Annotated in this window: 106 protein-coding genes and 8 pseudogenes (2 of these 114 cut by a window edge); 51 read left to right on the forward strand and 63 right to left on the reverse strand. The window is 61.9% G+C overall.

Annotated features, from left to right (window positions below):
- From PVE73_RS27410 to PVE73_RS27420, 3 genes are all read right to left on the reverse strand, one after another.
- On the reverse strand, positions 1 to 498 hold the 5' portion of the coding sequence (locus PVE73_RS27410) for an SDR family NAD(P)-dependent oxidoreductase (protein WP_277367916.1). 246 nt of this gene lie to the left of the window's left edge; 498 of the gene's 744 nt are visible here — the first part of the coding sequence; it begins with the start codon at positions 496 to 498; the stop codon falls past the left edge of the window.
- A 56-nt stretch (positions 499 to 554) separates the two neighbouring features.
- Positions 555 to 2,069 carry an ABC transporter substrate-binding protein gene (locus PVE73_RS27415; RefSeq protein WP_277367917.1) on the reverse strand — a complete coding sequence of 505 codons (1,515 nt, stop codon included), beginning with the start codon at positions 2,067 to 2,069 and terminating at the stop codon, positions 555 to 557.
- A 176-nt stretch (positions 2,070 to 2,245) separates the two neighbouring features.
- Positions 2,246 to 3,040: a phosphosulfolactate synthase gene (locus PVE73_RS27420; protein ID WP_277367918.1), complete on the reverse strand. Its 795-nt coding sequence runs from the start codon at positions 3,038 to 3,040 to the stop codon at positions 2,246 to 2,248.
- Between the two features lie 214 nt (positions 3,041 to 3,254).
- Here PVE73_RS27420 and PVE73_RS27425 point away from each other — a divergent pair, with 214 nt between their 5' ends.
- From PVE73_RS27425 to PVE73_RS27450, 6 genes are all read left to right on the forward strand, one after another.
- Positions 3,255 to 4,418, forward strand: coding sequence for an amidohydrolase/deacetylase family metallohydrolase (locus tag PVE73_RS27425; protein ID WP_277367919.1), 1,164 nt, complete (start codon positions 3,255 to 3,257; stop codon positions 4,416 to 4,418).
- 75 nt (positions 4,419 to 4,493) lie between these two features.
- Entirely contained in the window at positions 4,494 to 5,309 is an 816-nt protein-coding gene (locus PVE73_RS27430) for a GntR family transcriptional regulator (RefSeq protein ID WP_277367920.1), read from the forward strand.
- A 30-nt stretch (positions 5,310 to 5,339) separates the two neighbouring features.
- Positions 5,340 to 6,107, forward strand: coding sequence for an SDR family oxidoreductase (locus PVE73_RS27435; RefSeq protein WP_277367921.1), 768 nt, complete (start codon positions 5,340 to 5,342; stop codon positions 6,105 to 6,107).
- A gap of 38 nt (positions 6,108 to 6,145) precedes the next feature.
- Positions 6,146 to 7,429: an amidohydrolase family protein gene (locus PVE73_RS27440; RefSeq protein ID WP_277367922.1), complete on the forward strand. Its 1,284-nt coding sequence runs from the start codon at positions 6,146 to 6,148 to the stop codon at positions 7,427 to 7,429.
- 29 nt (positions 7,430 to 7,458) lie between these two features.
- Entirely contained in the window at positions 7,459 to 8,880 is a 1,422-nt protein-coding gene (locus tag PVE73_RS27445; RefSeq protein WP_277367923.1) for an aldehyde dehydrogenase family protein, read from the forward strand.
- A gap of 65 nt (positions 8,881 to 8,945) precedes the next feature.
- Positions 8,946 to 10,004 carry an alanine racemase gene (locus tag PVE73_RS27450; RefSeq protein ID WP_277367924.1) on the forward strand — a complete coding sequence of 353 codons (1,059 nt, stop codon included), beginning with the start codon at positions 8,946 to 8,948 and terminating at the stop codon, positions 10,002 to 10,004.
- Between the two features lie 5 nt (positions 10,005 to 10,009).
- Here the strand turns inward: PVE73_RS27450 and PVE73_RS27455 are convergent, their stop codons facing one another.
- Positions 10,010 to 10,801 carry an SDR family oxidoreductase gene (locus PVE73_RS27455; RefSeq protein ID WP_277367925.1) on the reverse strand — a complete coding sequence of 264 codons (792 nt, stop codon included), beginning with the start codon at positions 10,799 to 10,801 and terminating at the stop codon, positions 10,010 to 10,012.
- A 92-nt stretch (positions 10,802 to 10,893) separates the two neighbouring features.
- On the opposite strand from PVE73_RS27455, the gene PVE73_RS27460 reads away from it, so the two are divergent.
- From PVE73_RS27460 to PVE73_RS27490, 7 genes are all read left to right on the forward strand, one after another.
- A complete protein-coding gene (locus tag PVE73_RS27460; protein ID WP_277367926.1) occupies positions 10,894 to 11,241 on the forward strand; it encodes a hypothetical protein in 348 nt (115 codons plus the stop codon).
- Positions 11,242 to 11,256: 15 nt separating this feature from the next.
- The gene (locus PVE73_RS27465; protein ID WP_277367927.1) at positions 11,257 to 12,009 is read left to right on the forward strand and encodes a fumarylacetoacetate hydrolase family protein; all 753 of its coding nucleotides are present in this window, start codon (positions 11,257 to 11,259) and stop codon (positions 12,007 to 12,009) included.
- A 22-nt stretch (positions 12,010 to 12,031) separates the two neighbouring features.
- Positions 12,032 to 12,862 carry an SDR family NAD(P)-dependent oxidoreductase gene (locus PVE73_RS27470; RefSeq protein WP_277367928.1) on the forward strand — a complete coding sequence of 277 codons (831 nt, stop codon included), beginning with the start codon at positions 12,032 to 12,034 and terminating at the stop codon, positions 12,860 to 12,862.
- Positions 12,863 to 12,885: 23 nt separating this feature from the next.
- Positions 12,886 to 13,080 carry a hypothetical protein gene (locus PVE73_RS27475; RefSeq protein WP_277367960.1) on the forward strand — a complete coding sequence of 65 codons (195 nt, stop codon included), beginning with the start codon at positions 12,886 to 12,888 and terminating at the stop codon, positions 13,078 to 13,080.
- Positions 13,081 to 13,240: 160 nt separating this feature from the next.
- Complete coding sequence (locus PVE73_RS27480) at positions 13,241 to 14,854, forward strand: Mu transposase C-terminal domain-containing protein (RefSeq protein ID WP_184702833.1); 1,614 nt, start codon at positions 13,241 to 13,243, stop codon at positions 14,852 to 14,854.
- A 13-nt stretch (positions 14,855 to 14,867) separates the two neighbouring features.
- Positions 14,868 to 15,749: a TniB family NTP-binding protein gene (locus tag PVE73_RS27485; protein ID WP_080919224.1), complete on the forward strand. Its 882-nt coding sequence runs from the start codon at positions 14,868 to 14,870 to the stop codon at positions 15,747 to 15,749.
- Complete coding sequence (locus PVE73_RS27490; RefSeq protein WP_080919223.1) at positions 15,746 to 16,612, forward strand: TniQ family protein; 867 nt, start codon at positions 15,746 to 15,748, stop codon at positions 16,610 to 16,612. Before PVE73_RS27485 ends, PVE73_RS27490 begins: the two co-directional genes overlap by 4 nt.
- 79 nt (positions 16,613 to 16,691) lie before the next feature.
- On the opposite strand, the pseudogene repC reads toward PVE73_RS27490, so the two are convergent.
- From repC to repA, 3 genes and pseudogenes are all read right to left on the reverse strand, one after another.
- A pseudogene (gene repC, locus PVE73_RS27495) lies at positions 16,692 to 17,264 on the reverse strand (plasmid replication protein RepC); the annotation flags it as partial.
- A gap of 159 nt (positions 17,265 to 17,423) precedes the next feature.
- Positions 17,424 to 18,440, reverse strand: coding sequence for a plasmid partitioning protein RepB (repB, locus tag PVE73_RS27500; RefSeq protein ID WP_277367929.1), 1,017 nt, complete (start codon positions 18,438 to 18,440; stop codon positions 17,424 to 17,426).
- Positions 18,437 to 19,618, reverse strand: coding sequence for a plasmid partitioning protein RepA (repA, locus tag PVE73_RS27505; RefSeq protein WP_277367930.1), 1,182 nt, complete (start codon positions 19,616 to 19,618; stop codon positions 18,437 to 18,439). Before repA ends, repB begins: the two co-directional genes overlap by 4 nt.
- 468 nt (positions 19,619 to 20,086) lie before the next feature.
- Between repA and PVE73_RS27510 the strand changes: the two genes are divergently transcribed.
- A complete protein-coding gene (locus PVE73_RS27510) occupies positions 20,087 to 20,779 on the forward strand; it encodes a DUF899 domain-containing protein (RefSeq protein ID WP_277367931.1) in 693 nt (230 codons plus the stop codon).
- Positions 20,780 to 21,232: 453 nt separating this feature from the next.
- On the opposite strand, the gene PVE73_RS27515 is transcribed toward PVE73_RS27510, so the two are convergent.
- From PVE73_RS27515 to PVE73_RS27535, 5 genes and pseudogenes are all read right to left on the reverse strand, one after another.
- On the reverse strand, positions 21,233 to 21,424 hold the full coding sequence (locus PVE73_RS27515) for a hypothetical protein (protein ID WP_277367932.1): 192 nt from the start codon (positions 21,422 to 21,424) through the stop codon (positions 21,233 to 21,235).
- Positions 21,425 to 21,855: 431 nt separating this feature from the next.
- The gene (locus PVE73_RS27520; protein ID WP_277367933.1) at positions 21,856 to 22,203 is read right to left on the reverse strand and encodes a helix-turn-helix domain-containing protein; all 348 of its coding nucleotides are present in this window, start codon (positions 22,201 to 22,203) and stop codon (positions 21,856 to 21,858) included.
- A gap of 88 nt (positions 22,204 to 22,291) precedes the next feature.
- Positions 22,292 to 25,210, reverse strand: coding sequence for a Tn3 family transposase (locus PVE73_RS27525; protein WP_277367934.1), 2,919 nt, complete (start codon positions 25,208 to 25,210; stop codon positions 22,292 to 22,294).
- 109 nt (positions 25,211 to 25,319) lie between these two features.
- A pseudogene (locus PVE73_RS27530) lies at positions 25,320 to 25,685 on the reverse strand (transposase); the annotation flags it as partial.
- Complete coding sequence (locus PVE73_RS27535) at positions 25,682 to 26,125, reverse strand: strawberry notch-like NTP hydrolase domain-containing protein (RefSeq protein WP_346772431.1); 444 nt, start codon at positions 26,123 to 26,125, stop codon at positions 25,682 to 25,684. The gene PVE73_RS27535 and the pseudogene PVE73_RS27530, both read right to left, overlap by 4 nt.
- Positions 26,126 to 26,537: 412 nt before the next feature.
- Here PVE73_RS27535 and PVE73_RS27540 point away from each other — a divergent pair, with 412 nt between their 5' ends.
- Positions 26,538 to 27,419 (forward strand): SDR family NAD(P)-dependent oxidoreductase, encoded by an 882-nt coding sequence (locus PVE73_RS27540; protein ID WP_277367935.1) that lies wholly within the window; start codon positions 26,538 to 26,540, stop codon positions 27,417 to 27,419.
- A gap of 70 nt (positions 27,420 to 27,489) precedes the next feature.
- Here PVE73_RS27540 and PVE73_RS27545 read toward each other — a convergent pair whose 3' ends face one another.
- The 4 genes from PVE73_RS27545 to PVE73_RS27560 form a co-directional block, all read right to left on the reverse strand.
- Positions 27,490 to 28,632, reverse strand: a complete 1,143-nt coding sequence (locus tag PVE73_RS27545) for an acyl-CoA dehydrogenase family protein (RefSeq protein WP_277367936.1) — start codon at positions 28,630 to 28,632, stop codon at positions 27,490 to 27,492.
- A 102-nt stretch (positions 28,633 to 28,734) separates the two neighbouring features.
- On the reverse strand, positions 28,735 to 29,514 hold the full coding sequence (locus PVE73_RS27550; RefSeq protein ID WP_277367937.1) for an enoyl-CoA hydratase/isomerase family protein: 780 nt from the start codon (positions 29,512 to 29,514) through the stop codon (positions 28,735 to 28,737).
- 1 nt (position 29,515) lies between these two features.
- Entirely contained in the window at positions 29,516 to 29,923 is a 408-nt protein-coding gene (locus PVE73_RS27555) for an OB-fold domain-containing protein (RefSeq protein WP_277367938.1), read from the reverse strand.
- Positions 29,920 to 31,080, reverse strand: a complete 1,161-nt coding sequence (locus tag PVE73_RS27560) for a thiolase family protein (protein ID WP_346772430.1) — start codon at positions 31,078 to 31,080, stop codon at positions 29,920 to 29,922. Before PVE73_RS27560 ends, PVE73_RS27555 begins: the two co-directional genes overlap by 4 nt.
- A gap of 95 nt (positions 31,081 to 31,175) precedes the next feature.
- On the opposite strand from PVE73_RS27560, the gene PVE73_RS27565 reads away from it, so the two are divergent.
- Entirely contained in the window at positions 31,176 to 32,108 is a 933-nt protein-coding gene (locus tag PVE73_RS27565) for a LysR family transcriptional regulator (RefSeq protein ID WP_277367939.1), read from the forward strand.
- A 30-nt stretch (positions 32,109 to 32,138) separates the two neighbouring features.
- On the opposite strand, the gene PVE73_RS27570 is transcribed toward PVE73_RS27565, so the two are convergent.
- Entirely contained in the window at positions 32,139 to 33,059 is a 921-nt protein-coding gene (locus PVE73_RS27570; RefSeq protein WP_277367940.1) for an NADPH:quinone oxidoreductase family protein, read from the reverse strand.
- Positions 33,060 to 33,327: 268 nt separating this feature from the next.
- Here PVE73_RS27570 and PVE73_RS27575 point away from each other — a divergent pair, with 268 nt between their 5' ends.
- Genes PVE73_RS27575 through PVE73_RS27600 form a run of 6 tightly spaced genes read left to right on the forward strand, consistent with a single transcriptional unit; the run spans position 33,328 to position 40,311 of the window.
- Positions 33,328 to 34,485, forward strand: coding sequence for an acyl-CoA dehydrogenase family protein (locus tag PVE73_RS27575; RefSeq protein WP_277367941.1), 1,158 nt, complete (start codon positions 33,328 to 33,330; stop codon positions 34,483 to 34,485).
- Positions 34,482 to 35,525, forward strand: a complete 1,044-nt coding sequence (locus PVE73_RS27580) for an acyl-CoA dehydrogenase family protein (protein WP_277367942.1) — start codon at positions 34,482 to 34,484, stop codon at positions 35,523 to 35,525. Before PVE73_RS27575 ends, PVE73_RS27580 begins: the two co-directional genes overlap by 4 nt.
- Positions 35,526 to 35,546: 21 nt before the next feature.
- Positions 35,547 to 36,668: a CoA transferase gene (locus PVE73_RS27585; protein WP_277367943.1), complete on the forward strand. Its 1,122-nt coding sequence runs from the start codon at positions 35,547 to 35,549 to the stop codon at positions 36,666 to 36,668.
- A 41-nt stretch (positions 36,669 to 36,709) separates the two neighbouring features.
- Positions 36,710 to 37,987, forward strand: coding sequence for a CoA transferase (locus PVE73_RS27590; protein WP_277367944.1), 1,278 nt, complete (start codon positions 36,710 to 36,712; stop codon positions 37,985 to 37,987).
- Complete coding sequence (locus tag PVE73_RS27595; protein ID WP_277367945.1) at positions 37,980 to 39,101, forward strand: CoA transferase; 1,122 nt, start codon at positions 37,980 to 37,982, stop codon at positions 39,099 to 39,101. Before PVE73_RS27590 ends, PVE73_RS27595 begins: the two co-directional genes overlap by 8 nt.
- Complete coding sequence (locus tag PVE73_RS27600) at positions 39,091 to 40,311, forward strand: CoA transferase (RefSeq protein WP_277367946.1); 1,221 nt, start codon at positions 39,091 to 39,093, stop codon at positions 40,309 to 40,311. Before PVE73_RS27595 ends, PVE73_RS27600 begins: the two co-directional genes overlap by 11 nt.
- Before the next feature lie 41 nt (positions 40,312 to 40,352).
- Here the strand turns inward: PVE73_RS27600 and PVE73_RS27605 are convergent, their stop codons facing one another.
- From PVE73_RS27605 to PVE73_RS27620, 4 genes are all read right to left on the reverse strand, one after another.
- The gene (locus PVE73_RS27605) at positions 40,353 to 41,345 is read right to left on the reverse strand and encodes a LysR family transcriptional regulator (RefSeq protein WP_277367947.1); all 993 of its coding nucleotides are present in this window, start codon (positions 41,343 to 41,345) and stop codon (positions 40,353 to 40,355) included.
- A 161-nt stretch (positions 41,346 to 41,506) separates the two neighbouring features.
- Positions 41,507 to 42,331: an enoyl-CoA hydratase/isomerase family protein gene (locus PVE73_RS27610; RefSeq protein WP_277367948.1), complete on the reverse strand. Its 825-nt coding sequence runs from the start codon at positions 42,329 to 42,331 to the stop codon at positions 41,507 to 41,509.
- Positions 42,332 to 42,350: 19 nt separating this feature from the next.
- Positions 42,351 to 43,232: a 3-hydroxyacyl-CoA dehydrogenase family protein gene (locus PVE73_RS27615; RefSeq protein WP_277367949.1), complete on the reverse strand. Its 882-nt coding sequence runs from the start codon at positions 43,230 to 43,232 to the stop codon at positions 42,351 to 42,353.
- A gap of 1 nt (position 43,233) precedes the next feature.
- The gene (locus PVE73_RS27620) at positions 43,234 to 44,022 is read right to left on the reverse strand and encodes an enoyl-CoA hydratase-related protein (protein ID WP_277367950.1); all 789 of its coding nucleotides are present in this window, start codon (positions 44,020 to 44,022) and stop codon (positions 43,234 to 43,236) included.
- Between the two features lie 28 nt (positions 44,023 to 44,050).
- Between PVE73_RS27620 and PVE73_RS27625 the strand changes: the two genes are divergently transcribed.
- Entirely contained in the window at positions 44,051 to 45,391 is a 1,341-nt protein-coding gene (locus PVE73_RS27625; RefSeq protein WP_277367951.1) for an MFS transporter, read from the forward strand.
- A 79-nt stretch (positions 45,392 to 45,470) separates the two neighbouring features.
- On the opposite strand, the gene PVE73_RS27630 is transcribed toward PVE73_RS27625, so the two are convergent.
- The 19 genes and pseudogenes from PVE73_RS27630 to PVE73_RS27725 all read right to left on the reverse strand — a co-directional run bounded on the left by PVE73_RS27630 (position 45,471) and on the right by PVE73_RS27725 (position 67,134).
- Complete coding sequence (locus tag PVE73_RS27630) at positions 45,471 to 46,262, reverse strand: enoyl-CoA hydratase-related protein (RefSeq protein ID WP_277367952.1); 792 nt, start codon at positions 46,260 to 46,262, stop codon at positions 45,471 to 45,473.
- A gap of 32 nt (positions 46,263 to 46,294) precedes the next feature.
- Positions 46,295 to 47,365 (reverse strand): acyl-CoA dehydrogenase family protein, encoded by a 1,071-nt coding sequence (locus PVE73_RS27635; protein ID WP_277367953.1) that lies wholly within the window; start codon positions 47,363 to 47,365, stop codon positions 46,295 to 46,297.
- Positions 47,362 to 48,501, reverse strand: coding sequence for an acyl-CoA dehydrogenase family protein (locus PVE73_RS27640; protein WP_277367954.1), 1,140 nt, complete (start codon positions 48,499 to 48,501; stop codon positions 47,362 to 47,364). Before PVE73_RS27640 ends, PVE73_RS27635 begins: the two co-directional genes overlap by 4 nt.
- A gap of 136 nt (positions 48,502 to 48,637) precedes the next feature.
- Complete coding sequence (locus tag PVE73_RS27645) at positions 48,638 to 50,146, reverse strand: tripartite tricarboxylate transporter permease (protein ID WP_277367955.1); 1,509 nt, start codon at positions 50,144 to 50,146, stop codon at positions 48,638 to 48,640.
- A gap of 11 nt (positions 50,147 to 50,157) precedes the next feature.
- Positions 50,158 to 50,622, reverse strand: coding sequence for a tripartite tricarboxylate transporter TctB family protein (locus tag PVE73_RS27650; RefSeq protein WP_277367956.1), 465 nt, complete (start codon positions 50,620 to 50,622; stop codon positions 50,158 to 50,160).
- Between the two features lie 385 nt (positions 50,623 to 51,007).
- The gene (locus PVE73_RS27655; protein WP_277367957.1) at positions 51,008 to 51,790 is read right to left on the reverse strand and encodes an enoyl-CoA hydratase; all 783 of its coding nucleotides are present in this window, start codon (positions 51,788 to 51,790) and stop codon (positions 51,008 to 51,010) included.
- 109 nt (positions 51,791 to 51,899) lie between these two features.
- Complete coding sequence (locus tag PVE73_RS27660; RefSeq protein WP_277367958.1) at positions 51,900 to 52,850, reverse strand: tripartite tricarboxylate transporter substrate binding protein; 951 nt, start codon at positions 52,848 to 52,850, stop codon at positions 51,900 to 51,902.
- A 197-nt stretch (positions 52,851 to 53,047) separates the two neighbouring features.
- Entirely contained in the window at positions 53,048 to 54,010 is a 963-nt protein-coding gene (locus tag PVE73_RS27665) for a tripartite tricarboxylate transporter substrate-binding protein (protein ID WP_277367783.1), read from the reverse strand.
- 26 nt (positions 54,011 to 54,036) lie between these two features.
- Entirely contained in the window at positions 54,037 to 54,990 is a 954-nt protein-coding gene (locus PVE73_RS27670; protein WP_277367784.1) for a tripartite tricarboxylate transporter substrate binding protein, read from the reverse strand.
- Between the two features lie 217 nt (positions 54,991 to 55,207).
- Complete coding sequence (locus tag PVE73_RS27675; RefSeq protein WP_277367785.1) at positions 55,208 to 56,161, reverse strand: tripartite tricarboxylate transporter substrate-binding protein; 954 nt, start codon at positions 56,159 to 56,161, stop codon at positions 55,208 to 55,210.
- A gap of 43 nt (positions 56,162 to 56,204) precedes the next feature.
- Complete coding sequence (locus PVE73_RS27680) at positions 56,205 to 57,119, reverse strand: tripartite tricarboxylate transporter substrate-binding protein (RefSeq protein WP_277367963.1); 915 nt, start codon at positions 57,117 to 57,119, stop codon at positions 56,205 to 56,207.
- Between the two features lie 95 nt (positions 57,120 to 57,214).
- Positions 57,215 to 58,558 carry an MmgE/PrpD family protein gene (locus PVE73_RS27685; RefSeq protein ID WP_277367964.1) on the reverse strand — a complete coding sequence of 448 codons (1,344 nt, stop codon included), beginning with the start codon at positions 58,556 to 58,558 and terminating at the stop codon, positions 57,215 to 57,217.
- A 5-nt stretch (positions 58,559 to 58,563) separates the two neighbouring features.
- Positions 58,564 to 60,066 carry a tripartite tricarboxylate transporter permease gene (locus PVE73_RS27690; RefSeq protein WP_277367965.1) on the reverse strand — a complete coding sequence of 501 codons (1,503 nt, stop codon included), beginning with the start codon at positions 60,064 to 60,066 and terminating at the stop codon, positions 58,564 to 58,566.
- A complete protein-coding gene (locus PVE73_RS27695) occupies positions 60,059 to 60,514 on the reverse strand; it encodes a tripartite tricarboxylate transporter TctB family protein (RefSeq protein WP_277367786.1) in 456 nt (151 codons plus the stop codon). The genes PVE73_RS27690 and PVE73_RS27695 overlap by 8 nt, the downstream gene beginning before the upstream one ends.
- Positions 60,515 to 60,566: 52 nt before the next feature.
- Complete coding sequence (locus PVE73_RS27700) at positions 60,567 to 61,544, reverse strand: tripartite tricarboxylate transporter substrate binding protein (protein ID WP_277367787.1); 978 nt, start codon at positions 61,542 to 61,544, stop codon at positions 60,567 to 60,569.
- Positions 61,545 to 61,885: 341 nt separating this feature from the next.
- Positions 61,886 to 62,194, reverse strand: a pseudogene (locus tag PVE73_RS27705) (transposase); the annotation flags it as partial.
- Positions 62,195 to 62,515: 321 nt separating this feature from the next.
- Positions 62,516 to 63,640: an IS110 family transposase gene (locus PVE73_RS27710; protein ID WP_277367788.1), complete on the reverse strand. Its 1,125-nt coding sequence runs from the start codon at positions 63,638 to 63,640 to the stop codon at positions 62,516 to 62,518.
- 84 nt (positions 63,641 to 63,724) lie between these two features.
- Positions 63,725 to 66,693 (reverse strand): annotated as a pseudogene (locus PVE73_RS27720) (Tn3 family transposase).
- Between the two features lie 15 nt (positions 66,694 to 66,708).
- A complete protein-coding gene (locus PVE73_RS27725; RefSeq protein ID WP_277367967.1) occupies positions 66,709 to 67,134 on the reverse strand; it encodes a recombinase family protein in 426 nt (141 codons plus the stop codon).
- Here PVE73_RS27725 and ligD point away from each other — a divergent pair.
- Positions 67,023 to 67,907 (forward strand): non-homologous end-joining DNA ligase, encoded by an 885-nt coding sequence (gene ligD / locus PVE73_RS27730; protein WP_277367789.1) that lies wholly within the window; start codon positions 67,023 to 67,025, stop codon positions 67,905 to 67,907. The genes PVE73_RS27725 and ligD overlap by 112 nt on opposite strands.
- A gap of 29 nt (positions 67,908 to 67,936) precedes the next feature.
- Here the strand turns inward: ligD and PVE73_RS27735 are convergent, their stop codons facing one another.
- From PVE73_RS27735 to PVE73_RS27760, 6 genes are all read right to left on the reverse strand, one after another.
- Positions 67,937 to 68,203, reverse strand: coding sequence for a hypothetical protein (locus PVE73_RS27735; RefSeq protein WP_277367790.1), 267 nt, complete (start codon positions 68,201 to 68,203; stop codon positions 67,937 to 67,939).
- Between the two features lie 80 nt (positions 68,204 to 68,283).
- Complete coding sequence (locus tag PVE73_RS27740) at positions 68,284 to 68,604, reverse strand: DUF736 family protein (protein ID WP_277367791.1); 321 nt, start codon at positions 68,602 to 68,604, stop codon at positions 68,284 to 68,286.
- Between the two features lie 1,014 nt (positions 68,605 to 69,618).
- Positions 69,619 to 70,512 carry a Fic family protein gene (locus tag PVE73_RS27745; protein ID WP_277367792.1) on the reverse strand — a complete coding sequence of 298 codons (894 nt, stop codon included), beginning with the start codon at positions 70,510 to 70,512 and terminating at the stop codon, positions 69,619 to 69,621.
- Positions 70,512 to 70,718 carry an antitoxin VbhA family protein gene (locus PVE73_RS27750; protein WP_277367793.1) on the reverse strand — a complete coding sequence of 69 codons (207 nt, stop codon included), beginning with the start codon at positions 70,716 to 70,718 and terminating at the stop codon, positions 70,512 to 70,514. Before PVE73_RS27750 ends, PVE73_RS27745 begins: the two co-directional genes overlap by 1 nt.
- Positions 70,715 to 71,173 carry a hypothetical protein gene (locus PVE73_RS27755; RefSeq protein WP_277367794.1) on the reverse strand — a complete coding sequence of 153 codons (459 nt, stop codon included), beginning with the start codon at positions 71,171 to 71,173 and terminating at the stop codon, positions 70,715 to 70,717. The genes PVE73_RS27750 and PVE73_RS27755 overlap by 4 nt, the downstream gene beginning before the upstream one ends.
- A gap of 213 nt (positions 71,174 to 71,386) precedes the next feature.
- A complete protein-coding gene (locus tag PVE73_RS27760) occupies positions 71,387 to 71,707 on the reverse strand; it encodes a DUF736 family protein (RefSeq protein ID WP_277367795.1) in 321 nt (106 codons plus the stop codon).
- A 631-nt stretch (positions 71,708 to 72,338) separates the two neighbouring features.
- Here PVE73_RS27760 and sbcD point away from each other — a divergent pair.
- Entirely contained in the window at positions 72,339 to 74,219 is a 1,881-nt protein-coding gene (sbcD, locus tag PVE73_RS27765) for an exonuclease subunit SbcD (RefSeq protein WP_277367796.1), read from the forward strand.
- Positions 74,220 to 74,284: 65 nt separating this feature from the next.
- Here the strand turns inward: sbcD and PVE73_RS27770 are convergent, their stop codons facing one another.
- Positions 74,285 to 76,336, reverse strand: coding sequence for an AAA family ATPase (locus PVE73_RS27770; protein ID WP_277367797.1), 2,052 nt, complete (start codon positions 76,334 to 76,336; stop codon positions 74,285 to 74,287).
- 187 nt (positions 76,337 to 76,523) lie between these two features.
- Between PVE73_RS27770 and PVE73_RS27775 the strand changes: the two genes are divergently transcribed.
- The 11 genes from PVE73_RS27775 to PVE73_RS27825 all read left to right on the forward strand — a co-directional run bounded on the left by PVE73_RS27775 (position 76,524) and on the right by PVE73_RS27825 (position 85,852).
- The gene (locus PVE73_RS27775; RefSeq protein WP_277367798.1) at positions 76,524 to 76,955 is read left to right on the forward strand and encodes a transposase; all 432 of its coding nucleotides are present in this window, start codon (positions 76,524 to 76,526) and stop codon (positions 76,953 to 76,955) included.
- Positions 76,952 to 77,305 (forward strand): IS66 family insertion sequence element accessory protein TnpB, encoded by a 354-nt coding sequence (gene tnpB / locus PVE73_RS27780; RefSeq protein WP_277367799.1) that lies wholly within the window; start codon positions 76,952 to 76,954, stop codon positions 77,303 to 77,305. Before PVE73_RS27775 ends, tnpB (PVE73_RS27780) begins: the two co-directional genes overlap by 4 nt.
- A 105-nt stretch (positions 77,306 to 77,410) precedes the next feature.
- Positions 77,411 to 78,640, forward strand: a complete 1,230-nt coding sequence (locus PVE73_RS27785; protein WP_277367800.1) for an IS66 family transposase — start codon at positions 77,411 to 77,413, stop codon at positions 78,638 to 78,640.
- A gap of 118 nt (positions 78,641 to 78,758) precedes the next feature.
- Positions 78,759 to 80,372, forward strand: coding sequence for a Mu transposase C-terminal domain-containing protein (locus tag PVE73_RS27790; protein ID WP_184702833.1), 1,614 nt, complete (start codon positions 78,759 to 78,761; stop codon positions 80,370 to 80,372).
- Positions 80,373 to 80,385: 13 nt separating this feature from the next.
- Positions 80,386 to 81,267: a TniB family NTP-binding protein gene (locus PVE73_RS27795; RefSeq protein ID WP_080919224.1), complete on the forward strand. Its 882-nt coding sequence runs from the start codon at positions 80,386 to 80,388 to the stop codon at positions 81,265 to 81,267.
- A complete protein-coding gene (locus PVE73_RS27800; protein WP_080919223.1) occupies positions 81,264 to 82,130 on the forward strand; it encodes a TniQ family protein in 867 nt (288 codons plus the stop codon). Before PVE73_RS27795 ends, PVE73_RS27800 begins: the two co-directional genes overlap by 4 nt.
- 101 nt (positions 82,131 to 82,231) lie before the next feature.
- Complete coding sequence (locus PVE73_RS27805) at positions 82,232 to 82,504, forward strand: transposase (protein ID WP_277367801.1); 273 nt, start codon at positions 82,232 to 82,234, stop codon at positions 82,502 to 82,504.
- Positions 82,501 to 82,845, forward strand: a complete 345-nt coding sequence (gene tnpB, locus PVE73_RS27810) for an IS66 family insertion sequence element accessory protein TnpB (protein ID WP_186400869.1) — start codon at positions 82,501 to 82,503, stop codon at positions 82,843 to 82,845. The genes PVE73_RS27805 and tnpB (PVE73_RS27810) overlap by 4 nt, the downstream gene beginning before the upstream one ends.
- 72 nt (positions 82,846 to 82,917) lie before the next feature.
- Positions 82,918 to 84,507 carry an IS66 family transposase gene (locus PVE73_RS27815; RefSeq protein WP_277367802.1) on the forward strand — a complete coding sequence of 530 codons (1,590 nt, stop codon included), beginning with the start codon at positions 82,918 to 82,920 and terminating at the stop codon, positions 84,505 to 84,507.
- A 195-nt stretch (positions 84,508 to 84,702) separates the two neighbouring features.
- Positions 84,703 to 85,125 carry an SUMF1/EgtB/PvdO family nonheme iron enzyme gene (locus tag PVE73_RS27820; RefSeq protein WP_277367968.1) on the forward strand — a complete coding sequence of 141 codons (423 nt, stop codon included), beginning with the start codon at positions 84,703 to 84,705 and terminating at the stop codon, positions 85,123 to 85,125.
- 364 nt (positions 85,126 to 85,489) lie between these two features.
- Positions 85,490 to 85,852: a hypothetical protein gene (locus PVE73_RS27825; protein ID WP_277367803.1), complete on the forward strand. Its 363-nt coding sequence runs from the start codon at positions 85,490 to 85,492 to the stop codon at positions 85,850 to 85,852.
- Here the strand turns inward: PVE73_RS27825 and PVE73_RS27830 are convergent.
- Entirely contained in the window at positions 85,849 to 86,844 is a 996-nt protein-coding gene (locus PVE73_RS27830; RefSeq protein ID WP_277367804.1) for a formylglycine-generating enzyme family protein, read from the reverse strand. The genes PVE73_RS27825 and PVE73_RS27830 overlap by 4 nt on opposite strands.
- Positions 86,845 to 87,080: 236 nt before the next feature.
- Between PVE73_RS27830 and PVE73_RS27835 the strand changes: the two genes are divergently transcribed.
- The 9 genes and pseudogenes from PVE73_RS27835 to PVE73_RS27875 all read left to right on the forward strand — a co-directional run.
- Positions 87,081 to 87,512, forward strand: a complete 432-nt coding sequence (locus PVE73_RS27835; protein WP_277367805.1) for a DUF4158 domain-containing protein — start codon at positions 87,081 to 87,083, stop codon at positions 87,510 to 87,512.
- 174 nt (positions 87,513 to 87,686) lie between these two features.
- Complete coding sequence (locus PVE73_RS27840) at positions 87,687 to 87,986, forward strand: hypothetical protein (RefSeq protein ID WP_277367806.1); 300 nt, start codon at positions 87,687 to 87,689, stop codon at positions 87,984 to 87,986.
- A gap of 265 nt (positions 87,987 to 88,251) precedes the next feature.
- On the forward strand, positions 88,252 to 89,451 hold the full coding sequence (locus PVE73_RS27845; RefSeq protein ID WP_277364871.1) for an IS256 family transposase: 1,200 nt from the start codon (positions 88,252 to 88,254) through the stop codon (positions 89,449 to 89,451).
- A gap of 153 nt (positions 89,452 to 89,604) precedes the next feature.
- The gene (locus tag PVE73_RS27850) at positions 89,605 to 90,504 is read left to right on the forward strand and encodes an SDR family oxidoreductase (RefSeq protein ID WP_277367807.1); all 900 of its coding nucleotides are present in this window, start codon (positions 89,605 to 89,607) and stop codon (positions 90,502 to 90,504) included.
- A 140-nt stretch (positions 90,505 to 90,644) separates the two neighbouring features.
- Complete coding sequence (locus PVE73_RS27855; protein WP_277367808.1) at positions 90,645 to 91,208, forward strand: TetR/AcrR family transcriptional regulator; 564 nt, start codon at positions 90,645 to 90,647, stop codon at positions 91,206 to 91,208.
- Positions 91,209 to 91,255: 47 nt separating this feature from the next.
- Positions 91,256 to 92,194, forward strand: coding sequence for an HlyD family efflux transporter periplasmic adaptor subunit (locus PVE73_RS27860; protein ID WP_277367809.1), 939 nt, complete (start codon positions 91,256 to 91,258; stop codon positions 92,192 to 92,194).
- A 13-nt stretch (positions 92,195 to 92,207) separates the two neighbouring features.
- Positions 92,208 to 93,182 carry an ABC transporter ATP-binding protein gene (locus PVE73_RS27865; RefSeq protein WP_277367810.1) on the forward strand — a complete coding sequence of 325 codons (975 nt, stop codon included), beginning with the start codon at positions 92,208 to 92,210 and terminating at the stop codon, positions 93,180 to 93,182.
- Positions 93,179 to 94,348, forward strand: coding sequence for an ABC transporter permease (locus tag PVE73_RS27870; protein ID WP_277367811.1), 1,170 nt, complete (start codon positions 93,179 to 93,181; stop codon positions 94,346 to 94,348). The genes PVE73_RS27865 and PVE73_RS27870 overlap by 4 nt, the downstream gene beginning before the upstream one ends.
- A 559-nt stretch (positions 94,349 to 94,907) precedes the next feature.
- A pseudogene (locus tag PVE73_RS27875) lies at positions 94,908 to 95,694 on the forward strand (IS630 family transposase); the annotation flags it as partial.
- A 248-nt stretch (positions 95,695 to 95,942) separates the two neighbouring features.
- On the opposite strand, the pseudogene PVE73_RS27880 reads toward PVE73_RS27875, so the two are convergent.
- Positions 95,943 to 96,961 (reverse strand): annotated as a pseudogene (locus tag PVE73_RS27880) (IS110 family transposase).
- A gap of 83 nt (positions 96,962 to 97,044) precedes the next feature.
- On the opposite strand from PVE73_RS27880, the pseudogene PVE73_RS27885 reads away from it, so the two are divergent.
- Positions 97,045 to 97,206, forward strand: a pseudogene (locus PVE73_RS27885) (IS630 family transposase); the annotation flags it as partial.
- 76 nt (positions 97,207 to 97,282) lie between these two features.
- On the opposite strand, the gene PVE73_RS27890 reads toward PVE73_RS27885, so the two are convergent.
- Positions 97,283 to 98,044, reverse strand: coding sequence for a LysR family transcriptional regulator (locus PVE73_RS27890; RefSeq protein ID WP_277367812.1), 762 nt, complete (start codon positions 98,042 to 98,044; stop codon positions 97,283 to 97,285).
- Positions 98,045 to 98,129: 85 nt separating this feature from the next.
- Between PVE73_RS27890 and PVE73_RS27895 the strand changes: the two are divergent.
- From PVE73_RS27895 to PVE73_RS27910, 4 genes and pseudogenes are all read left to right on the forward strand, one after another.
- Positions 98,130 to 98,933: pseudogene (locus PVE73_RS27895) on the forward strand (sulfatase); the annotation flags it as partial.
- Between the two features lie 24 nt (positions 98,934 to 98,957).
- The gene (locus PVE73_RS27900) at positions 98,958 to 99,245 is read left to right on the forward strand and encodes a TOBE domain-containing protein (RefSeq protein WP_277367969.1); all 288 of its coding nucleotides are present in this window, start codon (positions 98,958 to 98,960) and stop codon (positions 99,243 to 99,245) included.
- Between the two features lie 236 nt (positions 99,246 to 99,481).
- Positions 99,482 to 100,240, forward strand: a complete 759-nt coding sequence (locus PVE73_RS27905) for a DUF4432 family protein (RefSeq protein WP_277367813.1) — start codon at positions 99,482 to 99,484, stop codon at positions 100,238 to 100,240.
- Positions 100,241 to 100,556: 316 nt separating this feature from the next.
- Positions 100,557 to 101,033: a DUF2235 domain-containing protein gene (locus PVE73_RS27910; RefSeq protein ID WP_277367814.1), complete on the forward strand. Its 477-nt coding sequence runs from the start codon at positions 100,557 to 100,559 to the stop codon at positions 101,031 to 101,033.
- Between the two features lie 376 nt (positions 101,034 to 101,409).
- Here the strand turns inward: PVE73_RS27910 and PVE73_RS27915 are convergent, their stop codons facing one another.
- The 7 genes from PVE73_RS27915 to PVE73_RS27945 form a co-directional block, all read right to left on the reverse strand.
- Positions 101,410 to 102,387, reverse strand: coding sequence for an alpha/beta hydrolase (locus PVE73_RS27915; RefSeq protein ID WP_277367815.1), 978 nt, complete (start codon positions 102,385 to 102,387; stop codon positions 101,410 to 101,412).
- A 67-nt stretch (positions 102,388 to 102,454) separates the two neighbouring features.
- A complete protein-coding gene (locus PVE73_RS27920) occupies positions 102,455 to 103,081 on the reverse strand; it encodes an SMC-Scp complex subunit ScpB (protein ID WP_277367816.1) in 627 nt (208 codons plus the stop codon).
- Between the two features lie 155 nt (positions 103,082 to 103,236).
- Entirely contained in the window at positions 103,237 to 104,271 is a 1,035-nt protein-coding gene (locus tag PVE73_RS27925; protein ID WP_277367817.1) for a DUF1403 family protein, read from the reverse strand.
- Between the two features lie 518 nt (positions 104,272 to 104,789).
- Positions 104,790 to 105,824 carry a TniQ family protein gene (locus PVE73_RS27930; RefSeq protein ID WP_277367818.1) on the reverse strand — a complete coding sequence of 345 codons (1,035 nt, stop codon included), beginning with the start codon at positions 105,822 to 105,824 and terminating at the stop codon, positions 104,790 to 104,792.
- Positions 105,824 to 106,753, reverse strand: a complete 930-nt coding sequence (locus PVE73_RS27935) for a TniB family NTP-binding protein (protein WP_277367819.1) — start codon at positions 106,751 to 106,753, stop codon at positions 105,824 to 105,826. The genes PVE73_RS27930 and PVE73_RS27935 overlap by 1 nt, the downstream gene beginning before the upstream one ends.
- Entirely contained in the window at positions 106,744 to 107,496 is a 753-nt protein-coding gene (locus PVE73_RS27940; protein WP_346772432.1) for a Mu transposase C-terminal domain-containing protein, read from the reverse strand. Before PVE73_RS27940 ends, PVE73_RS27935 begins: the two co-directional genes overlap by 10 nt.
- Positions 107,497 to 107,504: 8 nt before the next feature.
- Complete coding sequence (locus PVE73_RS27945; protein WP_277367820.1) at positions 107,505 to 108,398, reverse strand: hypothetical protein; 894 nt, start codon at positions 108,396 to 108,398, stop codon at positions 107,505 to 107,507.
- 291 nt (positions 108,399 to 108,689) lie between these two features.
- Between PVE73_RS27945 and PVE73_RS27950 the strand changes: the two genes are divergently transcribed.
- The gene (locus PVE73_RS27950; protein WP_277367971.1) at positions 108,690 to 109,757 is read left to right on the forward strand and encodes a site-specific integrase; all 1,068 of its coding nucleotides are present in this window, start codon (positions 108,690 to 108,692) and stop codon (positions 109,755 to 109,757) included.
- Between the two features lie 27 nt (positions 109,758 to 109,784).
- Here PVE73_RS27950 and PVE73_RS27955 read toward each other — a convergent pair whose 3' ends face one another.
- The 6 genes from PVE73_RS27955 to PVE73_RS27980 form a co-directional block, all read right to left on the reverse strand.
- Positions 109,785 to 110,354, reverse strand: a complete 570-nt coding sequence (locus tag PVE73_RS27955; RefSeq protein ID WP_277367821.1) for an RES family NAD+ phosphorylase — start codon at positions 110,352 to 110,354, stop codon at positions 109,785 to 109,787.
- 8 nt (positions 110,355 to 110,362) lie between these two features.
- On the reverse strand, positions 110,363 to 110,701 hold the full coding sequence (locus PVE73_RS27960) for an antitoxin Xre/MbcA/ParS toxin-binding domain-containing protein (protein WP_038655373.1): 339 nt from the start codon (positions 110,699 to 110,701) through the stop codon (positions 110,363 to 110,365).
- A gap of 5 nt (positions 110,702 to 110,706) precedes the next feature.
- Complete coding sequence (locus PVE73_RS27965; RefSeq protein WP_277367822.1) at positions 110,707 to 111,999, reverse strand: hypothetical protein; 1,293 nt, start codon at positions 111,997 to 111,999, stop codon at positions 110,707 to 110,709.
- 195 nt (positions 112,000 to 112,194) lie between these two features.
- Positions 112,195 to 113,349 (reverse strand): TniQ family protein, encoded by a 1,155-nt coding sequence (locus tag PVE73_RS27970; protein WP_277367727.1) that lies wholly within the window; start codon positions 113,347 to 113,349, stop codon positions 112,195 to 112,197.
- 2 nt (positions 113,350 to 113,351) lie between these two features.
- Positions 113,352 to 114,260: a TniB family NTP-binding protein gene (locus PVE73_RS27975; RefSeq protein WP_277367726.1), complete on the reverse strand. Its 909-nt coding sequence runs from the start codon at positions 114,258 to 114,260 to the stop codon at positions 113,352 to 113,354.
- Positions 114,254 to 114,461, reverse strand: partial view of a transposase family protein gene (locus tag PVE73_RS27980; protein ID WP_277367725.1) — the end only. 1,208 nt of this gene lie beyond the right edge of the window; only the last 208 of its 1,416 coding nucleotides appear in the window; its start codon lies beyond the right edge, outside the window; it ends in the stop codon at positions 114,254 to 114,256. The genes PVE73_RS27975 and PVE73_RS27980 overlap by 7 nt, the downstream gene beginning before the upstream one ends.

Here is a 114,461-nt window from a genome sequence, read left to right on the forward strand (position 1 = left end):
ATGCCGCGTCAGCCCAAGGACGCCGGCCTTGGCCGCCGTGTAGTGCGCGCCGCCGAGCGTGGACACGTTCTTGCCGGCGGTCGAGGAGAAATTGACGATACGTCCCCACCCCCTGCCGCGCATCGATGGCAGCACTGCCTGTGAACAGAGGAACGTCCCCTTCATGTTTACCCCCACGACGAGGTCCCATTCGGCTTCCGATATCCCGGCGACCTCGGTCGGTTTCAATATGCCGGCGCTGTTGATCAGGATGTCGATCGAACCGAACTTTTCGAGCGCGGTGCCGACCAGGCGTTCCACGCTGGCGCCATTCGCGACATCACCCATCGCGGAGACGGCCTCGGCGCCCAAGGAACGGAGCTCGCGCACGACCGCTTCGGCGCCGGTTGCGCTAAGGTCGTTGATGACGATGCGGTGCCCCTTGCGCGCAAGCTCGATCGCGCAGGCCCGTCCCATGCCCTGGGCAGCGCCGGTGACGATTGCGACTCGATCGGCCATGTTCAGGTCCCCCCTGTAGGCGGGGCTCCTTCAAGGCCCCGCCCGGTCATCAGCGATCAGTCGACATGCGCGAATTCGAGGGTGAGGAAACCTTCCAGCGAATAGCGGATGTCTTTGATCTTGCTGTTGTAGGCAAAGAGGGTCGGCGCCGTGGCGACCGGCACGGTGAACTGCTCCTCGCGTATCAGCTTGTTGATCTCCCCGTAGATCTCGCGCCGCTTGGCCTCGTCCAGCGTCGATGCGCCCGCCGTCACGAGATCGGTGTAGCGCTGGGATTCGAATCCGGAGGTCATGCCTTTCGGACGCCAGGTCGAGGTCATGCCGAGCATGGCGGCGGGATCGCGGATCGCCCGGCCGGTCTGCGACATGATGATCTGGAAGCCCAGATTGTTGTGCAGCTTGACGTATTCGGCGGTCTCGGTGTCGCGAACCGTCGCCCTGATGCCGATCTCGGCGAAATCGTGCTGCATGATCTCGGCGAGCTTCGTCATGCCGAAATACCACTGCGTCGAGGTGATGATCTCGACGTCGAGGCCATCGGGATAGCCGGCTTCCGTCAACAGCTGCTTGGCCTTGACCAGGTCGAACTCGCAGCTCGCCTCGAGCTTCGCGTCATAGGCGATGTTGCTTTCCTTGACCCAGGGCATGCACATCGGCTTGGCCATGCCGGCAAGGACCACGCGCACGAAGCGGTCGCGGTTGACCGCATGGGTGAAGACCCGGCGCAGCGCGGCATTGGAGAACGGCTCTTTCGTCGTGTTGAAGACGAAATTGTAGAAGATGCCGGTCGTCGCCGTATCGACCTGGAAGCCGAGAGAGCGAAGATTTTCCGCATCGCGGACCGGGAAATTGCTGATGGCATGGACGGTGTTCGATTCGAGATTGAGGAGCACCGCCTGCGTGTCGGGCACGATGCGGTACTCGATCTCCTGGATGACCGGGCCGGGCTTGCGCCAGTAGTCCTTGAAGGGGCGCAGGGTCAGGCTCTGCCCCGGCACACGCTCGGCGAGCACGTAGGGACCGGTCCCGATCGGCTGCTTGCGATGCAGTTCGAACTGGTCGTCATCGATAATGTAGAGCATGTCGAGGAGATCGAAGACCGCCGGGTTCGGCGCGTTGAGCACGAGTTCCACGGTATGCGGATCGACGACGCGCACCTCCTTGACCGTGGCGGCGATCGGCTTCAGGTTGGCGTGCACGTCGGGATCCAAGGCCCGCGCGAGGCTTCTCTTGACGTCTTCGGCGACGAATTCACGCCCGCTCTGGAACTTGACGCCGGCGCGCAGCTTGAGCGTCATCACCGTTCCGTCCTCCGAGAAGCTCCAGCTTTCGGCGAGTTCAGGTTCCGGCGCCTGCGTCTCGGGGTTCTTCCTGACCAGCACGTTGTAGAACTGGGCGAAGAACGGGAAATTGTTGATCGCCGTGTCCCAGGGCTGGAAATGTGTCGGATCGGCCGTGACGCCGATGACGATCTTCTCGTTGCTTTGCGCTCCCGCCTGGATGATCCCCAGGCCCAGCATGGCAAGCGACAGGATCGTCGCCCGCAGTGCATTCATCGGGTTCAATCTCATGGTTCCCTCTTGTCGCGTGATTCCGCAGCCATCGATCCGACAGGTCGATTGCCGCCGCCCCCTTCCACGCGTTTTCAAGCGAGGCGACATGCGCTCCTTTATATAGTCCTCTATAGGACTATAAGACGAAGCGCATTGCAAGGCAAAATGCTGAACTTTATGGATTTCGGCGGCCGCTAGACGTCGTGGATCGGGCCCGGCGCGCTGAGGCCCATGCGCAGCGCCTCGGTCTCCCACACCGCATCCGGCAGGATGTTCGCGAGATTGACGTCGGGTCCGAACGTCTTCACGAGGAAGACCTTGAGCGCGTAGACGTCCGTGTGATGGGTGCCCGGGATCCACGGCCCGCTCAGTTCGAAGATCACGCGACTCAGGTCGAGCCCTTCCTTCAGTCCCGCGATCAGCGCCTGGTCCGGCTGGCGGTTGCGCAGCAACTCGGCGCCTTCGACCAGAATGACATTGGCCCCGGCGTCGAAGTCGCGCGTCGCCTGCGCGACCAGCGCCTCGGCAGTCGACGCGTCGTGTTTCGAGCCCACCTCGGCATGGACCTCCAACCCGCGCGACAACGCCATTTTGATGATTTTCCGGCGATTCTCCTCGGAGATGGGAACGATGTTGTCGGAAACTTCTATCGCGCCGAAACCCAGGCGGCAGGCCTCGTCCAGGAAGGCGTCCACGCCGCCGACCCCCTGCTTGCGGATGACATATTCGAGGAACTGGCCGCCGATGAAGGGGGCGATGTCGTGGTCGCGGTAGGTCGCCAGTTTGCGGCGGAGGTAACTTTCTTCGTAGAGCCGCGCGGTTCCGACGACGATCTTGGCAAGGTCGACATGCGGCGCCACCAGGCCAAGCAGCGAGGCCTGCGATTCGATCGGCATGCCCCAGTCCATCATCATCGTCAGGCCTTGCCTGCGGGGCTTTGTCCTGCTGCGCCCGGCAGGCAGCGGCACCATCGTGAAAACTTCGGCCATCGGTCATGCTCCGCTGTGATGCCCCTGACGCGATCTCCCGACACCCGCCCTCTCTCGGGGGGCCAGGTTCCGCATCCTCCGATTGACATCTATATAGCTATAACTTATTACCGGCAACATCGACGTGGGCCGATCGATCGGATTGCGGTTTTCGAGCGCCTCGGGCCAATGCCTAGAACGGTCGAGCCGCCCTGGCTGCGCATGAAGGAATGTGATGTTCGATTTGTTGCTGCGAGGCGGACGGGTGATCGATCCGGTCCGGAATTTCGACGCCATCGCCGATGTCGGCTTGCGCGACGGCGTGGTCGCGGCAGTCGGCCCGAGCCTGCCGGACGACGGCTGTCGCGACGTGCGCGACGTGAGCGGCAGGCTGGTCCTGCCGGGCATCGTCGACCTGCACACGCATGTCTATTGGGGCGGCACCTCGCTGGGCGTCGACGCGGAGGAAGTCGCCTATGACAGCGTGACGGCCACGCTCGTCGACGCAGGCAGCGCCGGTCCCGGCAATTTCCCCGGGTTCCGGCGGCACGTGATAGAACGGGTCGCCCCGCGTGTCCTGTCCTACATCAATGTTTCCTTCGCAGGCATCTTCGGCTTCAGCGACGCCGTGCGGATCGGTGAATGCGAGGATGTTCGGCTCCTCAACGTGCGCGAATGCGTGCGGGTCGCCAGGGAACACGCCGATGTCATCGTCGGCGTGAAGGTTCGCGTCGGGATGATCGCCGGCGGCGGCAGCAGCATCGCCCCGCTCGACATCGCGATCGAAGCGGCGGAGGAACTGGGCCTTCCGGTCATGACGCATCTCGACTTTCCGCCGCCGACACGCCGCGAGGTGCTGGAGAGACTGCGCCGCGGCGACATTCTCACCCATTGCTTCAGGTCCTTCCCCAATGCCCCGTCGACCCGTGACGGCGCGGTTAGGGAGGAAGTCCTCGCCGCCCGCGAGCGCGGGGTACTCTTCGACGTGGGCCACGGACGGGGCGCCTTCGGCTTCGGCACGGCAAGGGCAATGCTTGCGAACGGCTTCATGCCCGACGTGATCTCCAGCGATCTGCACGCGCTATGCATCGCGCCCGACTTCGACCTGCTCATCACGATGTCGAAGTTCCTCTGCCTCGGCATACCGCTGGCGGATGTCGTGCGGTGCGTGACGAGCGCTCCGGCATCCGCCCTCCGGCGCAAGGACTTGGGCAGCCTCGAGCCTGGCGTCGCCACCGACGTCTCCATCGTCGAGTTGCTGGAGGGCGACTTCGAGTATCGCGATGTCGACGGTGTGAAGCTGGCAGGCCGACAGAAGCTGGCGCGGTCGGGCATCGTGCTCAAGGGGCGCTGGTGGGATGGCCCGGCCGACAGGCAGAACAGACCGCATGCTCATTGAAAGGTACTATATAGCTTTGCTGACGATGACCCTATCATGTAATATTCGGCTCGACATTCCGGTCGGAGGCTATCGGTGACTTCATCGCTGGAAGACAATCCGGAACGGATTGCTGGAACGACCCTCTCGGAGAGGGCTGCTGAAATCTATGCGTCGGTCGACCTGACCTCGCCGCGCGGGATGCCGAAATATTTGCGGGTGTGCCGGATGATCGAGGAGGAAATCGCTGCCGGCCGCATGAAGCCGGGCGACCGCCTGCCCTCCGAACTCGAACTGACCCAGGTCCTGCCGACGAGCCTCGGCACCGTGCAGAAGGCGCTGCAGGCGCTTGCCGAGCGCGGCCTGATCCTGCGCGAACAGGGCAAGGGGACGTTCATCGCCGAAGCGCGCGTCGACGAAAGCAAGCTATGGCACCTGCGTTTCCTCAAGGACGACGGCGCGCTTGCGCCGGTGTACGCGAAAGTCCAGTCGATCGCCTCGATCAATCGCGTGGGCCCGTGGGCCGATTTCCTCGGGCGCCACTCCTTCTACATCGAAGTGCGGCGCACCATGAGCATCGACCGGAAGTTCACCGTCGCCTCCAACTTCTACGTCGCCGGCCCGCCTTTCTGGGAACTGCTGACCATTCCCGAGGAAGAATTCGACGTGACCTCGCTCCGTGGCACGCTGAGCGCCAAGCGCTTCGACGTCGCCACGCTCAGGGCGGTGGAACATTTCGGCATCCAGCCCGTGCCGGCCGAGATCGCCGGCATCATCGGCGTCGCGCCCGACTCCGTTGCGATGACCTGCGACGTGATCGGCTACGGCATCAAGGACACGCCGGTCTACTACCAGCGCTACTGGATTCCGCCCAACCCCTACCGGCTGGAGGCAGGGGCCAGGATTCCCTGACCGAAGCCGGGCCACCGACGAAGGAAAACCATGTCTGACTTCAAGGGCAGCATCGTCCTGATCACCGGCGCAAGCGGTGGACTCGGCCGCGCGCTGTGCGGCCATTTTGCTGACCTCGGGGCGAAGATCATCGCGCTCGACCGGGATGCGCGCGTCCATGACCTGGCCGGAGCCGAATGTGCCGTCGTCGACGTAAGCGACCCGGAAGCCGTAGCGGAGACGATCCGCAAGCTGACGGAGCGCACCGGCCCCGTCGACGTGCTGGTGAACAATGCGGCGATCGGCGGGGCGGAGCGCACGGTCGCGAAAAGCACCGTCGCAGGGTGGGAAGAGACCGTCGCCATCGACCTGCACAGCGTTTTCTACTGCACCAAGGCGGTTCTTCCGGCGATGCAGGATCGGCAGCGCGGCTCGATCGTGATGGTGGCTTCGGTCAACGGGCTGACGACGCTCGGCTCACCCGCCTACAGCGCATCCAAGGCCGCGATGCTGAGCTTCACCAAGTCGGTCGCCGTCGAATATGGCCGCCACGGCATAAGGGCAAACGCCGTCTGTCCCGGAACGATCCGCACGCCGATCTGGCAGCAGCGCCTCGACGGCAACCCGCATTTGTTCGAACAATTGGCGAAATGGTACCCGCTCGGGCGCATCGCCGAACCGATCGAAGTCGCCAGGGCGGTGGCCTTCCTCGCAAGCGAGGATGCCAGCTTCATCACCGGCGCGATCCTCAATGTCGACGGCGGCCTCATGGCCGGCAACGCCGTCATGGCCTCCGAACTGACTGTCGAGAAGTACTGAGCCGAGTTGCCCGCCGCAGGCCGCCGAGGGAAATGGCAATGCAGAAGCCGATCGTCATCAAGTGCGGAACCCTCATAGACGGCGAGGCCGACAAGCCTTCCCACGACGTCTCGATCCTGGTCGAGGACGGCAGGATCGCCGCCGTCGAAGCGGGCGCGGCGCTGGACGGCCTGTCGGACGCCGAAACGATCGACGCTTCCGGCGCCGTCGTCATGCCCGGCATGATGGACATCCACCTTCATCTCGCCTCGCCAAACGTCAGCACGCGGCAGGACGTGGACGTGGCGCGCTTCAGCCGCTCGGCTTCGTCGATGCTGATGGAGACGGTGCGTCACGCCCAATTGATGCTGGAGGCCGGATTCACCCTGGTCCGCGATTTCGATTGGCCGACGCCGCAGGGTTCGTTCCACGAAGCGATCGTGTCGATGCGGGAAGCCTTCGACAGCGGACTGCTGCCGGGACCCCGGCTCGTCGTCGGCGGTCTGACGCACATCACCGCCAGCCATTTCGATCTCGGCATGCCGCGGTCCGCGCAGCGCGCGCCCGGCATCACCGCCGACGGCCCCTGGGAAATACGCCGTCAGGTGCGCACGAACATCCGCAACGGCGTCGATGTGCTGAAGACCTGCATTTCGGGCGGACTTGGCACATTCGGCGAGGAGAACGTCTGGAGCCGCAACATCACGCCCGAGGAACTGTCTGCCCTGGTGGACGAGGCGCATGCCTTCGGCAAGCCGGTCGCGGCGCATTGCCATACGCCGGATTCGGTCCGCGTGGCGGTGGAGGCCGGCGTCGATACGATCGAGCATTGCGTCTACATCGACGACGATGCGATCGCCCGCGTGGTCGATGCGGGCAAGCCGGTCATTCCCACGCTCGCCTTCCGCCAGCGCAAGATCATCGAGCGGAGACGCCGTCGGGGCGCCCCGCCCGACGTCGTGGCCCAGATGGAACGGCTGCTCGACGAAACCTCCCGCACGTTTCAGCGCTATCACGCTGCCGGCGCCAGGATCGCCATGGGAACGGACACCAATGTCGAGCCCGGCTTCGGCGAGAACGCGCTCGAGCTCGAGGTCTATGTCAATCTCGGCATGACGCCCATGGAGGCCATCATGACGGCAACCAGGAACGCGGCCGAGGCGATCGGCCGCGCAGACGAACTGGGGAGCATCCGACGCGGAAAGCTCGCCGACCTCATCGTCGTCCGGGGCAACCCGCTCGACGACATCGCCATCCTGTCGGACACCCGCAACATCCGGGTCGTCATGAAGGGCGGGAAGGTTTTGGTCGACCGGCGGGAGCAGACCAGGGCCGCGGCCTGAAAATTCGAAACGGCGGAGGAGCCGACTGCATGCTTTCCCACTGGATCAACGGACGCGGCATCCCGGAGCCTGGCGAAGCGCTCGAGATCGTGGACCCCGCCACTGAAGCGGTCGTCGAACTCCTTCCGCGCGGCTCGGCCGACCTCGCGGACGCAGCGGTGGAAGCAGCCGCGAAGGCCGGACCGGCCTGGGCGGCGCTGTCGCCAGCCGAAAGGCGGAACCTGCTCCTGCCCGCCGTCGAGAAACTCGTCGCGCTGCGGCAGGACGTGGCGGCGCTGATCACGCGCGAGATGGGAAAGCCGCTTTCGCAGGCGCTCGCGGAGGTCGGCACGGCAACCGACGTGGCGCGGCAGTTCTGCGACCTCGCCGTCCATCTGCGCAGCGGCAGCCAGATGGCGGCGCTTGGCGAACTGAATTTCCAGCAGCGCGTCCCGCGTGGCGTCTGTGCCTGCATCCTGCCGTGGAACTTCCCAGCAGTGGTGGCGATGGAAAACGTCGTGCCGAACCTCCTGGTCGGCAACACGGTGGTCTGGAAGCCGTCCGAGAAGAGCCCTCTCTCGGCGCGTTTCCTGGCCGAGCACGTGTTCGGCCACCTCCCGCCAGGCGTGCTCAACCTCGCGCTCGGCGACGGCGCGAACATGGGCGAGCGGCTTATCTCTCATTCGGATGTCGACCTGATCGTCTTCATCGGCAGCGAACGCACGGGACGCCACATCGCAGAGGTCGCCGCGCGAAGTTTCAAGAAGGTGATCCTCGAACTCGGCGGCAAGGATCCGCTGATCGTCGACGAGACCGTCGACATCGGCAGGGCCGCGCGGCTCGCAGCGGAAGCGACGTTCTACAATGCCGGCCAGATCTGCACCTCCACCGAACGGCTGTTCATCGCCCGGCAGGTTTTCGAGCCCTTCGTCGATGAGCTGGTGCGGGCGTCGCGAGCGCTCAGGATCGGTAATGGCATGGAGGACGGCGTCGATATCGGGCCGCTTGTCGATCGCCGGCAGCTCGACATCGTTTCCGCGCAGGTGACCCATGCCACCGAGGCCGGAGCCAGGGTCCTGTCCGGCGGCGAGCGCCACGGAAACCGGGGATTCTTCTATCCCGCCACAGTCCTGGTCGACGTGCCCCACGACGCGAGCGTCGTCGTCGAGGAGACCTTCGGGCCGGTCGCTCCCTGCATTCCGTTCGACGATTTCGGCGAGGCGCTGGCACTGGCCAACGGCTCGCGCTACGGGCTCGCGGCCATCGTCTGCACGGCGTCCGCCCCGCGTGCGCTGAAGGCACTGCATACGCTCGACGCCGGCATGATCCGCATCAATACGATGCGGGGCAAAGCCGCCGGCGGCACGTCAGAGCCGTTCGGCTCCAGCGGCATGGGCCATGGCTACGGGCTGGAGTTCCTTATGGAGCTGACCCGCCAAAAGAGCATCTTCTGGCGAGGAGAACCCCGATGAGCACACGCCTTGCGGGCGCCGGCATCCCGCGCGATTTTCTCGCGACCGTGGCGACGCCCTCCATGTTGATCGATCTTGCCGCGACCGAGCGAAACATCGGCCGCGCTGCGGACTTCTATCGCCATCGGCCGGTCAAGCTTCGTCCGCATTTCAAGGCCCACAAAATCTCCATGCTGATGGAGATGCAGCTGGCGGCCGGCGGCACTTCGGGCGTAACCTGCGCCACGCCCTATGAAGCGCTCGTGCTCGCCGAAGCCGGCATCGACGACATTCTCGTCGCCAACCAGGTCGCCGATCTGGCCGGCCTGGCTGCGCTTGCCCGCGCCGCCGCGCTGAAGCGGGTGACCGCGACCGTCGACTGCGCCGCACAGGTCGAGATGCTGCAGGCGACGGCCGAGGCGTTCGCGGTGTCGTTCGGCGTACTGATCGAGATCGACGTCGGCATGGGCCGGTGCGGCCTGAACTTCGGCAGCCCGGCCCTGATAGACCTCGCTGCCGCCACGCGTTCGGCCGGACGGCTCGAGTTCCTCGGCCTGCAGGGCTATGAGGGGCACGCCGTCTCGCGCGAGGATCGCGACATCCGCCGCACGATGGTCTGGCAAAGCCAGCAGATCCTGCGCATCGAGAAGGAACGCCTCGTCCAGGCGGGTTTTCCATGCCCGGTCGTCTCGGGCGGCGGCACCGGCACCTGGGACCTGGCGGCCGAAGCCGGCGTCTTGTCCGAAGTGCAGGCGGGCTCCTACGTTCTCATGGACGCCAAATACGGCGCGCTGGACCTGCCCTTCGAGAATGCGCTGTTCTGCTGTGCCACGCTGATATCGTGGCGCAGCCCCGGCGCCGGCGTGCTCAATGCCGGCTGGAAGAGCCTGAGCGGCGAATTCGGCGTGCCGAAATCGGCGGACGGCAGCTTCTCGGTCATTTCGCTGGCCGACGAGCACGCGCGCATCAGTCCGCGGGCCGATTGGCCGGCGCGGGTTGGCGATCCGGTCCTCCTGATCCCGCTGCACATCGATCCGACGCTGAACTTGCATGATTCAGTCGCGGTGTACCGACAAGACGGCAGCGGACAGAGCTGGCCGGTCGACGGACGCCGCAGGCCCGATGCCCGAACGGGATACGCCTGACGGTATCAGTTGCCTTGCGGCGGCAGCAGCCTGAGCGAGGACAGGAGGCCGCCGTCGACCCGGATCGACTCGCCGGATATGAAGCTCGTCACGGCAAGCATCTTAACCGCCTCGGCGATGTCCTCGGCCTCGGCGATCCTTCCCATCGGATGCTGGCCGCTGGCCCAGTCGAAGTAGCTGGTGCGCACGCCGGCGCTCATGCCGCGCTCCTGCGACCAGGAGCGTTCGAGCGCAGAGGTGCGCGTGGCGGTCGGGATGATGGCGTTGACCCGGATGTTGTGACGGCCGAGGTCGGCGGCCATGGACCGCGTCAGGCCGAGGAGACCCGCCTTCATCGTGGCGTAGGCCGCCCGGCCCGGACCGGCCGCCAGCGCATGTACGGACGCGATGTTGACGATCGCGCCCCCGCCCGCATTCCGCATGCCCGGTGCGAAAGCCTTGGAAAGCAGGAACGGCGCGCGCAGATTGACCGCATAGGAATCGTCGAAATCCTCCAGCGACGCCCGGATCACGTCGCCGTCGTGCTGGAACGCCGCATTGTTGACGAGGATGTCGACGGTTCCGTGGGCGGCCACGTCGCGCGCGAACGCATCGACGGCACCCGGATCGCGCAGGTCGAGCGCGAAGGAAAGCGGGTCCCGCGCGAACCCGGCCTCAGCGACCCGGCTGCGGATGCGTTCGCTGTCGAGGTCGCACAGGACCAGCCGCCTGCCGTCCGTACCCAGGCGCCGGGCTATCGCCATGCCGATATCACCCGCCGCCCCCGTGACGAGGGCCAAGCGCTGTCCAGTTGCCATCCACGTCTCTCCACACTATAGCTATATAGAGATTATGCGATCGATGCGCTGGTGGCAATCGGCCCGTGGCGCTCCATGCAAGGAATGTCGCGATGCTGCTCAGATACGGCTTCTACGAGGGCTACGTCCGCGAAGAGGACCAGGCCGAGTTCGACGAGATGGTGGGTGGGCAGATGGTCCCCGATCTCTCGACGATGCCGGGCGTCCTCTCGGTGCGGCTGATGCGGGGGACGCGGGTCGGCGAACTCGCACCGCGCTGGTACCACGCCATTGAACTCGGCTTCGAAGACGAGCAGGGTCTGCTGGCTGCGATGAACTCGGACATCCGCCGGGACATTGCGAGACGGCCGACGCCGGCCCTGAAGCTTTTCATAGGCCGGACACCGCATGCCAATTTCAGGCTGGTCAGGTCCCTGCCTGGGCCCTCCTCCCGCTCCTGACCGATGACAGGCTATGTGAGACTGGCGCGATCCGGGCAGCCGGGCTTCGAGAAGCCCAGCATCGTGCTCGACGACGGGACGCGCCGGGATATCTCGATCCTCGTTTCGGAGATCGACGAGGCGACGCTGCGCAGGCCCTGGCACCGTTCTTTCAGGGCGATCGCGCCCGGCACCCTGCCCGCCGTTCTGCCCGGCGCGCGCTTCGCGATCCCGGTGGAACACGCAAGGCGCGTGTTCCAGCTTCGCGGCGATGCCGGCAATATCGACGCCTGCCCCCGGCTCGGCGACCCGGCCGGGGCGGACGATCCGCTTGCCGTGGCCGGTCTCGGCCAGGACTTCTCGATCCGTGTCGGGATTGCCGCCATCTTGGCTGAAGGCGCCCGCCTGTCCGGCCTGGCGATGTTCACAGACATCACGCCCTTACCCGCGCACGGTTCCGCTCACCAGCGGCTGATAGGCAGCCGCCACGGCCTGTGGGCGCTCGGGCCCTACATCCTGACGGCCGACGAGGCGAGCGAGATCGGCCACGCGAGAATTCGATGCTCGGTTTCCGGCGCGGCCGACTCCACCGTTGCGGAGGGCGAGGTGAGCCTTGCGGCGATCGGCGCGATCGCGGAGACGATCGACCGAATCTGCCCGCTCGATGCCGGAGATATCCTGCTCGCCGAAGCGATCGTCGCGCCGCGCCTGCCGCACCGCCTGTCGCCGGGAGACGTGGTCGAGGTGTCCGCCGGCAGGTTCGGCAGGCAGTCACGGGCGATCGTCTGATGCATTGGGAGGAGATTCCACGATGACTGCACCCGCTAACTCCGAACCGGACCGTCCCCTGGATTTCACGGGCCGAGTGGTCGTCATCACCGGCGGGACGGTCGGAATGGGCGCGGCGCTCGCCTTCCTGATCGCGCGGCAGGGCGGTACCGCGTGGGTGTGCGGCCGAAACCTCGATGCCGTCCGCGAGATCAGCGCGGCGGCCGCGGACCGGCAACTCGCCGTCCATGCACGCCAGGCCGATGCGACATCGGATGAAGAGGTCGGGCGGCTGGTCGCCGAGGCGGCCGAGACGAGCGGCGGCATTCACGGCCTGGTCTGCGCCGCCGGCTCCGGCATCATGGGCACCGTCGAGGAGATCGGGCCGGAGGATTGGGAAAAAAGCGTTTCCGAAAAACTGCGCGGCGTATACCTGCCCGTCCGACACGTCGTCCCGCACATGAAGCGGGCTGGGGGCGGCTCGATTGTCACCGTTTCCTCCGTGCATGCCCACACCACCACCGAACGGCGCGATGCGATCGCGCCGACCACGGCGGCGATGGTCGCCTTCATGCGGGCGCTCGCCGTTAGCCACGGACGCCACGGCATACGGGCAAACTCGGTCAGCCCCGGCCCGTTCGAATCCGCGACCTGGCGCGGCAATTGGCAACGCATGTTCCCCAGGCTGGAGTTCGCTGAGATCGCGGACCGCGTGGGGAAGTCGATACCGCTTCAGCGTATCGGCCAGCCAGCCGAAATCGCGGAGCCTGTCGCCTTTCTCCTGTCGGATCATGCCCGCTACATCAGCGGCACCGACCTGAGAATCGACGGCGGTCTCGGGGCCAAGCTGGCGATGAACACGTCGAAGGATTGATCGAAGTGGCACGTGAGCTCGACATGCAGTTCATTGCCGAAGGAATCGAAACGGAGGACCAGGCCAACAAATTGGCCTACCTCGGTTGTACACTCGGCCAAGGCTACCGTTGCGGGCGTCCCGCCTCAGCGGCGACCACCCTCGAGCTTCTGCATCGCTTTTCGCAACGGCCCGACAGTTCTTCAACATATAAAGTGCTTTATCGACTACGGGCATGATGTGTCGCTCGGCACTTAATGATGAGAATCATGCTTCAATGATTTCAGATGCTTACGCCAGCACTTAATTTGCGAATGGGCAGTTAATTCGATAATGCGCATTGGCTTTTGTCACTTAATGTGAGAATGAGACTCGTGATGTTTTCCTCGCGAGCCTGCCATGAGAGATCGGATCCCTGATGAGATCGACGAAGCGCTTTGGGATGAAGCTTGCCGAAGGGCAGATGCGCTCCGTGAATTCCTGAGGCGCAATCCTGACGGTGCGACCGCGGCAAACGTTTCGGGGCTCGCTGCCGGGATGAATGTGAGTCAGGCGACGGCCTACCGGCTGATCAAGCTGTTCCGCGTCGGCGGGACCGTTCTGTCTCTTGTCGATCGCAAGCGTGGACGGCCTGTGGGTCATCGTACGCTGGACGAGAAACGGGAGGAGATCGTTAGCAAGACTATCAAAAAGTTCTACTTGAAGCGGACCCGACCGACGATCTCGCAGTTGGTGCGGGACGTGCAGACGAACTGCATTTCGGTCGGGCTGAAGCCGCCACATCGCCGAACGATCGTCGCCCGCGTGAAGGACATCGACCTGCAGAAGCGCGCAAATCGGCGTGGCGAACAGAAAATCGTCAAGGCGACAACGGCCGTCCCCGGATCATTCGAAGTCTCCCGTCCCCTGGCAGTGGTCCAGATCGACCATACCAAGGCAGACATCTTTGTCGTTGACGAGGAGACGCGGCAGCCGATCGGACGGCCATGGCTGACGCTGGCGATGGATGTCTGCAGCCGGATGGTGACCGGCTTTTATCTCACGATGGAGGCGCCGTCCCGCCTGTCCACCAGCATGTGCCTGCTACACTCCGTCTTCGACAAATCGGCATGGCTGCGGGAGCGCGAGATAACGGAGTCCTGGCCCGTCGCCGGTCTGCCGGACATGGTGCATGTTGACAATGGTGCCGACTTCCGAAGCCGGGCCTTCAAGCGAGGGTGCCAGGACGCGGGCATCGCGATCGAGTGGCGGCCACCCGGTGAGCCGCGTTTCGGCGGTCATATCGAGCGCCTGATCGGCACTCAGATGGGCAGGCTGCATCTCCTGCCCGGAACAACGTTCAGCAACGAACAGGAGTTGGGCGCCTATGACTCGAAGCGACATGCGGCACTGACTCTGAGGGAGCTCGAGCGCTACATCGCTCTCGACATTGTCGGCGCTTATCATCAATCGATCCACAGCAGTCTGGGTCGACCGCCGATCGCGGTGTGGCGGGAGCACGAGGGCGAAATCCCGCTTCGGTTGCCGCAAGATCGAATGCGCTTCTGGCTGACGTTCCTGCCGGAGCAGGAGCGGACGTTGATGCCTGACGGGATTCATCTGTTCAAACTGCGCTACTGGTCGCCGGCATTGAGCGCCGACGTCGGACGTTCTGACCGGCGCCTACTCGTAAAATATGATCCGCGCGACATGGCGCGCATCTTCGTCCGGCGGCCATCGGGAAACTTCGTTGAGGCCCGTTATGCCGACGTGACCCTGCCCTCGATAACGCTACACGAGGCACTAACCGCCCGGCGTACCTTACGTGCGAAGGGCCGTCGCGAAGTCGACACCCGCGCCATCGTCCGCACCGCCGTCGCGCAGCGGGAATTGGTCGAGGCGGCAACCAATAAGACGGCGGCTGCGCGACGCGGGAAGGCTTCTTCGAAATCGAAGGTGGATGATCGGGGATTGGGCTCGCTCCGCGGCGTCGACTCCAGCAAACCTGTACCCTTTGTTGAGGATACAGATTGAGCTGGAGTGAAACATGAGCGATCAAATCTCCCACCTGACCGCCGGCGCCGGCGCACTGCTTGCCGAAACGGACGAGCGGCGCATTCGCGCGATACGATCGCGCCGATGGGTGCTCTACCCACGCGCCAAGCAGGCGCTCGATCGGCTGAGCCGGCTTCTCGACCATCCACGCGGCACACGCATGCCTTCTGTCGCGATCTATGGCGACAGTGGCATGGGCAAGACCATGATCATGAAGCGGTTCCGGGACGAACACCCGCCGTGCTTCAACCCGGTGACGGGTACGCTGAAGACGCCCGTTCTGGCCATGGAGATGACGAGCCGGCCCGGCGAGCGGCGGTTCTACGCCGAACTGCTCACCCTTCTCGGCGCACCACAGAGGCCACGCGCCGATATCGCCCAGATGGAGCAAGCGGCGCTACGCATCATGGAGGCCATCGGTGTGCAGGTGCTGGTGATCGACGAGGTGCACAACATTCTCGCCGGATCTTATCGCGAGCAGCGCATTGTCCTGAACACGCTGCGTTTCCTCAGCAATCGTCTGCAGATCTCCCTGGTCTGCTTCGGCGTTAACGAGGCGCGCGAGGCGATCGGTGGCGACGTCCAGCTTGCACGCCGGTTTGAGCAGTTCACCTTGAGCAGGTGGGCGGCGAACGAGCAGTTCGAGACGCTGGTGGCATCGATCCTGCGCAATACGCCGCTGCGTCGACCCTCGGTGCTCACGCCGAAATCACTGCGACGGATTCTGCAGATAACCGAGGGCATCACCGCCAGCATCTTCCACATGATCAACGACCTCGCGGTTGACGCCATCGAACGCGGCCAAGAGCATATTGCAGACGAATCTGTCGAAAACTGGGAGCCGGAGTTCGAGGCCGAGGCGGCGTTCGCATGACGGAGACCGCGCCGCCACGGCAGTTGCCAGTGAGATTGCCGCCCTACCCTGACGAGCTTCTGTCGTCTTGGATCAGTCGCCATGCCGCCTTCTACGCGGTTCCGCCGCTCGTCATGCTCCAGCATTGCCTGCCGGAGGCCTCCTCATTGCGAGCAGTCGATCTCCATCTGAGCGGCGATCAGGAAGTCCGCCTCGCCAGTATTTTCGCCGCCAAACCGGCTGTTTTACGTCGAATGACCTTCATCAATGTGCCGAAGTCGTCGCATCGACTAATCGCCGCGAGGCCGGCACAGACCTGTGCACGTTGCAGCCCCGGTAGCGCGGAACCAGCGCCAATCCTGCGAAACCAGCTGCTGGGGTGGCGGATTACCTGCGTACATTGCGGAACACTACTACGAGGGTTCGGAAAAGGTGAACTTCGCTCCCCTTTCCGGCAAAATCACCGTGCGGCTCTGCGGGGTGAAAAGCTGCTCGACGACGAAGCCGAACGCGGCATTCGAACCTGGACATCGGCGACCGAAATCGCCCGGCTTCTGTTGATGCGGCGAGTGATCTGGCCCCTACCGCGCGAGCACGAGCTTTGGCGCTACCGGGTGCTCGGCGCCATCATTCCCGATCTCGACCATGTCGTTGCCGAGCAATTGCAGAATCTGCCCACACCTGCAAAGCCGATCCTGCCGCTCGATATGCGGCCGGCTCTGCTGGCCGGCGTTGCCATCGTCGAGCGCGCCGGCCCGGAAATGCTCCGGATGCTGCGTGGGCACATGATGGGCGACAACCGGGCCCGATTCTCTGACGCCGCAGAGAACATGATAGCTCAAGCCGGCACGCTGCGAGCTTCTAGGCAAATGCAGTTAATTTGAGAATCTGGCTGCAGGAATTCTCACGATTAAGTGCCTAACCCGGGCAAAACCACCGCATTCTTGCATTTAAATGCCAAGCGACATTCTCCTCCATGCCTGCGTCGATCATCTTGACGATATCCCGGCGCAAAAGCGTTAAGCGTTCCTTGGCGACGCGGAAGGCCTTCTTTTCGGCCTGGACGGCTTCAGCCAGATCTTTGAATTCCTCTGCGCGGGCAACGATCGGTGAAAGGTCGAAGCCGTAGGCCTGCTCGATCTCCCCTCCCCTGCCCTTGCGAGCGAAGCGCTTCCCGTTGGGACTGTCCCGGCGGATGATCAGGCCGCATTCCACCAGTACGGCGAGATGACGGCGCAACGTCGTGGCCGGCATTCCATTGGCGCGCGCCATCAACTGCTCGTTCGAGGGCCAAACGATCAGCTCTGCCGAACCTGTGAACTCCGTCTCACGATGAAACGACAACAGGGCGTTCAGGATAGCCAGCGATCTGTCGGTCGCGCCAAGGAGATCACGGGCTTCACGGATGTACTGGAAAGTGTGCCACTTGTTCACAGTGACATCATCGGCAATGGTCTTTGCCGCCGTCTGAGTTGCGAGATGGCCAAGCGTTATTGGTCGCCGCCCAAAGGGCGTCGTTGAAACGTACGTCTGCATTTCTCTCTCACCTATCGTTAGGCAAAAGAAATCCGCTCACCGAATTGGCGCTAAACGCTTGACACTGATTCGCGGAAATGAGATTCTCTGATTGTCTAGATCGGAGAAGGGCTTCCGCGGTTCGCCGTCGGGGCCTTTTTCTTTTGCGGTTTGTAACTCCTATTGCTCGGACACGTCCTTCCTGAATGCCTCATAAAGGTCATCCAATCGCTCCGCGATGAACGCCGCGAATTTCGGGCCGTCCGCATTGCCGATGGCAAGCGTTGCGGATTTCCCATTGTCTTTCAGCCTGACACTGACGGACCTATCTTGAGGCACCCAAGCCTGAGAGTTGCGAGCCTGACCTGTGACGGGCTTACGCGCGCCCATATCGGTCTTCATAGCGGCAAGCAGCGTATTGAACCTGTCGTCTGACGAAGCGTCCAGGAAACTGCGCTTTCTAATGGTATCGGCAACGATCTGCGTACTGCTGTCGATACCGTAAAGCTGCAGGAAATCCTCCCACCTGTTGCGACCGATGCTTGGCGCCTTGCCGATTGCGTGCAGAATGTCTTTCGGAATTGACGTCCCGATCTTGATCATTTCTGATACGTGCGACTTGCCGGTTGATAGAGAGGCGCAAATCGTCTCTCTTTTGTAGCCAGCTTCCTGCTGCGCTACAGCAAACAAGCATTTTTCGATGAATGACAGATCTTCCCTGGACGTGTTCTCCTCACCTTGGAATATGACGGCTTCTTCGTCCGTGAGCTCACGGACTGCAGCACGAAATTTGATGCCAAGTATCTTCGCAGCCGCCAAACGCCGCCGCCCATATACGATCTGGAACGATCCGATGTCGTTAGAAACCGGCCGCACCAGACCGGGCACGATCTGTCCTCGCACACGCATGGACTCGACGATGTCCGAGACCGCCGCGTCATCGTAAGCGCTATCGAAACGGTCTGGGATCAAGGACGGAAGAATAGTGTCCGGGTCCAACTCGACGGTATGGTCCCCTTCCCTAAGTAATTTGTCGGCAATCTCGCTTCGCTCCTGCATCTGTCGAACGCCGGCGGCGACTTTGAGCAAGTGCGGCGATTTGCTTTTCACGCTGGCGCTGTCAGCCACGCCTTGATCATCATCGTTGATCTGACTGAGCACTGCGGTGAACATGCCTTTTGAGTCTTTCCGGCTCATTCTTCACGTCCCCATGCGTTCGTGACCAGGCCCTCAATCTCGGCGTTCGCTGCATTGATCGACTCGATTGCTCGGTCATAGGTCTTTGGCGCAGAGAATTTCGAGCGCTGAACCTCATACAGACTTTGCTTCCACGTCAGCGCATCAGCAACAGCTGTCGACTTGATGACCGGATTGAGAAGTAGATCGTCACCGAAAACTTGGCGCATCAACGCCTGCATATTCGCCTGTGGATGATCGTTCGGCTCGAATTTGGTAATTAGGAACTTTGCAAAATCCCAACGGGCACCTGTTCCCGCTTGATCGAGGATTTGCATGTAGGACGCTGCTAGTTCGAGAAACTTGCCTGTGCTGTCGACATCCAACATGTGGGCGGGCACCGGTATCAAAACACCAGTTGCCGCCGTCAGTGATGACAGCGTTAGGAAGTTTAGCGTTGGCGCACAGTCGAGAAGAATGACGTCATAATTCTCGGTGACCTGCTCAAGCGCCTGAGATACACGCAGGAGAAAACCCGTTCCTCCGGACTTGCGCATCTCAATTGCGACAGCCGTTTCAAATTCCGTCAGTTCAAGTCCGGCGCAAATCACGTCGAAACCGACTATGTGTGTTCTGTGGACGATCTGATCTGTAGGTATTGGATCCTCGAACCGGATGGAAGAGTACAGAGTTTCGCCCTCGCGATAATCAAACCCCGGAATAGCGCCGTGCAGGCTTGTCAATGAGGCTTGCGGATCCATGTCAACGGCCAGGACGCGATATCCACGAAGCGCCAGCCAATGGCCCAGGTGAATCGCCGTCGACGTCTTCGATGATCCGCCCTTGAAGTTCGTTATCGCAATGATCTGGCATGATTCATCGGCGATGCGGCGCGGGTTCATCCACTTCTTTCGCCCTTTCTCAGCCAGCAGAAGTCGCAATTCAAGGACCTGCTCGAGAGAGTAGAGCCTACGACCGTTGGATGTCGTCTCCGGTTCTGGCCCCTGCCCCTTCAGCGAAATCTGGCGGATGTAGGCCTCTGTCACACCGAGCAACGCGGCGGTCTCAGAGGATGAAAACTTGCGCATCGAGCGAGTGGCATCCGGCGGATATTGCGCGAGCGACAAATTCGTCAAAGCCGTGTCGAGCTTTGTCGAAAACGTCTGCATGAAATGCAGGCTGCTCAGATGCCGAGTCATTCAGTCTCCCCTCTCACCGAAATCTCGCCACATCGTCACTCGACAATGGTTAACAAATTATGAAACAGCCACTACTACGGTGAGAAATCGAATTTCGAGCTTTTTCCGTAGCATTTAGTAATCTGATTCTGGTTCTCCGGGCAACCTTACGCAGATTGTAGTGGTATCTCGGTTTCAAATTCGGCTCACGATCCCGACCAAGACGGACAACCGAGCAATGTTGGGCGGCCTAGTATGGCGGTTCTCGGACCTTCCCGCGCCCATATTGCTGCCGGCAGCGGACGTTCGGCTAAGGCTGTCGGATTTGTGCGCCGTGATCCGTCTTGTAAGTGGCCCCTACCCTCGGCGGGCCGGTCAATTTGCAAAGGAACAATGTGAAGCTCGTTCCGCTCATCCATCATGGAACCTTCGCCCTGCTGGGTTCGCCTGCATGGACGTGGTCGACCGACTGAAGGAGGAAAGAGGACAATGAAGACACCACCGATCGTCTCGGCACAGGAGTGGAAGAACGCGCGCGAGAAGCTGCTCGTGGAGGAGAAGGAGTTCACCCGCGCCCGCGACGCGATTGCCGCCAAACGCCGGCGGATGCCGTGGATGGCCGTCGAGAAGGACTACCGGTTCGAGGGCGCGAACGGACCGGCGAGCCTCCTCGACCTGTTCGAGGGGCGCAGGCAGCTAATCGTCTATCGCTTCTTCTATGGGCCTGAGGTCACTCCCAACGCGGAAGGAGATGCGTATCCGGAACGGGGCTGTGTTGGCTGCTCGTTCCTCGCCGATCAAGTCGCACATCCGGCTCATCTCAACGCTCGCGACACCACGCTTGCTTTCGTCTCGCGCGCGCCCCAGGCCGAGATCCAAGGCTTGAAGAAGCGGATGGGATGGACGGAGATCCCTTGGTACACGATCGTCGACGACTTCGACACGGACTTCGATGTCCGCGAGTGGCACGGGACCAACGCCTTCATCCGCGAGAGCGAAGGGATCTTCCGCACCTACTTCGTCAACAGCCGCGGCGATGAGGCGATGGGGAGCACATGGAGCTACCTCGACATTACCGCGCTGGGGCGCCAGGAGGAGTGGGAGGACTCGCCGGTCGGCTACCCGCAGACGCCCCCTTATAAGTGGTGGAACTATCACGATGCGTACGGCGAGAATGCGTGACCGCCGACACCGCAGGGATACCGGCAGAACGGCCGCTCTTCGAAGGTCGGCGAGCGGTCGACTCACGCCGCAGAGCGAGCGGTGGGTTTTAAAGAGCGCACGGAATGACGGCTTCTAGTGACCTCAGCCGTTCCTGCCAGTTGCAGCAGGCGACCGCTCGCCACCCACAGCCGGTACTTGGACTGAGGCATTACCCAGATTGTCGGCGCAAACCAGATGGCTCTGGGACTCGGACATCAGTGCGAATGCCTGTAAGGGCAATGTTCCCAGCTGGGAACACTGATGAATTCGGCCAGCACTCCACTGCAGTTCCCAGCTGGGAACGCACAATATCGCGGCCCCACCTTTGCTGGGGTTTCTACCCACTTGAAATGGGAGTTCCCAGCTGGGAACTCGACATCTAGCAGCTTGGGAGCCCGCAACAAATGGCGGGCGATGCCCGCCATGTTAACGTCAGATGTCGTTCTCGGATTGCTTTGCGCCGAATCTAGCGGCGTAGTCAACGCTAATCTTGATGACTGGCGGAATGCTGACACTCACGCCCACTTTGAGTGTCCCGCTGTGCTTCAACATGGTCGTGAGTCGATTGATATGGCGGCGGGTGTTACGGCCGGTACGACGGAGAAAGGCGAGAAGAGTTTTCATGGCTGGCTCCTGAAAAGTGATGTTTCGCAATCTTCGGAGCTTGGGCGCGACGCGAAGAAACCGACTGCACCCGCAGGGTCGCAACGAAGTGGAGAAATCTTCGATTTGCCGGCGGGAAGAGCGCGGCGTACCCTGCGACGATAAAGGATTGCGGAAGGTCACTAAGGAAAAAGAGCCGCCGTGAAACCGGATGCCGATGTCATTGCCGGCCCTCAAGCCATATCAATCGTCTCCATTGGCAACAGATGCAGAACGGGTGGCGCCATTGTCAGGATTCCGCGGATCGATCAACGGCGACCGTGTGTTCCAGGCGCAAAGCAAGCAGAGAAAAGACGAAACGTGACTCGCGGGCATTCACCCGCGTTGCCGCGTGGGAGGGCGCTCGAGGGGAGGGGCTTAGGGGCACCGCTCGGTCCTCGGTCTGAACCGGATCAGAGAATTCCCCAGGCGCGAAAACGACCGCGACCGGTTAGCTCACGCGGCAAAGCGCCTCCAAGTTCGTCCAGCATTCGTTCGATTGCCTGGGGCGAGACTTTAAGTGTCTTCGCGGCCATCGGGACCGAAACGAGCGGCCGTTTGACGAACAGCGCCACTAGCTTAGGAAGCTTGGAGCTTTTGCGCCGTCCTTCGCAACGCCTGAGCATCACATCGCGTGCTAGTGTGACCTTTTGCAGATCCTCCATGCCGCGACGTGCGCCAGTCTCGATGCCTTCAAGAAATCCACGAATCCGCCGACCGACATCGTCGGTCGGACGGCGCCGGTAGCGCGCATGTCGCATGCCAACGTGGCCCGGTGACCTCATAGCTGTTGAAAAGCGACAATGGTCAGAACAAAGGCGGTACGGTCCGCTTTCTGTAAAGAGTTGGCTAGGCGGCCGCCTTCAACAAGTCGAAGTCGATCCTCCTCTCCAAATCGACCTCGAAGCGCCCATAGGGATTGACGTGCGCGTAGCTGAGAGGCGTCAGCCCGCGGTGATCTTCCGGCGTCATGCGTGCCGCCCAAGCCGGATTACCCAGAACGGATTGCAGCATCCGCGTGTTGACGTAGACAAGGCAGTTCTGGAGTAGGTGCAGCGCCAGCACCGAGATCTCCTGATCCTCCAGCCGGTTGGTCGCCACCTCACCGCCCTTGCCGAAAAAGACAAAGCTGTTGGCGCTGTTCCAGTTCTCGACCACGTTCAGGTTTTCGTGGATTTCCTGCCGCAACGGCTCCGTGCGCAGATAGCGGCACAGGAAGATCGTCTTGATCGCCCGTCCCAGTTCAGCGAGAGCCTTGTAGGTGGGATGCATGATCTCCGATCGCGCGAAGCGGCGCAGGATCGCTTCCGCATCGGCGATACCGCGATGCATAGCGATGGCGTGCTTCACCATTTCGTCGTATTGCCGCTCGATGCTGGCCCAGTCGATCACCTCCGAGAGGATGGGCATCAGATTGGGCAGGTCGCCCTTCATGCCCGGACGCGGCAGGCACAGTTTCTGGCGCGCAATCGCCTTCAGGCGCGGGGCCAGTTCGAAGCCGAGCAACTTGCAGAAAGCGAACGCCACCTCGCTTTGACCATGGCTGTCAACATACTGACGGCGAATCTCCAGATCGGTGCAGTGGCGCAGCACGCCCTCGATCATGGCGGCGACCTCCGATGACGAGCAGCGTTTGAGCTGCGAGTAGATGCAGGTCGAGCGCTTCTCGACATGCCAGTAGATCATCACGCCGCGGCCACCATAGCGGATATGCCATTCCGTCATCAGGTTGCGGTCCCAGGCGCCGAATTTCTTCGAGTCCGACGCGCACGCCGTGCCGACGTCACCCCAGATCATCGGATTTCGGATCGCCAGGGTAGCGTTGGCCACGCGCCGCGCGGCATCGCGCAGGGCTTCCACATGGATGAAACGCCGGTGGACATGGAGCAGTTCTTTGTAGCTTACGTCCTCAACGCCGGCGCTGACGCGCTTGAGCCCGGCATTGGTTCCAAGCCCATACAGGCAAAGCAGAAGCCTGCGTTGCAGCGTGGCGGGATCAAGCGCCACGCGCTCGCCCGATGTCTTGAAGGCGTCGAGGAACCCGGTGTCGAGCGCGGCTTCCTTGAGAAGATCGAGCAAGGCCACCATTGGCCAGCGCCGTGCGACCTCCGTCTTCACCGCCGTCAGGCCAGGCGGTTCGGGTTGCGGCGGCGTTGGCGAAACAGAAACCCGGTTCGCCCCGCGCCAGAGAATGCGGACGCTTCGGTTGCCTGGCAACTCGGCGTCGAGGCGGCGCAATTCTTCCTCCATTTCCGCCTTGAGCGCGGCAGTGAAGGCGCGAGCATCCATCGACAGACCCAGATCGGCGTAATATTCGACCCGGCGAAGGTCGAAATCCTTCGGCAAATCATCGTCCGGATTGCGGTGCCGATCAGCGCCAACCACCCAGATCTCCTTGGCCCGGATGCGCTCGCGCAACGCCTGCAGTACGCAAAGCTCGTAGTCGATCAGGTTGATCCGCCCGTCGCCCGAGATCACGAAATCGCGCCATTTGACCGGAATCACACCGTCAACCGGAACGCCGTTGGCGATGCTGAGCAACCGGCGGCCCTCGCGCCGTGCCCGGCGAATCCATGCCAACGCATCCAGAACGGGCCGGTGCGCCGCATTGTTCGAACGAAACTCCAAAACCTCCAGGAGCGGGGGAAGCATGCGCCGGTAGTGGCTGGCATAGGAGCCGCGCATCGTGTGATGAATCCGCTGCTCCCAAGCGCCCTGGGACTTGTATTCCGCCATAATCGCCTTGAGCTTCGTCTCCCCGACCACGGGAAAGATCACATTGCGCACGGTGCCGTCCGGATTTCCAGTTGCCGCCTCGGCAATGTCGGCCAGAAGCCGGTCCTTGCCAACAACGCGTTCAATGTCGCGTGCGAGCGCTGCCGTTGTCCGGCGCTCGGCGGTCACCCCGATCTTGTGAACCGTCTCAAGCAGAAGATCGACCAGCCCATCGGTGATCTCCGCCTCGCGCGCCATCAGAAAAACCGCGTACATGCCCAGCCGACGCGCTTGCACATGCCGCCGTATCTCCCAGGCCGTCTCATGCGCAACGCGGCGGCGAAAACGCTCAATGACTGGTGCGCCGACCGCTGTGAGAATGCCACGCGGCAGCCCCAGCCGGCGCACGAACGACAGGCGGGCCGCGGCCTTAAGGACGCTATCCAGGGCGATCCGACCGGGATCGGCCTTGAGCGCAGAAAACCCGGCCGGCGCGTATGGATCGCTCAGCGATGCTTCCATCCGGTTGATCGATTCCGGCGCAAGGGACGCCGTAATCCGTGTCAGAAACGCTTCTTCAAAACGCCGTCTGGCCGAGCGGACCAGGCGCTGCGACCCGGATTTGCTTGGCGGCTGAATTTTGCGGGCCCAGCACCAGCGGTCGATCGGCTCAATCGTCGCCTCCAGCGCCGCACCGGACGGACAGACCTCCGTTTCGAGCCAGCGCCGCAGCGCCTCGAGATCGGGCGCTTCAAACGTACGGATCCCAAGAAGATCCTGGATTTCCGCGCGGTGTCGCTGGCCATTGCGGCCTGACCAATCATAATCGATCAGTTCCGCCACAGGGCGCCCAAGCTGATCGCCAAGGTAGCATCCTGCCGCATCGGGGATCTCTGCCGCCGATGCCGGAAACCGCCCCGCCAACTGGTAGAATTTCAACTGCGCCGCGAAGCCAAGCCGCAAAGCCTCCGATTTGGCCTCGATCCGCGCCAGCTCTTCAAACCCAAGGCTCCAATGTTCCGCGAGTTCCTGTCTGCTCCAAGTCCGGTCCATCGGCGCGCCCTTGTTCGAGTCACTAGCGCCATCCTACCCAGACCGTCCGCCGGAGTTGCTGGGATGTTCCGTTCGTTGTCGTTTTTCAACAGCTATGAGGTCACTGGGCCAAATAGTGCGTCAGGATGCGGTGCTGGATCTGGGTCTTGGCCGCAGCGATCGCTTCATGCGTCTTCGACAGTTCCTGCACGTCGTTGATGCCGGCGCGCAGTGGATCATGATAGACCTGCGTCGCCTGGATCCTGAGCATGTGCAGGATCACCTGCGCATCCTTGGGATCGTTCTTGTCCCAGCTGTTGTGCATGGCTTCGCGTGTTCTGGCGCGCGCCAGCGACGACACCAGCCGCACCTCAAAACCCGCTTCAGCCAGACGCCATGCTATCGGCCGGTGATAGTTCCCTTTCGGCTCAAAGGCGCAGACCACAGGTTGTCCGTACTACATGGCCCGAGACGAGCCGCTGCTGACCGCATTCATGCCGCACACTGTGCTTCTTGATCGGGAAGACAATAGCGAAATTGCCGATGTCCAATACGAAATTGCCAAAAAAATTTACGCAAAATGGACCTCGTTCCGTTTGCACGTCCGACGCTCGGTGGTGGTTCAGCCATCCAGCAGGTCGTGTGTACGAAGCCAGTGAAAAACTTGGTTGACCTGCGTGCAAGCAAGCTTCGCCATTTTGAGCCGGTGGCCGAGACATAGACGACACGGGCGTTGGGCAGCGCATGCTGCAGGCGCAGGCCCGCCCTGCCCTGCTGCGACGGCGAGACATCGCCGCGCTCGCTTTTGCCGCCGGCCGCATTGGCCATGGCGTGAGCTTCATCGAAGACGATGACACCATCGAAAGGCTTTTTTGTCCTAGTGGGGGCTCCGCCGCTCCACGCCTCTTGGTCGACCCAGTTGAGAATCTGGGCGATCCGGGACTTCTTATCACGTTCTCAACAACGATCCTCATGGAGCCATACTGCCGGTTTGGGTATCCCGAAAACTCATAGCCTTCCCAGGCGATCAGCCCGTGTGGTACATTCATCGCTCATAGGCAAATATATTTCTTACTGATGGTCTATCCAATAAACACATTTACATTTTAATTGTCTATGCTATAGAATAAGAGTTTATGTCGATGATCTTATCCTTCCCCTTAGATCTCTGCGCATCCGCCGACGCCTTCATGTGGTCTCGCCGAGGAACTTGGAAAGCTTTTCAACACTACCGCGCCCTTAGGAATCGTCTTGAGAAAGTGCTCTCGTTGACAACGAGCATGTCTCGCAGGTTGCGCCCGGCGGACATACCCAGCCTGTTTCACGCGTCTTCAATACGAATCAACAGATGGGGCTCAAGGGGGTTGGCGGGAAATCCGGCAGCCCTGAACACTCGTGGCCGCAGCGGCAAAAAGCACAATCTGGGAGGACTGGAATGACGGACGCGTTGGGATTGCGGGACAAGAAGGTTCTCGTTTTCGGCGGCACACGCAAGATCGGCAAGGCTGTCGCCCTGGGTTACGCTCAAGCCGGGGCAGAAGTGACCGTGACCGGCCGGGACGGCGCGACCGGTGACACCACGGTAGCGGAGTTGGAGGCCTCCGGCTGCAAGGCGCATTTTGTCGATTGCGATATCACGAGCTACGAGTCGGTCGCGGCGGCGGTCGCGCGGGCCATCGAGAAGATGGGCGGCCTCGATGTCGCCATCCAGAACGCCTCCGGCCGCACCAAGGTTGCCCAGGGGTTTCGCCCGTTCTCCGAAATAGCGCCCGATGAAATCGCCGGCTATGCCCAGACTCACTGGGTGGCGAAGGCTTATTGCGTCAAGGCGGTGCTTGAGCCCATGCGCGAGCGCGGCGGCGGCAAGATCATCGTCATCACCTCGGACTCCGGCAAGTTCCCGACGGTGGGTGAGTCGCTGATCGGCGGTTCGGCCGCGGCGGCGCATGTGATGGTCCGCACCCTGGCCAAGGAATTCGCTCGCTGGAAGATCAACGTCAACAGCGTGGCCATCACCATCACCGACACCGGCGACTGGAACAACATGATCCAGTCCGGCGCCGGAGCGAACCCGCAATTCGCCGCCAAGATGTTCGAGAAGCTGGCCAAGCGGCAGATCATCCACGTCGAAGGCAGGCACGTCGCCGACGCAGCCGTCTTCCTCGGCTCGGCCATGAGCGACGCCATCACCGGCCAGGTGCTCAGTGTGAACGGCGGCGTCGCCACATAACCGGCAATCTGTCGAAGCATCTGGACCGGCGACTTCCCGAGCCGCCGGCGTGGACTGGCGCCTCGATGCCCTATTCGCCGAGCCGCTTGCGCGCGATCTGCATGCGGTGGATTTCAGAAGCGCCTTCCAGGATGCGAAGCACCCGGCTGTTGCGATAGATGTATTCGATCGGCGTTTCCTTGGAAAAGCCGATGCCGCCATAGACCTGCATCGCTCTATCGACGACGCGGCTGATCATTTCGGTCGCATAAACCTTGGTAATGCTGGCTTCTTCGCGGATATCCGAAATCCCTGCGTCGAGCTTCTCGGCCGCGTCCCTGACCATCAGCCTGGCGGCATGGACCTCGATCGCCGAATCCGCGATCATCCATTGCACCGCCTGCCGATCCGCAAGCGGCTTGCCGAAGGTGACGCGGTTTTCTGCCTGCGTTACCATCAGGTCAATCAGCCGGTTGGCCATGCCGACGCATCGCGCAGCGATTTCTACGCGCCTTACGCCAAGGCGGTTGGTAAGCGGCTTGAAGGCATAGCCAATTTCGCCGAGCACCTGCTCGTCGGGTATGAAGACGTTTTCCAGCTGCAGTTCATAGGGCGTCGGCTCGCCCATGGTGGGGATGAAGTTCCCGACACGAAAACCCGGCGTGTCGGCATCCACCAAGAAGGAGGTCATCCCGCCGCGCGTGCCTTTTTCCTTGTCGGTCACCGCCACCACGATGAAGAAATCGGCCACATTCGCCCACGATATCCACATCTTGGTGCCGTTGAGCAGCCAGCCTCCGTCGACGCGCTTGGCGTTCGTGCGCATGGCGCCGACATCGGAACCGGCATCCGCTTCGGTCAGGGCCAGCGAAGAGCGCTTGTCGCCCCGGGCATAGGGCAGCAGATACTTTTCCCGCTGTTGCGGCGTACAGGTTTTCGACAGCAGCCAGAGATTGGGCGATTCCGGCGGCAGGCGGAACGGCGTGATTGACCGACTCATCTCTTCCACCGCGACCATCTTGGCAACGATGCCCAGTCCGCTGCCGCCGAACTCCTCCGGAACGTCCATGCCCCACAGGCCGAGTTCCTGTGCCCGTCCAAGCAGGCGACTGTAGTCATCCGGCGGAATCACCGGATCATTGCCGAGGCCCCGGCTTGCCTCGCGCTCCTGTACTTTCTTCTCAAGCGGAATGAGTTCACTGGTCACGAACTTCCGGACAAGGTCCTGAAGCATCGTCAATTCTTGGCTCAAGAGGCTATGCACTTCTCTCTCCTTTGCGGACACGGCAGCTTGTGCCTTGCCTGCGTCAATCCGGCCTGCCTAATGGCGATCCTATCAGAAACCCTGACCGGGGTTCTTCTTGCCGGTGGCGAAATTCGCCAATCCAGCGGCTGCCGCGTTGGTGCGTGAGCGGATGGTGGCGTTGGTTTTCTGGCCGTATTCGAAGGCAGCCGCCCACTCATTGTGCCGCGCCGGTATGGCGTCGAGCGCCCGCTTGGACTCGGCCAATGCGTCGGCGTCGAACTGCGCGACCTGACGGGCGATTTCTGAAGCCCGCGCCAGCAGCTGGTCATGTGGAACGACTTCATTGACCAGGCCCCACTCCGCGGCCTTAGCCCCGCTGAGGCGGTTGGTCGTCAGCACCAGCCAGGCGGCGCGCTTGCGGGTCAAGGACAGTTGCAGGCCTGGGCCGGCCATGGCGGGATAGGTGGCGAAACCCAATTCAGGGCATCCTATTGACGCCTCCGTGCTGACCACCGCCAAATCGCAGACGCTGATCAACGTCGCACCGCCTCCAAGCGCCAGTCCGTTGACCGCGGCAATGAAGATCGCCGGATGGTCGCGGATCGAGAGATTGACGTCTATCCACTCCTGCGACGCCGTATCCGTGCCCGAGGCCTTGTCCTTTTCCCGTTCCTTGAGGTCCAGGCCAGCACAAAAGCTCTTGCCGGACCCGGTCAGCACAATTGCCCGCACGGTACCGCGTAATTGCGAAAAGGCTGCCTGCAGCGCGTCTCGCGTTTGGCGATCCATGGCGTTGCGCTTGTCCTCTCGCGCGATGGAGACTATTGCCCAGCCATCGTGTCTGTCGACCCGAACGGTTTGGCTGCTCATCTCACGTCTCCGGCGCGAAGTGCGGCAACGACGTCTCACCCTCATCGAAGACGACTTTCACCCGCTGGCCGATCGTCAAGTCCGATGCAGTGGCGCCGCGCAGGTTCGTCAGCAGAAACGGGCCTTCATCGAGTTCCACCATTACCACCGCATAGGGAATTTCGTCAGCGAATCCCGCGAAATAGTTCTGATGGAACACCACGAAGGACCAGAGCGAGCCCTGACCGGACGCCTCGCGCCATTCCCAGGCGCGCTTTCCGGTGTATGGCGAAACCGGTGCCGGCGGATAGAAGAACTTCTTCGTTTCCAGGCAACATTGCAGCAGCAGCCTTCTGTCTTTGCATGCATCCAAGAAAGGTCCGTTCCAGACATCCCTGATCGGCGCCGGCTTCGCCGCAGCCCCGGTCATGACGCGCTCCTGAGGATGACCGAGGACGCGATGTTGGTCGCGCAGATATACTGAATCGCCTTTGCATCCGGGATTTGCCGGTCGCCACACACGCCCTGGAGCTGGCGAACCGCTTCGGCGATCAGGCCCCAGCCCTGCATGTAGCTGTCGGACAAATGCCCGCCGGACGTGTTGGTCGGCCAGCGCCCCTGCCCCAACTGCAAGGTGCCGTCACGGACGAAGTCCCCACCCTCGCCCTGCTTGCAGAAACCCATGCCCTCGAGCGAAAAAATCACCGTTGGCGTGAAGTTGTCGTAGATCGAAAGGCCTGATAGGTCGTCTCGTCCAGTGCCGGCGCGCTGGTGGACCTCCTGCGAGACCATCCGCAGCGCCGGATACCAATAATCCTGCGGCGGCGCGCTGCCGTAGTGGAAGCTGTCCTGCCGCGCGTAGCCTGACACCAGCACTGGCTTTCTTCGCAGATCCTTTGCCCGTTCGGCCGAGGTCATGATCCAGGCGACGCCGCCGTCATTGATCAGGCAGTAGTCCAGCAGCGCGAGCGGCTCGCAAATCGGTCGCGCGCCGGCATGGTCCTCCAGCGTGATCCTGCGGTCATGCATGACGGCTTGTGGATTGAGGTTCGCGTGATGGCGGAACGCCGTGGCGATCCATCCGAGGTCCGCGTGTCTCGTGCCGAACTGATGCATGTGGCGGCGCCACATCATCGCATGGGTGGCGCCTGGACTGGTCATCCCCCACGGAGACCAGGCTCCATCACCGCCGCCATAGCGGACGCGGACGCTGCGGCCGTTGTTGCCATAGACGAGAGCGATCGTATTGGCTGCGCCGGTTGCGATCGCCTGTGCCGCCAACATGAGCGAAACCGCCGAGAAGCGGCCCGGAGCTTCCGTCTGCAGGCAGTATTTCGGGGCAATACCCATCATCTCGGCGAAACGCTCGTAGGACGGAATCCGATTGACGATCAACCCGTCTATATCGCCTACCGACAGCCCCGCGTCATCCAACGCCATGTTCAGCGCGTCGGCCCCCAGGCCGTAGGCATCCGAGTCAGGGAAGCTGCCATAGTCCGTCGTGCCGACGCCGACGACGGCAGTCTTGTCACGCATGGCCCAGGTGGACGCGAGCGCCGGCGACGCAACAGAAGTAGGAGCGTTCAATTTGATTTCCTCCGCAGGCCGCAAGTCACCACAAAGCGGCGGTTTCGGGAAACGAGAAATTTGCATGGTACCCCAACTGCGGGTATGGCTAGCGGATGCACGATCCGCTTCCGCCCCTGAATCCGCTCCGCAGCTTCATCCTGGTTGCCACGCATGGCAGCCTTGCCGCCGCAGCCAGCATGCTGAACATCACGCAGCCGGCGGTCAGCAAACGCATCAGGCTGCTCGAAAATTATCTCGGGGTGCAATTGCTCAATCGTGGAGCCAACACCATCACCCTCAACGCCGCCGGCAAGCAATATGCGGCGGAAATCAGCAAGGCGTTTCGCGGCATCGAGGACGCGACCGGGGCGCTCAAGAAGGAACTGACGGGGCCGCTGCGCATACGCTGCTATACCACCTGGGCCTCGCGCTGGCTGATCCCGCGGCTTCCGCGCTTCAAGGAAGAACATCCGAATTGCGAGATCGAGATCAGGGCCTCGGTGGAACCTGTGGATTTCGCGCGTGACGATGTCGCGGCGGCGGTCTGGTCCGCCGGAGAAGAGCCGCCGACGGAGAATTCGGGTCGTCTGCAATCAATCTGCATCGCCCCGTTCGCCATTCCGCATGTCGCCGAGACCCATGGCCAGAACTGGATCTCGGCGACACTGCTGAGCAGCAAGAACCGGCCAGCGGACTGGACGACATGGTCGAGGGCGACCTGCATCAAACTCACCGGCCCGACGCTGGTCATCGAGACAACGTCGCTGGCGGTGGACATTGCCCTGCGCGGCATGGGCGTCGTCATCGCGTCAAAATTCATGGTGATGGACGAGATCCGGCAAGGAAGGCTGGTTCAGCTTGGACCGCTAGTGGACAGCGGATCACGTTACTGGCTCACTTTACCGCCAAAAGTGCAAAGACCCGAGACCATCGTCTTCCGCGACTGGCTGACCCGGGAGGTGCGGGAGGAAGAGCGCGGCGAAAGCGCCGAGCCGGTGTTCAGGCTGCAGGCGGCGAAATCGCCTGATCCCGCCAACACCGCGTGACCAACAGACGGCAGCGCGCTTCGATCCAAATCAGCGCATCGTCAACACGATCTTGCCGCGAATTTCGCGCTTCAGCATGCTTTCGAGCCCAAGTCGTGCCTCCGCCAGCGGATATGTGCGCATGACCTGCGGCGCGAGGCGGCCGGCAATGATCGAATCGAATATCTCCGCCTGGGCGCGCGCGCTCTCTTCCGGCATGCCGAGGCGATACTGGTTGATGCGGAAGCCGGTGACGGCGATGCCCTTCATAAGCAGTATGTTGACGGGCAGCACCGGAATGATACCGCCGGCCGCGAAACCGATACACACGCAGCGGCCGCGGAAGCGCAGAGCCCTGATCGCTGCCGTGAAAATATCGCCGCCCAGCATCTCCAGCACCAGATCGACGCTGTCAATTCCGAGGTCGGTCAGTTGTCGAGTCACCGTCTGTTTGTCGATAGTGCCCGAGAGATCGACGACGTAATCCGCACCGTTGGCGCGGCAGAAGCCGGCCTTGGCCGGCGTAGTCAGCCCGGCGATCGCGATGCCCCCCGCAGCCTTGATCATCTGTAGCGCCGCCACGCCGACGCCGCCATTGGCGCCGGTCACCAGCACGGTCTCGCCGGAAACGAAGCTGCCCCGCTCGTTGAGCGCAAACCATGCGGTCAGATAAGCGATGCCGGCGGCCACCGCCGTGACATCGTCGATCGCATCAGGGATCGGATAGCATTCGATGGCATCGGCCTTCACCCGTTCGGCAAATCCGCCATACGACACCACCGCAAGCACGCGATCATCGACGGCGAAAGAGGTAACGCCCTCGCCGAGGGAGACAACACGGCCGGCGGCTTCCTTTCCGGGCGTGAAGGGCGGCTGCGGCTGATCCTGATACTTGCCGCGCACAAGCAGCAAATCGGGGAAATTGATGCCGGCGGCTCCCGCCTCGATGACAAGTTCGCCCGGCCCCGGCACAGGATCCGTGACTTCCCGAATCGAGCATTGATCCGGATCGCCGAAGCGATCGACTATGACTGCGCGAATGGTGGCGACCTCCCGTTCTTCTTCTTGGCTAGATGATGGGCCAGCTCCACTGGTGACGGAAGCGCCGGAATATTGACGACCGCTCACGAGTGTTGTGCCGGTTCCAACTATGTTTACGCCGAGCCACTTCCACTATCGTCGCCAGGCGTTCAAGCGCCGGTCGTCAGGCCGATGATAACCCAGCCAGCCGGCGACATTGATGGTCACCAGAATTCAGTTTCCACCGAACAAGCTCCCCGAAGAGACGGTAAAGCTCCGTCTGGAGCTGCGCGCCTTCCTTATGGAGGAGCGGCGTTCCGGGGCATTGCCGCCGCCGGACTATGTCGGCATGCGCGTCTCGCATGACTTCACCAGGAGGCTCGGCGAACGCGGCTTCATCGGGCTGACATGGCCGAAGGAATATGGCGGCGGCGGACGCGGCAATCTTGATCGCTATGTCGTCACCGAGGAGCTGCTAGCGGCGGGGGCGCCGGTGCGCCTGCATTGGGTGACCGATCGTCAGACTGGTCCAATCATCATGCGTTTCGGCACCGAGGCGCAGAAGAAGCGCTATCTGCCGGACATCGCGACCGGCAAATGCGTCTTCGCCATCGGATTGAGCGAGCCGGATCTCGGTTCCGACCTCGCCTCCTTACGCACCCGGGCGACGAAGGTCGACGGGGGTTGGCGCATCAATGGCGCCAAGCTGTGGACCAGCAACATCCATCACGCGCAACAGGTGCTGACGCTGGCCCGCACCACCGACTCGCCGGAGAACCGTCACAATGGAATGAGCCAGTTCATCGTGCCGGTGCCGTCGCCGGGCTTGACGATCCGGCCGATCATCAACATCGCCCACGAGCACGACTTCAACGAAGTGCTGTTCGACGATGTGTTCGTGGCGGACGACGCCCTGCTCGGGGTGGTCGACCAGGGCTGGCAACAGGTCGGCACCGAACTGGCCTATGAGCGCAGCGGCCCGGAGCGGTGGCTGAGCGCCTTTCGCCTGCTCGCGCAGCTGACCGAAGAGCTTGGCGGCGAGATCGGCGACGCGACCGCAGCCTCGATGGGCAGGATTTACAGCCACCTGTTGGCTCTGCGGCAGATGTCGCTCTCCGTCGCCGGCATGCTCGAGATCGGCAAGGCGCCCAACCTCGAAGCGGCGGTCGTCAAGGATCTCGGCACCTGCTTCGAGCAGGAGATGGTCAGGGTCGCCCGCGACGTCATCAGCTCCGAGCGGCTCGACCGGCACCGCAAGGACCATCTGCTGGGCGCCCTGCTCGATCACGGCCAACTCTGGACCACCGCCTTCACAATTCGCGGCGGTGCGCGGGAGGTGATGCGCGGAATCATAGCTCGGGGGTTGGGCCTGCGATGAACGACAGCACGAATTCGATCCTCGTCCATTCCGCCGAGCGACTCTTTGCCGACGTCGCCAAAAGCGACACCGCGCCGAAGCTGACCATCAACGGCGAGGTTTCGCCGGACCTGTGGAAATCCGTCGACGAGATGGGATTCTGCGATCTGTTGCGAAATGCCGACAACGGCGGAGCGGAGGCAACGCCCGAGCAACTATTCCAGATCGCGCAACTTGCCGGGCGCTACGCTTTGCCAATGCCGTTGGTTCAGACGATCATCGGCCGTGCCGTGCTCGATCAATGCGGCTTGCCGGCTCCGGAAGGCGCCTTGTCGGTCGCCTTTGCCGGCTTTCCGCAAAGCCCGGCGGGCGAGAGCCCGGAAGGCCGCTACATCGACGTTCCGTGGGCCCGGCCGGACGAACCGGTGGTCCTTGTCTCGTTGGACGACAACGGTGCCACGGTCGAGATCATCGAATTCGCCGGGCAATCGTTCAAGAACATCGCCGGCGAACCGGAAGGCCGGCTGATCCTACCCTCCAATCGCTCCGAGCCAACGGCACGGCTGTCGCCGGAAACTGCCGGCCGCTTCTGGCTCCTCACGTCGCTTGCCCAGGCCTCGCTCATCTCCGGCGCCTTGGAAAAGGTGCTCGAGATGTCGGTCCAGTATGTCTCGGACCGCGTGATCTTCGGCAAGCACATGAAAACCTTCCAGGTCGTGCAGCACCAGACGGCACAGATGGCCGAGGAGGTCTGCGCCGGCACGATCATCACGCATGCCGCGGCACGGTCGTTCGACGAACCGATGGGCGATGTGATGGTGGCGGCCGCGCGGGCCAGACTCGCCGATGCCGTCGAATTCGTCGCCAGCGCCGCCCACCAGTTCCATGGCGCCATGGGTTTCACGCTGGAATTTCCGCTTCAACAGTCGACCAAACGGCTGTGGGCCTGGCGTGACCAGTACGGCACCGCGGTCGAGTGGCGCAAAAAAGTCGGGCGGACCTTCATCGGGCTCGGCTCGGACGAGCTGTGGCCGAAATTGTCAGGCACCGCAAAGAACTGACCGCTCATCTGGATTAACCCCATGCTTCCCTTGTCGGATTTACGCGTTCTCGATTTCACCGCCTTGCTCCCAGGGCCGCTGTGCACGCTGGTGCTGGCTGAGGCCGGCGCCAGCGTGATCAAGGTCGAACGTCCGGGTTCCGGCGAAGCCGGCCGGCAAAGCTATACCGAGGCCTCGAAGGAGCCGGTGGATTTCGCCCTATTGAACAAGGGCAAGAAGAGCGTCGTGCTCGACCTCAAGAGCGACAGCGGCCGCGAGGCCGCCCAGGCTCTGGCGGCGCGCGCCGACGTACTCGTCGAACAGTTCCGGCCGGGCGTGATGGCGCGACTCGGTCTCGGCTACGAGCAGTTGTCAAAGACCAATCCGAGGCTGATCTACTGCTCCATCAGCGGCTTCGGACAGACCGGGCCGCTGGTCAACAAGGTCGGGCACGACCTTAACTACATCGCGCGGACCGGCCTGCTGGGGCTTGCGACCGAGGCGGACGGACGGCCTGCCTACCCGCAGGGCCACTATGCCGACATCGGCGGCGGCACCTACCCGGCCCTTGTCAACATCATGCTGGCCATGCTGCAGCGGGAGAAAACCGGGCGCGGCCAGCATCTCGACATCGCCATGGCCGAGAACACGTTTTTCTGGATGCGGCGCGCCCTATCGCCTGTGCTGCAGGGCATCGCGCCGGACAAGAGCAAGCGCCTGCCGAGCACCGGCGACTCGCCGCGCTACGGTATCTATCTCGCCGCCGACAGTGTCGCCATCTCGGTGGCCCCGCTCGAGGAGCAGTTCTGGAAGCGCTTCTGCGACATTCTCGGCCTGTCGGAGGCCGAACGGCAGGACCGCAAGGAACCGGCCAAGGTCAGGGCGCTCATCCAATCGAAGCTCGCCGAAAAAACCGGCGCCGAATGGGACGCGATCTTTGCAGGCGAAGAGGTTTGCGTCGAGATCGCGCGCGATGCGCGCGATGCCATGGACGATCCCCAATTCGTGGCACGCGGGGTGTTCGAGCGGAAGTTGCGGCTGAGGTCCGGAAAAGAGATTCCGGCTCTGCCGCTTCCCATTCAGAAATCCTTCGTCTCGCCCGAGACCACCACGTATCCAGCGGCCGGCGAGAACGACGGCGAAATCAGTTCCATCTGGCCTTAAGCGGCTCGCTTGAAATGCCCACCAGATCATCGGAGTGACAAATGACCAATGCAGGAACATCGCACGCCGGCGCGACAGCCAAACCGGTGCGGCCGCTGAGCGGGGTCACTGTGCTGGCGATCGAGCACTTCATCGCCGGTCCGCTTGCGACGATGATTCTGGCCGATCTTGGCGCTGACGTGATCAAAGTCGAATTGCCCGAAGGCGATTCATACCGGAACAACCCGCCCGTCTATAACAACGAATACGGCACGACGAGCTACAGCTTCACCCGCGCCAACCGCAACAAGCGCAGCCTGTCGCTCGATTTCCGCACCGACAAGGGCAAGGAATTGCTGCTTGAACTGGTGGGGAAATCGGATGTGCTGGTCGAGAACTTCCGGCCAGGCGTGCTGAGCAAGCTGGGCTTCGGCTGGGATGTACTCCAGGCAACCAATTCGCGGCTGATCTACGCCACCGTTACCGGATTTGGCCATTCCGACGTGCTGCCCAGCCCGATGGGCAATCTGCCGGCCTTCGACATTATCGCCCAGGCGCTGAGCGGCATCATGTGGCGCCCGACCAAGGAGGGACAGCCGCCAACCTACCTCGGCATTCCGCTCGCCGACGAGATATCCGGCGTGATGACGGCGATGGGCGTTCTCGCCGCTCTTAACCTCCGCAACCTGACGGGCCAGGGTACCCGCGTCGACCTGTCGATGTATGACGCCACCGTGATGCTGACGGAATCCGTCATCACCTATTGGAGCCATTTCAAGCAGGAAGGCTCGCGCGGCGCCAGCTCTACGAGTTGCCCCTACGACGTCTTCAAGGCCAAGGACGGCTACTTCGTGCTTGGCGTCGCCGGCGAGCCGATCTGGCAACGCTTTGCCAAGGCGATCGGTCGCGCCGACCTCATCGATCGGCCGGAACTCCGCAGCGGCAAGGATCGCGCCAAGGTTCTGGAAACCGTGGTTCGGCCAATCATCGAGGACTGGGCGTCGGGCCGAACAAAAGCGGAAACCTGCGCGTTCTTTCGCGAGGGCGGAATTCCCGCCGCGCCGGTGCAGAACGTCGGGGATCTTTTCGAATGTCCACACATCGAGGCCCGCAACATGCTGCTCGAACTGGACGACCCGGTCATCGGCAAGATCGCGGTTGCCGGCAATCCGCTCAAATTCTCGGCCGTTCCCGAGGTGGAGCGCAACGCGCCGCCACAGCTTGGCGCCGACAGCACCGACGTGCTGTCGGACATTCTCGGCCTCGACGCCACAACAATCGCCAGCCTGCAGGCGGCCGGCATCGTCAAAATGGCGGAAGGGAAGAAAGTCGGTGCATAAGGCCCGCCAGCCTGGCCCGCTCGCAGGACTCCGGGTCCTCGACGCCAGCGGAGAGGAAGGTGCCTATGCCGGCAAGCTGTTCGCCGATATGGGAGCAGACGTCACGCGGCTCGCACCCTCGCCAACCGCGCCGGGCGCCGCGGACATCTTCCTGAACCTCGGCAAAACGCGCCTGATCGCCGAGCCGGACACCCGAGAAGGGATCGACCTGTTCTGTTCCCGGCTGCGGGAGGTCGATATTGTCATCGAAAGTTTCCGGCCAGGCTTGCTCGAAACATTCGGCCTGAGCCGCGCCGAGCTGATGCGGCAATTGCCAGAGCTGATTTGGGCCAAGATTTCGCCGTTTGGAACCGAGGGCCCTTACAAGGCATTCCGGTCGACAGACCTTACCAACATGGCCCTGGGGGGCATGTTAACGCTGGCCGGCTATCCTGACCGCGAGCCGGTGCTGGCCTATGGCAACCAGTCCCATACGATCGCGTCATTGTACTGCGGAGTTGGCGTCCTCATCGCCTATTACGAGCGGCTGACCTCCGCGAAAGGCCAGTATATCGAGATTCCGATTCAACACGCTGTCGCCACGGCGCTCGAAAACTCCATCCAGTTTCACGACCTGCAGAAGGTCGTCCGCAAGCGTATCGGTGCCGGCTATGCGGAAGCCGCGTCCGGGCTTTTCAACTGCCGCGACGGCTCCGTATTCCTGATGGCGGGGCGGCTGAGTACGGTTCGGGGTTGGAAGGCCCTGGTCGAGTGGCTGATCGAGGCCGGCGCTCCAGGGTCGGAAGAGCTTGCGAAACCGGCCTGGCAGGACCCGGCGTGGAAGGCGACCCCCGAGGCCACAAAACGCTTCGAGACGATCTTCACCGAATTCGCCCAGGATAAGCTCAAGCAGGACTTGTATATCGAGGCGCAACGGCGCGGCATTGCAATGTGCCCGGTGAACGACGTCGACGGCGCGCTGAACGATCCCCAGCTGATCGAGAGGGAGTTTTTCCAGGAAGTGCGGATCGGGCCGGACGGGGCGCCGATGTTGCTGCCAGGCCCGCCCTATCGCCTGTCCCGCACTCCAGCATCGCTGGCGACCAAAGTGCCTGAGTTCAACAATGACGCATGACCTTCCCCTGCATGGCGTTCGCATCATCGACTTTACCTGGGTCGGCGCCGGGCCGCTGACGACGCGCATCCTGGCTGATTTCGGCGCCGAGGTGATCAAGATCGAATCGAGGTCCCGGCCGGATGTTCTGCGGATAACGCCGCCTCTGGCGGCAAGCGGTGTCCAGTACGAGCGCTCAGGCTATTTCGCCGCGAGGAATGCCAACAAGAAGAGCGTCGCGCTCGATATGAGCGTTGCCGCCGGCCGGGATCTGGCGCGGCGGCTAATCGCCGACGCCGACGTGATCGCCAACAGCTTCGCGCCGGGCGTCATGGCCCGCTGGGGGCTTGGCTATGAAGATGTGGCGGAGATCAAGCCGGACATCGTCTACCTCGAAATGCCGATGCTCGGCTCGGAAGGCCCGTACAAGAACTTCACCGGGTTTGGCGCAACTTTGATGGCGGTGTCCGGTTTGCTCAACCTGTGTGGCTATCCCGACCGTCCTCCCGTCGGCACCGGCACGAATTATCCGGACCATGTACCCAACCCCATGCATGCGGCCTTCGCGGTGCTGGCGGCACTCATCCACAGACGCGCGACCGGCGAAGGTCAGAAGATCGAGGTTTCGCAACTGGAATCCACGATCAACGTCATTGGTAGCGCATTTGTCCGAAACGGCCACGAGGAGCCGGTTTCGCGCAGCGGAAACCTGTCCCGCCGCTTCAGTCCGCATGGCGTCTATCCGTGTGAGGGCGACGATCAATGGGTGGCGGTGGCGGTCGAGGGTGAAACCCAGTGGCAAACCTTCTGCGAGGTTGTCGGCCAACCCCGGCTCACCTCCGACCCGAGATTTTCATCGCATGATCTGCGGGTGGCCAATGCCGAGGTCCTCGACAGCATCATCGCCGTCTGGACGACGAAATCCAGCAGCAAGTCTGTCATGCACCTCCTTCAGGCAAAGGGCATCGCGGCCGGCGTCGTCAACGATGCGGCGACGCTCGTCGAAGGCGATCCCAACATCGCCGCGTTGGAATGTTTCAAGGTGCTGCCGCACTCCGAAATGGGGCCGTCGCGCTACTTGAGGGCACCGATCCGGATGAGCCGGACGCCCGCCCGGCTGGAACGTTCGGCGCCTCTGCTGGGCGAGCACAGCTTCGATGTCTGTCGCGACTTGCTTGCGATGACTAACGAAGAGATCGATGCGGCAACCGCCGCCGGCGCGTTCGGATGACGATCAGCCCTGACCGGCTATATGACCCGGCCAGGCGAGACCTACATGAGAGGCCGACCGGCCGCCAACCCGCTACCACCCAATCTAGTTAGGTCGGCGGCGGGCGCGCGCTGCCAGACCGGCGTCGGGCCGATCGCCGCTTTCAGAAAATCCAGAAAAGCGCGAACCCGATGGGAACCGTGCGGATTACGGGCGTAGGTCGCGTAAACCTTCGGACCCTTGTGGATGTAAGCCGGCATGATAGGTAACAGATTCCCTGCGGTCATGGCTTCCCGGACAGAGAAATCGGGCAGGTAAGCGACGCCGGCGCCGGCGATCGCCAGATCTCGCGTCGCCTGCATATCGTTGGTCATCACGGTATTCGACGGCTTCACGACCTGGTCGATGCCGTCGACGCTCAATATCCACTTCCTAACCAGCCCGGTCTGCGGCTGAATGTAGGTGAGGCAGCGGTGACGCTCCAAATCCTCGGGAAAGCGTATCTCCGGGGAGGATTCCAGATATTTCCGCGACGCATAGAGCCCGTAATAAACGCTACAGAATTTGCGCGCGATCAAGCTGCTGTCCCTCGGCACGCCGAACCGCACGGCGACGTCGATGTTCTCGGTGATGAGATCGAGATGACGGCCATCCAGCAGCACCTCAACGTTGAGATCAGGATATTGCGCGAGGAAATCCGGCAGCGCGGCAAGGATTACCAACCTGCCAAAGCCCGGCGTCGACTGAATTTTCAGATTGCCCCTGACGCTTTTCTTTTCCGCCAGAAGAGAATCTTCGAGTTGTTCGAACTGGCGAACGATGTCGGCGCAACGCGAAGCATAGACCTGGCCTTCGTCGGTCAGGCTCACGCTGCGCGTGGTCCGGTTGACCAGCTTCATGCCCAGACGTTCCTCAAGCCGCGATATCGAGCGGCTGACGCCAGAGGCCGTCATTCCGAGCATGGCGCCGACGGCGGTGAAATTGGGCTGCTCGGCCAGGCAGGCAAGCACCCAGGTCGAGCCGAAATTCTGTAGCGGTCGTCTGATTCTCGACACAGGTTCCTCCCTTGCCGCGAGAGCCGGAACAGTTAGGACTCCAGCTCACATAAGGAAACTGTCTGGCAATGTTGACCATGAGTCAACATTGCCAGTTGCGCCGATCGCCCAAAATATGTTCTATCGCGGCGGATGGGACTTCGCTCTCTCGGCAACCAGACTCAAGCTTTGCTCTTGCCGGGGGCGGAGGGATAGACCGCCTTTTTCTTCTCGCGCACACCGCGCACGCCGGCTTGGGCGTCGCCCGAAAAGAACGCCATCTTCTCCAGCGCCAGCGAGTAATCGAAGGATGCCAGCCCGCCGAGGCGAAGCCACTGGTTGAGCGAACGCTTGGTCATGCCCAGCGCGAATTGCGGACCGGTAGCGAAACGTTCGGCCAGCTCGAGCGCTTTCGGAAGGACATCCTTCTGCGGCACGGCCATGCTGACCAGGCCGATGCGTTCGGCCTCCTTGCCATCGATGAAATCGCCGGTGAGCAGGTAGTATTTCGATTTTGCCATGCCGCACAGCAGCGGCCAGATCATCGGCGCGTGATCGCCCGCCACGACACCAAGCCTTATATGCCCGTCGCCAAGCTTGGCCGTTTCCGACACAACGGAAATGTCCGACATCAGCGCCACCGCGAGACCGGCGCCGACAGCGGTGCCGTTGATCGCCGCGATGATGATCTTGTCGCAATTCACCATGTTGTAGACGAGGTCGCGCGGTTCCCAGCTGATAGCCTCCTTGAACCGCTCTTCTGCCGGCAGCGACATGCGATGCTCGAGCATGGAGAGATCCCCTCCGGCCGAGAAAGCCTTGTCGCCGGCTCCAGTCACAACGATCGCGCCGACATCCTTGTCACGATCGAGATCCCGCCAGATGTCGCCGAGTTCGATGTGAAGCCGGTGATTGACGGCATTGTAGACCTCGGGCCGGTTTATGGTGACCGTGGCGACGCCGTTGTCGATCGCAACGATCAGATGCTCGTAACTGCTGTAATCCATAACTTGGTCTGCTTCCGCTTCAGTTGATCGGGACGGGCTTTTCGCCGGAATGGTCATACCAACCCTGCCCGGTCTTGCGGCCGAGCATGCCCGCCGCGACGCGCGCGGTCAGGCTCTGCGGCGGCGCGAACCGCTCGCCATAGGCTTCACGCAGCGATTTCGCGCCGTTGTAGGCGACGTCGAGACCGTTGTAGTCGTTGAGCTCGAATGGTCCCATCGGATGGTTGAAGCCGAGGCGCATGGCACGGTCGATGTCCTCGATCGAGGCGACCCCCTCCTCATACATGCGCAGGCATTCCAGCCGCAGAGCCGTGGCGGCGCGCGTGGTGATGAAGCCGACCGTGTCGCGCTTGCAAACCGCGGCTTCCTTGCCCAGCCTGGTCACCAAGCCGAGCACGGTTTCCAGCGCGCGGTCGGAGGTCTTCACACCGCGGATCACTTCGACCAGCCGCATCAGCACGGGCGGATTGAAGAAATGTACGCCGATCACGTCCTCGGGCCGGCTCGCCGCCGACGCGATATTGGTGATGCTGAGCTGCGACGTGTTGGTCGCCAGGATGGTGCCAGGCTGGGTTTCCCGCGACAGCATTTCGAAAACGCTTTTCTTGATGTCGAGCACCTCCGGAACGGCCTCGATGACCATGTCGACCTCGTTGCCGATGTCGGCGAAACTGGTCACGGGACGGATGCTCCGATGCGTTGAATCGGCAACCTCCTGCGTCATCTTTCCGGACTTGACGAAGCGCGCGAGGCTGTCCTTTATCCGGCCCAGTGCCCTGTCCAGGGCGACCTGATCAACCTCGACGAGTGAGACTTCGTAGCCAGCGGCCGCGCAAATCTGCGCGATACCGTTTCCCATCGTCCCGCCGCCAAGAACGGCAATCTTCTTGAGCTCGCTCATCTCAGCCACCCTGTTTGCTGCGTTTGAAATCCGGCTTGCGCTTCTCCAGGAAAGCGCCGACGCCCTCGACATGATCGGCGCTGCCGAACAGATTGCTGAACGCCAGCCGCTCGATCTTCAGCGCGGTAGGCAGCGGGACGTCCTGTCCGGCATTGATCGCGACCTTGGCCATCTGCAGCGGGAAGCTCGCTGCGCGGGCGAGACGGTCGGCAAAAGCTTGCGTCTCGGCCACTAGCTGGGTTTTCTCGACCACCTTGTTGACGAGGCCATAGGCCAGCGCCTGCTCGGCAGGAACCGTTTCTCCCAGAAAGATGATCTCCTTGGCGCGCGACGTGCCGATCAACCGCGCAAGTCGTTGCGTGCCGCCGGCACCGGGCATGACGCCGATGCGGGTCTCCGGCAGTCCGATCACCGCGTCGGGAGAAACGATCCGGAAGTCGCAGCACAACGCCAATTCGCAGCCGCCGCCGAGCGCCAGCCCGGCAATCATCGCGATGGTCGGCCGCGGAAAGCTCTCGATCGAATCCCAGAGATAGCGCTGCCATTCGTAGCGCCGAAACATCTCCTCTGGCGTCGCTCCCTGCAACTGCGTGATGTCGCCACCTGCCGCGAACACGTCGAGCCCGCCGCTGAAGACGAGAACGCGAACCGTCTCGTCGGACGATAGACGCCTCACTGCTTCATGGATGCTGGAAAGCAAATCTATGCTCAGCGCATTGCGCTTCTCCGGCCGGTTGAGGGCCAGGGTGACCACCCCATCCCGATGCTCCTCCAACAATTCCACAGTCATCTCACCTCACAAGGCAACAAAAATTCCGATGGCGAGCCAACCTGCCCGATCACGCGGCTGGTGTAGCAGAGGCATTTTTGCCAGACAGCTTCGATTTGTTGACTCCACGGCACATCTAAATTGTGTGCATGGAGTTTCTAGGCTCGGCTTCGATCCACTAGGGTGGCATGGCAGCCGCAACGGAGTTCCGATGGCGAGGCAGATCGTCGTTAAATCGGTGTTGTATCCGGTGCTTGCCGCGGCTTTCCTGGCGCAACTCGCGCTGCCGCTCGCACGGGTTGCAACCACCTACAAGGTGATTGATCTCGATCTGTCCGCCGCCTACGTCGGCTTGATCTCGGCTACTTATGCGCTCCTGCCGGCAATGCTGGCGATCCCACTGGGGCGGTTCTACGACCGCGGAGATATCCGCATCGCCATGCTGACCGGCGCGACGATCGTGCCGCCGGCCTTGCTGGCTCTGCTCCACGAACCAGCGTCCGTCACATCGCTGGTGATCGGCACGGTTCTGCTGGGGGTCGCTCAGGGCATCCTGATCTCCATACTTCAGCTGTTGGCGATCAAGGCATCAGGACTTCATCATCGCGACCGATCGATTGGCCGGCTGATGATCTGCTTGGGCATCGGCGGCGCGGCGGGGCCGCTTTCCATCACTGTCATCGCCTATTTTTCGCTTCCGCTCGGCAACGGCATCCTCGTCGTGTGTCTGGTTGCTGCGGCGATGCTGTGGGTCGCGTTGTTCGCGGCGGCACGCGCGTCGGTGCGCATGCATCGGCAGGAGAAGCCGCAGGTGCCGATGCGGGAACTCGCCCGCGTACCCAAGCTGCTGCCGCTGGTGCTGCTCGGCAGCGCGTTTGTCACCACCCAGGATCTGCTGCTGGTGTTCATCCCCGTGCTGGGCGTCGAGCGCGGCATCGATGCGGGCGCGATTGGACTGATGCTCAGCTTGCAGTCGGCGGCTTCCATCCTTTCGCGCGTATGCTTCGGATGGCTGGTGGCCCGCCTCGGACGCGTGGCTCTGCTGCTGGGGGCGACGGTTGGAGCGGCAGTCTCGGTTGGCGGACTGGCGGTTCCGACATCCGTATACGTTACCGCGTTCTGCCTCGCCTGCGCCGGCATATCGCTGTCTCTCGCTCTGGCTTGCTCCATCGCGCTGGTGGTTCAGGTCGCACCGCCCGCCGCGCGAGCCACGGCGCTGTCGATGCGGTATGCGGCAAACCGGCTCACCCAGTTCGCCATCCCGCTGGGTGCCGGCCTGATTGCCTCATCGGTTGGCGTGGCAGGCATCTTCCTGGCGCTCGGCCTTATGCTCACCGGATCTGCCGTCGGGCTTTCTCATGTGCTGGCCGGCTTCCGTCACAAGCGTTGATTCCGCTTTAGCCGCCGCCGCATGACAGTCCGGCGAAACGGCCGCATCGCGGCCGCGGAGATGCATACAAGCCGTCCCTTCAGGATGCCTTGGGCAACGTCTTGTTGCGAAGCCGCTCGACACGCTCGCGATGTTCCGGCGTCTCGCGCAGCACGGAGGTGTGCGAGGAGACCATGTCGAGATGGGCCGACAGGGTCATGGACAGGCTTTGATAGAGCGAGCGTTTGTACATCCTGATGGCGGCTTGGGGCTGCTCGGCGATGGTGCGCGCCAGCTTGTATGCAGCCGGTAGCAGTTCTTCGTCAGGCACGACATGCGTGACCATCCCGAGCGCCTTCGCTTCGGCGGATCCCACCACCCGACCGGTCAGGCAGATCTCAAGAGCGTGATCGAGCCCGATCAGCCGGGGAAGATAATAGCCGCCACCATCTCCCGCGATCATGCCGACGTTGATGTAGCTCTCGGCCACATTGGCGGATTCCGCCATATAACGGATGTCGCACATCAACGCCATGTCGAGACCAGCGCCGCGCGCGGCGCCGTTAATCGCCGCGATGATCGGCTTTTCGAAGCGATCGAGCAGCAAAGGAATCTCGTGCACCTGACGCCAAAGGAAATCCTTGCGTGTCAGCGCGTTTTCGGTCGCCCTATCGGCCATTTTGCCGGAGTCGCCGCCCGCGCAGAATGCCTTGCCGGCGCCGGTGAGCACAACGACATGCACCTTGGGATCATCCCTGGCCTCCGCCAATTTTTCGCGCCATTGCGTCAGCATCTCCGGGATGAAAGCGTTGTATTTCTCCGGTCGGTTGAGCGTGAGCGTCGCCACGCCATGCTCGTCGGTCTCGAAAAGAATATATTTCTCGTCGCTCATATGGTCCGCTCCCTGTCTCTAGACATGTTTTGTCAGCCATGTTCCGCGGCAGTCAGCAGCGGCCAAAGCGCTCGGCCGTCGCCAGCGGCAACCATGACGCCGATTTTCGCCGCCCATTCGGATTCTCCGCCAAACTCGTCGCGCCAAGCCCACAGCCGCCGTGTGCTAAGTTGCAGGCGATACTCCCGGGTGAAGCCGATCGCTCCATGAACCTGGTGTGCGATAGCAGCGGCGATGCCGGCCGCTTCGCCGACACGCGTTTTGGCCAGCGCAATCTCGAAATCGCCGCCCGTGGTGGACAGCGCCGCCGTTGCTCCGGCGGCGGAGGCCGCGGCTGACGCCGCCTGCGATGCGAGGACCGCCATCTGCTGCTGGATGGCCTGGAATTTCGCGATCGGCTTGCCGAACTGGACACGATCCTTGGCGTAGCCGACGGCGATGTCCAAAATGCCCTCCAGAGCGCCGCTCATCATGACGCACCTGACCCAGGCACCGAGGGTGAACATACGTGCGCAGGTGAGTCCCGCCCCTGCCCTTCCGACATGGTCATCGGGTATTGCGACATGATCTATATCGAGTTGGTCGCGCGGCTCGTCGGCGAGATTGCAGCCATGGCTGCAGCGGCCGAGACGCGGCAGGAGAATTGTCACCGGCTTGCCATCCATCTCTGCAATGGCGACAACGTTGGTAGCGTGACGCGCCCATGGCACATTGTGAAGCACACCCGTCGCGGTCCACCCGCCATTGCCGCGCTCGAGCTGCAGCCTGTCAGCCGGCGCTGCCGATGAAACTGCAACGAAGCCGGACGCCGGCGGCAGATCGGCCGCGGCCAGGATGAACTCCGCCAGCACTGCTTCTCCGAGTGGCAGCGGCGCCGCCGCCCGGCCTGCCTCGAACAGAAGCGATGCGATGTCGTGAAAATCGAAGCCCAGTCCGCCGCGCCCTTCGCTTAGCGCCACACCGGTAAAGCCGAGCGCGTCCGCCTCATTCCACAACGACGCCGGCCAACCGCCGCCTTCGACCTGTTCGCGGAGGGTTTTCGTGATCTTGTCGGCAAAGAACCGGCGCGCCGTCGCCGAGAGAGCCTCGCTCGCTTCGCTCATCTCAGCCCGATGCCCCTTGCGATGATGCCCCTAAGGATTTCCCGCGTGCCGCCACGGATGCTGTAGGCGGGCGCGTACAAGGTGGAACGGCGCAAGATCCGCTGGAATGTTTCACCGGTGGGCGAGGCCAGCCGCCTGCTTTCGGTCATAACCGCCCGTGCGACTTCCGGGACGGCCTGGTCGAGCTCGGTGCCCATGTCCTTGACCAGCGCGGCAACCGTCGGCAGGTCGGCGCCTTCCCGCACGGAGGCGGCGATCGACAGCGACATGCGGTGAAGGGTCCAGACCTGCGCGACGACACGGCCGATCCTTTCCGCATCGCCTGACGCGATGCCGGCATCGACCTCATCGATCAGCGCTGTCAGCAGGCCAAATGTGCCGAGCCAGCGTTCCGCCCCTGCCCGTTCGTGAGCCAGTTCTCCCGAAACCTGCCCCCAGGCGTCGCCTTCCTCCCCGATCAGCATGGCATCGGGAACGAACACGTCGTCGAATATCACCTCGTTGAAGTCGTGGTCGTTCGCCAGGTTATAGATCGGCCTTACGGTGATCCCTGGAGACGACATATCGAGGACGAACTGCGTCACACCCTTGTGCCGGCTTTCCTTGTCGAAGGGCGAAGTCCGGGCAAACAGGTTCATGTAGTGGGCGCGATGGGCATAACCGCTCCACACTTTCTGACCGGAAACCAGCCAGCCGCCATCGGCCTTGCTGGCTTTCGTCCGGATCGAAGCCAGGTCGGATCCACTGTTGGGCTCGCTCATGCCGATGCAGAAGAAGCATTCGCCCGCGGCGATACGCGGCAGCAGAAGCTCCTTCAGGTACTCGCTTCCCGCCGCGAGCAGTATCGGACCGATCTGTCGGTCCGCCGCCCAATGCGCCCGGACCGGGGCGCCCGCGGCAAGCAATTCCTCGGTGATGACGTAGCGCTCCAGCGCGGAACGTTCTCCTCCGCCATAGCGTTTCGGCCAGGTCATGCCGATCCAGCCCTCGGCCGCGACCTTGCGGCTGAAATCCGGATTGAACGAGTCCCAGGTTTCTGGGGTGCGATGGAACGTCTCGGTTTCGACGAAATCCCGCACCTGGCGGCGAAGAGCGGAACCCCCTTTCAGAACTTCGATGTCGATGTGGTCCAGCATTCGTATATTCTCCGCGACGCTTGGTGTTTCCGCGGATGCATCGGTTGACGAACCTTAGCGTTCCGGCCGGCGCGAACCACCGATCAAGCATCAAAGCAGTTGTGACTCCGGGACAGCATTCCCGATCGCGGGCCTGTCACCCCGCTTCGTCGGCGAAGATTTCCTTGCGGTTCCTGCGCAGGGCCGGCAGCATGACCATGACCACCAGTCCAACGGCCAGCAACAGGAAGCCCAGCGATATCGGTGACGTCACGAAGACTGAATAATCGCCATTCGCCAGCACCAGAGCCCGCCTGAAGTACTCTTCCATCGAAGGTCCGAGCACGAAGGCAAGGATCAGCGGCGCCGGTTCGCAATTGAGCTTGCGGAAGATATAGCCCAAAGCGCCGGCGCCGGCTGCGAGATAGATATCGAACGTGGTCAGATTGGTCGAATAGATGCCAACGCAGCAGAACAGAAGAATGGCGGGAAACAGCACCCGGTAGGGAATCCTCAGGATCTTGATCCACAGCCCGACCAGCGGCAGGTTGAACAGAATCAGCATCAAATTGCCCAGCCACATCGAAGCAACCAGCCCCCAGAAAAGTTCTGGATTCTTGGTGATGACCGATGGGCCTGGCTGGATGTTGTGCATCACCATGGCACCCAGCATCAGGGCCATGGTGGCGCTGCCCGGGACACCCAGTGTGAGCGTTGGAATGAAAGCGGTTTGAGCGGCTGCGTTGTTCGCCGACTCGGGCGCTGCCACGCCCTCGATCGCGCCATGGCCCAGTTCGTTGGCATAATGCGATGCCTTCTTCTCGATGGCGTAGGCGAAGAAGGATGCCATGGTGATGCCGGCGCCAGGCAGGATGCCGAGCAAGGTGCCAATGCCGGTGCCTCGCAGGATCGCCGGCATCATCCGGCGGAAATCGGTGCGCGTCGGCATGACGTTGGTCAGCTTGCCGGTAAAGGTCTCGCGGTTCTCCTTCTCCTCAAGACTGGCGACGATCTCGCCAAATGCGAACAGACCCACGGCCAGGATGATGAAATTCACACCTTCCCAGAGGTGCGGTTGGCCAAAGGTGAACCGAAGCACGCCGGAATTCACATCCGCGCCGACGAGCCCGAGAGCCAGGCCGACCAGAACCATTCCCGTGGATTTGATGAAGGAGCCGCTCGACAAGGATACGGCGCCGATCAAGCCGACGACCATGAGCGAGAAATACTCCGCGCCGCCGAATTTGAAAGCGAGGTTCGACAGCGGCGTGGCGAACGCGGCCAGAACCAGAGTCCCGACGCAGCCGGCGAAGAACGAGCCGATCGCGGCGGTGGCGATGGCCACGCCGGCGCGGCCTTGCCGGGCCATCTGGTAACCGTCGATCACCGTAACGACCGAGCTCGATTCTCCGGGGAGATTGGCCAGGATCGCGGTGGTGGACCCGCCATAAGCGGCACCATAGTAGATCCCGGCGAGCAGGATCAGCGCCGCTAGCGGATCGAGGCCATAGGTGAACGGCAACAACATCGAGATCGTCGCCAGCGGACCGAGTCCCGGCAGTACGCCGATCAGGGTGCCGAGCAGGCATCCTGCAAAAGCGAAGAACAGATTCTGGATTGAAACAGCGGCTGAAAAACCCAGGGCGAGATTGCTGAACAGATCCATCTCGGTGCCAATCAGTTTGTCATGAAAGGGGGCCAGATCTCGAGCTGCACGCCGAGACCGACCACGAACACCAGGATGGTGAAGACGATGAGAAAAGCCGTGTTCGCCAAAGTCGCCCGCCAGTTGAATTCGTGGCTGGCGAAACTTGAGACGATAACCAGCGCGGCGACGGCGGCGACCAATCCCAGGTAATCCAGCGCGACGGAGAAAAGGACGATCGAGAGCGTGATTATGCCGAGGCTGCGAAGATCGAACCTGGCGATCTTGTTGGTGTCCTTCCCATCCTTCCTCAACAAGGCCTTGACGATCAGGATCGACCCGACGAATGCTAGGAGGCAGCCGACAAGAAATGGGAAATAGCCGGGCCCCATTTCGGCCGAGGTGCCCATACGATAGCTGGTCGAGAGGTATGCCATCGGCACGCCAAGGGCGGCGAACATCAAGCCCGCCCCGAGATCCTTCTCGTTCTTGATCATCAAAGTTTTTCCTCACCTCTTTTTATAGTTGACCAACAGGAATGGTCTGCGCCTTGCTTCATAAGCACGGATCCGTGATCCAACAGATACGATTTCGATCCAACAGATACGATTTCGCCTTGGTCGACCCCCCTGCTGTCCAGGCGAATGCGGATGCTGACAGCGGTGCGTGACGACGAGACTACCGCATGGCAGCCGCGGTCTGTTTCCGTCCCGGATATCAGCGGGAAAACTCTCGGCTCCCATCCCAAGCCGCGGAACTATCCGATGGCGAGTCTCAGGCGGCAACACCATATTCGTGATTCAAAGTCATCACAGAATTGTTCTGGAGCAAGCTCATGACTGGACCCGGCACGATCCTGCGCGAATCGAATAATGGCTCAAGTCAAGTTCCCGTGTAGGTGGGCTGGCGCTTCTCCGAAAACGCCAGGACCGCTTCGCGATGATCCTTTGTTTGAAACGCCTGCATCTGGTTTCTGATTTCGATTTGAACGATTTCCGCCAAGGTCGAGCTGTGAGAGGCGGCTAGGTTCTTCTTGATGTAGCCGTAGGCGACGCTCGGTCCCTGTGCGAGACGTTTCGCCAACTGCAATCCCTTGTCCAGCAGCTCGACATCGTCGCAGACGTCGTTGACCAGGCCGAACTCCTTGGCTCTCGGTGCGTCGATCGGGTCACCCAGGATCATCATCTCCTTAGCCCTAGCGCTGCCCACCAATTTGGTCAGAGTCCACGACACGCCGAAGTCGCCAGACAGCCCGATCTTGGCGAAGGCCGTTCCGAACTTCGCGGATTTCGCGGCCAGCCGGAAGTCGCATGCCAACGCCAGACCAAGACCGGCTCCGAAGCACGCGCCATTGACCAGAGCGATGAACACCTTGGGGCTTTCCTGAATCCGTACCGAGACCTGATGCTTCTGCAGCATCACCTCGGCGCGAACCTCCATCGATTCCTCGATCTTCGAGCCCATTTTCTTGACGTTCCCGCCGGAACAAAATCCCCGGCCGGCACCAGTGAGCACGACCACTCTGACGGTGCTGTCGGCGGCGGTCCGGTTCACCATGTCGAGCAGGCGGAACTGCATGTCTTCCGACAACGAATTCAGCGTGCCGGGATCGTTCAGTGTTATCGTGGCTATGCCATCGGCTTTGTCGAGAAGGATATCGCTCACGTCTAACCCCTGCTGGTCGGCGCATCTCGACCGATCGGCCGTGCTGAATGGATACTGCCCGAGCATGACGAGCCACTCTTCGCGTCATGCCCGGGCACTGGTTGCAACGTCAGTTGAGCGTGATGCCCTGAGTTTCAGCCACCTTCTTCCACTTGGCCAATTCGGTATCAAAGAACTCCTTGAACTGCACCGGCGTCCAATCTGGATGCGTCGCCTGCTGCTTCTTCAGGTAGTCGATGCCCTCGGGCGAGGCCATCAGCTTGTTGATGTCGGCATTCAGCTTGGTGGCGATGTCATCAGGCGTCGCGGCGGGAACGAACGTCGCCCACCACAGGCCGACTTCGGCGTCGATGCCGCTTTCGGCAAGCGTCGGAACATCCGGGAACGCTTCCAGCCGGCTGCGGCCCATGACGGCCAGAGGCCGGACCTGGCCGGAATCGAGGAAGGCCTGTGCCGTCGTGACCGTCGCGACATAGAGATCCGCCCGGCCGGCGACAACGTCGATGACCGCCTCGGAGCCGCCCTTGTAGTGGACGCTCTTCATCTTCATGCCGGTGGCCCCAGCGATCAATTCATTGGCGAAATGGGTGCTTGTTCCAGGCCCGCTGGTCGTCGCCAGTATCTCTCGTGTCTTTCCCTCTTCGACGAACTCCGCGATCGTCTTGGCCTTGACGCTCGGCCCGACGACCAGAACGAACTGGGTATCGGAAATCATCGCGACCGGCTTTAGATCCTTGCCCGGATCGAAGGGGAGATCGGTTCTGAGCGCCGGTAGCATGGTGAATGTCGTGCCATGGACCAGAATGGTGTAGCCGTCAGGAGCAGCCTGCGCGGCGTGGCCGGCGCCGATCATCGAGCCGCCGCCCGTGATATTCTCCACGGTAACCGACTGGCCCCACATCTGGCCCAGGCCATCGGCGATGAACCGTGCCGAGATGTCGCCCGATCCGCCCGGCGCATAGGGCGAAACAACGCGTACCGGCTTCGTCGGATATTCCTGCGCCGCAGCCAATCCCGTCGACACAAGGATTGCCGCGAGCGTGATCACTATCTTTTTCATTGTCATCTCCTCACATCGGCTCAGTGCGCCCGCCCCGACAAGAGGCGGTCAGCTGCCGATTTTCTCCCAGATTTCGGCGGATGTGCCCACGCCTTCCGCTTTTGAAGCTAGCAGGCAGTTTTTACAATCGCACCGGCTCGTTCACGCCACGAAGTCACAACTGTTTTTTGACTCGTCACGCCACCGCCGTCGACGGTTTATTTCAGCATTATGGCGCGTGCCTCCACCACCTTCTTCCACTGCGCCATTTCGCTCAGGATGTAGTCTCCGCTCTGTTGCGGCGAGTAAGCCGGATGGGTCGCCTGCTGCTTTTCCAGGAAGGTACTTCCCTCAGGCGTCGTCATCACCGTATGAATATCGGCATTGATCTTGTCGACGATCTCGGCCGGCGTCCCTTTCGCGACCAGCGCGACCCACCACAAAATCTCTTCGGCATCGATGCCGCTCTCATGGAAAGTCGGCACGTCCGGAAGGAAGTCCAATCGCTTGGTCCCCAGCGTTGCAAGCGGCTTCAATTCGCCGCTTTCTATGAACGATCGCGCACTGGTCACCGAGGCGACGGATACATCCGCCCTGCCCGCCGCGACGTCCAGGATCGACTCCGCGCCCCCTTTGTAGAACACCACGGTGAGCGGGACGCCCGTCGCCGACGCGACCAGTTCCGCCCCCATATGGGTGCTCGAACCTGGGCCGGAGGCCGCGGCGAACATCTCCCGGGTTTTGGCCTCCGCGATAAAATCCTGCAACGTCTTGGCTTTCACGCGCGGGCCGGCAACCAGCATGAACTGCGCCTCGGATATGATCGTTACCGCCGTGAGGTCCTTTTCGGAATCGAAGGGCAGATCGCTGCGCAGCGCCGGCATCATCGCGTAGGTCGGCGCATGCAATAGCAGAGTATAACCGTCGGCCGGCAACTGGGTGACATGGGCGGTGCCGATCGCGCCACCGCCACCGGGTATGTTCTCGACCACGGTGGACTGGCCCCACAGGTCGCTCAGCTTTTCGGCGATGAAACGCCCGGTGACGTCGCCCGAGCCGCCCGGAGCATAGGGAACCACGATCTTGACCGGCTTGGTTGGAAACTCCTGCGACCACGCCAAAGGAGTCGGCAGCAATGCGACGGCGACGGCAAGCAATAATGCCTTCATTTTCTCCTCCATTTATCCGTCTTGTTCGGGCTTCTCGCTTATTCGGCCTTGATGTTGTTTTCCTTGGCGAGCGTCTTCCATTGCACCAGTTCGTTCTTCACGATCTCGGCAAATTCCGGCTGGCTCGGCGAACGCACGGTCGCCTGCTGTTTCGCCATGAAGGCCTTGGCTTCATCTGTCGCCATGACCTTCGCCATGTCGGCGTTCAGTTGCTGAACGATCGCGTCCGGCGTGCCGGCGGGCGTGAAAGTCCCCCACCAAAGGCCTGACATCGGGATGTCCACGCCCTGCTCGGCGAAGGTCGGGACGTCGGGAAGCGATGCGATCCGGTCCTTACCCATCGCTGCGATCGCATGCAGCTTGCCGCCTTCCAGATTGGGCAGAACGGTCGGCAGCGAGTTGACCGCGACGTCGGCGCGCCCGCCGATCATGTCGATGGCGGAGTCGGCGCCGCTTTTGTAGTGGACCAGCTTGAGATCGAGACCCGTCGCGCTTCTGAACAGTTCGCCGGCAAAATGGGTGCCGGTGCCGATACCGGAGGTAGCGAGGAACATCTCGCGTGTCTTTGCTTCGTCCTTGAGCTCGGCGAGGGTGCGGGCCTTGACGTTGGATCCGACGATCAGGACGTATTGGCTGTCGCCAACCATGCCAACCGGCACCAGATCCTTTTCGGCATCGAACGGCAAGTCGTCCCTGATCGCGGGCGTGATCGCATAGGACGAAGCTGTGAACAGCAAGGTGTAGCCATCAGCCGCAGCTTGTGCGACGTGCGCGGTGCCGACCGCCGACCCGGCCCCGGCCCGGTTGTCGACAACCACGGATGTACCCCAAAGTTTGCCGAGCCCTTCCGCGAGGAAGCGTCCAAGAATGTCGACCGAGTTTCCGGGCGTGAACGGCACGACGATCGTTACTGGCTTCGTCGGATAGTTTTGGGCGACAGTACTTCCTGTCATAGCCAGGACTGCGATGCAGGCCGCCAGAATCTTCTTCATTATTATCTCCTCCGTGTCATTCGACCTGCGCCGTGCGCGGTCGTTCGCGGCCTCTCCACCTAGGCGAGCGCCTTGGCGGAATGCTGTTGCAAGCTAAGATTTCATGCGGGCCGCGTGCTCCTCCGCAACACGGCCACCTTATTGAAACGCTGCAAGTCGAAAAGCGACGAATTTACGGGCTAGCCAAACATCTGGTTTGGCTAGAGACCTCGCCACGTCATTCGACCTTGATGCCGCGCTGGTCGGCCAGTGTCTTCCACTGCACGAGTTCCGCGGCCACCAGATCGGCAAATTGCTTCTGGGTGAGCGTCCGGATGGTGGCCTGTTGTTTATCGATGAAGGCCTTGGCCTGCTCGGAAGCCATCACCTTGGCGATGTCCGCGTGCATCTGCTGGACAATGGCGTCGGGTGTCCCCGACGGCGCCAGCACGCCCCACCACAAGCCCGCCATCGACACGTCGACGCCGCCTTCTATGAAAGTCGGGACTTCCGGCAAGACGTCGAGGCGTTTATCGCTCATGACGGCGAGCGCCTTGAGCTGACCGCTCTCGATAAAGGGCCGGGACGTCGTGGTAGAGGCGATGTAGACGGCGACGCGGCCGGCAACGACGTCGATCGCGGCTTCCGCACCGCCCTTGAAGTGCACGGGCTTCATGCTGAGCCCGGCGGCCGCGTTGAACAGTTCGGCGGCAAAATGCGTGATGCCGCCGATGCCGCCGGTTGCGATGAAGGTTTCCTGCGATTTCGCCTCGGTCACAAATTCCTGGAGGGTTGCTGCCTTGACCGAAGGGCCCGCCACCAGCAGGAACTGACTGTCGGCGATCAGCGAGACCGGCGTCAGATCCTTGGCCGGATCGTAAGGCAGATCGTCTCGAACCGCCGGAATGATCGTGTAGGCGTTGGAGTTATAGAGGATCGTGTGACCATCCGGCGCGGCTTGGGCGACATGCGCGGTCCCGGTGGCGGTGCCGCCGCCGGTCCGGTTTTCCACCACCACCGGCTGCCCCCAAAGCTTGCCGAGTTCATCGGCAAGGAAGCGGCCCGAGATATCGATTGCCCCGCCCGGCGCATAAGGGATTATCATGGTCACTGGTTTCGATGGAAAGCCCTGTGCCATCGCTGCCATGGGCAACGCCAGAACGAGCATCAGTACGGCAGCTAGAAACCGCATTTTCTTCCTCCCTTTTCTGTTTGAAGTCGCGAAGCGGGCGGCCTTATTCGGCTTTGATGCCGCGCTCCTTGGCCAAAGCCTTCCACTGCGCCAGTTCGGTCATGACAAGCTGAGCAAACTCCTTCTGGCCGGGAAGCCTGATGACCGCCTGTTGCTTATCCATGAATGCCTTGGCGGCATCGCTGCTCATCACCGACACGATGTCAGCGTGAATTTTCTGAACGACCGGATCCGGCGTCGCGGCCGGCACGAAAACGCCCCACCATAAGTTCGGCACCACGATGTCGATGCCGGCTTCCCTGAGCGTTGGCACGTCGGGCAACGCCGCGGTGCGCTCAGTGCCGAGCACGGCGATGGCATGCAGTTGCCCGCTCTCGACATTGGGCAGAGCGGTCGTGAGCGAACTGACGAGGATGTCCGAGCGCCCGCCGATCAGGTCCACGCCGGCATCCGCTCCGCTCTTGTAGTGCACGGGGGTCAATTTCAGGTCGGTCGCGGCGGCAAACATTTCGCCGGTCACATGTCCGTAGCTGCCAAGGCCCGGCGTGGCGAGGAACGTCTCGCGCGACTTCGCTTCGGTGACGAAATCGGCGAACGTCCTGGCTTTGACCTTGGAACCGACCACCAGTAACGAGCGGCTGTCGCCGATCATAGCGACCGGCGTCAGGTCCTTCTCGGGATCGTAGGGAAGATCATCGCGAACAGCCGCGTTGATCGTGAAGGTGGAGGCGGTGAAAAGCACAGTGTAACCGTCTGGCGCAGCTTGGGCGACATGGGCCGAGCCGAGACTCGATCCCGCGCCCGGCAGGTTTTCCACGACGACGGATTGGCCCCACAATCTGCTCAGACTCTCGGCCAAGAAACGTCCGAGGATGTCCACCGAGTTGCCGGGCGTGAAGGGCACGACGATCGTCACTGGCTTCGACGGATAATCTTGAGCAGCGACGGCGGCGGGCATGGTCAGCAAAGCAGTGAGTGCTGCGATTAAGATGCGCATTCATTCCTCCCAATTTACGTGCAGCGCCTTACGCGGCGACGTTCTTGACTTCAAAATCAGCTTGTAAACTGCAGATCCCGCAAAGATTTCTGTGCGTCGAGACGGATCAGCTTCTGGAAAAGCGACTTGGCGTCCGCACCTGAGTTGCGCTGGCTGGCGCAATCCAGAAATTTCACCTCAAACTCCGCTTCGCTTATGCGATTCTTCCAGCTTCCCTTCGGAAAGCGTATCGGGCGGCCATTCACGATTTCGCCGCTGTTTAGCACTACGGAAATCTCGTCTCCTGCCGCTGGGCCCCTGGATGAGCCGGCTTCCGCCATTGGTCTGACCTTGCCCATCGCTGCCGCGACGTCGGGGCGAGCAACGAAGTCGTCCGCGACTTGAGACAAGCCGACGTTGCGCGCGACGAGCGCCGAAGCCATGGCGAACTCCATGCTGAATTTGGCCGCCAGTCCCGTCTTCGGCTCATGGTTGCGCAAGACGGCAAGCTGCGTCTGGCCGGTATTCACCCGGATTTCCCGTACCGAATCCGGGTCGATCGCCGCTTCGGTGACGAGATCGATCATCGAATCTATGGTCCGATGCATCAGGTAGCAGACGGGATAGCGCTTGATGTTGACCCCTCGCCTATCCAGCCGCCAGGCACCGTTCGGCATCGCCAGCGAGGTGTCGATCTGTTCGATCTCGGGGAAGTATGCGTGGATGAAGCCGAGCCTGTGCTCGAGCACATCGCTGCTCGCCGTGAAACCGCCCGCGGCCAAATCCGCCGCCACCACACCGGCCTGGCTCGCCCAGCCGGAATGCAGCGACTTGGTCATTGAGCCGAAATTGGCGACGATGCCGCCGCCGAACGACGCGGCTACGCCAACGGCATTGGCCGTCCGCTCGGGGCCGAGCTTGCGGAGATAGGCGCATGCGGCCGCGGCGGCTATTGGACCGAAGATACCGGTCGGATGCAGACCCCGGTCCTGAAGATGCACACGGTTGGAAATGTCCTGCAGCAAGGCCCATACTTCATAGCCGGCGATATAGGCGCGGATGGCGTCCTCACCGCTGCAATCATAGGCAGCCCCGACCGCCAGGATGGCAGGTGTGAGAACCGCGCTTGGATGGGCGTCCATGGCCATGTCGTCGAAATCGAGCACATGCGCCGCGGTCCCGTTGACCAAGGCGGCGTCACGCGGACTGAGGCGGCGCGCGGAACCGATCTGCGGCGCCGATGGACCGCTGGTCTCCGCCACGGAGGCGGCCACGATCGCCGGGCCTTCCATGCCGGCGCCGGCCAGCATGACGCCGACGCAGTCCGTCATCCCCAGCCGTGCGGCGGTAAAGCAGCCTTCCGGCGGGGTGAGGCCGGAAAGCTCCGACACAAAGGTCCCGATGTTTTGGCTAAGCGACATCGACGTTACTCCTCGAAGGCAAGTTTTCGCGTCCGGCGTACGCGCGGCAGCAGCACCACCAGCAGAAGCGCCAATGCCAGCAACAGCAAGACCAGGCTGATCGGACGGACCAGGAAGGTGGAAAAGTCGCCGCGCGACAGCAGCATCGCCCGCCTGAAATTCTCTTCCATCATTGGCCCGAGAATGAAGGCAAGTATCAGCGGGGCCGGCTCGCATCGAAATTTGTGCAGGATATAGCCGAAAAGACCGAATATGCCGAGCATGACGATTTCGAAGACGCTGTTCATCGAGGCGAAGGCGCCAATGGCACAGAAGAGAAGGATGGCCGGAAACAGGAACCGGTACGGGATAGTCAAAAGTTTGACCCACAGCCCGATGAGCGGAAGATTGATGATGACGAGAATGATGTTGCCGATCCACATGCTGGCAACGAGGCCCCAGAACAGCTCTGGCCGCTCGGTCATGACGCGCGGTCCGGGATGGATGCCATGCATCATCATAGCTCCGAGCATCAGTGCCATCACCACATTGGCCGGGATACCGAGAGTAAGCATCGGGATAAACGAGGTCTGGGAGCCCGCATTGTTGGCCGATTCCGGTGCTGCCACGCCCTCGATTGCGCCTTTGCCGAAGCGCGACGGATCCTTGGCCAGCTTTTTCTCGACGCTATATGCCGCGAACGCGCTGAGAAGAGCGCCGCCGCCTGGCAGGACACCGAGCACACATCCGAGAGCTGTGCCTCTGAGCACCGCAGGCGTCGCCTGCCTGACGTCTTCCCGGCTGAGCCATAGGCGACCGACCTTGGCCGCATGCACCGAACGATCGGACGATTGCGCCGTATTGCTGATGACCTCGGTGAGGCCGAAAAGCCCCATCGACAGCGCCACGAAACCGAACCCGTCGCTGAGTTCCGGAATTTCAAACGTGAACCGAAGCGCACCGCTGTTCACGTCGGTCCCGACTAGGCCGAAGATCAGGCCAAGCAGGATCATGGCAACGGCTTTGTCGAGCGCACCATTTGCAAGCACGATCGCCGCAGTCAGGCCGAGCACCATGAGCGCGAAGTTTTCGGCAGCGCCGAATTGCTGCGCGATCAGCACTAAGGGTGGCGCGAACAGTGCGATGCACAAAGTGCCGACCGTTCCGGCGAACAAGGAGCCGAGAGCGGCGACGGCGAGCGCGGCGCCGGCGTGGCCTTGCCGCGCCATCTGGTAGCCGTCGATGGTCGTCACGACCGACGCGCTTTCACCCGGCACGTTGACGAGGATAGCCGTCGTCGATCCGCCATACATCGCGCCATAGTAGATGCCGGCCAGCATGATGATGGCTGCTTCGGGCGGAAGGTAGAAGGTCAGCGGCAACAACATCGCGATCGTCGACGTGACGCCGATGCCGGGCAAGACGCCGATCAGGGTGCCGAGCAAGGTTCCGATGAAGACAAATGCAAGATTCTGCAGCGTCAGCGCGGTGGCTAAACCCAGACCGAGATTGCCGATAAACTCAGCCATGGAAATTTGGCCAGACCGGTAGCGGCAAGCCGAGTCCACCGACGAAAATGGCGGCTGAAGCAAGCCCAAGGGCTACTCCCAGCATCGACGTCTCGATGGGTTTGGGTCGCTCCGGAGCGGCGAGGCGCCCAAGCCAGACGAGTGCGAAGGTCGATACGACGATCCCGGCGACGTCCAGCATAGCGGCGAACAGGAATACGCCGCCGATGACGGCGATCACCGGGCGCAGTGACCAGGATTGAATCCCCTCCCCCACCACCGCCAGACTGCGCCCTGTCATCAGCAACGAAAGCAGGAGAAGCATCACCGCCAAGGCGCGGGGGATATATCCCGTGTCCATATTGGCAGCCGTGCCCATCGGATAATCACGCGACACGACCAGAACCAGCACCGCAATCGCGGCAAGTCCGGTTCCGACCGCGAAATCGTTGCGATTCCTGATCTTCATTACCCGCTCCCTGACACGCTGTCGCAGCGCCGGCTTTTCCAACGCGCGGAACTTACTTGGGCATCGCGCGGATGATCGGGCTCCAGCGGTCGAGCTCGGCCTTGAAGAAGGCGTCGACCCCTTTCAAATCAAGCGGCTGGGATACTTCCACCGACTCGGAGATGAGCTTGTCGCGAATGGTCTTGTCGGCGAGTATCTTGTTGACCGTGGCATTCATTTTTTTCGCGATGTCCTGCGGCAGGCCCGCAGGTGCGGAAATCGAAAACCAGCTGGTCCCTATGAGGTTTGGAAAGCCGCTTTCCCGGAGCGTCGGAACATCCGGAAACAGCGGGCTGCGGGCTTCGGATGACATGCCAAGCAACTTGATCTGGCCGGATTTTACAAACTCGGAAACGGCGATCAGCGTCATGAAACCGTAGGGAACCTGATTGGCGACGAGATCGGCCGCGGCCGGGCCAGAGCCGGCATAGGCGATTGGCACCATCTTCGCCCCGGTTTCGGCGCGGAACATTTCCAAGAAGAGATGGGCGGTGGTTCCAATGCCGGGATTCACGACGCTGAGACCCTCGGCTGTCGCCTTTGACAGATCGACGAACTCTTTTACCGTTGAAACTTTGACGTCCGGATGAACGACAAGGACCGTCGGCCCCCCACCAATTACGGCGACATTGGTGAAGTCATTGATCGGGTCGATCTCCGAATTTGCCTTGACCGGAGCGATGATGTTCGACGCGACGCCGGATAACACGAACGTGTATCCGTCCGGTGCCGCTTGCGAGACCGCGGTCGCCCCAATCAGGCCACCGGCGCCTGGCTTATATTCCGTCACAACATTCTGGCCGAGTTCCTTCGACAACTCCTGCGTAATCAGCCAGCCAATCAAATCGGTGCTGCCGCCCGGGGAGAACGGAATGACCATCGTGACGGGTTTCGTCGGCCAAGCATCCTGTGCGAATGCCTGATTGACCAAGCTCGCGGTAAGCAACGTGGCTGCCATGGCCGCGCGACGTGTGAATCTCGCGAAATTCATAGTTTCCTCCCCGTGTGCGCCGCATCTGATCGTCCTGTTTTGTGCCTTCGTTTCTTGACGAAATTGAACGCTCAGCAGTCCTCGGACTGCTGCGTTGTGGCCGGCGCGCCAATCAGGACTTTTGTCTGTTTCCCTGCCAGGATTAGATCATATTATGGACCACTCCCAAAGCGACTAAATTGCGGGGTAGCTAAACTACCGGTATGGCTGCCGATTTCTCGGACATAGGGTTAGCTGTTCGAAAACCTCACACTGACGGGTTCAGCCAACATCAAAGCCAACAGCGGTGTGTCAATCGGCGTCGTAACGGGGCTGTGACGCAATCTCGATGATATCGGCGTTCATACTGCGCCGATCAGCCTTGCCTGCAACAGGTCGAGCTTGGCTCGACCATACATCTGCCGCTTGACGAGCTTGAGCTTTGTGATCTGACCCTCGGTCTGACCGTTCGACCAAGGCTCGGTGATCGCTGCGTAGACAGCGGCCTTGTCCCTTTTGATGCCGTTTGCAAAGGATGCAATCAGGCTTGTGCTCGCGTCGGCCGTCCACGGGTCGAGATCTGCTGCGATCTTGTTGCGGATCATGGTGTGGAACCTTTCTATGAGGCATCGTGCTTCCACGAGAGCGGGAACGCCGGTCTCGATGGGGCTCCGTGGGAATCTCTGCAACGATACACGCTCTCTCATGACCGTCATGGGGTAAGGAAGCATAGAACAGCATCGGCGAGTGTAGATCGCCGTCGTTTATTTTCAACCTGACCGGTGTGCCGCGATCCGATCGGCGACGATCAATCATGCTCTCATCCGCGGATTGGGTACCGCATTTCCCATGTTCGTCGCGGGCCTTCCTCCTTCTAAGGACGGGCATAAGCTCGAAGCTTGCCCCAGCGTGTGCCGAGGATTTCCCATCATGCCTGGATTTCGCGGCACGCCGGTCAGGTTGGTATTGTTCAAATCAATCGGGATTGCAGATCACCTGTGCTCTTCGGCAAGGTCGGGTCGCTGCACGTGCCTGCTTACGTCCCAGACGAAACCGGCCAGTTCGCGGGCAATCGCGGTGATGACCTTCGGTTGCGGTTTACCGGCCGCCACAAGCCTGCGATACCTCTGGCAGAGCCTAGTCTGCGCTTTCCATGCGATCGACCTGATCTCTTCCGGTAGATCTTCCACGCGCATTTTGTACCTCCGTTCCTCTCGGGCAGGCAGACGATAGGACCAGGCGGCCTCGACCAGCATGGCACGTGCCTCGCCATTGCCGGTTTTTGTAATTGCTCCTCGCCGCGTTCGCGTACCGCTTGATGCTTCCGAAGGGACAAGGCCGAGCCAGCTCATCAAATGCTTCGGCGTCCGGAAGCGGCCAAGGTCGCCGATCTCGCTCACCAGCGTCGCGGCGATCACCAGGCCGACACCGCGTAAAGCCTGCAGCGCTTTCACGAGCGGCGCCAACGACCAATTCCCCATCGCCTCCTCAAGCATCCGGTCAAGCCGGCCGCATCGGGCTTGCGCTTCCTCGATGCGGCGGATGCATTCACCAAATACAAACTGCTGATGCGGCGAGCCGAAAGCCTGTTCTCCGAGCCAGTGCCAATGCATGCGGGTCCAGTTTGTCCGGCCGGCAAATTTGCGCCCGTGCCGCAGCAGGAACCCCAGTAGCATCTGCCGGGCGGCGACAAGATCGTCTTTTGCCTGACGCCGTGCCCTGACCAGATCGCGCACCGCTTCGTGATTCTCATCCGGTACCCAGATAGCGGTCAGTTCACCGGCTCGTAGCAGCCGAGCAAGGGTAACGGCATCACGCCGGTCGTTCTTAATCCGGTCGCCGCGCTTTTTAGGCATCATCGACGGGGCGATGACATCACAGGACGCTCCCAACTGCCGAAGCTGCCGGTAAATTCCATATCCGCATCCGCCAGCCTCGTAGCAAAAATACAGGTCTACACCGGAGCCGGAAAGCCGGTCGGAAAGGCGTCGGATAGCCTCCGGTGTGTTGGGGATCGTTCCATAGAATCGGACTTCGCCGTCACGTGTTGCGTCGGCAACTGCGACCGCGACCGTCTCCTTGTGAACATCAAGGCCAATGAATTTCATCTTCGTCATCGTCACTCTCCTGGTTGGTGGTATGGACAGTTCCTATGCTACCAACCGACCTCCAGAGCTCGGAGGGAATGACGGTCATTGGGTCTAAGGGAATCTGAAGTTGTTTGGATTGAAGCGGCTAGTGCGGATCGGCCTGAAGCGTTCGAGGGGGCGGTCAATTTCGTTCCAGAGGTAGTCGCCGGTGAGTGCGATATGAGCCCACGGGAGCGGCGCAACTTGGGAGAGCAACTCGTCCGGAATGACGATGCCCTGGCTGCGGATATAGTCGTTGGCGCGGCTGAGATAGACGGTGTTCCACAGAATGATGGCGTTGACGACGAGATTGAGACCGGAAGCCCGGTAGGCCATGGTTTCAGCGATGCGGTTGCGCAGTTCGCCGAGTTGGTGAAGGAAGACGGCGCGTGCAAGAGCGTGACGGCTTTCGCCCTTGTTGAGATGGCATGCGATCTGCGGCGCAGCTTCGTGTCGAGCAGCCAGTCGCAGATGAAGATCGAGCGTTCGATCCGGCCCATTTCGCGCAGGGCCTGATTGAGCCTGTTCTGCCGCGGCGATGCGGCCAGCTTTTTCAGGATCACGGATGGCGGAACCAGGCCGGCGCCGATCGAGGCCTTCAGCCGCAGCACCTCGTCCCAATGCTGCTCGATCACGGTCATGTTGACGGTCCCGCCGATCAGCGCATCAAGCGATTTGTAGGCCGGGTCGGGATCAATGACGAACAGTCTGCGATTGCCGAGGTTACGAATGCGGGGGATGAGCCTGTAGCCATAGGCATGGAACATGGCGAACGACGTTTCGGTCGCGCCGGCGGTATCGGTGGCATGCTCATGGATTTCGATTGAGCTTTCGTTGTGCAGGAGCCCGTCAAGCACGTAAGGCGCCTCGCTTTCGGAGGCCTGGATCATGCGGGAGAAGAAGGAGGCGAAACGGTTGGACAGGAAGCCATAGATCGACGCACCCGGCCGTTTGCCGTATTTTGCATTGTATTCGAGGTTGGCTTCGCCACGCCCGCCGGCCGGAAAGAACTGTCCGTCCGAGGAGGAGATATGGCCGTCACCCCAGATTGCGGAGAAGGGGTGTGCCTGCTGCGCATCGACCAGCACGGCGGTTGCCGTCGCGTAGGTTTCCGATCGCAGATGCCGATCGATCATCAGCATCATCTGGTGAATTGTGACGCCACGCGAGCTTTCCGCCATGCGTTCCGCGCCGGCATTGGTGGCGTCGGCAAGGATCGCGGCCATCAGTGCCGCCTCGTCGTTTGCCGTCTCACCGGTGCGATAGTGCGTGAAGCTGTCGAGGAACCTGGTCCAGCTATGAACTTCGGCAAGCAGGCTGGTGATCCTGATCCGCGGGACCAGAATATAAAGCCGGCGGCTGAGCGCGACGATCCTGTCACGCTCCTCCTCGCGGATCGCCGAGATCGACAGACCCTTGTCGGAAATCGCCGCATCCGGAATGGCGTTTGCAGCAGCAGCCTTGGCCAGTTCTCTCAGCTTGGCGTCGAGCGTGGCGGTGCGCTCGGCCCGCCACTCCGCAAAGCTGTCGGGGATCGCAAGCCCGAGCCGTCCTTCGGCGCGCATCAGGTCGAAGATCGGCCGCGGCAGAAGATAATCCTCAAAGCTGCGCCATGCGCGGCTGCCATCGACCCAGATATCACCGGCCCGCAGGCGCTCCCGCAGGTGAACGAGCACCGCCACTTCCCAGGCGCGCAGGTCGATGTTGACACCATCCGAGCGCACGCGCCGCCGCCATTTGCGGGTCATGAACGCGAGCGGCACCTGCGCGGGCAATTTCCGCCCGCCGTACAGTGCACCTAGATGGTCGACTGCTCTGAGGACCGGATCATCGGGCCGAAATGATCGGAACGAAAATGCGCCGAACATGAGCCTGCCGAGCTTGCGCAACGATTTGTACCGCCCGATGAGTTCGTCGAATTCATCGATGCGATCAGGATGCACGACGGAATTGGCGGCAGCCATGCTGGCGATCAATCCGTCCCAGCCGAGGGAGGATGCGATCGCGGATGCAAAATCGGCGTTGCTTTCACGGGCCGCTAAGAGCGCCTCGCCGAGTTTGAGATGATCGAGCGCCACCCCATCAATAACGTCCGCCTCTTTCAGCCGTCGCTCCTTGCGGCTGATCTCGGCCTTGCGACGGGTGCTGCCGATCAATTTGCAGAACATGTCGATCGCGAGGTCGGTGATCGCTGCCTGCCTTTCGATGACGAAGGCGGTCAGCGTGGCGTAGCGACGCTCGGATGTCAGGCGTCGTATCTCGCGTGCATGCAGGACGCGCGCGTCCCGGGCGACGATGCCATAGCGATTGGCATGAATTGTTTTCCGCCGCTCGTCAGAAATGGCGGCCGAACGCAGAACGTCGAGGCGGGCCATCAGGCCCTTGAGGTTCTTCAGTTTTGCCCCCTCAGGCGCCTCTGCGATCCAGCCGAGGTGGCTCCGGTCGCCGGCCCGCTCAACGAGAAGCTGGTCAAGCGCTCCGACGGACGATTGCTCCAGGCCCCGGATCAACTCGCGATAAGCATGCCGCCGCGCCGCCGCCCGGCCCGCCATCGCCAGACGTATCAGCAATTCCGGCACGGGAACGAGCAGCTTCCTGTCCTTGAGGGCCTCGATCACCGCCTTGGCAATAGCCGCGCCTTGCTCGGTCGCGGCCGCCTCACGTGCAGCCACCGTGATCAGAGTACGATAATCGCTCGCCCGGACAGGCCGAAGACCCAGCGCGGCAACGATCTCCCGTGTATGTTCGCGGCGCGTTTCCTCCCGTTGGGAGTAGAGTTCGAACACCGCAGGATCAATGCCAAGCTGGTCGGCGACAACCGAGACAACCGCCGGGGGTGGAACTTCGCCTGCCCGCAACGGACGGCCCAGATCACGGACCAGCGCGAGTTGGATGGCAAAGCCCAGCCGATTATGCGACCGGCGATGCACCTTGGCGAAAGCGACATCCTCAGCAGATAGCGCATAGCGGGCCAGAGCCTCTTCATAAACGTCAGACGGCTCGAACAGAATGGTGCGCGGCTGCGCATCGAGGAAAGACATCGGTCACACCCAGCCTTAAAGCGAGGTGTCGAGCGCATCTTTATTCCCAGGTCCGGTCCATCCGGCGCGCCGCAATGTGTCGATCAGCGTCGATCGCGGCACCTGGAACGTCCGGCACACGGACGCCTTGCTGGCACCGGCTTCCAGGGCCGCCAGGATCTGCTCGACCTTTTCCGCGTCAATCGTCGGTGGTCTGCCGCCTTTGCGGCCACGCCGGCGCGCCGCAGTCAGGCCGGCATTGACCCGCTCCGTGATCAGCGCCCTCTCGTATTCGGCAAGCGAGCCGAACAGGTTGAACAGAAACGCGCCGTGCGAATTCGTCGTGTCGATTGCCTCCGTCAGAGATCGGAAAGCGACGCCGCGTACCTTCAATTCTTCGACGATCCGGATCAGGTGAGAGAGCGACCGGCCCAGACGGTCGAGCTTCCAGACGACCAGGATTCAGGCATATTGCCGACGCGGCACGCGAGCTCGGGCACGAAACAATAATCCTCGATGGCGAAGCCGTTGTGCTCGATGCGAGCGGCCGGCCGGACTTCGGTGCCCTGCAGCAGGCACTAGGCGGTCGTGCCGGCCACCGGCATGCGCGTGAGTCGATCCTTATGGCTTTCGACTTGCTCTATCTGGATGGGCAGGACCTCACCGGCCGGCCTCTCGTTGAGCGTCGCCAGTTGATCGAAACCATCCTTGTCGAGCGACAGGGGAACATACAGCTCTCTGAGCGGATAGAGGCAAACGGCGACATCCTGCTTCAACATGTCTGCGATTTGGGGCTCGAGGGGATCATCGCGAAACGATTGGATCGGCCGTATCGCTCGGGCAGGACAGGAGACTGGCTGAAAGTCACCTGCTCCCAGGCGGGTAGCTTTGCAATCGTCGGCTATGAACCGTCGGTTGCCATGCAAGGCGCGATCGGCCGTCTTCTTCTTGCTGCGAGGAAAGGTGAGCAGCTCGTCTACGTCGGTGGCGTCGGAACAGGGTTCACCGATAAAACACTGCGAGATTTGAAGCGGCGATTGGACGAGATTCAGACGAGCACGCCGGTTGTTACCCTCCGTCGAAAAGGCGCCGTCTATGTCGAGCCTACACTGGTGGCGGAGATTCAGTTTCGGGCTTGGACACACGAAGGGAAATTGCGTCACGCTTCGTTCAAGCGATTACGGGAACCGGCCGACAATGCCGAGGTTGCGGAGCTACCGGAGAGCGGCGCATGAAAAAGGCGCGGCATGTGCCGCGCCAAATTTCAGAGGTTCGCGTGGGATCGCATCAGGTCGAGGATGATCTCACTGGTCAAACCGCTGACTTCATAGCCGTTCCAGCGGGCGTATTCGAGGAGCATTTCCAGGCTGTCAATACGTTGGGTGACAGTGCCCACTTCAAGTTCCATGACGTCGGTTTCCGGATGCGGGAAGGCGTGCAGGAAATACGTGTTCAGGGGCTTATCGTAGCCGATGGTTGCGTCCGTGTCGGTTCTCGATCCCTTGCGGACGGTTACTGTGTAGCGACTCATGGTCGTCTCCAAAAAGTATCTGGCGGTGGGTGGGAGGCTGTGCGGCGGCGCGGAGCCCCTCGCTCCGCGCCTTGTTGGCCTCAGCTCCAGGGGATGACGGCCATCAGGCTTTCGTCGTCCTGGCCGGGGTAGCGGCCGAGGTTGGCCCGGAAAACCCGGTTCGGCGTGTAGGCGGTGAGCTGGAAGTATTCGTTGCCCTGCTTGCTCCGCTGCTTCCAGATGCCGCCGATCTCGACCTTGCGGCCGCGGGGGCTGTAGCCGAAGAGGCGGTAGACCGGCGCGTCTTCCTTGTCGCTGTTGAGCGTCTCGCCGATCACGTTGAAGTCGAAATCCAGGGCTGCGATGTTGCCGCTCAGCGTGCCGTCCTCGTTGAAGCGGATGAAGTTGGTCAGCTCGGTCATTGGGGTCACTCCGTGATTTGATCTATCGACGGGGACGCCAAGAAGGACCGGAAGAAGAGCGGTCTGCACCCGCAGGGCCGCAACGGAGTGGAGGGCGACGGCGGGCGTGAAAAACGGAAGGTTCGCCGCTTGCCGGTGAAAGCCGTTTTTCTCGAACGACGGCGTTGCCGCCGCTCGCCGGGCCTTATAGTCCCTCAGTCGATTGATCGGAACCAAACACGGAGTGAACCCGGCTGATGAGCGGGTTGACCCCACCGCGGCTAACAGCGCCTATGGACGGCTTTCAGCGGCTTCATGTCTGACCCGATCGGCCTCACCACGGCGCCGGCAGCGCGATCAACAGAAGAATGACCGCCCGCACCTGGTCACCGGCAGCCCGTCGCGGCCGCGCAAGTGCGTTCGGAGCGACGAGGATCAGGAGCGCGCCAATAGGGCAACTCCCCTGCCCAGCCCCGCGTACTCGGCCGAGCTTCCGGCTTCTGGCACCAGGGTGGCCCGGCGTAGGGTCGAAGGCTTGTGGCATTGGCCTAATGTGGTTGTGAAGGAGGCGGCTGGCCCGTACCGCGCTGCTCCATCCTCCCATCCACCGCCAGATACGTTTTGGAAATGTCGGGCGAAATCGCTATATTTAGGACCGAAGGGACGCCGGGTTTCCCTGACGCCCCGTTTCCTAGACTAGATCAAGATCAGGACCTGGATGCGGACTTGCCAGGCCGTCCGGGTTCTTTTCGATCACGAACGTTGGAAAAGACCGCCAAAGTCGCTATATTGGAACTGGAGTGGGACGTCAGGTTTCCCCGACGCCCCTCTTCCTTAGAAGATGACATTGACCCGGAGCACGAGTGTCCAGCTCTTCCGGGTCTTTGTCATTCTAAGGGAGATGCTCAGTGGCAAAAACCACAAATGCACCTCCTCCAGTTTAGGGGCGAGGCTGACGCCCTCAGCCGGGGGAGCCCATCTCCCCTCGGTGGCGCAAGCTGGCATTGCGCACTCGGTTTTCGCCCCCAATGGCTGTTACTCGAGGCCGTACGACGGTCCCCGCATTTCCAGTTTCCGATCGCGGCCGGCCTCGAACTTGATCGATGCTCCGGAATCCGGAATCGGCCGGGGGAGATCCCTGGTCCAGCCGATTAGAATGTTCTTGTCGTCACGCATCATGAAGTTTTCGCGATTCACACCGACAAGTAGGCCGTTATAGGGCCGCTGCGGCTCGGTCGTCGCCATATAGACGTTGTTCCAGTCGAAGCCGTTGCGTGAAAGAAATGTCTGCGCCTCACGCAATGCCTGAACTCGCTCGGGGTTTGCGATCTCGCGGAACAATCGCTGCATGGGCTCGAAATCGCGTTGCTCATGGCTGGCGATGCTGGCAACGATCATGCGCTCGCGTGAGACGGCTTCGAACGCGAGTGGATGGCCGGCGTTGTCCGCCAACGCGGCTAGGAAAGCGCGCTGGGTGCGTCCGTTGCCTTCTCTGAACGGGTGTATGCTGTTGAGACGGCCGAAAATTTCCGCCGCACGGTTCGCGAATTCATCGCGATCCAGCCCGCGCAGGAGATTGGTCTCGTGCAGGTCGCCCGTGAGCTGGTCGACGTCACGGCCGACCTGTGGACCGATAGAGAAATCGGCCCCGCCGATCTTCGCCATTGTCGGCATGGTGGCGACAGTGCCGTCGGACAGGGTGACCGCCTCATGACGCATTCGCCCGGCCCACTCATAGACGTCCTGGAAAAGATGATGATGGAGCGCCCTCAGGTGCGATTCATCGAATGTCGCTCGAGGGCCGCCGCCGGCGTCCAGTTCAATGGCGCGGGCGGCGACATAGCCGGCCTCGAATTTCTCGAGCTCACCGGCCTCCGTCGCGCCAAGAAGGTTCTTGAGCGTGCCGTTCTGAAGCGTGTAATTCGGCATCAGTGGCGTGCGCGAAGGGCCTTCAGTCGGGGTGCGATTTCGTGAGCTTCAATCTCGCCGCGAATATACGCGTCAAACACCGCGTCAGTCTCCGGACCGCGCTCCGCACCCTCCAGGGCGTTGGTGCGATCGGCCCGATAGACCGCCTCGCGGCGGCGCTTCATTTCAGCGTCGGAAAGAATCTTGCGCTCCAGCACGACGGTCATGACACGGCCTCTTCGTTTTTCGCCCCTTCTTTGGGCTTAACTGGTGGTGCGACGTACGGAACGAAGCCAGCGGGCAGGACTGCTTGGGCCAATTCCGGATTCACTGCGTACCGTCCATTATAAGATATTGGATACAAAGCTCCAAGTTCCGAAAGCAATTTACTCTCTCTATGAACGGTAAATCTGCTCTTATTGATCCTTCTCGCTAGCTCTGTAAACGGCAGTATTCCTCCATCCACTTGGGGATTAAAGACCAAGCCACGCAACATAAGCTTTAGCAGCGGAACCATGTTCGTGTGTCTCGGCGGCCGCTTCTCGACGATCTTGGCGAGCTTTCTTCGGTTCACCCCCACATAGCCCCAAGGAATTTCCTCAAGAACCGGTGGCCCATTAAACCACACAAAAGGATCTTCAGGTCTCAAATCGAAGCGCCTATAGAGTTCTTCTTTCTTCATATGTTTCGCTTGTTCCCCACCCCATATGTGCGGGAAGGTACATATTACCACATTATCCGCCAACAGCCTGATTGCGATGCCCTTTGGATAAAGCGCAGGGCATCTATGCCAAATCTCCAACGCATTGCCCGCTCCCTAGGTTTCGCCACGGCGAATGGCAAGTGTTGCTTTTAGAGGGCGGCGCGGAGCTGCTCGCTCCGCGCCTTGTTGGCCTCAGCTCCAGGGGATGACGGCCATCAGGCTTTCGTCGTCCTGGCCGGGGTAGCGGCCGAGGTTGGCCCGGAACACCCGGTTCGGCGTGTGGGCGGTGAGCTGGAAGTATCCGTTGCCCTGCTTGCTCTGCTTCTTCCAGATGCCGCCGATCTCGACCTTGCGGCCGCGGGGGCTGTAGCCGAAGAGGCGGTAAACCGGCGCGTCTTCCTTGTCGCTGTTGAGCGTCTCGCCGATCACGTTGAAGTCGAAATCCAGGGCTGCGATGTTGCCGCTCAGCGTGCCGTCTTCGTTGAAGCGGATGAAGTTGGTCAGCTCGGTCATTGGGGTCACTCCGTGATTTGATCTATCGACGGGGACGCCAAGAAGGTCCGGAAGAAGAGCGGTCTGCACCCGCAGGGCCGGAACGAAGTGGAGGGCGACGGCGGGCGTGAAAAACGGAAGGTTCGCCGCTTGCCGGTGAAAGCCGTTTTTCACGAACGACGGCGTTGCCGCCGCTCGCCGGGCCTTATAGTCCCTCAGTCGATTGATCGGAACCAAACACGGAGTGAACCCGGCTGATGCGCGGGTTGACCCCACCGCGGCCAACAGCGCCTATGGACGGCTTTCAGCGGCTTCATGTCTGACCCGATCGGCCTCACCACGGCGCCGGCAGCGCGATCAACAGAAGAAAGACCGGCCCGCACCTGGTCACCGGCAGCCCGCCGCGGCCTTGCCTGCGATCGAGCGCCGATCCATCGTTCCCGTCGTGCCTCATCAACGACCGCTGTCGCCCGATGTCGACCGCTCGCCGGTTCTCGATTTGATCCTGGAACTTGCTCAGGGCGGAGATTTCCCGTTCTCTGCAGCGCCAAATAAACTTTTGGGGGTGGAAAAGCGGATTTGCTGGATTTCAATCGTAAGGGAGGGATAGTAGAGGCGAAGTGCACGAGGTTCACGCTTTCTAAAGGTGCGTATGCGGGCACTTCACACGGCGGATTGGCATATCGGGCAAACCTTGAACGGCTGGTCGCGCGAAGCCGAACACGAGGTTTTCTTCCGTGCGCTCGCGGACATTGTTGAAGAAGAGGAGATCGATCTCCTTCTCGTCGCGGGCGACGTCTTCGACAATACGAACCCGTCGGGCGAGAGCCAGCGGCTCCTCTACCGGGCACTTGCCGATCTCAAGCGCCGACGCCCGAGCTTGGTCATCGTGATCTCGGGCGGCAACCACGATCCCGCACTGCGGCTCGAAGCTCCCGGGGACCTCTTCGAAGGGTTGGATATCCATACGTTCGGAACGGTCCGCCGTCGGGGCGGCACGGTCGATGCGAAGGAGCACCTGGTCCCGGTCCCGGGACCCACTGGTGAGCCGGAGCTCTACGTTCTCGCAATTCCCTTCTTGCGCGCGGCCGATCTCACCGGGGTTAGCTTCGCCGACAATGAGGACGGTCTGACGATCGTGGAGGCGGCTCGGGCCTTCCATACAGAGATTGTCACGGCCGCAGCCGAGATCGCGGGAGACATAGGCCCGATCCTGTCTGCGATAAGGGAGAAGGCGGACGCGTTCGGGGTGGATTCGGAAGAGCGGCTCAGGAAGCTGCGGCAGGTCGCCGAGGTGCTCAGGTCATCTCGAGACAAGATCGCCGAGGATCAGAAAACCCTCACAGATCTCGGCCCGCAGATCGCCCATCGCGCGGCCGAGCTTGCGGGCGAGGAGAAGGCGGAGGCGGAAGCGACAACCTATTGTGATGGCCGCCAGGCGGCCTATGCTGCCCTGCTCGATGAGCGAAAGGCACTTCTCGGCGGCGAGGCTACCGACACCCATCGGTCGCGTCACAACAAAACTCGGCAGGATGCGCAGTCGGCCCTTGAGGACGCGCAGCAGAAACATGGCGCCGAGGTCGCGAAACTCACCGGGCTTCAGACCCGCCTCGAAGCGGCAGAGGACGCCGTCTCTTCAGCCGAGACGCGCCGCGATGCCGCGGAGGCGACGCTTACCGAGGCTTGCGCCGCGGGCGGGCTCTCCTTTGCCAGGGTCATCGAGCTCCACCAGGCGACAGACGCCGAGATCGCAGCCTGCCGGGAGCGGATCAAGCAAGCGGAGACTGAGAAAGCTAACGCCGATGGCGCCCTGAGGGAACGCCAGGAGGCGCTGAAGGCACTCGAGGCGAAGGGTTTCCCGGAGAGGCCCAGGGAAGACCTGGAGAGCCGCAAGTTGGCACTCGAAGCCTCCATGGAGAGACGCGGCGAGGAGCTCGGACGGCTCGCCGAGCGTCAGTCGGCCGATGCCGAGTCCCGAGAACGGCTAAAGGACCTGGAGCAGGAAATCGACACGGCGCGGGGCGTCGCGGAAACCTGGCTCGCGATCAATGAGGCGATTGGGGCGGCCAATGGCGACCGTTTCGCGCAGATCGCGCAGGCGATGACGCTCGGGCTCCTTGTGGAGCGAGCGAACCTCCACCTCCAGGAGTTGAAGCCGCGCTACCGTCTTGAAGTTGCCTCGTCAGATCTCGCACTCTATGTCATCGATCTCGATATGGCCGGCGACCGGCGCACGACCCGGTCGCTTTCGGGCGGGGAGCGGTTTCTTGTCTCGCTCGCGCTCGCCCTGGCGCTTTCCAGCATGGGCACCTATGGCGCGCTGGCGGGAACGCTCTTCATCGACGAAGGTTTCGGCTCGCTCGATTCAGACAGCCTAGATCTAGCGATCGATGCGCTAGAGCGCCTTCAGGCACAGGGTCGCACCATCGGCGTGATCAGCCATGTGCAGGCGATGAAGGACCGGATCCCAGTGCAGGTCGAAGTGGTGAAGACTGGTGGAGGAGCGAGCGAGGTGAAGTTGAAGGTGGCCTGACACAGCCTGAGTTGAATGTCGTGGCTGTTGCCTAAGAAGCATTAATCTGGCTAACAAGTTTGCTCTCAGAGCGCCTTCACATCGCCATAGATCTTGCGGAGGTGCTCGTCCGACATATCCAGGATGGGTTCATACATGAACGAGTTCAGGTGGATGTTCTCCGGGGTCATGAGGACCACCCGATCCATAGTCGGTATAGCGGCGTCACCAGGGAAGTCTTTGCGAAAGCGTTTCAGCAACTCCGTCGTCTGATTTCCCGTGATGTCTCCAGGAAGCTTCGGGTCGTTGACCCTCCCCAGCATGTATTGCTCGGCACGCAGGCGAGTAGCAATCGAAAGCACGATCTTGTTCTCGAAGTTGGCGGTATTGCCGTCTTGTAGGCAGCCGTCGGCCTCCTGATAGACCAAATCGAGCACGGTGCCTCCCGACGGGGCGGCGTTCCCCGGAGCCACACCGAATATTCTCAGGTAGATGTCGAACAGGTCGGCGTCCTCGATCCCGGTGGTTCCGTCCTTGATATGAAGCAGTGAGGTCAGCGTCATGTAGTCGGGATCGCCTTCGCCTTTAGTGAACTCGACCAGATTTCGCATGAAAGGTATCGAGGCAATTCGCTTTTTGGGGTTACCTCCGAAATGAACTTTCCAATCGTTCACAAAAATGTTCTTAATTCCGACGGCATTGTTGATCTCAATACCGCCTTCCTTCCTCACAACCATGAAGCAAGATTTATAGTTGACGAAGCGGCTCTGAATCGTCCTGAAGAAATCGAAGTTGTGCGTGAGGATGATCTGTCGGAAATTTTCGTCTTCCGCGATTTCTTTGAGGTACTGGATAATCGCGTATTTGTTTTTGTAATCGAATGAGTCTGCAACGTCGTCGACGATGATGATAGTTCTCTGACCAGCCTTTCTCCGCGCCTCAATCTCGAAGATAATATTGAGTATATAGAACGCCCTGCGTTCGCCGGTGCTAAGGACATCAAGAAGCGCGTCCCTCTCGACCTCCTTCCGGTCTGCGCCTTCCTTGAAGGTGAAGCCGAGTTTGGGAATCTTGTCCTCGTTGAGCACCACGGATACGAGGTTCTTTACCTTGAGCTCGAACGGGACGAAGAACCGCTCGTTGAAGATCTCAATGACCTCCTGCCATGCTGTCCGCTCGCTGCGAGCAGCTTCCTCGATTTCCTTCCTCCTTTCGGCCGCAGCGCGGATTTCCTGGACCAGGTGATCGAAGGCGTCTCGATGCTTCACGAAATAGCTCTTCCAGACCTGCTCCTTGAAGTCCGCCACGTTCGCCAGGGCAGGAAGGACATCCTCATGGTCAGCTACGAAGGCGTTGAACTCCCTTACATTGGCGTTCTTGTGGAGCAGCTTCTCGACAGCATCGAATTTCTGGCGCAGATCGGCGTCTAAAGTGATGCCTTCCTTCTCATTCTTGACCAGCTCCTCCAGCTGCTTCTTCGAGGTGATCTCCACCTTCTCACCGGCATTCAGGCTCACACTATGCGCAGCATCGAAAAAACCGTTGTCCGCGAGAGCTTTTGCAATGATGCCGGCATTATAGTAGGTGAACGTTCCGCGCTTGAAATACATGGACTGGTCGATCAGCTCGTTAAAGCGCTTGATGTAGTCCTCGAGAGCTTCGCGCACCTGCTCCTGCTGGAGCATCTCGACAACCTTGGCGTCGAAGACGAGATCATAGGGAATCTCAGCGAAGGGTGCTTCTGATTGCTCGCCCACCTCGTCGGCGATGCGAGTGATTGCGAGTAGGAACTGTTCGGAGGTCTTGGTAAAAGTGGCTGATATCTCAGCAGCCAGGTCTTTTTTCGAGCCTGACCGATCCTTCAATGCAGCGAGCAGCGTCTTCTTCGCATGGTCGATACCCTCGTTGAGCTTCTCATGCTCTTTTCGAAGGGCTGCATTTACGAGGAGGGTCGAGGTTTTTTCACTGCTACCGAAATCCTCATCGTAAGGCCGAATAATGAACACCAACTCCGGGTCGAGTTCGGCGTCGTTCTCATCGAGCACCGATCGTTTCGTCGGGCGATCTGGGAACATCCGATCCGACGACGTTTTCTTGTCCGCGATGTCTTGGAATGTCTTCGCAAGCGAGGACTTCATGGCGCCGTTCGGGGCGTATAGGGCTACGGCATTGCATTTCTTGAAGTCGAAGGCGTGCTCGAGCTTCCGAATTCCGTAGCAATGTTGCAGATCCAGCTTTAGCTGTAAGCGCCACGCCGCTCCCCTCGTGCGGCGCATGAGGTGAATGTGCCAAGAATCCCCCTGATCGCGAGAGACGGAGGGTCAGGTGGGAGCAGACGGCAAAATGGACGTCCATTTGGACGTCCCGACAACTGGCTACGCAGGCCGGGTCGAGGTTCTGGAAGGTCCAACGGGACGGCGGGTTCGCTCGGAGACCGACAAAGCCCGGATTGCGGCCGAGAGCCTGATGCCGGGGATGCAGGTGACGGCGGTCGCTCGCAAGCATGGCGTCACTCGCTGGCAGGTTTATGATTGGCGACGTCGTCTTCGTCAGGGACGACTGGCGCTGCCGGAAAGCATGGCGCCGATGTTCGCGCCGCTGATGGTGGAAGAAGCATCGGCGCCTCAGCGGACGATGAGGCCACCGAAATCGACGCCGGCGAAGGTGGAGATCATGATCGACGACATGGTGATCCGAACGACGGTTGATCTTGAGCACCTGCCGCAGGTGATCCGTGCGGTGCGTGCCTCGCGATGATTGCACCAGGCGCCGATCTGAAGATCTACATGGCGACCCATCCGGTCGACTTCCGTCGCGGCATGGACGGGCTGGCGGCGGCGGTGCAGGAGATGCTTTGCCTGGATCCTTTTGTTGGCGCGGCCTTCGTCTTCCGGGCCAAAAGGGCTGACCGGATCAAGATTCTGGTCTGGGACGGCACTGGACTTGTGCTCGTTTACAAGCGGCTCGAGGGTTCGAAGTTCGTGTGGCCGCAGGTTCGCGACGGCGTGATGCGCATATCGCCGGCGATGTTTGCGGCCCTGTTCGAAGGGCTGGATTGGCGACTGGTCCGCCCCGAGAGGGTGCGGCGCCCGAAGCTTGCCGGATGAATGTGGCACAGTGACTCAGGCGTGTAGTCACCGGTGGCGTTATCGGCGCTCATGTGCTTGATTTAGCGCATGAATCTGATGGTCCTTCAGGAAGAGAACGAGCATTTGAAGGCGCTCCTCGCCGAGGCGCAAGCCGCTTTGGCTGAATCCGAAGAGGCACGCCGTCGCCTGGAGACCATCGTCGGTCAACTGAACCACGAGAAGTTCGGCGCCAAGTCCGAGAAGCTGCATCCCGACCAATACCATCTGCCGCTCGAAGACGTGGAGATCGCGCAGGGCGTGCTCGATGCCGCGCAGGAAAAGGCGCAGCGGATCATCCAGGGCCGTTCCGCCGGCACGTCCGGTTCTCACCGGCGCAACCGCGGCCACCTGCCTGCCCATCTGCCGCGGGTGGAGCGGATCATCGAACCCGAGAGCACGCTGTGTCCGTGCGGCTGCGGCGAGATGGCCAGGATCGGCGAGGACGTGAGCGAACGGCTGGACGTGGTTCCGGCGCAGTTGCGCGTTCTGGTCACCCGCCGCCCGAAATACGCTTGCCGCCGCTGCTCGGGCGCGGTTGTGCAGGCGCATGCGCCCGAGCATGTGGTGCCAGGCGGACTGCCGACCGAGGCGCTAATCGCCAAGGTCATCGTCGCCAAGTTCGGTGATCACTTGCCATTCTACCGGCAGGCCGAGATCTATGCTCGCCAGGGCCTCCAACTGGATCGCGCGACACTGGGCAATTGGGTTGGCCGGGCCTGCTTCCATCTCAAGCCCATCGCCAGCCACATGCGCTGGCATCTGGCTGGCGCGGATCGTCTGTTCATGGACGAGACCACGGCGCCGGTGCTCGACCCCGGGCGCGGCAAGGTCAAGAAGGGCTTCTTCTGGGCGATCGCTTGCGATGATCGCGGTCATGGTGGCCAAGGTCCGCCCATCGTGCTGTTCCACTATGCACCCGGGCGCGGCGGCGAGCATGCCGAACGGTTCCTCCAAGGCTTCGGCGGACAGTTCCTGCAGGTTGACGCCTATGAGGGCTATGATCGGCTGACGCGCCTGGAACGGCCGCAAGGACCGTGGAAACTCGTCCATTGCTGGGCCCATTTGCGCCGACGTTTTGTGAAGCTGGCGCGCAACACCAAGTCCCCGATCACCGAAGCCGCCGTGCGCCAGATCGCCATGCTCTACGCCGTCGAGGCGACGGTGCGCGGCATGACGCCACAAGCTCGGCTCGCCGCGCGACAGCAGCACTCTTCCCCGATCATCGCCGCCTTGAAGCCGTGGTTTGAAAAGCAATTGTCGATGATCTCCTCGGGTGTCGCTCGGCACTTAATGATGAGAATCATGCTTCAATGATTTCAGATGCTTACGCCAGCACTTAATTTGCGAATGGGCAGTTAATTCGATAATGCGCATTGGCTTTTGTCACTTAATGTGAGAATGAGACTCGTGATGTTTTCCTCGCGAGCCTGCCATGAGAGATCGGATCCCTGATGAGATCGACGAAGCGCTTTGGGATGAAGCTTGCCGAAGGGCAGATGCGCTCCGTGAATTCCTGAGGCGCAATCCTGACGGTGCGACCGCGGCAAACGTTTCGGGGCTCGCTGCCGGGATGAATGTGAGTCAGGCGACGGCCTACCGGCTGATCAAGCTGTTCCGCGTCGGCGGGACCGTTCTGTCTCTTGTCGATCGCAAGCGTGGACGGCCTGTGGGTCATCGTACGCTGGACGAGAAACGGGAGGAGATCGTTAGCAAGACTATCAAAAAGTTCTACTTGAAGCGGACCCGACCGACGATCTCGCAGTTGGTGCGGGACGTGCAGACGAACTGCATTTCGGTCGGGCTGAAGCCGCCACATCGCCGAACGATCGTCGCCCGCGTGAAGGACATCGACCTGCAGAAGCGCGCAAATCGGCGTGGCGAACAGAAAATCGTCAAGGCGACAACGGCCGTCCCCGGATCATTCGAAGTCTCCCGTCCCCTGGCAGTGGTCCAGATCGACCATACCAAGGCAGACATCTTTGTCGTTGACGAGGAGACGCGGCAGCCGATCGGACGGCCATGGCTGACGCTGGCGATGGATGTCTGCAGCCGGATGGTGACCGGCTTTTATCTCACGATGGAGGCGCCGTCCCGCCTGTCCACCAGCATGTGCCTGCTACACTCCGTCTTCGACAAATCGGCATGGCTGCGGGAGCGCGAGATAACGGAGTCCTGGCCCGTCGCCGGTCTGCCGGACATGGTGCATGTTGACAATGGTGCCGACTTCCGAAGCCGGGCCTTCAAGCGAGGGTGCCAGGACGCGGGCATCGCGATCGAGTGGCGGCCACCCGGTGAGCCGCGTTTCGGCGGTCATATCGAGCGCCTGATCGGCACTCAGATGGGCAGGCTGCATCTCCTGCCCGGAACAACGTTCAGCAACGAACAGGAGTTGGGCGCCTATGACTCGAAGCGACATGCGGCACTGACTCTGAGGGAGCTCGAGCGCTACATCGCTCTCGACATTGTCGGCGCTTATCATCAATCGATCCACAGCAGTCTGGGTCGACCGCCGATCGCGGTGTGGCGGGAGCACGAGGGCGAAATCCCGCTTCGGTTGCCGCAAGATCGAATGCGCTTCTGGCTGACGTTCCTGCCGGAGCAGGAGCGGACGTTGATGCCTGACGGGATTCATCTGTTCAAACTGCGCTACTGGTCGCCGGCATTGAGCGCCGACGTCGGACGTTCTGACCGGCGCCTACTCGTAAAATATGATCCGCGCGACATGGCGCGCATCTTCGTCCGGCGGCCATCGGGAAACTTCGTTGAGGCCCGTTATGCCGACGTGACCCTGCCCTCGATAACGCTACACGAGGCACTAACCGCCCGGCGTACCTTACGTGCGAAGGGCCGTCGCGAAGTCGACACCCGCGCCATCGTCCGCACCGCCGTCGCGCAGCGGGAATTGGTCGAGGCGGCAACCAATAAGACGGCGGCTGCGCGACGCGGGAAGGCTTCTTCGAAATCGAAGGTGGATGATCGGGGATTGGGCTCGCTCCGCGGCGTCGACTCCAGCAAACCTGTACCCTTTGTTGAGGATACAGATTGAGCTGGAGTGAAACATGAGCGATCAAATCTCCCACCTGACCGCCGGCGCCGGCGCACTGCTTGCCGAAACGGACGAGCGGCGCATTCGCGCGATACGATCGCGCCGATGGGTGCTCTACCCACGCGCCAAGCAGGCGCTCGATCGGCTGAGCCGGCTTCTCGACCATCCACGCGGCACACGCATGCCTTCTGTCGCGATCTATGGCGACAGTGGCATGGGCAAGACCATGATCATGAAGCGGTTCCGGGACGAACACCCGCCGTGCTTCAACCCGGTGACGGGTACGCTGAAGACGCCCGTTCTGGCCATGGAGATGACGAGCCGGCCCGGCGAGCGGCGGTTCTACGCCGAACTGCTCACCCTTCTCGGCGCACCACAGAGGCCACGCGCCGATATCGCCCAGATGGAGCAAGCGGCGCTACGCATCATGGAGGCCATCGGTGTGCAGGTGCTGGTGATCGACGAGGTGCACAACATTCTCGCCGGATCTTATCGCGAGCAGCGCATTGTCCTGAACACGCTGCGTTTCCTCAGCAATCGTCTGCAGATCTCCCTGGTCTGCTTCGGCGTTAACGAGGCGCGCGAGGCGATCGGTGGCGACGTCCAGCTTGCACGCCGGTTTGAGCAGTTCACCTTGAGCAGGTGGGCGGCGAACGAGCAGTTCGAGACGCTGGTGGCATCGATCCTGCGCAATACGCCGCTGCGTCGACCCTCGGTGCTCACGCCGAAATCACTGCGACGGATTCTGCAGATAACCGAGGGCATCACCGCCAGCATCTTCCACATGATCAACGACCTCGCGGTTGACGCCATCGAACGCGGCCAAGAGCATATTGCAGACGAATCTGTCGAAAACTGGGAGCCGGAGTTCGAGGCCGAGGCGGCGTTCGCATGACGGAGACCGCGCCGCCACGGCAGTTGCCAGTGAGATTGCCGCCCTACCCTGACGAGCTTCTGTCGTCTTGGATCAGTCGCCATGCCGCCTTCTACGCGGTTCCGCCGCTCGTCATGCTCCAGCATTGCCTGCCGGAGGCCTCCTCATTGCGAGCAGTCGATCTCCATCTGAGCGGCGATCAGGAAGTCCGCCTCGCCAGTATTTTCGCCGCCAAACCGGCTGTTTTACGTCGAATGACCTTCATCAATGTGCCGAAGTCGTCGCATCGACTAATCGCCGCGAGGCCGGCACAGACCTGTGCACGTTGCAGCCCCGGTAGCGCGGAACCAGCGCCAATCCTGCGAAACCAGCTGCTGGGGTGGCGGATTACCTGCGTACATTGCGGAACACTACTACGAGGGTTCGGAAAAGGTGAACTTCGCTCCCCTTTCCGGCAAAATCACCGTGCGGCTCTGCGGGGTGAAAAGCTGCTCGACGACGAAGCCGAACGCGGCATTCGAACCTGGACATCGGCGACCGAAATCGCCCGGCTTCTGTTGATGCGGCGAGTGATCTGGCCCCTACCGCGCGAGCACGAGCTTTGGCGCTACCGGGTGCTCGGCGCCATCATTCCCGATCTCGACCATGTCGTTGCCGAGCAATTGCAGAATCTGCCCACACCTGCAAAGCCGATCCTGCCGCTCGATATGCGGCCGGCTCTGCTGGCCGGCGTTGCCATCGTCGAGCGCGCCGGCCCGGAAATGCTCCGGATGCTGCGTGGGCACATGATGGGCGACAACCGGGCCCGATTCTCTGACGCCGCAGAGAACATGATAGCTCAAGCCGGCACGCTGCGAGCTTCTAGGCAAATGCAGTTAATTTGAGAATCTGGCTGCAGGAATTCTCACGATTAAGTGCCTAACCCGGGCAAAACCACCGCATTCTTGCATTTAAATGCCAAGCGACAGCTTTCAAGGTTCGGCTCGTGGCCGAGACATTGGTGCCGGGGACGAATGTCTCGGCGATCGCGCGGCGGGAAGGCATCGCGCCGTCGCAGCTGTTCGGCTGGCGCCGCCAGGCGATCCGCAACGGAACCGTGACCCCGCCCGAGACTGAGGGAGGTCCGCGTTTCGTCGAGGTCGACACCGCCGGGTCTTCCATGATCGAGATCGTCCTGGAAGGTGCGGTGGTGCGCGTCGGGTCGGACGTGCCGGAAGCGCATTTGCGGCGGGTGATCCGGGCGCTGCGATCGGCATGATTCCGAGCGGCACGAAGGTGTTCCTGGCGAGCCACCCGGTCGACTTCCGCAAGGGGCCGGACGGCTTGATGGCGCTGGTTCGCGATGCTGGTGCCGATCCCTTCAACGGGGCTCTCTATGTCTTCCGCGCCAAGCGGGCCGACAGGATCAAGATCGTCTGGTGGGACGGCAGCGGACTTTGCCTCTTTGCCAAGCGACTGGAGAAGGCGCAGTTCTGCTGGCCGCGGATCGGTCACAGCCGGGTGCAACTCAATCAGGCGCAACTGCTGGCATTAGTCGACGGGCTGGACTGGAAAAGGGTTCGCCCGGTGCTGGTGAAGCGGCCGCAATCGGCCGGCTGAACACGCTGCGGCAGAGTGAATCAGCGGGCCGAATGAGCAGGCATTTTGCGGCAGAATATGCTTTGTTCGGCCATGTCCCCGGTTCCTGCAGATCTCCCCGATGACGTGGATGCGCTCAAGGCGATGATCCTCGCCATGGCGCAGAAATCGGCTGCGGCCGACGCCGAGATCGCGGACCTGAAGGCGCGCAATGCGACTGCCGACGAGCGCATCGAGCGGCTGACATCGATCATCAGGATGCTGGAGCGGGCGCGCTACGGCAAACGCTCCGAGAAGCTCAGGCTCGATCCGCTGAATGAGGAGCAACAGGCCTTCGTCTTCGACGAGATCGAAACCGGGCTTGCGGCGATCCAGGCGGAACAGGACAAGAGCAAGACCAGGGCCGAGCGTTCCCGACCGCCGCGACTGCGCAAGGGCTTTGCGGCTCATCTGGAGCGGATCGAGGTGGTGATCGAGCCGGAGGTTCCGGCCGGCTGCGAAGGGCTCGAGAGGGTCAGAATCGGCGAGGACGTCAGCGAACGCCTCGACGTCACGCCGGCGAAGTTCCGGGTGATTGTCACGCGCCGGCCCAAATATGCCTATCGCGGCCGCGACGGCGTTATCCAGGCTCCGGCTCCGGCCTGCCTGATCGAAGCTGGCATTGCGACCGAGGCACTTCTGGCGCAGATCGCCGTCGCCAAATATGCCGACGGACTGCCGCTCTATCGCCAGGAAGCCATCTATGCCCGCGACGGGGTCGAACTCGATCGCTCGCTGATGGCCCAGTGGATGGGCCGTATCGGCTTCGAACTCGACCCCTTGGCCGACGCCATCCTTGCCCGCATCAAGCAGGGCGAGCGCATCTTCGCCGACGAGACGACGCTGCCGACCCTGGCGCCTGGATCGGGCAAGGTGAAGACCGCATGGCTGTGGGCCTATGCCCGCGACGACACGCCCTTCGGCGGGAGCGCGCCGCCGATGGTTGCCTACCGCTTCGAGGACAGCCGCGGCGGTGATTGCGTCGCGCGTCACCTGGCAGGCTATCGCGGCATTCTGCAGGTTGACGGCTATGCCGCCTACAATCGGCTTGCCAAGGCCGAGGGCGCAAATGACGCTGTCATGCTCGCGGGGTGCTGGAGCCATGTCCGCCGGAAGTTCTTCGAGCTTCATGCCAATGAGAGTTCGCCCTTTGCCACGCGCACGGTCGAGGCCATGGCGCCGCTCTGGCAGATCGAAGAGGACATACGCGGACAAGGGCCCGACCAGCGCTGCGCGGTCCGCCAGGAACGTTCGCTCGCCATCGTGCACGATCTCTTCGCAGCCTGGGAACGCGAGTTGCCCCGCCTGTCGGGAAAATCGAAGCTTGCCGAGGCGATCCGCTATGCCATCGGTCGCCGAACGGCGCTGGAGCGCTTCATCGCCGACGGACGCATCGAGATCGACTCCAACATCGTCGAGCGGACAATCCGGCCCCATGCCATCACAAGAAAGAACGCGCTCTTTGCCGGTTCCGACGGCGGTGGCAAGACGTGGGCGACCATCACGACTATGCTGACGACAGCGAAGCTCAACGGCGTCGATCCCCATGCCTGGCTGCAGCTCACCCTCGAGCGCCTTGCAGCCGGCTGGCCCAATCACGACATAGACGCCCTCATGCCTTGGAACTATCCAACCCGCACCTGAACGGCCTCAGCTTCGCGCTTACGAAAGGTCGAATGTCCTGCTAGTCCAGCCGGAGGATCCCGGCGCCGGCACGGCCGGCGCCGCCAGGATCAGCCGGTCGTCCATGTCTGCTGCTTCGACGCGCTGGCGTACTGCACAAAGCCGGGCTCGACCTGCCGAACCGAGGCATAGTGGGAGTTCGCAGCGCGCGGCGGTCTGGTCCGTAAGAAGTTTCGCTGGGGCAATGCAACAACCCCGAACGGCCGACCCGCGATGAACACTTGGCAGGGCCCCTTCCCGGTCCAGAACACGGCAGAGGACGGCTTTCTCGTGACCGCGACCGTCACCGCCTTCCAGCCCGATGGCTTCGGGCTTTACAATACCTGCGGCAACGTCTGGGAATGGGCGCGCGATCTTTACGCGCCGCATCCGCCGTGTCCGTTCCCCCTGCGCGATCGTCCGGCTCCTTGCAGGGCGTCGCCTGTGTCCGGCGCGGCGGATCCTATCTCTGTCACGTCAGCTACTGCGACCGATATCACGTCCACTCACGCACCCGGACGACCCCGACAGTTCGACCGGCACCGAGTTGCCTTGGACCAGGGCTCTGATGATGTGGCCGCCTCCCGACGTCATCGATGACTCCACAAAGCCGACCGAATCCATACCGCCGAGGCTTGCGGGACCGCTCATCCAGCCGCTCGAGCCCAGGGCGGAAACCGGCACAATCATGTGCCTAGAGGCAATACGGGCCTATCGCCAGGGTAAGCGTCCGGACGCGCGCACCGAACAGGAATTGACGAAGGATCCGGGAACAATCGTGAACACGACATAAACAGCGGCAACGCGACAATGGCCATGATCGTCGCGCTGATCGGCGATCGACGAAAATCTGCAGGCCGTCTCGGGAGATCAGCAGCGACCTGCGGAAGTTGTTCTCCAGGACAGGACCAAGAATCATGCCGATAATGATCGGCGCCAACGGGTAGTTCGCGCGGCGCAGCAGGTGGTCGAGGCGGAGGAGGCCCAGATCGGCGTGCTTGAACGACAGATCGCCACGCTTGACGCACAGATCGAATCATTGACCGCGCAGATCGAACAGAAGCGCATCGACCTGGCGAAGCGCGAAATCCGAGCGAACTTCGACGGCGTGATCGACAGCACCTTCGTTGACGCCGGTGAATTTGTCTCGCCCGGCACCAGGCTGCTTATATCAGATCGATCGCGCAGGCTGATCGCCAGCCCCTTCAAACGCGGGACACCGCGGTCCCCACCTTATGCTTATCCTGCTCGCGAGCGCTTACGACCAGAAGCTGTGACGCCCCACGCGAGGAGGGCCAGTTTACCTCCTTCTCTATCCGCCCGCTAACGGACTTCGTAGGTTACTCTGAAACCCACATTGCTGGCCGCGCTGTCGGGCGAGAGTGCCATACGGGCGGCGATCCGATAGCGATAGCAGTAACTCGCATGGCAAAGGAAAGAGCCGCCTTTCAGAACCTTTTCCGAACGGGCAAGTGCCTGCGCATTGCGTTCCTTGGCGCGCCTGGATATTGAACGCAGCCGGAAAGCATCTTTCGTCCATTCCCAGACATTGCCGCACATGTTGTAGAATCCCAAGTCATTGGGCTCAAAACTCCTGACTGGCGCGGTGCGCTCATAACCATCACAGACGGTATTTGCTTCAGGAAATCGGCCCTGCCAGATATTACAAAAAATGGTCGTGTCATCCGGCTCCTTGTCTCCCCAGGGGAAGCGCCGGCGCAGGCTCCCACCCCGCGCCGCATGTTCCCATTCAGCTTCGCTCGGCAAGCGCCCGCCAACCCAGGTGGCAAAAGCAATGGCGTCGTTCCATGAGACTTGTGTCACTGGATGATCCTGGCGTTCGTCGACGCAACTTCCCGGTCCTTCAGGTTGTCGCCAGCAAGCACCGTCCACCCGATGCCACCATGGCAGTTCTGCTCCGGCAGCTCGGGCCGCCTTGAGATGATCGGCGTCGCCAAAAAACACAGCCGACCAACCGAAACGCTCGGCCTCTGTGACATAGCCGGTCGCCTCGATGAATTCAGCAAACCGTCTCACGGTTACCGTTTCGGCCTCCAGTGCGAAATCGGTAAGTACTACGGCACGCTCGGGCCCTTCCCCATCCTCAGGTATTTTCGGTGCATTCGTCCCGACAAAACTCCTGCCACCGCAAACGCGGATTACGTTTGCGGGTCGCCCGGGGGGAAACGAGGAAGTACCACCTTTCTGCTCTGCCGACGTGGCATTTACATGCCGCTGCGGCAGAGCACAGCAGTTGCGCTTCGTGTCCGTTGCGTACGCTCGGACAGTTTCCTTCCTGTGGCTGATTGGAATGTTCATGAGCTACTCATTCGATCGATACGTAGATCAACGCCTTTCGATAGCTGACCGGGAATCGGAAGAGCTTAGCTCAGCCAAGTGGCTAGGCAAAGGTCGATCATTGCTTCCGAGGGCACCATCTTGGCCCAGTGACCTCATAGCTGTTGAAAAACGACAACGCACGGAACATCCCAGCAACACCGGCTAAAGGTCCGAGTTAGGATGGCGCTGATGAGGACTCAAACGAGGGCGCGCCAATGGACCGGACCTGGAGCAGACAGGAACTCGCGGAACATTGGAGCCTTGGGTTTGAAGAGCTGGCGCGGATCAAGGCCAAATCGGAGACTTTGCGGCTCGGCTTCGCGGCGCAGTTGAAATTCTACCAGTTGGCGGGGCGGTTTCCGGCATCGGCGGCAGAGGTTCCCGATGCGGCAGGATGCTACCTTGGCGATCAGCTTGGGCGCCCTGTGGCGGAACTGGCCGATTATGATTGGTCAGGCCGCAATGGCCAGCGCCACCGCGCGGAAATCCAGGACTTTCTTGGGACCGGAACGCTTGAGGCGGTTGACCTCGAGGCGCTGCGGCACTGGCTCGAAACGGAGGTCTGCCCATCCGGTGCGGCGCTGGAGGCGACGATTGAGCCGATCGACCGCTGGTTGCTGGGCCCGCAAGATTCAGCCGCCAAGTAAATCCGCATCGCAGCGCCTGGTCCGCTCGGCCAGACGGCGTTTCGAAGAAATGCTTCTGACACGGATTACAGCATCCCTTGCGCCGGAATCAATCGAACGGATGGAGGCCTCGCTGAGCAATCCAGACGCACCGGCCGGATTTTCCGCGCTAAAGGCCGATCCTGCCGGATCGCCTTGGACAGCCCCCTTAAAGCCGCGGCCCGCCTGTCGTTCGTGCGCCGGCTGGAGCTGCGGCGAGGCATCCTCACGGAGGTCGGCGCACCAGTCATTGAGCGGTTTCGCCGCCGCGTTGCGCAGGAGACGGCCCTGGGAGATACGGCGGCATGCGCAAGCGCGTCGGCTGGGCAGTACGCGGTTTTTCTGATGGCGCGCGAGGCGGAGTTCACCGATGGGCTGGTCGGTCTTCTGCTTGAGACAGTGCACAAGATCGGGGTGACGGGCGAGCGCAGAACAACGGCGGCGCTCGCACGTTGAACGCGTTGTTGGCAAGGACCGGCTTCTGGCCGATATTGCCGAGGCGGCAACGGGAAATACGGATATTCATCCGATTTCTCGCCAGTCGCCGTTACAGGCTGGCGAAGGGGCCGAGTCGTGTCAACAGAAAGAGGGCTAACGCCGGTTAACCGGTCTGCAACCGGTGACGTCCCCGGACGTGGTGTAGCTCGGTAGCGCGGTGGTCATCGGCGCTTTCCGGTAGGGTCTGGTTGTCGACACCAACCCCTCTCCGAAAGGACCACCGATGACCGACGACATGATGAACCTGCGCGCGCTCGTGGAGAAGAGCGCGGATGCCGATCTGCTGCGCGAGATGATCGGCTTTGCGGCCGAGAAGCTGATGGAGATGGAGGTGGGCGCGGCCACCGGCGCCGCCTGGGGCGAGAAGTCGCCGCTCCGGACGGCCCAGCGCAACGGCTATCGCGACCGGGACTGGGAGACGCGCGCCGGAACCGTCGAGCTGCGCATCCCGAAGCTCAGGAAGGGCACCTACTTCCCGGGCTTCCTGGAACCGCGCCGCATGGCCGAGAAGGCGCTGACGGCAGTGATCCAAGAGGCATACGTCCAGGGCATCTCGACGCGCTCGGTCGACGACCTGGTCAAGGCCATGGGCATGAGCGGCATCTCCAAGAGCCAGGTGTCGCGGCTCTGCGAGGAGATCGACGGCAAGGTGAAGGCCTTCCTCGATCGCCCGATCGAAGGCGACTGGCCCTATTTGTGGATCGACGCGACCTACCTCAAGGTCCGTCGCGGCGGGCGCATCGTCTCCGTAGCGGTGATCATCGCGGTCGGCGTCAACAGCGACGGCCGGCGCGAGGTGCTGGGCATGGAGATCGGCACGTCCGAGGCCGAGCCGATCTGGACCGAGTTCCTGCGCAAGCTGACGCGCCGCGGGCTGCGCGGCGTGAAGCTGGTCGTGTCCGATGCCCATGAAGGCCTCAAGGCCGCCGTCACCAAGGTCCTCTCCGCCACCTGGCAACGCTGCCGCGTCCACTTCATGCGCAATGTGCTGGCCCATGCCGGCAAGAGCGGCCGGCGCGTCGTCTCGGCCTTCATCGCCACTGCCTTCGCCCAGGAGACGCCGGAAGCCGCCAGCGTCCAGTGGCGGGCCGTCGCCGACCAGATCCGGCCCAAGGTGCCCAAGCTCGCCGCCATCCTGGACGACGCCGAGCCGGACGTGCTCGCCTACATGACCTTCCCGAAGGAGCATCGGGCCAAGCTTCACAGCACGAACCCGATCGAGCGGCTCAACGGCGAGATCAAGCGGCGCACCGACGTGGTCGGCATCTTCCCCAACGACGACGCCATCGTCCGCCTCGTTGGCGCCTTGCTGCTCGAACAGAACGACGAATGGGCCGTCCAGCGCGCCCGCTACATGACGCTGGAAAGCGTCGGCCAGTTGAGCGATGATCCCCTCATCAGCCTGCCAGCAGTGGCGCGCTGATCAGCCCGGCTAAGCCGGAGAGCGCGGCCCACCAATGCCGCCAGCTACACCACGTCGTGGGACACGATCTGTGTTGATTGGCACGGTCGAATTCGCAATGCGGTTTTGGCTTATGCGATACGAATTGAAATTTGAACCTAGAGGAGCAAGATCATGACAGCAATGCAGAACGGTCCGTTCCTGGTCACCGGGGCGTCGGGCCAGCTGGGCGGTCGGGTTGTGGAGTTGCTGCTGCAGGCGGGAGCCCGGCCGGTGATCGCCACGACGCGGTCAGCGGACAAACTGTCGCGACTGCCCGCGCAAGGTGTCGAGGTGCGCAGCGCCGATTTCACTAATCCGGCGGGCCTGAAGGATGCTTTCGCCGGGGCCAAGCGGCTGTTGATCATCAGTACCGACGATCTGGAGCCGGGAAAGCGTCTGGATGCTCACAGTGGAGCCATCGAGGCCGCGGTGGCCGCTCGTGTTGAGCATATCGTCTATACTTCGCTTACCAACCCGGGCGCGGACTCGCCAATCACATTTGCCGTTGACCACCGGGAAACCGAGGCTCTTTTGGTTGAAAGCGGCATCCCACACACCATCCTGCGCAACAACCTCTACGCCGATCTGTTCCTGATGAGTGCACCGCAAGCCATTAGATCGGGCCAACTGTTTGCCGCCACTGGCCAGGGGCGAGCGGGCTATGTCACCCGCGAAGATTGCGCGAGGGCGGCAGCGGCCGCTTTGATGCACGAAACGGAAACAAACACCTATGATGTCACCGGTCCAGACCTCATCTCACAGGCCGATCTCGCCGCGATCCTGTCGGACCTGTCGGGCAAGGCGATCGCCTATGTCCCAATTACCGTGGATGACCTTCGTTCCGGGATGATCGCCAACGGATTGCCGCCGGCCATGGCCGAAGCCTTCGCGTCCTTTGACGAAGCAATCGCAAAAGGCCATATGGCCGTCAGCACCAGTGCTGTGAAAGATCTCACCGGCAAAGCGCCTGCCAGCGTGCGCGATTTCCTCCGCAAGAACGCCGCGTCTTTGCTGGAGCCGGGCGCCGCCTAAGAGCCTGGACGCAAAATCCTGCGAGGCTCGCTATCTCGAGCCTTGCTGACTGACGTTTCAGTCACTATATTTCTTTTATGGCTCAGAAATTTCGGGCGGCGCGTTCCGACGAGGAACGCCAAGCACGGCTTCAATCGATATTGAGCGCGGCGCTAGGCGCCTACGCCGAGAAAGGTCTCGGCGCAACGCGTCTTGAGGATATCGCAACCAGGGCGGGTATCGCGAAGGGCACGATCTATCTCTACTTCCCGTCGAAGCAAGCTGTGTTCGAAGAGCTGATCCGGTCCGCCATTGTGCTACCCGTCGATTCCTTGCGAACTGAATTGCTGGCGCAGGATCTCCCGGCGCAGACAGTGCTTGATCTCCTCTCCCACTGGGTCCGAAGCGAATTTCTTGGCACGGATCGGGAAGTTATCGCGCGCCTCATCCTTTCGGAGGTCGGTCGCTTTCCGGAGATTGCGGCCTTCTGCCATCGGGAACTCGTGCATCCCGTTATGGAGTTTCTGAGGGAAATAACGCAGCGCGCGTGTGAGCGGGGCGAATTCGCATCGGAAGTCCTGGTTCGCTTTCCACAGCTTGCGGTCGCATCAGTCCTGGTGGCGATAACCTGGAACGATCTGTTCCAGGACATTGAGCCTCTCGATTTGGGAGCCATGATTGAAACCCATCTCGATCTGCTGCAACGGGCGATGCGGTCGGACTAATAGCAATGCGTCGAACGGGTTTTATGATCATAGCAGCAGGAGTGGCATTGCCAGCTCTGTTCCTGACAAACATCAAAAACGATGCCCCGTCACCCCGGTTCCAAGGCTATGTCGAAGGTCGGATGATCTATCCCTCCGCGGAAGAAGGGGGAACGATCTCGCAGATGAACGTCGATGCTGGAGACGATGTCCAACGGAATCAGACGTTGTTCCGTCAAGATACTACTCTAAAGGACACGCAACGTCAGCAGGCGGAAGCACGTCTGCGCGAGGCGCAAGCAAGGCTGCGAAATGTCAGGGCTCCCCAACAGAGGCCTGAAGAGATCGAGGTTCTGAGGGCAACTGAGCGCCGCGCCGCAACAGCTGTGAACCTCTCCGCGCTCGAGTTGGCACGGCAGCGCGAGCTCTTCCGCAAGGGCGTAACGTCTCAGGCCTTATTGGAGCAAGCCGAAGCAGCGCATCAACGGGATAGCGCGGCGCATGCGGAAATTCGGCAACAGATTGAGGCAGCGGGAATTGGCGGCCGCAAGAATGAAATTCAGGCCGCTGAAGCCGCGGTCGATGCAGCAAAGGCAGCGCTGGCCGAGGTCGACCGGCGCCTCACCAAAGCGGAAGTCAAGGCGCCCCGGGACGGCCGTGTGGAAGACGTGTTCTACAGTGCCGGCGAGATGGTACCGGCAGGTACCCCTGTGCTCGCTCTGCTGCCTGGCGGCAATCTGCGAATCCGATTTTTTGTGCCTGTGCCTTCGCTGTCTGCCCTTTCGCTTGGCGATGAAGTGCTGGTGATGTGTGACGGATGCCCGCCTGACATCAAGGCCCGGATCGCATTTATCGCGAGGGAGGCCGAGTTCACGCCGCCTGTCATTTTCAGCGAGGAAGAGCGCTCGAAGCTGGTGTTCAAGGTCGAAGCTCGCCTGATCGGGAATGAACATGCCCTGCCCGTGGGCCTTCCGGTCACCGTGGCTCCGACGGTCGATAGTGAATGAAGGGTTAGTTGTCATGCGCGCGACCCCCGGTTCCCCACAACCAGTGAATGTCTTAGAGACGTTTTCCGAAGACGTCGCCATCGAAGTTTCCGGGCTGACGAAATCTTTCAATGGCCGAACCGTGGTATCCGACCTCGCAATCCGAGTGCGTCGCGGCCTCATCTACGGGTTTCTCGGTCCGAACGGCAGTGGCAAGACCACGACGATTCGCATGCTTTGTGGCCTGCTGACGCCCGATGCTGGCCGTGGGACCTGTCTGGGCTATGACATTCTCACCCAATCCGACGAGATAAAGCGTCATGTCGGCTATATGACGCAGCGCTTCTCCCTTTATGAGGATCTTTCGATCCGCGAGAACCTTGAGTTTGTCGCCCGCATTCACGGGCTCGAAAATCCGCGAGGAGCAGCAGGGGATGCATTGCGACGCCTCGGACTGGAGAACCGGGCGAATCAGCTTTCCGGCGAGCTGTCCGGCGGCTGGAAGCAGCGTGTCGCGCTTGGCGCCAGTATTCTGCCGGGCCCGCAACTTCTTCTTCTGGACGAACCGACGGCCGGTGTCGACCCGAAGGCGAGACGTGATTTCTGGGATGAGATCCATCGACTCGCGGCAGAAGGCCTTACGGTGCTCGTGTCGACGCACTACATGGACGAGGCCGAGCGTTGCCACGAGATCGCCTATATCGCCTACGGTCGCCTTCTTGCCGAGGGAACAGTTGCAGATGTCGTCGCGCAGTCCGGTCTTGAGACCTGGACAGTGACCGGTATCGCCTTGCGCCAACTTGCCGACATGCTTCGAGAGCGGCCGGGGGTCGACATGGTCGCGCCTTTCGGTTCGGCGCTGCATGTGGCGGGGCGAGACCCCACTCTGCTCATGCACTCCACAGAGGCGGCAAGAGCCGACAAACGCTACAGCTGGCGCCGCGATCAGCCGACGCTCGAAGACGTATTCATCGACCTGATGGACCGCGCCCGGGACAACTTCGAATGACCTCGGCGCCGAGATACCCGCGAACCAGGCAAGGACCGGTGGCAGCGTGGCGGCGGTTTGTTGCGGTCCTTGTGAAGGAATTCATCCAGTTGCGACGCGATCGGGTGACGCTTGTTTCGATGATTTTCATCTCCCTCGTCCAGCTTCTTCTTTTCGGCTATGCGATCAACACCGATCCGAAGGAACTTCAAACAGCGGTCCTGGCGCAGGACGAAAGCGTCTTCACTCGGTCTTTCCTCGCGGCGATGCGGACGACAGGTTATTTCGACATTCGCGAAAGGGTGGCGAGTGAAAGTGAACTCGACGACTTGATCCTGTCGGGAGCCGTACAGTTCGGCGTTCAAATACCTTCGGATTTTGGCCGAAAGCTCGTTCGCGGCGAGCGACCCGCACTTCTCGTTATCGCCGATGCCACGGACCCTTCCGCCACCGTGAACGCTGTCGGGGCTCTGGACGCGATCGCAGCGCGGGCTTTCGAGCGCGATCTTATCGGACCAACTGCGGCGCTCGCCGCGAGGCCTCCACCATACGAGATTCGGGTCCAACGACGCTATAATCCGGCTGGGGACACACATCTCAACATCGTTCCGGGGCTGATGGGTACGATCCTGTCGATGACCATGCTGATCTTCACCGCGCTTTCAGTCACGCGCGAGATCGAGCGCTCAACCATGGAGAGCCTTCTGGCAATGCCGATCAGGCCGGTCGAGATCATGCTCGGAAAGATCGCGCCTTACGTTCTTGTCGGCGCATTCCAGATGGTGCTGATCCTGTCGGCGGCCTGGCTGCTTTTCGACGTCCCGATCGTCGGAAGTCTTGCACTGCTGTTGGCGCTCACGACGCTCTTTGTCGTCGCAAATCTTGCCGTCGGCTACACGTTCTCGACGCTAGCCTCGAACCAGCTTCAGGCCGTCCAGATGTCCTTCTTCTTCTTTCTGCCCAACATCCTCCTATCGGGGTTCATGTTTCCGTTTCGCGGCATGCCAGACTGGGCCCAATGGATCGGCGAGACCTTGCCTATGACCCATTATCTCAGGATTGTTCGCGGCATCATGTTGAAAGGAAGTGATCTGTCACATCTCGCGATACCCGTCGGCGCTCTTGGCCTGTTCACGCTTGTTGCGATGGCGGTAGCTGTCAATCGGTTTAGCCAGACTTTGGACTGAGCGGACCGGCCGACCGCGACGCCGCTGGCGGCTGGATGACAGGATGACAGGGCATTTCAGCCGATCCTGGGGCCAAATTCAACTCAGCGCCATCGGGGCGGGTGCTCCATGGTGATCGCGGACGACGAGCGCTGTGCGTTGCGCTGAACGGATCATCATGACGGCGGCAGACGAATCTCATGGTGCTCGATGCCCATGGTTCATCCGCCGCTCACCCTCCTGCACAGGTTGCATCGTGGCACCCACCGCATCCATGCGCCAGTGGGTCGGACGGAGAGATCCTCGGCGAACGCCGAACTGATCGAAATCGGCTTCCTCGAAATTGTCTATCGCAACCGCGATGCGACATCCTCAACGCCAACGCGACTACTCTTCAGCCGGCTTGGCCAAGCCCAGTCCAGCAACATCTTCCCTCAGTATGCGCAGTATCGAACTTACCGGAGCAAGTGACCGCATCGAACTGCGATAGAGCGTTTCCTTGTTTATCTGAATCGGCGGGGATTCCTGTTCGGCGTGTTTTGTGATTCAAGATGCTGGCTGGGGTGGAGGCCAGCATCTGATGACAGCACCTCTTTCCAACGATCTTCGCGAGCGCGTCGTTGAGGCGGTTCTGGCTGGCGAGCCGTGCCGGTCGGTGGCGGCCCGGTTCGGGGTTTCGGTGTCCTCGGTGGTGAAGTGGTCGCAGCGCTACCGGGCGACGGGGTCGGTGGCGCCCGCCAGGATGGGCGGGTACCGCAAGCCGGTCCTGGAGCCCCACCGGGACTTCATTGTGGAGCGGATCCGCCAGACGCCGCACGTGACGCTGCACGGACTGAAGGACGAGCTGGCAGCCCGCGGCGTGAGGGTGTCGCACAACGCGGTGTGGCAGTTCCTGCGGCGCGAGGGACTGCGCTTCAAAAAAAACGGTTCTGGCGCTTGAACAGGCCCGTGCCGACATCGCCGGCAGGCGGCGACGATGGCGCTCTCGTCAACACACGCTCGATCCCGCGCGGCTCGTCTTCCTCGACGAGACCTGGATCAAGACCAACATGGCGCCGCGCTATGGCTGGGGCGAAAGGGGCAAGCGTCTGCGCGCCTTCGCCCCGCACGGCCACTGGCGCACCCTGACCTTCGTCGGCGCCCTGCGGCACGACCGGCTCACGGCTCCCTGCGTCTTCGACGGACCGATCAACGGGGTCTGCTTCCGGGCCTACATCGAGCAGCAGCTGGTGCCCGTCCTTGCGGCAGGCGACATCGTCGTGATGGACAATCTCGGCTCGCACAAGTCGGCCGCCGTCCGGCAGATGATCAAAGCCGCCGGCGCAAGGCTCTGGTATCTGCCCCCATACTCGCCCGACCTCAATCCGTGTATGGATGGCTCCTGCATGGCAAGGGTTTTGTGAGCTTTCGACGACTGGTCGGCTGCGGCCATGTATTCGGCGTCTGTCTGCAGCAGATGTGCTGCGCGCCATGATGAATTTCCGCCGGACGTGCGGGTCCCACTCAATCGAACGCGCTTCGAAGTCGCTTCGGATTCATCGGGGTGTCCCGTTCTGTCCTCTCCGTCAGTTCGCCATCACCTCACGTTGCGCCTTACCATTCCTTCAGGCCACTTTCAGGCGGGCATCACCCCGCCCCGCGGTCTGTAGCTCGTTCCATCGCGCAGAAGCGCGTAGATCGTCCGCGCCATGCGGTTCGCCAATGCGATCGCGACGACCCTGGTCTCCTTGGTCGCCAGCTTCCGCGACAGCCAGTCCGTTCCCGGGTGGCGGCTCCTGCGCCGGACCATGATCTGGGCCATGGCGCCCAGGTATAGCAAGCGTCGAATGTATCGGTTGCCCATCTTCGAGATACCGCCGCTCCTCGGCTTGCCGCCGGTTGAGTGCTGTTTCGGCGTGAGACCGAGCCAGGCGGCGTAGTCCCGGGCGGAGGAGAAGTTACCGACATCCGGCGTCGTCGCGGCGATGGCCGTCGCGGTCAGAACACCGACTCCCGGGATTGATGCCAGTCGTCGGCTCACGTCGTTCTGCCGGTGAACCTCCTCGATCTCGTCTGTCAGCCTGTCGATCCGCGCCTGCGTCTCGGCGAGTTGATCGAACAGTGCCCGGAGCGGCAGGCGAGCCGCCTCCGGCAAGGTGTCCAGCTCCTCTGCCAGATCCGCGAGGCGCTTCGATCCCTTCGCCGTCACGATCCCGAACTCGGCCATGTGGGCCCGGATCGCATTGCCCGTCTGCGTAACTGCCCGACGAGGAAGTCCCGCGCCCGGTGCAGAATGAGCGCTGCGGAATCCGCTTCGCTCTTCACGGGGACGAACCGCATCGATGGTCGCGTCACCGCCTCGCAGATCGCTTCGGCATCGGCCGCATCGGTCTTGCCGCGCTTGACGTAGGGCTTCACGTAGGACGGCGGCATCAGCCGCACCTCGTGGCCCATCTCCTGCAACCGCCGTCCCCAGTGATGCGCCCCAGAGCAGGCCTCCATGCCAATCAGACATCTGGGGCGGCCTTCGAAAAACGAGAGAAACTGCTTCCGCCGGAGTTGACGCCTCACCACAACCTTGTCGTCGGCATCGACCCCATGAACCTGGATGACATTCTTGGCGAGATCAACGCCGACTGTGCTAACTTCGAACATGGATGGCTCCTCCTGTTGGGACAATGACATCCCATCATGGCGCATCGCGACGCCGGTTGGAGCAGGAGCCATCCACACCATCAATCGAGCAGGCCTTCGCCAAGATCAAGCACTGGATGCGCCACGCCCAGAAGCGCACGATCGAGGACACCTGGCGCCACCTCGGGCAGCTCGTCCAGACCATCGAACCCGTCGAATGCCAGAACTATCTCACCAACGCAGGATACGCTTCCGTCAAAACGTGAAACGCTCTAGGTGACGCCGCTCCTGATTGACCACTCGTAGCCGCGCACGTTCAGCGCTGACAAATCGGTATTGATGTCAAGGTGTAGGAGCGGTCGAGGCAGACTTGTCAGGAAGCCATCTCCCCGCACCAGGTTCCAGGGCCAGTCCAAGCGATTCCGTGGATACGACGGATTTCGGCCCGAGTATTCCTCTGGATTTGAAAAGCCGGTCAATCTGCTCCCGGGCGATGCTGTCGTAACTGAGCATCACCCAGGGACACCGTGCCAGTTCCTCCACTGGAACGTCGGAATGCGAGACCAGCGGAGCGGTGCTCGAAGCGACGATGCAGTTCGACTGGTCGTAGAGAAAGAGTTCCTCTAGCGTATCGCCACTCGCCTCGTCCGGCCTCCGCAAGCCGCCCGCATAGAGGCTGATCTCGCCGGCCTGCAGCGCGGGGATGAGCAGGGTCCCCATCCCCGTCCGCACCGAGACACGCAGATTGGGGTAGTCGCGTGTAAGCCGGCCTAATACACGTGGCATAAACACTACTGCGTAGGTCGGGCCGATGCCGATGCGCAGCTCCCCCTGCGCGCCGTCGCGCGTCGCGCTGAGTTCGATCAGTGATCCGTCCCATTCGGCCTGGATGTCGCGCGCACGTCTGTAAAAGACCTGTCCCATCTCGGTAAGAACGACACCGCGTGCCGACCGGTCGAAGAGCGGCGTGCGCAGATGCTCCTCCAGCAGCCGCAGCGACTTCGACAGCGCCGGTTGGCTTATGTTGAGGTTGCGCGCCGCGCTCTGGACGCTGCCGAACTCGGCTACTGCGAGGAAGTGCCGAATGCGCCAGATCTGATCCATAGTTTTCAGTTATATCCAATATATCGGGAACTATTACCCTCTCCGCTCCGGCACGTCTACGATCGTCGCGAATGGGAGGAACTGCATGCGTGCGATCTTCGTGCTCTTCGATTCGCTGAATCGCACAGCACTCGGCTGCTATGGCGGCGAGCAGGTAGCGACGCCGAATTTCGACCGGTTCGCGCGCCGCGCCGTGACCTTCGACAAGCACTATGCGGGTTCGCTTCCCTGCATGCCGGCGCGCCGGGACATTCATACCGGCCGCCTGAACTTCATGCACCGCTCGTGGGGGCCGCTTGAGCCTTTCGACAATTCGATGCCGTAAATCCTGAAAGCTTCGGGGGTCTACACTCACCTCATCAGCGATCATTTCCATTATTTCGAGGACGGCGGGGCGACCTATCACAGCCGTTACCGGACATGGGAATTCGTCCGCGGCCAGGAGTATGACCCGTGGATCGCAATGTTCGAACCTCCGATCGAGCGCTTCAAGGACATGTATTCGGACCGACACTACAATTTGCCGACCGAGCCCAAGCGGCGGCAGCACCAGATCAATCGCGAGAAGATCGCACTGGAAGAGGAATTTCCCGGCCCGCAATGCTTCGAGCGGACGTTCCGCTTCCTGGATGACAACCGCGGCGCCGACAACTGGATGCTGCATCTGGAGTGCTTTGATCCGCACGAACCCTTCCATGCGCCCGACCGATACAAGGACGCCTATCGCACCGCCTATAACGGCCCGATCCTCGACTGGCCCAAATATGCTCCCGTCCGGGAGAACCAGGCCGAGATCGCCGAAATCAGGGCGAATTACGCCGCACTCGTTGCCATGTGCGACGCCTATTTCGGTAAGCTGCTCGATTATTTCGACGAGCACGATCTGTGGACGCTGCCCGCAAGGAAAGCGGAGATGCCGAACGGCGGCGAGTATACGATTGGCATCCGACCGGAAGCCTTCGACGTTTCAATCGAGCCGCTCGCCGGGACCGTGCCTCTGGCGATCCGCGCCGTCGAATACACCGGGTCGGACGTCTTTGTCTTCGGAACCATCGATGCGGGACAGTTGACCGTCAAGCTGCCGGCCGAAGGGCGTACCCTGAGCGACGGCATAGGGGTCGGCGCCATCATCCACGTCAGGCCGACAGCCGAGGGGTGGCACCTCTTCGATCTATCGGGCCTACGCGTGGCGAAGACATAGATTCCGGCACCCATGACAGCGAAACGCACCGCGACACCGCCGACGAAGAAGGCGCTACGCGCGCTTGTCGGTGATTTGAGGCAGGTCGCCAGCGTCAGGCGTTTTGTCCTGTCGGATGGGCCCGAAGCGGGCATCGAGACGCTTGCCTTCTCGACCGGTGGCGGCCTCGATTTCTGGGTCACCGCGGGACGGGGAATGGACATCGCCACCCTGTCGTGGCGTGGCATTCAACTCGCGTGGCAGAGCCGGCGGGTTTCCGGATTCCATTCGCCCGAGGTGGCACAGGCGATCGCGCTTTCAACCGCGCCTTCGGGGGCTTTCTCAACACCTGTGGGTTCGAACACATCCGCCAACCGGCGGACGGGCATCCCCTGCATGGCTCGGCGCCTTTCACGCCGGCGCGTCTCAACAGCTACGGTGAGGACTGGAACACGGCCGAGCCTCTCCTCTACTGCGAGGGCGAGCTCGTCGTGTGGACGTTCGGCGGCAGCGGCCATCGGCTTCATCGTCGCATCGAGGCTCCCATTGGCGGCTCGACGCTTCGAATCGTTGATACGGTCGAGGTGGTCGGGCCCGATCCGGCACCAATCATGGCGCTTTATCACTTCAACCTCGGCCATCCGCTGCATCAGGAGGGCACCAAAATCAGCCTCGACGGCGTCGTAGTGGCAGGCCCTCTGCCACGGCACGAGCCGGCTCCCTCGCAACCGACTTTGCATACGGCCTCTCCTGGCCGAGCAGTCTGCCGCGTCGGTGGCGGTGGACCGATCGTCGCGTTCCACTGGTCGAGCGATACCTTGCCTTGGCTTCAACTCTGGCGAGACCTGCGGCCTGGTTGCGGCGTGCTGTCTGTCGAGCCCTGCTCGATCGCTAGTTCGGAAGACGGCAGGAACACGAGCGCGCCCTTGATCGAACCGGGCAGGTCGCTTCGATTCGAGATCGAAGTGATCCTCGCCGAAGCGGTCCCTCACCTGTTACCCGACAACGTTCCATGATCGCGGGAATTGCTCCGGGAGTTTGCGCAGCCGCATGTGATCGGCGCGGCAATTGCAACAGGGGCAGGACTGCGTCCGAGCGCAGATATTCCAAACTGCCCTTTTATGCGACTCTTGAGGCATGAAGCGTGAACATTTCACACCTCGGGAGCGCGATCAAAACGGCGGCTTCGCCCTGAATTGCGAAAGTTCTCTAGGATAGCTTTGGCGACCGGCTGGTTATCGCAATCAAGCTCCCAAAGTGAAAATCTGGAACACGCTCGGCCACCGCGCCGTGGTAGTCTCAGTGGACGATTCTACTTAGCGAGGCGCGCCGATGTCGAATGCAAGCGTGCGCTCCCCAAGGAAGCGCATTGCGATCTTCCTTGACGGAACGTGGAATAATACGAAGAGCAACACGAACGTCTGGCGTCTTGCCGCTTTGTGTGCAGCGCATGGGCGAGATGGGGTCCCCCAGGTCACCCACTATAATATTGGCGTGAATGGACTTTGGGGCGGGATATTCGGCAAGGGCGTCGCGGCCAATGTCATTGACGCCTATGAGTGGCTTGTGGGCCAATACAATCCGGAAGACGAGATTTTCATTTTCGGTTTCAGTCGAGGGGCGTTTACTGCTCGAAGTTTGGCGGGATTTATCGCGAAGTATGGTCTCGTGAAACCGGGAGCGCCCCTTGGGGCTTCGACGTCCTTGCGGCTGATAATCCAGGGCGCGCCCTTGCAGTGCTGCTTTCCGGCAAGGACACCTTCCCGGATCATGCGCAGGGCGGTCATATCAGTTCGCGCCACGCGCTGAAGCGCCTGCCGGCCAATTGGGCGATTGAAGTCGCTTGCTACTCTCGGCACTGAACGAGCAAGCTGAGCATATCAATCCCGGTTCAGATCCGCGCGCGCACACTGGTCTAACCATAACTTCCGCAGGGCTCATTACCCTCACAATTGCGATGTCCCTCGCCTTCGCACGGTGTCTCAATCGCCGGCCAGCGCCTTTCCAACGAGAACGAATGGGCTTGAGATTGTCGAACCAATTGATTTGAAGACGAAAGCGCCGGCCCGCCGAAGCGGTTGTCCCGCGTTCAAGTCTCCCGTTTCCTCGAGTCGCGCGTAAATCGAGGCAACAAGCGCATAGCGGTTGTGGTTCAGGGGATCCAACGTGTCGAGAGAGGAAATATCTATGAAGGCAACATTGGCTTGTCGCGCGGATCGTTGACATCGAGAGCGCCCACGCGCTCGTGCTGCCCCGCCAGACGCTGCGAAACCAGAAGGGCTCGGTCGTCCGGCGAAACGAGTACGATCAACGGCATCTCCATCGGGCCGACGACGTTCATCTGGGCACGGAACACGTCAGCGTCAATGTCGGGTGCGGCGAGCACCACCTGAAGACGGTCGAGAACACGATCCTGGCCTGTCAGACGCAGTTGCCGCAGCGCCTCGACCGTCAGCAGGCCGCCCATCGAATGTGCGAAAAGATTGATCTTAAATACATTGCGATCGCGGGCAAGGGCGGCGAGCATCTCCACGAGATAGTCGCGCGAATAGATAACTGCGTCGCGGTCGGCGACATACCCTGCAACCGTGGCCTGCGAGGGCCATGCGAACAATATGGATGAAGTTTCCTGCTGGCTGTCCCCGACCATCTGCGCAAGCCGGAAGAGCGCCTGCTGGAAATTCTGGTTGTAGCCATGCACAAAGAGGGAGACCTCGCCTTGCGTCGATCGCGCCGAGGCCGAGAGTCTCGCGAGAAACTCGCGCTCGTCCAAACCATGCTGATCGACGACCGCGACCGTCCTTGACGGATCCGGTCGATTCCGTGGCCAGTCAATTTTCCCCGGCTGCCTGCCAGGCGGCAGCGAGATGTCGAAGGTGGCGTAATTCGTCTGCCGCGCGCGTTCGCCAGTGAACCGGGTGACGCCGGGCGCCTCCCTGGCGCGGGTGGTTGCTGTGTAGACGGTGACGATCTGCGCTCCGTCGGCCTGGGCTTGCACCGGCTCCAAAATTTCGGGACCCGGCTGGCTTGCACAGGCTGAAAGCGAGACGCCGACGGCAAGTAGCTGGAGGCCAAACACAACCTCGTGCGAGAGGCGCTGCAACGGAGCACGAAAAACTGCCCAGGATCCTTGCATGTTCGGGAAGACCTTCAGTCTGAGCAAAACTTTTCCTTCTCAGGAATGCGAACGTTTCTGCCTAGTCATCCTGGCCATAACAGCAACGATCCGCTCAAGATAGCTTGTCCTCGACGATATCGTCTTCTGGTTGTTCTTCACCGTTGTCCTCTCCGCTCGCCAGACCGACCGGGATATCTCCCGACAGCAGCTTTTCCTTTGAAAGCAGCCCGGCATCTTCGAGCGCCTCGAAATCCGGCAGGTCGCGCAACGTGTCGAGGCCGAACTCGAGCAGAAATTCTTTGGTCGTGACGTAGGTGTAAGGCGCACCGGGTGTCGGGCTGCGCGGCCCGGAGGCGATAAAGCCGGCGCCGCGCAGATGGCCGATCACGTCGCGCGAAACTTCTTTCCCAAAAAACGACGACAGTTCTCCGCGCGTAATCGGCTGGAAATAAGCGATACACATCAGCACCAACACCTCCGACTGCGTCAGGTCTCCGGCACGCCCATTGCCGCCGGCGGCAGTGCCAAATGCACTTCGGATGGCGTCGGCATAGACCGGGCGGGTGAGGTGCTTCCACCCACCTGCGACGGCGACCAGATCATAGGGGCGCCCGCGCAGTTCCTCGCGAATATCGTCGATCAGCAGATCGATGCTGCAGCTTTTTCCGACGATGCGGGCCAGCGTTTCGCGCGTGACCGGTTCGCTCGCCGCAAAGATCGTTGCTTCGACCCGATGCATCCATTCCCGCCAGCGCGCCTCGGGCGGCAGATGATCCAGCTCCCTGTCAAACAGGCGGTCTCCTGGGCGCTGGTCAGCTGATCGTCGTTCGCCTGATCGGCCTTCGCCTCCCTGCCCTCCCCTTCGCCCCTTCGTTGCGCCCTCAGCCATTGTGTCTAGAGCCCGTAGATGCGGAAGGTTGGTCGGCCCGACAGCTCGCGGATGGCGCCGAGCTCGACCAGCCGGTCGAACAGGCGACGCAGGCCACGGTCGCTCATGCCCGCGATCTTTTGCGAGGCGACGATCGCATCGTCTGACAGGAGCCTTTCGACAACGGCGTCCGCCGCCTTGGCCCGGAGTTTCGGCGCAACGGCAAGCAGCCGGTCTGCCCGGCGCTCGAACTCCACGAAAAGATCGATGGCGCGCAGCGCGGAACGAACCTGAGCGGCGAGCAGGTTTTTCGCCAGATCGGAGCCAGCCTCGATACCAGTTGCCGCAAGGGCGGCCGTGATGCGACGCGGGCGACCGGAACCCATGCCCAAGGCTGCTTCGGCGCCCAATAGCGGCATAGCATGTGCCCAACCCAGCCGTTGCGCCTGCAGGGCGTCGGCGAGCCAGCATCCGAAGGCGCGTCCGAAATCGTGTCGTTCGGTGGCGATGAACGCGCCGGTCAGCATGCCGACCATTCCGATACCGGCGCCGAGTTGCCGGACATCATCCGCCAGATCGCTGAGCACCGCATCGTCCGGGGCGTGGCCGAACTCTTCCAGCACCGCAGCGAGGTTTTTCTCCGTCAAAAGTTCCGCCGCGGGCCGTGCCGCCAGCCGACGCCAGGCGAGCAGCAAACGACCGGCGGGCCCGACATTGTCGCCCGGTCGTGTGAGCAGCACGGCATCGCGCAGCGCCGCTTCATTCTCGATGCGGCCAGCCTGCTTTGCCGTTATCGCGGCCGCCGACAGTGCCAGGCGCTGCCTCCAGGCGCCGGCCCACCGCTCCTGCCGGCGGACTACCGCATCGAGCGCACCGATGGCGGCGCCGGAGACGAGCGCGACATCCTCAAGGGCATTTAGCCCTACGCCGTTTCCGGCAAGGCTTTGCGCCTCCGGGGCGGCCCTGCGCAACCAGGCCGGCACCGCCGCCATCGGCACGGCCGAAGCAGAGCCGGGAAGGGCGCCGTGGCGAAGCAGCGAGGGTTTCGGACGCAGAAACATCGAAACACGATGAATGATGGCGGCGCTTTTTGCAACCGTAAAGGCCACAATCCGCCGCGCCTGTCGCGGATAAATAACGAGTGATAACGTTGCATTATCGTTCGTTTTGGTCTTTATAGAGGAAATGGCCTCTGTGGCTCGCTTTTCATCGCCGGACGGCCTCCTTCAGGCGTCAGATCGACGAGAATTCGCATCCATTGAGCGGACCGGGTTCGCGGCCATTTCCCGGACAGCGGCCGCGGACAGTCTTTCTCGTCGAGCAGAATGCCCGAAATCGACGTCAATCGTGCCTGCGCTCGAAATCTCGCGCACCATTGTGAGACTGGCTGAATCGGATTTCGTGAGACTACGCAACATGGCGTGTAGTCTCACGATATCTGAATCGCCTGCGCATCGCAGCGCGGCTGGGGCGGCAGTCCCACCCCGGGCGCCGCCGCCGAGTTTTCGGCAAGCGCAGCATCGATCAGGCGCGCCCGAACACACTCCCGCTTTCGCCGAGGCAGCTCTTCCGCTGCGATTCAGCGCGGATCCGCCAGAATTTGACGGGCCAGGCGCTCGTATTCGGCCGCCGAGCGCTGCTGCTGAACGTGCGACCGTCGGCTTGAGCTTGAGAGGCGTATCTGTCGTGGCGCGGCCCGCCGCACCAGATGCGCGGCGGCAGGCGGCAGCGTACCGTCGACGCGCAGTTCAGGGCCGAAAACATCGTCGAGAGCCAGCAGCGTGACGACGCGCCACCGTACCGGCAACAGGCCGAGCGGAGTTTTGGCGCCGACGGCATGCCGGACGACATTGGGGCAGCGCCAGCCCACTTCGTTGAACCACAGCGCCAGCACCGGCCGCGCGGCGGCCGGATGATCGAGCGGCGCCCAGAGGTTCGCAAGCGCCTTCTCGAACTGCTCCTGCTCGGGATTTTTACCGTTGACGCTCGCCGCGATCCGCTGCTGGGTGGCCAGCGCCGTCGCCACGAGGGCGGAATCGTGCGGCCGATCGCCCTCCCCTCCCCCATCGGTCAGAATCAGTCCGCAATAGCTGCAGACAGGCTGCGCGCGGCCTTCAAGCAGGCGAAAAGCCACGGAAAGACGCCGGTGGCACGACACGCAGTGATCGTGCAGCAACTCGCCATGAACCGGGCAGATGCAGCGTTCCGCGAGCATCCATCCGGCTCGCAAATAGCCGTCGCGCCCCGCGGATTGATCGGCAGCGAAGCAGGCGAGACAGACCGGGGTCGACCCGGTCACTGTCATCGGTGTCCATTCCGGCCCCCGGCTCGCGTACCATGATCGCGGACGTCGCGGATAGCGCCTGCTCAAAGCCAGGCGTTGCAGTCGCTCGGGGTCGACACCGCACGCCTGCGCCCACACCCTCGTCTGATCCTGTGCTAACGTCCTGTCGTCGATCGACAAGGGCGACGAATAGCAACTGCCGTCGTGGGCGAAATGACCGGCCAACTCCTGCCCCGTAAGGCCATAGCGGCACGCCACCCGCGCCATCCAGGATGACAGCAACTCGTCGCGATAGGGCCGCGGCGCGACAGGCAGACGACCCGGCCCCATCACCCGGCCGCCGCCAGCGGCATCCGCCGGCGTGCCGATTGCGTCATCGACACAAGCGGTAGCACGAGTTCGTCTCCAAAACTCAGCAGGTCGAGCCGTTCCCGTCCCGACCGGATCGCCTCCTCGGCCGCCGTTTCGATCAGCCGGAAAATCCGCGCAGTGACGCCGCTGGTGAGCATGTGGATCCGTTCACGAACCGCGGCGCTTTCGAGGTCAGAAGGCGCGCGTAGCGGCAGAATGCCGGCCAGGCTCTTCAAAAGCCGCGCCAAGGCGTGATCGTTCTTCCAGGGCTTTAGGTGAAACGCCTCGAAGCGCTCGGCGAGCTGCGCGTCGGTGAGCAAGGCCTGGCGCGCCAGATCGGTGCCGGCGCAGACCAGAGGAATCCGCAAATCGTTTGCGAGAAACCGCAGCGCATTCAGAAAAATCCGCTGTTGCCGGTAGGTTCCCGCCAGCATTCCGTTGACCTCGTCGAGCACGATCATCCTGGCGCCGACGGTGCGTAGCAGCGAACGACAGATGTCCTTCTCACGGGCAAGCGTTCCGCCGACGAGCGCCGGAGCCTGCAGACTGGCCAGCAATTCCCGATAAAGGTCGCGCTCGACCGGCTCCGAGGGTACCTGCGCCACGACGACCGGTCTGTTCGTAACGCCGGTCGACTGGCAGAAAGTGGCCGGGTGCGCGCGCTCGAACTTGCGGACGATCTTGGTCTTGCCCATGCCGGTGTCGCCATAGATCAGCAGGCAAGGCATGCGGTCGCGCGGCGGATAGGCCAGCAACGCATTCAAACGGACGAGCGCGGCTTCCGCCTGCTCAAAACCAATCCAGCGGTCTGCCTTGATCCAGGCAATGCGCTCTTCGTCAGGCAGCCCGGCAGAGCGGCGGTAGCACTCGTCGAGGTGCTCGTAGGTCCCCTCCCCTCTCACGACCATTCCTCGACGGCATAGACGGGGACCTTGCTCCAATCGATCGGCCGGTCGTCCTCAGCTTGCTTGGGCTCGTTTGGTGCGGGCGATTTGTTTGAAGCGGCAGAGCCGAGCGCGCGCTCACGCTTCTCCGCCAGCTGCCGCGCCGCCTTGGTGCGCAAGGTCGCCTCATCGACCAGTACGCGCTGGGCCTCGATGGTCTCGAAGATCAGCTGCTCGTCGACCAGCGCCAGACCGCGCTCCCGCAGGGCGGTCCGGGCGCGGCGATGCTCGCCGAGCGTGATCGGCGGGCGCCGCAGATCGGCAAAGCGGACCGGCCAGCGCATACCGTCCGGAGCACGCACGAAAACTTTCGAAAGATCGCGCGGATCGTAGGAAACGCGCAGCGGCCGATCGAGCCGGCCGGCCCAGATGCTCAGCACGTCATCCCAGTAGCGAAGACCGAACAGGTGAATGCCATCACGCCGCACCAGCCGCTCCACGCTGGGCAGGAAATCGACCATGAAACCCGCGAGATCATAGGGATGACGCACCGGCCTGACACGGCGGGCCGCGGCCTCATGCCATGCTGCAAGCGGCGGAATCCCCAGCGTTCCATGCCGATCGGCGTGATAGCGCGTGATTTCGAGCGCCATCCATCGCTCCAGTTCATCGAGCGTCATCGCTGCATTGGCGTCCGAATCGTAGCCGCCGCGCTCGTCGATGTCGCTGAAGGTCGTGCCAGGCAGGAGGTGGACGGCGCCCATCATGGTGCCGATCAGCCGCTCGATATGCCCGCCATAGTGGGGCGTGGCGACCGGACGGTGGATGAGGTCGATGCCATATTCCTCGGCGCCGCGCCGCAGCGCGCGCGACCGGAATTCCTTGGCGTTGTCGACGTGGATCGCGTCCGGAACCCCGGAGATCGGCCATTCCGCATCGATCCCCACCCTGCGAGCCAGGCCTCTTTTGGCTGCACGAGGTGCTGGATCGCGAGCGCCACCGAGACCGTCGACGGCGCCTCGAGCGTCAGGTAGAAGCCCGCGATCATGCGGCTCGCGATGTCGATGGCAAGCGTCAGCCACGGCCGCTGCAGTGGCCGGCGATATCGGCGATCGACGACAATGACATCGACCAGCGTGTGGTCGATCTGGACTACGTCGAACGCGCACTCGGCGGTATATTCTCCCGGCACCGGCCGGAAGCGATCGCGTGCTGCCTTCGAGCCTTCCCGTGCCCTGGTAAGTTCGGCGGGGTCCGTGGCCACGATCCGCGCCTTCACCGCATGCCAGGATGGTGCGCGCACGCCACGCGAGCGGCAGAGCCCGCGGATCTCCTTCTGCAGCCGACTGATGCTTGGTTTCTGGCGCGTCTTGTAGAAGTCCCGGAGCGCTTCGGCGATTACCGCTTCGGTCTCGTCCGGCAACCGGCGGCTGCCTTTTCTCGTGCCCGCCGGACGCGGCAGCAGCGAACTCGTGACCGGATGCTCCCGATAAGCCCTGATCAGCTCGTAAAGTCGGGTTCGCCTGAGGCCGAGCTCACAGCAAGCCCGGAAGAAATCGGATCGGCTTGGGCTATCGAGCGAAACGAGCCTTCGGATCACGATCTCCCTTGCAACCGCCTCATTCCAGGCGGCATCATCGACCGTGTCCTTGTCGGGCCCGTGAACCACAGCGGCCTCGCCGTAAAGTTCGTCCGCTCGAATGTTACAAAAATCCGCTGATTCGGCTAGAATCCGGCAATGAACTCCAAATATGATTCGCGCCAGATCAATAAGTTGTCGTCCGTTGACGAAACGCGAGCGACAGCCCCTGTCGTCGAGCAGAAGCCCAAAAATAGCGCCGAGCGACCCTCGGAACCGTCCCACAGCACGGGGCCGGCGGACAATGTTTCAGCCGCGCGGGTGTCGGCCGAACCCGCCGCGGCGGATTCCGACGACCTGCCCGACATCGTCGATCTCGTCATGGAGATGGGCCGCGCGCCGGAAGAGCCGTCCGCCGAAGCCGCCTCCCCTCTTCCGGCCGTCGCCAATCCTCGACTGCCGGCGCATCTCGATGCGCTCGCCGGCCGCGCACGCGATTATGTCGAGGCCGCGAGCTCGGCCAACACGCGCCGCGCTTACGCCGCCGACTGGAAGCACTTTTGCGCCTGGTGCAGGCGTCAAAATCTTGATCCCCTGCCGCCGGATCCACAGGTCGTCGGGCTCTACATCACCGCCTGCGCGTCCGGAACGGCGACCGGCGAAAAGAAGCCGAACTCCGTCTCGACGATCGAGCGCCGCCTGTCATCGCTGACGTGGAACTATACGCAGCGCGGCCAGCCGCTCGACAGGAAGGACCGCCATATCGCGACCGTCATGGCCGGCATCCGCAACAAGCATGCCGCCCCGCCCCGGCAGAAGGAGGCGGTGCTGCCCGAAGATCTGATCGCCATGCTGGAAACGCTGGATCGCGGCACCCTGCGCGGCCTGCGGGATCGCGCCGTGCTGCTTCTCGGCTTCGCTGGTGGCCTGCGCCGCTCCGAGATCGTCGGGCTGGATGTCGGCCGCGATCAGACCGAGGACGGTCGCGGCTGGATCGAATTCTTCCCGGACAAGGGCGTGCTGGTGACGCTGCGCGGCAAAACCGGCTGGCGCGAGGTCGAGATCGGGCGCGGCTCCTCCGACGCCACCTGCCCGGTCGTGGCGCTGCAGACCTGGCTGAAGCTCGGCCGCATCGCCCATGGGCCGCTGTTCCGCCGCGTCACTGGCCAGGGCAAGGCGGTCGGCGCCGAGCGGCTCAACGACCAGGAGGTCGCCCGTCTGGTCAAGCGCACCGCGCTGGCCGCCGGCGTGCGCGGCGATCTGTCCGAAGGCGAGCGCGAACTGCTGTTTTCCGGGCATTCGCTGCGCGCCGGCCTCGCCTCCTCGGCCGAGGTCGATGAGCGTTACGTGCAAAAACAACTCGGCCACGCCTCCGCCGAGATGACCCGCAAATACCAGCGCCGGCGTGACCGGTTTCGGGTCAACCTTACCAAGGCGTCGGGGCTTTAAAACTCCCCTCCCCTCCCCCGGGCCGGATCAGGACGTGCGCTCTCGTTGTTTTCGTTCCGAGTCTCTTCGCCTTTTCCAGTCGTCCCAATCGACCGGCTCCGAGCTGACGACACTGAGATCCGCCGGTTTGAAGTGCTCTGTGAAGAGAACGAGGTTCTGACACGGCCATCGCGCGCTTGGCGCCAGAATGCCATCGAATCCGAGGAAGGCGGCCACATCTCCAATCTCCTGCGTGCGCTCATAGGAGAGAGAGCCATAGGTCTCCGGCGTTACCCCAAGTGCCTTCAACTCGGTCAGGTTGGCTATCCGTAACGTCCTTTTGGTGCGGACCGAGATCCGATGGAGGACCGATCGAATTTTGGAAGGAAAGACGGGCTGGCGGCTTAAATGAAAGTGGATCTCCTCAAGCGAACCTTCCCGCTCCAGCGAGGTATAGAGCACATCGAACGAGCCCGGATCCCAGCGGGCACCAGCTGGATAGCCAAGCAGCGGCTCGCGCTCCTCGCGGACAATACGCCAGACATCCCCCTCGAATGACACGCCCTTGTGCGTGTCAAGCAGGTCAAGCAGTTCGAGATCTCGCGCTCGTCGCTCCACGCGCCGCCTCAGATGTAGGCGCCGGCGTCGAGGCGTTCGATCACCGCTAGGACTTCCTGGGTACGATCCGCGTTAATGAGATCGATCGCCCGCTCATTGTTGAGAAGCGGATGGCGTGAATGCAGCCAAAGTCGGGTTTCATCGGCAGTGTAAAAGTCAGACAGGCGGTCAACAACGTACCGCAGATCGGCAATGACCGTCTGGGTTCGAAGATTTGGAGAGCCGTTGCCGTGCGACCACCGCGACACAGTTGCGGTCGACACATCGACAATGTTGGCGATGTCCTTGCCCTGCAGGCCTCCCCGAGACCGAAGATCGTCCAGAATTCGTGCTACAGCTGTGCTCATGTCATTTACCTGCGGTGCGAAGCTACGCTCGCACCCCTCCCCTGTCGCCGCGGTGGAACGGGTGCCCTTGGCTGGCCGGCAATCGTGCCGTTCAAGGATTCCAGCACCGCATGCATCTTTTCCAGCCGGTCGCTACTGCGTTGCAGAAGCTTAGACAAGCCTTCATCCGATAACTTGAGCTTCGCAGCCAACCGCGCGACCCGCCCTGCGGCCGCCAGCTCTTTTTCAAGGAAGTGTTGCGGACGCCGTGTCTCCGGCACCGATGATAATTCTCCGATCTGACGCGCGCGCTGGCGTAGATAGTGCGCCTTCGGATCCTTCAACGTGTCGCTCAGACCATTCGGACAGCAAGACCGATCGTGGCAGCTCAGCAAGGACCTGGCCCCCTGTGCCGCCATTAAGGCGTCGACCTGTTTCACGCTGAGCAGGCGATCGAGACCGCCGATCAGCACCCGCTTCTCACGCCCGCCGCCGCCGGTTTGAGGCGGCTTCGCCCAATCGCTGGCATCGAAGCGTTCCTTCTCCGCAACGCCATGGCAAATCCCGCCGGCAGCGCCGAAAGCGGCGATGGCGACGCCCACAAGGCCTCCGACACCATCGGCGACAATAGGAACTTCCAGCCTATGAAAATCCATCATCGCGGCGATGTACCGCCGCAATCCCATCGGGGTGGCGTCAGCGCCGAAGCCGGAGATGCGGAACCACAAATTGTCGAACGGCACATTCTTCAGTGCCGCTATGAACGCTCTGCGCTGAGCAGGATCACGAAGGGACGCATTCTTGATCATCAACGAGTAGTCGATGCCGATGTGCTTGCCCCCTTCAGCGTCAAGCGCGCGGCGCAGCGCGGCGGTCGCCTCGCAGTCGAGTGCAAAGAGCTGGTCCGTCGAGCCGTTAAGGACATGCGAGGGTGCCTGCACGGCATGAAAGCCGTACTTCACCGCAAAGCGGGCTATTTGTCCGATGACGTCCCGGTCCGCGTTCGGTCGCAGATCATCCGCCGTCAAGACACTCTCCGGATTTGCCCAAGGCGCCGCCCTCGCCGCGCCTCCAAATCGGCCGATCGACGAGAGTTCGGCGACGTTGGTATCCAGGATCAGTTCGCCGCCGGCATCCGAAAGGGCGGTAAGAAGATCGTGCTGCCTGAGCGCCGCCGACGCTTCCACGACAGCACGGTGAACCATCATCTTCCCCGAGCCCAACAGTGTCTCAAGCTGCCGGTGACCGCTTGTTCCCAGGCGCAAAAAGTGACCGACCGGTTTTGGCTGGCCATGCAGGTAGACGACGTTCTCGCTCATGTTCGTGCTCCTGCCCGCAATTTACGTTTTGATTTCACCTATGTCAAGCTAAGAAATCATTATGCAACTCGGGGCTACTGAGATGCGTTCATCCGATCGGTTATCCGTATCTTCTATGTTTGTAAATTCGGCTTCAATGCGGCTCTCAGGCTGTCATTTGTCACAGTGGACTGCACTGACAGGACAAAGCTGTCTTCAGTAGGGGTGACCGGCGCAGTCGAGCGCCCCAGCAACCAGAAGCGGTGCCAGCACTGGAATTCCCAGGCTTTCGAGGGTTTCGTCAGTTTGAGCGACGAACCGTGCGCTGCGTGGCTGATGATTGAGCATCCGACGCAGATCGATCGCAACATCGGCGTTTTCACGGGCGAGCATGGTGATCTTTTCGATTTGGACCGATATTTGCTCGAAATCCCGAGAGAGGACGCCGGCGCGTGATGCTCCGGTCACCGACGGGCCTGCTGATATCTTCACCGGCTTGAACCCCGCCCGGATCAGCGGCTGCAAGGCCAATGCCGCGACTTTCAAGACGTTGGCCCGCTCGAGGCGACCCAGCTTCTCGTAAATGCCCCAGCGCCCCACGGCGTGGCGATAGGGCAGACCTGCAGCCGCCCACGCCGCCTCGATCTTCGGGCGTGCCGGATCCTTCATGCGACGCGGCCGGCAGATCTCATCAATCACGCCTCGTAGAACGCGAAGCCAAAGACCACCGTGAACATTGCGGCCACCAGGCAATTGTACCCTGCCCTTCGTAATGGCCTGCAGGGTCAGGCCGTCGAGCGAGGCGAGTTCTGCAGCAGCTTCTTGGGGAACTGGATATTCGGATTGCTCGGCGGGACTGGCAGCCTGCAGCAGGACGCCATGCTCCGGACAACTCGCCATCCAGTTCGCTCGCCAGTGTAGACGGCCAAACCTCTGCCTATCTCTCCGCAGGCAGTCAATGCATCCGATCATCTTACCGCCGGCGAGATCTCCGGAAAGCCAAGGGAGCCACCAAGCATCCCGCACCGGGCGCACCCGCAGGGCTGGGTTTTCGAAAGCACCGAATTGACAACAATAGGAGGGAAAGATGTCATTTTGCGGCGCCAGCCTGTCCAGCAGATAGGGTACGTAGGCCGCCATTGTCATTGCCCGGATTCGACCGGAAGCCACACCGGTGCGTTCCGCCAGCTTCCTGATCAAGGCGGCGGATGGCCAGAAATCGACCAGCCGGATATCCAGCCTCTTGATCCTCAAGGCGGCCTCAGCGAATTCGCCGGCGCCCATGTCATATGCATCTGCGAGCCGCCATAGCCATGACGACAGAGCTTCTAGCGGCAATGGCTGAGGATGTATTGGCAGCCTCGTCGCCATCGTCAGGTCAGCAGCTTCTCAGTCAGGCGCCGCCGCTCTGCCGGACCGTAATATTTCATCAGTTGGAGTGACCGCTGATTGATCGCCTCCTCTCCACTTTCCACCGCAGCGACAGCCGCCGAACGCAGAAGAGCAGCGATTTCGCCGATTGTCCCGCCGGTGCGAGCCAAGACCCAGCGCTGCAGGTCGGCCGAGTTGAGAAATGAGGGTTTTCGAAGCGGAAACGTCGCCACAAAACTCTGGATCAGCCGGCTGAGCTCGTCACCCTCCTCCCATACCGGCAGGATGATCGGATGGAACCGGTTCTCAAGCTGCGGATCGGTACGGATGGCGAGGTAGGCGTCCCGGGTCCCTGCCCCCACGACCGGGATCCGCAATTCGTTGCCGAGGAAACGCAGCAAATTGAGGAACTCACGCTGCGCCGGCGACGTACCGGCGAGAATGTTGTGCAGCTCGTCAATGATGAGGACCTTGGTGCCCACCCTTTTGAGAATGGACAACGCCTGCGCCTCGAGATCATGCTTGCGGGCGGTTCTCCGGACCGGCGCTCCCAGGACCTCCAGGAGATGCTGGTAGAACCGCGCAACACCCGGATCGGTCAGCATCTGCACGACGACAACGGGAATGTCTTCCTCGTCACGGCCGGGCAAGGCCGCTGGCGTATGATCCCGTCGAAACTTCTCGACAATCATCGATTTTCCGTTGTTGGTCGGCCCCAGCAGGAGAAAGCACTGCGGTCGAACGCGTCCGGGCTCGTTCTCTATGGCCGTGCGAAGTAGATCGAGTGCGGCTTGTGCATGGGGATAGCCAATCCACCACTGCCCCCGGATGAACGCAATTCTTTGGGCGTCGTCTTCCGCGGCAACCGTTCGCAGGTCTGGAGCAAGGTGGTTGAGATCCGTTGTCACCATTTTTCCACCGGAAATGGCGGTGGGACGGTAGCCAGATCATCACCGTCGCTTTCATTTCCGATGGTCGGCAGAGCAACCACACAATCCACCGGCGCCTCGGGGGTTGGAGTCTGTCGCGCCAACTGCCGCCGCGCCGCTCTGGATTTCCGTGCCGCGGCTTTCACCAGCCCGCGCTGCTGCTCTACCGTCCTGAAGATAACC

This window comes from Chelativorans sp. AA-79 (assembly GCF_029457495.1).
Classification (GTDB): Bacteria; Pseudomonadota; Alphaproteobacteria; order Rhizobiales; family Rhizobiaceae; genus Chelativorans.

Bases quoted from the DNA above. Each gene is read 5' to 3' on its own strand.
- PVE73_RS27835 (WP_277367805.1), top strand. From the start codon at position 87,081: ATGGACCGGACCTGGAGCAGACAGGAACTCGCGGAACATTGGAGCCTT.
- PVE73_RS27640 (WP_277367954.1), bottom strand. From the start codon at position 48,501: ATGCTGGACCACATCGACATCGAAGTTCTGAAAGGGGGTTCCGCTCTT.
- PVE73_RS27440 (WP_277367922.1), top strand. From the start codon at position 6,146: ATGCAGAAGCCGATCGTCATCAAGTGCGGAACCCTCATAGACGGCGAG.
- PVE73_RS27435 (WP_277367921.1), top strand. From the start codon at position 5,340: ATGTCTGACTTCAAGGGCAGCATCGTCCTGATCACCGGCGCAAGCGGT.
- PVE73_RS27935 (WP_277367819.1), bottom strand. From the start codon at position 106,753: ATGGTCGTGAGAGGGGAGGGGACCTACGAGCACCTCGACGAGTGCTAC.
- PVE73_RS27545 (WP_277367936.1), bottom strand. From the start codon at position 28,632: ATGCTTCAGGACCTTGTCCGGAAGTTCGTGACCAGTGAACTCATTCCG.
- PVE73_RS27845 (WP_277364871.1), top strand. From the start codon at position 88,252: ATGACCGACGACATGATGAACCTGCGCGCGCTCGTGGAGAAGAGCGCG.
- PVE73_RS27970 (WP_277367727.1), bottom strand. From the start codon at position 113,349: ATGGCGACGAGGCTGCCAATACATCCTCAGCCATTGCCGCTAGAAGCT.
- PVE73_RS27540 (WP_277367935.1), top strand. From the start codon at position 26,538: ATGGGGCTCAAGGGGGTTGGCGGGAAATCCGGCAGCCCTGAACACTCG.
- tnpB (WP_186400869.1), top strand. From the start codon at position 82,501: ATGATTCCGAGCGGCACGAAGGTGTTCCTGGCGAGCCACCCGGTCGAC.
- PVE73_RS27460 (WP_277367926.1), top strand. From the start codon at position 10,894: ATGCTGCTCAGATACGGCTTCTACGAGGGCTACGTCCGCGAAGAGGAC.
- PVE73_RS27520 (WP_277367933.1), bottom strand. From the start codon at position 22,203: ATGCGACATGCGCGCTACCGGCGCCGTCCGACCGACGATGTCGGTCGG.
- PVE73_RS27965 (WP_277367822.1), bottom strand. From the start codon at position 111,999: ATGAGCGAGAACGTCGTCTACCTGCATGGCCAGCCAAAACCGGTCGGT.
- PVE73_RS27735 (WP_277367790.1), bottom strand. From the start codon at position 68,203: ATGAGTCGCTACACAGTAACCGTCCGCAAGGGATCGAGAACCGACACG.
- PVE73_RS27600 (WP_277367946.1), top strand. From the start codon at position 39,091: ATGACGCATGACCTTCCCCTGCATGGCGTTCGCATCATCGACTTTACC.
- PVE73_RS27910 (WP_277367814.1), top strand. From the start codon at position 100,557: ATGTCGAATGCAAGCGTGCGCTCCCCAAGGAAGCGCATTGCGATCTTC.
- PVE73_RS27755 (WP_277367794.1), bottom strand. From the start codon at position 71,173: ATGAAGAAAGAAGAACTCTATAGGCGCTTCGATTTGAGACCTGAAGAT.
- PVE73_RS27670 (WP_277367784.1), bottom strand. From the start codon at position 54,990: ATGAAGAAGATTCTGGCGGCCTGCATCGCAGTCCTGGCTATGACAGGA.
- PVE73_RS27960 (WP_038655373.1), bottom strand. From the start codon at position 110,701: ATGAGCACAGCTGTAGCACGAATTCTGGACGATCTTCGGTCTCGGGGA.
- PVE73_RS27790 (WP_184702833.1), top strand. From the start codon at position 78,759: ATGAGAGATCGGATCCCTGATGAGATCGACGAAGCGCTTTGGGATGAA.
- PVE73_RS27740 (WP_277367791.1), bottom strand. From the start codon at position 68,604: ATGACCGAGCTGACCAACTTCATCCGCTTCAACGAGGACGGCACGCTG.
- PVE73_RS27710 (WP_277367788.1), bottom strand. From the start codon at position 63,640: ATGACGAAGATGAAATTCATTGGCCTTGATGTTCACAAGGAGACGGTC.
- PVE73_RS27550 (WP_277367937.1), bottom strand. From the start codon at position 29,514: ATGAGCAGCCAAACCGTTCGGGTCGACAGACACGATGGCTGGGCAATA.
- PVE73_RS27920 (WP_277367816.1), bottom strand. From the start codon at position 103,081: ATGCATCGGGTCGAAGCAACGATCTTTGCGGCGAGCGAACCGGTCACG.
- PVE73_RS27415 (WP_277367917.1), bottom strand. From the start codon at position 2,069: ATGAGATTGAACCCGATGAATGCACTGCGGGCGACGATCCTGTCGCTT.
- PVE73_RS27850 (WP_277367807.1), top strand. From the start codon at position 89,605: ATGACAGCAATGCAGAACGGTCCGTTCCTGGTCACCGGGGCGTCGGGC.
- PVE73_RS27665 (WP_277367783.1), bottom strand. From the start codon at position 54,010: ATGGAGGAGAAAATGAAGGCATTATTGCTTGCCGTCGCCGTCGCATTG.
- PVE73_RS27630 (WP_277367952.1), bottom strand. From the start codon at position 46,262: ATGAGCGACGAGAAATATATTCTTTTCGAGACCGACGAGCATGGCGTG.
- PVE73_RS27800 (WP_080919223.1), top strand. From the start codon at position 81,264: ATGACGGAGACCGCGCCGCCACGGCAGTTGCCAGTGAGATTGCCGCCC.
- PVE73_RS27930 (WP_277367818.1), bottom strand. From the start codon at position 105,824: ATGGGGCCGGGTCGTCTGCCTGTCGCGCCGCGGCCCTATCGCGACGAG.
- PVE73_RS27950 (WP_277367971.1), top strand. From the start codon at position 108,690: ATGGAGATGGGCCGCGCGCCGGAAGAGCCGTCCGCCGAAGCCGCCTCC.
- PVE73_RS27650 (WP_277367956.1), bottom strand. From the start codon at position 50,622: ATGATCAAGAACGAGAAGGATCTCGGGGCGGGCTTGATGTTCGCCGCC.
- PVE73_RS27830 (WP_277367804.1), bottom strand. From the start codon at position 86,844: ATGAACATTCCAATCAGCCACAGGAAGGAAACTGTCCGAGCGTACGCA.
- PVE73_RS27475 (WP_277367960.1), top strand. From the start codon at position 12,886: ATGCAGTTCATTGCCGAAGGAATCGAAACGGAGGACCAGGCCAACAAA.
- repA (WP_277367930.1), bottom strand. From the start codon at position 19,618: ATGACTCGGCATCTGAGCAGCCTGCATTTCATGCAGACGTTTTCGACA.
- PVE73_RS27580 (WP_277367942.1), top strand. From the start codon at position 34,482: ATGAACGACAGCACGAATTCGATCCTCGTCCATTCCGCCGAGCGACTC.
- PVE73_RS27555 (WP_277367938.1), bottom strand. From the start codon at position 29,923: ATGACCGGGGCTGCGGCGAAGCCGGCGCCGATCAGGGATGTCTGGAAC.
- PVE73_RS27815 (WP_277367802.1), top strand. From the start codon at position 82,918: ATGTCCCCGGTTCCTGCAGATCTCCCCGATGACGTGGATGCGCTCAAG.
- PVE73_RS27490 (WP_080919223.1), top strand. From the start codon at position 15,746: ATGACGGAGACCGCGCCGCCACGGCAGTTGCCAGTGAGATTGCCGCCC.
- PVE73_RS27485 (WP_080919224.1), top strand. From the start codon at position 14,868: ATGAGCGATCAAATCTCCCACCTGACCGCCGGCGCCGGCGCACTGCTT.
- PVE73_RS27900 (WP_277367969.1), top strand. From the start codon at position 98,958: ATGCCGAACGGCGGCGAGTATACGATTGGCATCCGACCGGAAGCCTTC.
- PVE73_RS27585 (WP_277367943.1), top strand. From the start codon at position 35,547: ATGCTTCCCTTGTCGGATTTACGCGTTCTCGATTTCACCGCCTTGCTC.
- PVE73_RS27445 (WP_277367923.1), top strand. From the start codon at position 7,459: ATGCTTTCCCACTGGATCAACGGACGCGGCATCCCGGAGCCTGGCGAA.
- PVE73_RS27470 (WP_277367928.1), top strand. From the start codon at position 12,032: ATGACTGCACCCGCTAACTCCGAACCGGACCGTCCCCTGGATTTCACG.
- PVE73_RS27700 (WP_277367787.1), bottom strand. From the start codon at position 61,544: ATGAATTTCGCGAGATTCACACGTCGCGCGGCCATGGCAGCCACGTTG.
- PVE73_RS27515 (WP_277367932.1), bottom strand. From the start codon at position 21,424: ATGAAAACTCTTCTCGCCTTTCTCCGTCGTACCGGCCGTAACACCCGC.
- PVE73_RS27925 (WP_277367817.1), bottom strand. From the start codon at position 104,271: ATGTTTCTGCGTCCGAAACCCTCGCTGCTTCGCCACGGCGCCCTTCCC.
- PVE73_RS27770 (WP_277367797.1), bottom strand. From the start codon at position 76,336: ATGAAGTCCTCGCTTGCGAAGACATTCCAAGACATCGCGGACAAGAAA.
- repB (WP_277367929.1), bottom strand. From the start codon at position 18,440: ATGAGCCGGAAAGACTCAAAAGGCATGTTCACCGCAGTGCTCAGTCAG.
- PVE73_RS27610 (WP_277367948.1), bottom strand. From the start codon at position 42,331: ATGGATTACAGCAGTTACGAGCATCTGATCGTTGCGATCGACAACGGC.
- PVE73_RS27975 (WP_277367726.1), bottom strand. From the start codon at position 114,260: ATGGTGACAACGGATCTCAACCACCTTGCTCCAGACCTGCGAACGGTT.
- PVE73_RS27510 (WP_277367931.1), top strand. From the start codon at position 20,087: ATGAAGACACCACCGATCGTCTCGGCACAGGAGTGGAAGAACGCGCGC.
- PVE73_RS27745 (WP_277367792.1), bottom strand. From the start codon at position 70,512: ATGCCGAATTACACGCTTCAGAACGGCACGCTCAAGAACCTTCTTGGC.
- PVE73_RS27645 (WP_277367955.1), bottom strand. From the start codon at position 50,146: ATGGATCTGTTCAGCAATCTCGCCCTGGGTTTTTCAGCCGCTGTTTCA.
- PVE73_RS27890 (WP_277367812.1), bottom strand. From the start codon at position 98,044: ATGGATCAGATCTGGCGCATTCGGCACTTCCTCGCAGTAGCCGAGTTC.
- PVE73_RS27685 (WP_277367964.1), bottom strand. From the start codon at position 58,558: ATGTCGCTTAGCCAAAACATCGGGACCTTTGTGTCGGAGCTTTCCGGC.
- PVE73_RS27795 (WP_080919224.1), top strand. From the start codon at position 80,386: ATGAGCGATCAAATCTCCCACCTGACCGCCGGCGCCGGCGCACTGCTT.
- PVE73_RS27690 (WP_277367965.1), bottom strand. From the start codon at position 60,066: ATGGCTGAGTTTATCGGCAATCTCGGTCTGGGTTTAGCCACCGCGCTG.
- PVE73_RS27480 (WP_184702833.1), top strand. From the start codon at position 13,241: ATGAGAGATCGGATCCCTGATGAGATCGACGAAGCGCTTTGGGATGAA.
- PVE73_RS27870 (WP_277367811.1), top strand. From the start codon at position 93,179: ATGACCTCGGCGCCGAGATACCCGCGAACCAGGCAAGGACCGGTGGCA.
- tnpB (WP_277367799.1), top strand. From the start codon at position 76,952: ATGATTGCACCAGGCGCCGATCTGAAGATCTACATGGCGACCCATCCG.
- PVE73_RS27750 (WP_277367793.1), bottom strand. From the start codon at position 70,718: ATGACCGTCGTGCTGGAGCGCAAGATTCTTTCCGACGCTGAAATGAAG.
- PVE73_RS27455 (WP_277367925.1), bottom strand. From the start codon at position 10,801: ATGGCAACTGGACAGCGCTTGGCCCTCGTCACGGGGGCGGCGGGTGAT.
- PVE73_RS27675 (WP_277367785.1), bottom strand. From the start codon at position 56,161: ATGCGGTTTCTAGCTGCCGTACTGATGCTCGTTCTGGCGTTGCCCATG.
- PVE73_RS27565 (WP_277367939.1), top strand. From the start codon at position 31,176: ATGCACGATCCGCTTCCGCCCCTGAATCCGCTCCGCAGCTTCATCCTG.
- PVE73_RS27420 (WP_277367918.1), bottom strand. From the start codon at position 3,040: ATGGCCGAAGTTTTCACGATGGTGCCGCTGCCTGCCGGGCGCAGCAGG.
- PVE73_RS27425 (WP_277367919.1), top strand. From the start codon at position 3,255: ATGTTCGATTTGTTGCTGCGAGGCGGACGGGTGATCGATCCGGTCCGG.
- PVE73_RS27525 (WP_277367934.1), bottom strand. From the start codon at position 25,210: ATGGACCGGACTTGGAGCAGACAGGAACTCGCGGAACATTGGAGCCTT.
- sbcD (WP_277367796.1), top strand. From the start codon at position 72,339: ATGCGGGCACTTCACACGGCGGATTGGCATATCGGGCAAACCTTGAAC.
- PVE73_RS27680 (WP_277367963.1), bottom strand. From the start codon at position 57,119: ATGCCCGCCGCCGTCGCTGCTCAAGATTATCCGTCGAAGCCAGTGACG.
- PVE73_RS27575 (WP_277367941.1), top strand. From the start codon at position 33,328: ATGGTCACCAGAATTCAGTTTCCACCGAACAAGCTCCCCGAAGAGACG.
- PVE73_RS27620 (WP_277367950.1), bottom strand. From the start codon at position 44,022: ATGACTGTGGAATTGTTGGAGGAGCATCGGGATGGGGTGGTCACCCTG.
- PVE73_RS27865 (WP_277367810.1), top strand. From the start codon at position 92,208: ATGCGCGCGACCCCCGGTTCCCCACAACCAGTGAATGTCTTAGAGACG.
- PVE73_RS27695 (WP_277367786.1), bottom strand. From the start codon at position 60,514: ATGAAGATCAGGAATCGCAACGATTTCGCGGTCGGAACCGGACTTGCC.
- PVE73_RS27625 (WP_277367951.1), top strand. From the start codon at position 44,051: ATGGCGAGCCAACCTGCCCGATCACGCGGCTGGTGTAGCAGAGGCATT.
- PVE73_RS27660 (WP_277367958.1), bottom strand. From the start codon at position 52,850: ATGAAAAAGATAGTGATCACGCTCGCGGCAATCCTTGTGTCGACGGGA.
- PVE73_RS27635 (WP_277367953.1), bottom strand. From the start codon at position 47,365: ATGAGCGAAGCGAGCGAGGCTCTCTCGGCGACGGCGCGCCGGTTCTTT.
- PVE73_RS27590 (WP_277367944.1), top strand. From the start codon at position 36,710: ATGACCAATGCAGGAACATCGCACGCCGGCGCGACAGCCAAACCGGTG.
- PVE73_RS27615 (WP_277367949.1), bottom strand. From the start codon at position 43,232: ATGAGCGAGCTCAAGAAGATTGCCGTTCTTGGCGGCGGGACGATGGGA.
- PVE73_RS27940 (WP_346772432.1), bottom strand. From the start codon at position 107,496: ATGATGGGCGCCGTCCACCTCCTGCCTGGCACGACCTTCAGCGACATC.
- PVE73_RS27760 (WP_277367795.1), bottom strand. From the start codon at position 71,707: ATGACCGAGCTGACCAACTTCATCCGCTTCAACGAAGACGGCACGCTG.